This window comes from Micromonospora sp. NPDC048930, assembly GCF_043197935.1.
Classification (GTDB): Bacteria; Actinomycetota; Actinomycetes; order Mycobacteriales; family Micromonosporaceae; genus Micromonospora.
Genome location: NZ_JBICUB010000002.1, coordinates 285,505 through 395,692 on the forward strand (window position 1 = coordinate 285,505; position 110,188 = coordinate 395,692).

The following is a 110,188-nucleotide window of genomic DNA, read 5'->3' on the forward strand; positions in this document are numbered from 1 at the left end:
TCACCTCGTCGCCGGGCTTGAGCACGCCCGAGGCCACCTGGCCCGCGTACCCCCGGTAGTCGGTGACGGTGGTGGACTGCGGCCGGATCACGTACTGCACCGGGAAGCGCACGTCGACCAGGTTGCGGTCGGAGGCGATGTGCACCCGCTCCAGGTGGTGCAGCAGTGACGGGCCCTCGTACCAGGGCATGTTCTCCGAGCGGGAGACGATGTTGTCGCCCTTCAGCGCGGAGATCGGGATGACCGTCAGGTCCGGCACCTCGAGCTTCGCGGCGAACGCGGTGAACTCGGCGGCGATCCGCTCGAACACCTCCTCCGACCAGTCGACCAGGTCCATCTTGTTGACGCAGAGGACCAGGTGCGGCACCCGCAGCAGGGAGCAGAGGAAAGCGTGCCGGCGGGACTGCTCCACCAGGCCCTTGCGGGCGTCCACCAGGATCAGCGCCAGGTCGGCGGTGGACGCCCCGGTGACCATGTTCCGGGTGTACTGGATGTGCCCGGGGGTGTCGGCGATGATGAACTTCCGCCGGGGCGTGGCGAAGTAGCGGTACGCCACGTCGATGGTGATGCCCTGCTCCCGCTCGGCCCGCAGGCCGTCGGTGAGCAGCGCCAGGTTCGTGTACTCGTCGCCCCGGGCCGCGCTGACCGCCTCGACCGCGGCGAGCTGGTCGGTGAAGAGCGACTTCGTGTCGTACAGCAGCCGGCCGATCAGGGTGGACTTGCCGTCGTCGACGCTGCCGGCGGTGGCGAACCGCAGCAGGTCCATCTGCCGGGCCTCGGCGCCGGAGCCGGCCGGGGGCAAGGTCTCGACGCTCATCAGAAGTAGCCCTCCCGCTTGCGGTCCTCCATGGCGGCCTCGCTGACCCGGTCGTCGCCGCGGGTCGCGCCGCGCTCGGTGATCCGCGTGGCGGCCACCTCCTCGATCACCTTCTCCACCGTGTCGGCGTCCGAGCGGACGGCCGCGGTGCAGGAGGCGTCGCCGACGGTCCGGTAGCGCAACTGCGCCTTGAACCGCTCCTCGCCCGCCTTGGGCCGGATGAACTCGTTGACCGCGTAGAGCATGCCGTCCCGCTCCACCACCTCGCGCTCGTGCGCGTAGTAGATCGACGGCAGCGGGATCCGCTCCCGGGCGATGTAGTGCCAGACGTCCAGCTCGGTCCAGTTGGACAGCGGGAAGACCCGGATCGACTCGCCTGGGTGGTGCCGGCCGTTGTAGAGCGACCACAGCTCCGGGCGCTGGTTCTTCGGGTCCCACTGGCCGAACTCGTCGCGGAAGCTGAACACCCGCTCCTTGGCCCGGGCCTTCTCCTCGTCCCGCCGGGCGCCGCCGAACAGCGCGTCGAAGCGGTGCTTCTCCACCGCGTCCAGCAGCACCGGGGTCTGGATCCGGTTGCGCATCCCGTCCGCCGACTCGCGGACCAGCCCCGCGGCCAGGGCCTCCGGCACGCTGGCCACGATCAGGTGCAGGCCCAGCTCGGCGACCCGCTGGTCGCGGTATTCCAGCACCTCGGGAAAGTTGTGCCCGGTGTCGACGTGCATCACCGGGAACGGGATGTTGGCCGGCGCGAACGCCTTCTGGGCCAGCCGGAGCATCACGATCGAGTCCTTGCCGCCGGAGAACAGCAGCACCGGGCGCTCCATCTCGGCGACGACCTCGCGCATCACGAAGATGCTCTCCGCCTCCAGCGCGTCGAGGTGGGAGACCTGGTACGCGGCCGGGGACGTCACGACACGAATCCGTTCATCGAATTCCAGACCTTTCCGGTCGGACTCGTCAAGAAGAACGTTCAGGCTACCCGGAATGCCGCTGCAACGCTGCAAGCAACCGACTGGCGAGATCCTTGCGACACACCAGCAGGTCGGGTAGGCGCGGGTCGGCCTCGTTGTATTTCAGCGCAGAACCGTCGATCCGGGAAGCGTGTAGCCCGGTGGCCGTCGCCACAGCCACCGGCGCCGCCGAGTCCCACTCGTACTGGCCACCGGCGTGGATGTACGCGTCCACCTCACCGGTCACCACCGCCGCGATCTTCGCGCCCGCCGATCCCATCGGCACCAGATGCGCGCCGACGTCCTCGGCCAGGTCGGTGAGGAAGACCGGCGGACGACTGCGGCTCGCCGCCAGCCGGATGGTCCGCCCACCGGGCGAGGTCGCCGCCTCCAACGTCATCGGCGGGTACGCCGGCGGGTAGTCCGTGGCCAGCACCCGGTGCTGCGCCGGCAACCCCACCGCCCCCGCGACCAGCCCGTGCGGCGTCGGCGCGTTCCGCGCCCAGAGCGCCACGTGCACCGCCCAGTCCGACCGGCCCTCCTCGGCGAACTCCCGGGTGCCGTCCAACGGGTCGATGATCCACACCCGGTCGGCGGTCAGCCGGGACACCGCCTCGGGGCTCACCTCCGCCGTCCAGGCCAGCCGCGAGCCCTCGTCCTCCTCCGACAGCACCGCGTCCGCCGGCCGCCACTTCGCCAGCTCGGTCCGGATCAGGTCGTGCGAGACCTTGTCCCCGGCCGACTTCAGCGCCCCCGGGTCGGCGAAGCCCAGCTCTGTACGCAGGTTCACCAGCGCCTGCCCGGCCCGCGCCGCCAGCCACCGGGCGAACGCACCGTCGATCATCGGAGGACTGCCCATGCTTTCCGCTCCCGTCGCTCGCCGCCGGCATCCGCCACGTCAGAAAGGCGCAGACTACCGGCCAGAAACCTCGCGCGCCCGGACGACGGCTCCAGGTCGCGGCGCGGCGTCAGACCGGCCTTCATTCGGCCGGAGCGCCGTCTAACGGCGCGGAGGCCGCATTATGGCCGCCAGCCGAGCTGGGGTTGGCGGAACGACCGCCCGGGTCAGGCCCCGTGGTAGAGGTTCTGGGTCGGCTCCACACCCTTGGTGATCACTGACTCCACCACGTCCGCCGCCCGGTCGACCAGGAAATCCAGCTCCTTACGTTCGGACGAGGAGAAGTCCGACAGCACGTAGTCCGCGGGATCCTGCCGCCCCGGCGGCCGGCCGATCCCGAACCGCACCCGGACGTAGTCCTTCGTGCCGAGGGACTTCGACATCGAGCGCAGGCCGTTGTGCCCACCCTCGCCGCCGCCGCACTTCACCCGCACCTGCCCGTACGGGATGTCCAGCTCGTCGTGCACGGCGATCACCCGACCCGGCGGGATCTTGTGGAACTGCGCCAGCGCGACCACCGGACCACCGGACAGGTTCATGTACGTCAGCGGCTTCACCAGCACCAGCTTCGGGCCGCCGAAGCCCAGCCGCCCCTCGGCGGCCTCCGCCACCGCCCGCTTGTGCCGCCCGAACCTACCGCCCAGCCGGCCGGCCAGCAGGTCGGCCACCATGAAGCCCACGTTGTGCCGGTTGCCCGCGTACTCCCGACCGGGGTTGCCCAGGCCGACCACCAGCCACGGCCCCGACTCGTCCGTCACGCCACGTCCCTTCCGTCACTTGCCCCGACCCCAGTTCGGCGCGGCTGCCGCCACGCCGCCACCCGGAGCCGTCGCGCCCGGGCCGCCACCGGGCGGCCGTCCCCGATACGCCGACAGGCGCCCCCGGGAACCGGGGACGCCTGTCGCACAGCCTGCGGACCGATCAGGCCTCGGTCTTCGGCTCCTCGGCAGCCGGCTCGCCCTCGGCCGGAGCGCCCTCGGGAGCCTCGGCGGTCTCCTCGCCGACCTCGGCCTCGGCCTCCTCCTCGGCCTCCTCGACCTCGGGGAGGGTGGCCTCGAGCTGCTCGGCGGTCGGGGCGGCGGTCACGGTGGCGACCGGCAGCTCCGGGTCGGCGGCAAGCTCGACGCCGGCCGGCAGCTGGACGTCGGCGGCGGTGACCTGGACGCCCGGCTCGGCGCCGGCGATCGAGGCCTCCAGGTGGTCCGGCACCCGGGTGGCGTCGGCGGTCACCGACAGGGTGTCGTGGTCGTGCACGATCAGGGTGTCGCCCGCGGGCTCGCCGGTCAGCTGGACCGGAACCTCGACGGTGACCTTCTCGCCCCGGCGGACCAGGAGCAGGTCCACGTGCTCGAAGGTGTCCTTGATCGGGTCACGCTGGATCGCCTTCGGCAGCGCCAGCACCTGGGTGCCGTCGCTGACCTCGATCGCGAAGAGCTGGTTCGCACCGCCCTTGCGGATCGCGGCGGCGAACTCACGCGCCGGAAGCGCGATGTGCTTCGGCTTCTCGCCGTGGCCGTACAGCACGGCGGGCACCTTGCCGGCCCGGCGGGTACGACGGGCACCACCCTTGCCGAACTCGGTACGGGGCTCGGCGCTGATCTTTACCTCGGACACGGGGAAACTCCTGATGCTTTCGCTGCGGCGGCTTGTCGTCTGGCGGTGCTGGGGCGAGGGGCTCGCTGGGGCTCATGCGTCATGAACGACTGCCCGGAGCACCGCGTCGATGACGGCGCCTCCGTGCGGTGCTTTTCAGCGGCCCGCCGGGCACCCTCGCCGTGGCAACCGCACCAGTCTACCCGAGGGATTTCCCGGCTCTCCGGCAGTCCCCACATCACCATCACCGCCGGCCCGCAGGGGCCACGACCGGCCGCCGGCCGCTCCCCCGGCGCGTCGTCGGACGCGCCGAGGGAACAGCCGGGCGAATCAGCTCAAACCACCGAAGAGCGTGGTCACCGAGCCGTCGTCGAAGACCTCCCGGATCGCCCGGGCCAGCAGCGGCGCGATCGACAGTACGGTGATCTTGTCGAGCTGCTTCTCCGGCGGCAGCGGCAGCGTGTTGGTCACCACGACCTCGCTGATCGGGCTGTTCTTCAGCCGCTCGGTCGCCGGGTCCGACAGCAGCGCGTGGGTCGAGGCGACCACGATCTCCGCCGCGCCCGACTCCTTGAGGATGTCCGCGGCCTTGGTGATCGTGCCACCCGTGTCGATCATGTCGTCGACGACCAGGCAGACCCGACCCTCGACCTCACCGACCACCCGGTTCGCCACCACCTGGTTCGGCTTCAGCGGGTCGCGCGTCTTGTGGATGAAGGCCAGCGGGCAGCCACCCAGCCGGTCCGTCCACCGCTCCGCCACCCGCACCCGGCCCGAGTCCGGCGCCACCACGGTCATCGGCCGGCCCGCGTACCGGTGCTCCACGTACTCGGCCAGGGTGTCCATCGCGAACAGGTGGTCCACCGGGCCGTCGAAGAAGCCCTGGATCTGCGCGGTGTGCAGGTCGACCGTGAGGATCCGGTTCGCGCCCGCCGTCTTCAGCAGGTCGGCCACCAGCCGCGCCGAGATCGGCTCCCGGCCGCGGTGCTTCTTGTCCTGCCGGGAGTACGGGTAGTACGGCAGCACCACGGTGATCCGCTTGGCCGAACCGCGCTTCAACGCGTCCACCATGATCAGGGTCTCCATGACCCAGGTGTTGACCCCGTGCGTCACGGACTGCACCACGAAGGCGTCCGAACCACGCACCGAGTCCTTGTAGCGTACGAAGAGCTCACCGTTGGCGAACTCGTACGAGTCGGTCGGCGTCGGCGCGACGCCGAGCACCTCACCGATCTCCTTGGCCAGCTCCGGAAAACCCCGTCCGGAGAAGAGCATCAGGCTCTTGCGGTTTTCGGCGACGATGCTGCCCATGGGCCCGTCTGCTCCCGTGTGTCGGTGGTTCCCGGCGGCGGTGGAGCCGGGGACTATTCGGTTGCAGTATCCCCCGCGTTCACCGGTCCACCCACGGCCCGGCGGTCCCCGTGGATTCAGTCACCTTCACTTGCGGCTCCGGCCCCGCCCGACGCACCCTCGCGGGCCTGCTGCGCCGCCTCGGCCGCCTTGGCGGACACCGTACCGGCCCGCTTGCGGGCCACCCAGCCCTCGATCGCCCGCTGCGGCGCCCGGGTCACCCCCAGCGCGCCCGGCGGCACGTCCTGGGTGATCGCGCTGCCCGCCGCGATGTACGCTCCCGCGCCCACCTCGACCGGGGCGATCAGGCTGGTGTCACAGCCGACGAAGGCCGCCTCGCCGACCACGGTGCGGTTCTTGTTCACCCCGTCGTAGTTCACGAAGATCGTCGCCGCGCCGATGTTCGCCTTCGCGCCGATCGTCGCGTCCCCGACGTACGACAGATGCGGCACCTTCGCGCCCGCGCCCACCTCGGAGTTCTTCACCTCGACGAAGGTGCCCACCTTCGCCTTCTCGGCCAGCTTCGCCGCCGGCCGCAGGTACGCGAACGGCCCCACGGTGGCCTGCGGGCCGACCTCGGCGCCCACCGCGTGGCTGCGCACCACGCTGGCGCCCGCGCCGACCGTGGTGTCGATCAGCGTGGTGTCCGGCCCCACCGTCGCCCCGGCGCCGACCACCGTCGCACCCTGGAGCTGGGTGTTCTGGTCGATCACCGCGTCCCGCTCGACCGTCACCGTCACGTCGATCCAGGTGGTGTGCGGGTCCAGGATGCTCACCCCGGTCCGCATCCAGCCCTCGTTCACCCGGTCCCGCAGCAGCCGGCGCAGCCCGGCCAGCTCGACCCGGTCGTTGCAGCCCAGCGTCTCCACGTGGTCCGGCGCGCAGTGCACCGCCACCGGCTCCCCGGCGTCCCGGAGCAGACCGAAGACGTCGGTCAGATACTCCTCGCCCTGGTCGTTGTCGGTGGAGAGCTTGCCCAGCGCGTCCCGCAGCCGCGCCACGTCGAACGCGTAGATGCCCGCGTTGATCTCCCGCAGCGCGCGCTGCTCCGGCGTGGCGTCCCGCTCCTCGACGATCTGCGCCAGCCGGCCGTCCGCGTCCCGCACGATCCGGCCCAGGCCGGTCGGGTCGGGCACCTCGGCGGCCAGCACGGTCGCCGCCGCGCCCGTGCCCTCGTGCGCCTCGACCAGCGCCGACACGGTCTCCGGTCGGAGCAGCGGCACGTCCCCGTTGATCACCACCACGGTGCCGGCGGCCTCCGGAACGGCGTCCAGCGCGATCCGGACCGCGTGCCCGGTGCCGAGCTGCCGCTCCTGGAGCACCGGGGTGGCCTCCGGCGCGACCTCGGCCAGGTGCCCGCGGACCTGGTCGGCGCCGTGCCCGACCACCACCACGGTGCGGTCCGCGCCGAGCGGCGCGGCCGCGGCCAGCACGTGACCGAGCAGGGTACGGCCGAGCAGCGGGTGCAGCACCTTGGGCAGGGCCGACTTCATCCGCTTGCCCTCACCGGCGGCGAGCACGACAACGGTGCGGAGGTGGGGCTGGGACACGACGTGGCTCCCGTCGGGACGGCGACAGTCTCGCGGCCATGCTAACCACAGGGCGAGGCAAGCCGCCGAATACCCCGAGAAGGGCGCCTATACCAGAAAAGTGCTCGGCCGCCAGGATTCGAACCTGAAACACAAGAACCAAAATCTTGGGTGTTGCCAGTTACACCACGGCCGAAGGGTCGCCCAACAGCTTAGCGCCTGCTGTCCAGATCCCGGTGGCTCGTATCTGGGCGATCGTTCACCGCCGGCCCCTCGCACCGGCCCAGGCAACGCTGAGCCCGCGGACTCACGTTCCGCAGCCTCCCACCGTTGCCGCCCGGTCGGCACGAACGCGTGCCTGACTCTGCCAGCCGCTACGCGCGCTGTGCGGCCGGCTCCGACGACCCGTCGAGCGGGTGGTGCCCGAGGTTTCCTCATTCATCGGTCGATCCGCCCGTAGCTGTGAAGATCCCAGCGACCATGCCCTCGATCCGCCCGTAGCTGTGAAGATCCCAGCGACCATGCCCTCGATCCGCCAGTAGAGGGCCCGACTACCGGGCACGGTGATCACGAGACAGCCGTGGTAGTCATCGGCGGTGTTCCCGCGGACGGTCGTCGGAGTGTGCCGCTTGAGCGTGGGACGCCCGAACCGCTCGAGCGGGACGGCCAGCCGCGCCGCCCACCACCGCACGGCCGCATCGGCGTCGGCCGACTCGTGGATGAGCAACCGGTAGCGCGGGACGTGTCGCCCGATCCCACACTTCTCAAGGAAGCGGAGGAACAGGGCGAGCAACCCCGGATCGGTGTTGACCATCTCCAGTCGGTCCTGCTGTCGCCACGGCTTGGACTTCGTCCCCTCGCACCAGTAGAGGATCGCGCCGAGCAGCATCAGGTCCCGCTCGGCCAACGGCCCGGCGAGCGACGCACCGCGAGCCTGTTCGGCCGCCTGCGCGGCGTCCCGCTCCGCCCGGTACGCGGCCCAGCGGGCGTCGGTCATCACCTTGGCGTGCGCCCGCCGCCGCCTCATCCGGATCCAGCGGCAGGTGCTTCACCCATTGGTACGCGGTCGACTTCGCCACGCCGAGCTGCTCCGCGATCTGGTTGACCGACCGGCCGTCGGCACGCAGGCGCACCGCCTCGGCGCGCAGCGCATCCTTGGCGCGCGGCCGGCGGGTCCAGTCGGGCGGCGGGACACCGCGCAGGAGCGCGTACACCCGGTCACGGCCGATACCCAGACGGGCCCGGATCTCCCGGACGGAGAGCTGTTCCTCGACGCGCAGGCGACGCACTTCGACGGCGAGTGGATCGGTCACGACCAGCAGATTAGAACGGGCGTACGACAGATCCGTCCATTCACGAACGGCAGAGTCCGCTGCGATCTAGGCCGCCCCTGGTTACGGTGACGTAGGCGTAACCCTGCTGCCGGGAGGTGCCATGTCGACCGCCGTGACCGGGCCCGACGCGGGCCCGAAGCCGCTCACCGAGGGACACCAGTCGCGCGGCATCCTGGTGGCCCTCTGGGCCTTCGTGGTCGTTCCGTTCCTCGCCCTGCTGGCCGCCGTCCCGGTGGCCTGGGGCGGGTGGCTGGGCTGGAGCGACCTGCTCGTGGCCGCCTTCTGGTACGTGCTGTCCGGGCTCGGCATCACCGTCGGCTACCACCGCTACTTCACCCACGGCTCGTTCCGGGCGAAGCCGTGGCTACGGGTGTCCCTGGCGGTGGCCGGCTCGTTCGCGGTGCAGGGCGAGATCATCCAGTGGGTGGCCGACCACCGCCGGCACCACGCCTTCTCCGACCTGGAGGGCGACCCGCACTCGCCGTGGCGGTTCGGGGAGAGCGTCCGGGGGCTGGCCCGCGGGTTGTTCCACGCGCACGTCGGCTGGCTGTTCGACCGGGAGTTGTCCAATCGGGAGCGGTTCGCCCCGGACCTGCTCGCCGATCGGGCCACCCGCCGGGTCGACCGGCTGTTTCCGCTGATGGTGGCGGTGTCGGTGCTCGGGCCGGCGGCGATGGGCGGGCTGCTGACCTGGTCCTGGCAGGGCGCGCTGACCGCGTTCTTCTGGGGCGGGCTGGTCCGGATCGCGCTGCTGCACCACGTGACGTGGTCGATCAACTCGGTGTGCCACGTGTACGGGGAGCGGCCGTTCGCGGTGCGTCAGGGTGACCGGGCGTCGAACTTCTGGCCGCTGGCGCTGCTGTCGTTCGGGGAGAGCTGGCACAACCTGCACCACGCCGAGCCGACCAGCGCCCGGCACGGGGTGCTGCGCGGCCAGCTCGACCCGTCGGCGCGGGTGATCTGGTTGCTGGAGAAGGCCGGCGCGGTGTGGGCGGTGCGCTGGCCGAGGCCGGAGCGGGTCAGCGCGAAGCTGCTGGAGCCGGGCCGGGCGCGCCGCTAACCGGTCGTCCCGGGGGCCGCCGGCCTGGCAGGATGGCCGGATGACCGAGCTCCAGTGCAGCCGCCGGGCCCGGCCGCAGGACGGCGCGGCCAGATGAGCCAGATCCCACGGCAGGGCGTCACCGAGCGCCGGCGAGGTGACGAGATGACCGAGGTTCCCGGCAACGACGGCGGCAGCGCCCGGCGGCGGGCCGTCCCGGCGGCGAAGCCCTCTTCCCGGGTACGGATGTCCGCGACGCAGCGGCGCGAGCAGTTGATTTCGATCGCCCGGCAGATCTTCGCCGAGCGCGGGTTCGACGCCACCTCGATCGAGGAGGTGGCCGCCCGGGCGAAGGTGTCCAAGCCCGTGGTGTACGAGCACTTCGGTGGCAAGGAGGGGCTCTACGCGGTGGTGGTGGACCGGGAGGTCCGCTCGCTGCTGGAGCGGATCACCACGGCGTTGACCGCGGGGCATCCCCGGGAGCTGCTGGAGCAGGCGGCGTTGACGCTGTTGACGTACATCGAGGAGGAGACCAGCGGGTTCCGGGTGCTGGTCCGGGAGTCGCCGCTGATGTCGGCGACGGGCAACTTCAGCAGCGTGATGAACGACGTGGCGCACCAGGTGGAGCACATCCTGGGGGCGGAGTTCTCCAGCCGGGGGTACGACCCGAAGCTGGCGGAGCTGTACTCGCAGGCACTGGTGGGCATGGTGGCGTTGACCGGGCGCTGGTGGCTGGAGGTGCGTAAGCCGCGCAAGGAGACTGTGGCGGCGCACCTGGTGAACCTGGCCTGGAACGGCCTGTCGCACCTGGAGGCGAAGCCGGGGCTGATCACGGTCCGCAAGCCGGGGTGACCCGGCGGCGGGTCAGCGGGCCTCGGCGACGGGGTGGTTGCGGCGGCGCCGTTCCTCTTCGGCGTGCTCGGGCGGCCCGACCTTGTCGTAGAGGCCGGTGCCGAGCAGGATCAGCCCGAACAGCATCGACACGACGACCGTCGACATCGAGAAGTTGAGGAAGTTCGCCGGGGTCTGCAGCACGGCCATCATCAGGATGCTGGTGAGCAGGAAGACCGCCCCGGCGGTCAGGTTCATGTAGTGCCCCAGGTTGGTGCGGCGGGACGCTCCGATCAGCAGGAACGCGCCGAACACCACGGAGACGAGCGAGAACGCCAGGTTGGTGCGGAGGCCGAGGGCCCAGTTGCCGTCCCGGCTGAAGAGCCCGTCGCCCCAGGTCAGGAACGTTCCGTACACGCCGAAGATCAGAATGTAGAGCCCGATCAACCCGGAGAGGACGCGGTAGATCGGCCGCGCGGGATGGTTCACCGGGATGTGTGCCATGGGGACCCCTCCAGCCGAATGACCGATTCGGGTCGATTGTCACCCGCGGCACGCCGTCCCGTCCCCGGAAAACGCCGAAGGCCCGGCATCCGCCGGGCCTTCGGGTGGTTGCTGGTCAGAGCACGAGGCGCGCCTTCTGCCAGGCCTCGTGCTCGTCGTCGGTGCCGACCTTGCCGTACATGCCGGCCATCAGGAGCACCAGGGCGAGCACCAGGACCACGATGTCGGTCATGATCGAGAAGTTGAAGATGTTGGCGTCGGTCTGCAGGAACGCCAGCTCGGCCAGGCCGAGGGCCATCAGGGCGTAGGCCAGCCACTGGTTGATCAGCACGTCGAGGTTGCGGCCGATCACGATGCCGAGCAGGATCACCGCCCCGAGCACGACGGAGAGCAGCGAGTAGCCGAGGTTGGTGCCCTGGCCGAGGACCTTGGTGTCGTCCTGGGCGAGCACGTCGTTGCCGGCGCTCGCGATGATGCCGAGCACGCCGAAGACGACGAAGTACAGACCAACCAGCCCCCCGATAGCCCGGTAGATCGGCCGCGCGGGGTGGTTGACAGGGGTGTGGGACATCTCTGCGTCTCCAAGACCGATGGGATGAGGGGTCGGGAGCGATTGTCCCGTACGGCGAGCTGTGACGCCGCACACCCCCCACCTCGTGTCCCGGTCAGCCGGCCGGCAGCTCCTCGGCGAGGGTCAGCCAGGCCTCCTCGGTGCGTTCCCGCTCGGCCCGCAGTTCCTTCAGTTGGGCGTCCAGCTCGGCGACCTTTGCGTAGTCGGTGGCGTGCGCGGCGAGCTGTTCGTGGAGGGTGGCCTCCTTCTGCTCCAGCTTCGCGATCTGCCGTTCCAGCCGGCCGAGCTCCTTCCGCGCGGTGCGTACCTCGGCGGCGGACATGCCCTCGCGGTCCGGCGCGGCCGCGGCCGGGGTGAGGTCGGCGGGCGCCGGGCCCCGGCCGGCGGCGGCGCGGGCGAGGTACTCGTCGACGCCGCCGGGCAGGTGCACCAGCCGCCCGTCGCCGAACATCCCGTACGCGATGTCGGTGACCCGCTCGATCAGGTAGCGGTCGTGGCTGGCCACGACGATGGTGCCGGGCCAGGAGTCGAGCAGGTCCTCCAGCGCGGCGAGGGTGTCGGTGTCCAGGTCGTTGGTGGGCTCGTCGAGGAGGAGCACGTTGGGCTCGCCGGCGAGCAGCCGGAGCAGCTGGAGCCGGCGGCGTTCACCGCCGGAGAGGTCGCTGACCGGGGTCCAGAGCCGCCGGTCGTCGAAGCCGAAGATCTCGGCGAGCTGGGCGGCGCTGATCTCCCGGTCGCCGAACTGGACGCGCCGGGCCACCTCCTCGACGGCTTCGAGGACGCGCAGGTGGCCGGGGAGTTCGGCGAGTTCCTGGGAGAGGAACGCGGGCCGGACGGTCTGCCCGGCGGTGAAGCGCCCGCCGTCGGGGCGGGTCACCGCGGCGAGCATGCGCAGCAGGGTGGTCTTGCCGGCGCCGTTGCGGCCGAGGATGGCGACCCGGTCGCCGGGACCGACCTGCCAGGTGACCTCGCGCAGGATCTCCTTCGGGCCGGCGTGCAGGGTGACCTGCTCCAGGTCGTACACCTGCTTGCCGAGCCGGGCGGTGGCGAGCCGTTGCAGCGACATGGTGTCGCGCGGCGGCGGGACGTCGGCGATGAGCGCGTTGGCGGCCTCGATGCGGAACTTCGGCTTGGAGGTACGCGCGGGCGCGCCCCGGCGCAGCCAGGCGATCTCCTTGCGGAGCAGGTTCTGCCGGCGGGCCTCGGTGGCGGCGGCGACCCGCTGCCGCTCGACCCGGGCGAGGGTCCACGCGGCGAAGCCGCCCTCGTACGCCCGGACGGTCTGGTCGGCGACCTCCCAGGTGGTGGTGCAGACCGCGTCGAGGAACCACCGGTCGTGGGTGACCACGACGAGCGCGCCCTTGCGGGTGACCAGGTGCTTGGCCAGCCAGTCGACGCCGCCGACGTCCAGGTGGTTGGTGGGCTCGTCGAGGATGAGCAGGTCGGCGTCGCGGACCAGCAGCGCGGCGAGGGCGACCCGGCGGCGCTCGCCGCCGGACATCGGCCCGACCGGCGCCTCCAGGCCGAGGTGCGGCATGCCGAGGCCGTCGAGGATGGCGCGGACGCCCGCGTCGCCGGCCCACTCGTGCTCGGCGCCCATGCTCTCGCCGAGCCAGGCGGTGCCGAGGACGACGTCCCGGACGGTGGCCTCGGGGGCCAGGTCGAGGGTCTGCGGGAGCCAGGCGACCCGCAGGTCGCGGCGGTGGGTGACCCGGCCGTCGTCCGGTTCCTCGATGCGGGTGAGCAGCCGCAGCAGGGTGGACTTGCCGGCCCCGTTGAGCCCGACCACGCCGACCCGGTCGGCGTCGTCGAGGCCGAGCGAGACGTCGGTGAGCAGCGGCCCGGCGGCGCCGTACCCCTTGGACACCCGGTCCAGGTTGACGATGTTGGCCACTTCCCCACCTTTCATGATCAAGGCGTCCCGGTGCCGGCCGGCACCTCAGGACGCCCACTCCAAGGGTACGCGGACCGACCGGCCCCCCGCGCCGCCCGGGACGCTCCGGTCCACGGCGGCGACCTTGCCGCGCTCTCAGGTTGCGGAAAACCGCGGTATGCCGGCGTGCGGACAACCCGGTTCGGCGAAGACCGAGTCGATCACGCGGGTCGGGCCGGCAGGCGGGTCAGACGATGCGGGCGCCGGCGACCGGGCCGTGGGCGACCCGGGCCTCCCGGCACACCCCGGCGGCCTCCAGTTCGGCGGCGATCTGCCCGGCGTGTGCCTCGTCGGTGGCCAGGAACACGCAGGTCGGGCCGGAGCCGGAGACGATGCCGGCGAGCGCGCCGGCCGTCTCCCCCGCCTTGAGCGTCTCGGCCAGCGCGGGGCGCATGGTCAGCGCGGCGTCCTGGAGGTCGTTGCCGAGGGCGGCGGCGAGCACCCGCGGGTCGCGCTGGCGCAGCGCGGCGAGGAGCGCGTCGGTGCTGCCCAGCGGCGCGCCCGCGGCGCCGGCGTCGCGGAGCCGGTCCAGCTCCCGGTACGCGGCCGGCGTGGACAGGCCGCCGTGGGCGACGGCCACCACCCAGTGCCAGGAGGTGGGGCGGGCCAGCACCGGGCTGACCGCCTCGCCCCGGCCGGTGCCGAGCGCGGTGCCGCCGTGGATCAGGAACGGCACGTCGGAGCCGAGATCGGCGGCGATGCCGGCCAGCTCGTCCCGGGACAGGCCGGTGCCCCAGAGCGCGTCGCAGGCGACCAGGGCGGCGGCCGCGTCGGCGCTGCCCCCGGCCAGCCCGCCGGCCAGCGGGATCTGCTTGCGCAGGTGCAGCCGGGCGTGCGGCAGCACGCCCGCGTACCCGGCGAGGGCGTGGGCGGCCCGGATCACCAGGTTGGAGTCGTCCAGGGCCAGCTCGCCGGCGCCCTCGCCCTCCATGGTGAGGGTGAGCGTGTCGCCCCGGCGGGCGGTCAGCTCGTCGTAGATGGAGATCGCGTGGTAGACGGTGTTCAGCTCGTGGTAGCCGTCCCGGCGCAGCGGCCCCACCCCGAGGTGCAGGTTGACCTTGGCGGGCACCCGGACCTTCACCGGCCCGCTGGCCCCGCGCCGCTGCCCGTCCTCGTCGTCCGGTCGCCAGGCCTCGGTCACGGGGCGATGTCCCGCGGGCGCAGGCGAATGTCGAACGGCTTCTCCACGGTCAGCTCCTCGGCGGGATCGGCAGTGGCGCCCAGCCTACTGGGCGGCGGCGGGCACGGTCGGGGCCGACGCGGCGATCGCGGCGAACTGCTCCACGGTGAGTGACTCCCCCCGCGCGCCGGGGTCGACGCCGGCGGCGCTGAGCGCCGCGGCGGCCCGGTCGGCGCCGCCGGCCCAGCCGGCCAGGGCGGCGCGCAGGGTCTTGCGGCGCTGCGCGAACGCCGCGTCGACCACCGCGAAGACGGCCTGCCGGGGTACGTCGGCGCGGGGCGGCTCGCGCCGGGTGAAGGCGACCAGGCCGGAGTCGACGTTCGGCACCGGCCAGAAGACGTTCGGCGGGACCTTGCCGGCGGCGCGGGCCCGGGCGTACCAGGCGAGCTTGACCGACGGGACGCCGTACACCTTGGAGCCGGGACCGGCGACGAGCCGGTCGGCGACCTCCTTCTGCACCATCACCAGGCCGTGCCGCAGGGTGGGCAGCTCGGCGAGGAGGTGCAGCACCACCGGGACGGCGACGTTGTACGGCAGGTTCGCCACCAGCGCGGTGGGCGCCGGGTCGGCCAGTTCGGCGGCGGTGGTCCGCAGCGCGTCGCCGGGATGCACGGTGAGCCGGGCGGCGTCCGGGCCGGCGAACCGGGCGGCGGTCTCCGGCAGCGCGGCGGCCAGCGCCGGGTCCAGCTCCACGGCGTGCACGTGCGCGGCGACCGGGAGCAGGGCCAGGGTGAGCGAGCCGAGCCCGGGGCCGACCTCCAGCGCCACGTCGTCGGGGGCCAGCCCGGCGGTGGTGACGATCCGGCGGACGGTGTTCGGGTCGTGCACGAAGTTCTGGCCGAGCTTCTTGGTCGGCGTCACGCCGAGCCGGGCGGCGAGCTCCCGGATCTCCGCCGGGCCGAGCAGACCGGTCACGCCGGGCATCCTCTCACCACGGGCCGAAGGCGCGGTCGCCGGTCGCGGAGATGGCGGCGCAGAGCTCGTCGAGGTCGGTCCCGGTGGTCTCGGCCAGGAACCGCACGGTCAGTGGGACCAGGTACGACGCGTTGGGCCGGCCGCGGTGCGGCATCGGGGTCAGGTACGGGGCGTCGGTCTCCACCAGCATCTGGTCGACCGGGGTGACGGTGGCGGCCTCGCGGAGCGCCGCGGCGCTGCCGAAGGTGACCGTGCCGGCGAAGCTGAGCAGGTAGCCCCGCCGGACGCACTCGCGGGCGAAGTCGGCGTCGCCGGAGAAGCAGTGCAGCACCACGGTGTCGGGGGCGCCCTCGTCGTCGAGGACGCGCAGCACGTCGGCGTGCGCGTCCCGGTCGTGGATGACCAGCGCCTTGCCGTACCGCTTGGCGATGGCGATGTGCGCGCGGAAGCTCTCCTCCTGCGCGGCCCGCCCCTCGTCGCCGGTGCGGAAGAAGTCCATCCCGGTCTCGCCGATGCCGCGGACCCGGTCGCGGGCGGCGAGCGCCTCGATCTCGCGTAGCGCCTCGTCGAGGTCGGCCAGGCGGGGCGCCTCGTTCGGGTGCAGGGCCACGGTGGCCAGCACCGCGCCGTACCGCTCGGCGACGTCGGCGCTCCAGCGCGACGACTCGACGTCCACGCCGACCTGGACCAGCCGGTCCACGCCGACGCCGGCGGCCACCGCGATGGCCGCGCCGACCGGGTCGTCGGCCGGCCCGCCGGGGACGCCGGCCTCGCTGACGGTGATGTCCAGGTGGGTGTGGCTGTCCAGCACGGGTACGGGCAGCGCCTCCGGGGCGGGCGGGAACTCCCCGGCCCGGCGGGCGGCCCGCTGCTTGCGGGTTTCGGTCTGCTCGGTCATCGCGACCAGCATCACACACCGCCGACCAGCCCCGTCCCCGGACCGATATCACCTGTTCACCTGCGTAACATCTGCCACGCCTACGTTCCGGAACGTGACCGTCACACCTGAGGCCAGCGGGGCCGCCCCTGAGCGGACCGGGTTGCACGTGACGTACGAGGGCCGGGTCCATCCGGCGGAGATGCTGGCCCGCGGGGCGGCGTACGAGTTGTTCAGCCCCGACGAGCTGCCCGGGTTCGAGTTCGCGCCCCGGCCCGGGGTGGCCCACCCGTGGCGGAAGTTCGTCCACGTCACCGAGGTCAGCGCGGTGCACGGGGCGGTCGAGCCGACCGAGGAGGCGGACCCGCCGCTGCTGATGCCGGTGCACCGGGAGCACGGCTGGGCGCACCTGCACCAGCTCAGCCAGCAGCCGGGCGCGGCGGGCGACCCGACGCTCGCCGCGGTGCGCGCCTCGGCCGTGATCCGTCCCGGGACCCGCATGGTGAAGGTGCTCTCCGCCCGGCAGCTCGCCGGCCACGTCCGGGGGTGGCTGCCGCACGGCTTCTGCTACCGGGAGCACGACGTGGCGCACCTGCGTACGCCGTCGGGGATGGCGGTGCTGCGCGGCGACGGCGAGGGCGGCGACGTGGCGTACGCGCTGCGCTGGCGGGCCGCCGACCCGGCCGACTACGACGCCCCGGTCGGTCCGGCGTACCAGGGGCTGACCGTGCTGCCGCCCCGGGACCGGCTCGGGCCGCCGGTGCTGGGCACCGGGTTCGTGCCGAGCAACGGCCAGCTCATCCCGGAGTTCGTCACCCGGGACTTCGCCGACCTGCCGATGCCGGCGAACGCCACCCTGCTCGCCTACCCGGCCGAGGGGGTGGAGGTGGTGCTCTACACGTACCAGGCGGAGCAGCGGGGCTGGCTGCGGATGGTCGGCCCGCAGTGGCGGCACCTGCTGGCCGCGGTGCCCGGCCTCTCCCCCGACCAGGAGTACGTGCCGACCGGTGACGCGCCCCGCTCCACCCAGCTCGTCGGCGCGTACGGCGGCGGCGAGTACGAGGCGGTGGCCGACCTGCCGGGCGGGTTCCGGGTGCTGGCGATGACCCGGGCGGCCCGGTACCCGGTGGAGTCGGCGGCCCGGCGGGTGCGGTTCGCGGCCTGGCGTGGGGTGCCCTGCCTGGTGCTGCGGGAGGAGTCCGGCTGGCTGCGGCTGCGGTTGCGCCGGCCGGATCCGGACGCCGTCGTGGCCACCGGGGCGCAGTGCCACGAGCGGGGCGTCTACGAGGCCTGGGCGCCCGGTTCCGAGGTGACCGACGACCATGTGGTGGATCTGCGGTATCCGACGGCATAACCGGCGTCGGCACGGGAATCCGCCCGGGTCCGCGATCGAACCCGTTCAGGAGACCCAGATGCCCTTCATCACCGTCGGTACGGAGAACTCCGCCCCCATCGACCTGTACTACGAGGATCACGGCTCCGGCCAGCCGATCGTGCTGATCCACGGTTTCCCGTTCAACGGGGCGACCTGGGAGAAGGTCAGCATTCCGCTGCTCAACGCCGGATACCGGACGATCACCTACGACCGGCGTGGTTTCGGCGCCTCCGCCCAGCCGACAATGGGGTACGACTACGACACGTTCGCGGCCGACCTGGACGTGCTGATGACCGAACTGGACCTGCGCAACGCGATCCTGATCGGGCACTCGATGGGCACCGGTGAGATCACCCGCTACCTGGGCGCGTACGGGTCGGACCGGGTGGACCGGGCGGTGCTGATGGCGCCGTTGGCGCCGTACCTGCTGAAGACGCAGGACGATCCGGAGGGGGTCGAGAAGAGCCTCTTCGACGGGTTCCAGCAGGCCATCATCCAGGACCGGTTCGCCTTCCTGACCCAGTTCTGCGACGCGTTCTTCAACGAGAGCGAGAACAAGGGCAAGTGGGTGAGCGACGAGGCGTACCGGGCGCACTGGGAGATCGGCGCCCGGGCGTCCGCGAAGGGCACCTACGACTCCGTGACCGCCTGGCAGACCGACTTCCGGCGCGACCTGCCGAACATCAACGTCCCGGTGTTGATCATCCAGGGCGACAAGGACAACGTGCTGCCGTACCCGGCCACGGGTCAACGGTTGCAGACCATGCTCTCCGACTGCCGGTTGGTGACCCTGAAGGGGGCGCCGCACGGCATCCCGTGGACCCATCCGACCGAGGTGAACCAGGCGGTCATGGAGTTCATCGGCGCACCGTCGATGGCCCGCGCCTGACCGCCGGACGCGACGCGGCCCCCGGGGAAGTCCCCGGGGGCCGCGGCGTGCGTCGGGCTCAGCCGGCCAGCCGCGCCAGCTCCTCGTCGACGATCGACGGGTCGAGCTTGCGGAACACCGGCTTCGGCGCCGCGAGCGGCCGGCCCACCTCCAGCGGTACGGACTCCCAGCGCGCGCCGACGGTGTAGTCGCCGGTCAACACCGGGTACGCCGGCCCGCCGTCGAGGTCCTCGACCTCCTCGATCACCGGCATCGGCGCGTGCACGCCGGTGCCGCCGAGCAGCTCGTGGATCTTCTGGGCGGAGTGCGGCAGGAACGGGGTGAGCAGCGTGTTGGCGTCGCTGACCACCTGGAGGGCGACGTGCAGGATGGTGCCCATCCGCGGCTTGTCGGCCTCGCCCTTGAGCTTCCAGGGCGCCTGCTCCGACAGGTACTTGTTGGCCTCGGCGACGACCCGCATCGCCTCGCTGATGGCCTGCTTCTGCCGGTGCCGGGCGATCAGGTCGCCGACTCCCGCGAAGCCGGCCCGCGCGGTGGCCAGCAGCGCCTGGTCGGCCTCGGTGAGCCCGGCCGGGTCGACCGGCGGGATCGCGCCGAAGTTCTTCGCCGCCATGGAGATGGACCGGTTGACCAGGTTGCCCCAGCCGGCGACCAGCTCGTCGTTGTTGCGGCGGAGGAACTCGGCCCAGGTGAAGTCGGTGTCGTTGCTCTCCGGACCGGCGACCGCGATGAAGTAGCGCAGCGCGTCGGCGTCGTACCGCTCGAGGAAGTCCCGGACGTAGATGACCACCTTGCGGGAGGAGGAGAACTTCCGTCCCTCCATGGTCAGGTATTCGCTGGAGACGACCTCGGTGGGCAGGTTGAGCCGGCCCAGCTCGCCCGGCTCGCCGTCCCGGGAGCCCTCGCCGGAGTAGCCGCCGAGCAGCGCCGGCCAGATCACCGAGTGGAAGACGATGTTGTCCTTGCCCATGAAGTAGTAGCCGCGGGCGTCCTTGCCCTCGCCGTCGGCGGACCACCACTTGCGCCAGGCCTCGGGGTCACCGGTGCGGCGGGCCCACTCGATGGAGGCGGACAGGTAGCCGATGACCGCGTCGAACCAGACGTAGATCCGCTTGTCGGGCCGGTCGCGCCAGCCGTCCAGCGGGATCGGCACGCCCCACTCCAGGTCGCGGGTGATGGCCCGGGGCTGGAGGTCGTCGAGCAGGTTCCGGGAGAAGCGCAGCACGTTGGGACGCCAGCCCTCCCGGGTGTCCAGCCACTGCCGCAGCGCGTCGGCCAGGGCGGGCAGGTCCAGGAAGAAGTGCTCGGTCTCGACGAACTCCGGGGTCTCGCCGTTGATCTTCGACTTGGGGTTGATCAGATCGATCGGGTCGAGCTGGTTGCCGCAGTTGTCGCACTGGTCGCCGCGGGCGCTGTCGTACCCGCAGATCGGGCAGGTGCCCTCGATGTAGCGGTCGGGCAGGGTGCGCCCGGTGGACGGGGAGATCGCCCCGGTGGTGACCTTGGGGACGATGTAGCCGTTGCGGTAGAGCCCCTGGAACAGCTCCTGCACCACCGCGTAGTGGTTGCGGGTGGTGGTCCGGGTGAACAGGTCGTACGACAGCCCGAGCGCGCGCAGGTCCTCGGCGATCACCCGGTTGTACCGGTCGGCCAGCTCGCGCGGGGTGACCCCCTCGGCGTCGGCCTGCACCTGGATCGGGGTGCCGTGCTCGTCGGTGCCCGAGACCATGAGCACGTCGTGGCCGGCCATCCGCATGTACCGGGCGAAGACGTCGGAGGGAACGCCGAATCCGGATACGTGGCCGATGTGGCGCGGGCCGTTGGCGTAGGGCCAGGCGACCGCGGCGAGAACGTGACTCATGAGCGTCAAGCCTAGTGATTGCCGTGCCGCACCCGCGAACCAATAGGGCGCGTCCCACCGTGGGGCCCCGCCGGCCCGTCCGATTTGTCGCCGACACGCGGTCTGAGCTGCCCGGCCCGCCCTGCGTACCGGTGTGAAATGAACGGCGTGACCAGCAGACGAGCGGCCCCGGGCCAGGACGGGCCCTCCGCCGCGGCGGCCGGCGGGGATGCCCGGCCGGCCCGCTCCGGCGTGGCGCGCGGCGGGCCGGTCGCCCCGCAGCCGCGGCTGGACCCGGCGGACCCGCCGGTCGAGGTGGAGCCGACCACCGGGGCGCCGGTGGACGCGGTGCCCCGCCGGGTGCCGGTGCGCCAGCCCCGCTGGCGGCGGCTGCCCGCCGGCGGTGCGCCGGCGGGGGACGGCGAGGTCTCCTGGGCGCCGATCGAGGAGGTGCACTGGGACGGCACGCCGCTGCGCGAGGAGCCCCGACGGGCGGACCGGCCGCCGGCCCCGGCCTCCCGGCGGGCCCGGACCCGGCGCGGCCACCCGCCGGACCCGCTGGCCGGACTGGCCGCGCTGGTGTCGTTGAGCCTGCTGGCGGCCTTCTTCGCCTGGGTCAGCGCGGGGCCGCTCTGGCTGGCGGCGGGGCATTCGACGGACGGGACCGCGGTGATCACGGACTGCTCGGGCGGCGGGCTGACCCAGCGCTGCCGGGGCATCTTCCGCGCCGACGCGGACCGCTTCGTCGCGCACGGCGTACGGGTGAGCGGGGTGCCGGCCGAGCGCACCGCCACCGGCACCGCGTTGCCGGCCCGGATGACCGGGCCGGACGGCGGCACCGCGTACGCGGACACCGGCATCGGTCGGCACCTGCGCTGGCTGCTCGGCCTGCTGCTGGTGGCCGCCTGCGCCACCGGGATCGCCCGGTGGACCGGCGCGACCCGGCTGCCGGACCCCCGGCACCGCCGCCTTGCGGTGGGAGCGGCGCTGGCCGGCCCGCTGCTGATCACCGCCGGGTTCCTCGCCGCCGCCTGGTGAGGCCACCGCGCCGCCGGGCGGCCGGCCGTCAGGCGTGCACGACCGTGTAGACCTCGCGGCGGCGCAGGCCGTACTCGGTGGCCACCTCGGTGATCGCGTCTCGCCGGGACAGCCCGGCCGCCTCCCGCGCGGCCACCGCGGCGCGCAGCGTGTCGTCGTCGGGCCGGGTCGCGGCGGCCGGCGGCGCGCCGGCCACGACCAGGGTGATCTCGCCCCGGGGCTCACCCTCGGCGGCCCACTCGGCCAGTTCGCCCAGCGACCGGCGGACCACCTCCTCGTACGTCTTGGTCAGCTCGCGGCAGAGCGCGGCCGGCCGGTCCGGGCCGAACTCGGCGGCCAGGTCGGCCAGCGCGCCGGCGATCCGGTGCGGCGCCTCGAACAGGACCAGCGTGCGTTCCTCGGCGGCGAGCGCGCGCAGCCGGGACCGGCGGGCGCCGGGCGTGCGGGGCAGGAAGCCCTCGAAGCAGAACCGGTCGGAGGGCAGCCCGGAGAGGGCCAGCGCGGTGGTCACCGCGCTCGGTCCGGGGGCCGCGGTGACCGGGAAGCCGGCGTCGATCGCGGCCCGGACCAGGCGGTAGCCGGGGTCGGAGACGCTGGGCATGCCACCGTCGGTGACCAGGGCGATCGTGTAGCCGGCGGCGAGCACGTCGACCAGTTCGGGGGTACGCCGTTCCTCGTTCCCCTCGAAGTAGGAGACGATCTTGCCGGGGACGGTGACGGCCAGGTCCCGGGCCAGCCGGGTGAGCCGCCGGGTGTCCTCGGCGGCGACCACGTCGGCGGTGGCGAGCACCTCGCGGAACCGGGTCGAGGCGTCGGCCGGGTTGCCCAGCGGGGCGCCGAGCAACACGAGGCGTCCCACCTCGGACATTTCACCCACGACGTGCGCTCCTTCATCGACGGTCGTACCAATCTCGGAGACGACGGGCGCCACCGGGCACCTTCGCAGCCTACGATCGCCGGGTGACGAGTGCGTCGACAGCACAGAGCGCGAGCGCGGGTCGGGCCGGATCGGACCGGACGACCGCCGGCCAGCCCACCGCCGACCAGGCCAGCGGGTCCGTGACGACCGGCGGGGGCGGGATCCCGGCCGTCGTCCGCCGGCGGCTCGCCACGGTCGACGCCCGCCTCGACGGGCACGCCTGGCTGGCCACCACGGTCGTCGTGGTGATCGCGGCGATCCTGCGCTTCGTCGGTCTCAGCGGGCCGAAGGGCAAGATCTTCGACGAGATCTACTACGCCCGGGACGCGTACGGGCTGATCGACCGGGGCGTCGAGTGGAACTACAAGGACGGCGGCCCGTCGTACGTGGTGCACCCGCCGCTGGGCAAGTGGCTCATCGGGCTCGGCGAGTGGGCCTTCGGCTACCAGGACGCGGAGTTGAAGATCTCCGTGCCGGGGCACCTGACCACCACCGCCCCGGAGTTCGGCTGGCGGTTCGCGGCGGCCGTCGCGGGCACCCTGTCGGTACTGATGCTGGTCCGGATCGCCCGGCGGATGTTCCGGTCCACCACGCTGGGCTGCGCGGCCGGCCTGCTGCTCGCCCTGGACGGCTTCCACCTGGTGCTCTCCCGCACCGCCCTGCTGGACATCTTCCTGCTCCTGTTCGTGCTGGCCGCGTTCGGTGCGCTGGTCCTCGACCGGGACGCCCGGCGCCGCCGCTGGTCGCGGGCGCTGGAGGCCGGGCTCGACCCGTCGGTGCCGGGGCGGGCGGGCCGGCCGCCGTCGACCTGGCGGGACTGGCCGTGGTGGCGGCTGGCCGCCGGGGTGCTGCTCGGCTGCGCCTGCGCGGTGAAGTGGAGCGGACTGTACTTCGTCCCGGCCTTCGCGCTGCTGGTGATCTTCTGGGAGGTCGGCGTCCGCCGGTCCGCCGGGGTACGCCACCCGTGGCGGGACGCCCTGCTGGACGAGCTGCCGTGGCTGTTCCTGGCCGGCGTGCTGATGGTCGGGACGTATGTCGCCACCTGGTCGGGCTGGCTGCTCAGTGACGACGGCTACTACCGCCTGGCCAGCCGCTACCCGAACACCCCGGGGCTGAGCGACACCCCGGTCATCGGCGCGCTGATCAACCTGTGGGAATACCACAAGGCCGCGTACGGCTTCCACACCCAGCTCGACGACCCGCACAAGTACCAGTCCTGGCCGTGGCAGTGGCTGCTGCTGGGCCGCCCGGTTGCCTTCTACTGGTCGGGGGACGGCAACTGCGGCGCGCCGAGCTGCGCCTCGGAGATCCTGCTGCTGGGCACCCCGCTGCTCTGGTGGTCGTTCCTGCCGGCGCTGGCCGCGACGGTCTGGCTCGGGCTGGCCCGGCGGGACTGGCGGGCCGGGGCGATCCTGCTCGGCGTGGCCGCCGGCCTGCTGCCCTGGTTCTGGTTCGCCCTCGACGGCCGGACGATGTTCTCCTTCTACGCCGCGCCGGCGGTGCCGTTCCTGGTGCTGGCGGTGGTCTACGTGCTCGGGGCGATCGTCACGCCCGGGCCGGTCACCGGCACGGCCGCGCCGCCGAGCCAGGAGGATGTCTCCGACCGGCGGCTGGTGGGCGGGATCATCGTCGGCGCGTACGTGCTGCTGGTCGCCCTCTGCTTCGCGTACTTCTACCCGATCTTCGTGGGCAGGTTGATGACGTACGCGGACTGGTCCGCCCGGATGTGGCTGGACGGTCGCTGGATCTAGGGCGCGGAGCGTACGTCGCGGCCCGGTGGCACGCCCACCGGGCCGCGTTTTTCGCTTGCGCCGGCCGAGGGGGACGCCCCGATCGGGTCGGGGCACGAAAAAGCGCGCCCCGATCGCCTGCCACGGGGGAAGCGGGCGATTGGGGCGCGCAAGAAGAGCTTAACCACACTCCCGCACTCGCACAACGGGTCATCCCGGGTCAGATTTCCGACGACTGCGCCACTCCACAAAAGGTTTACATCCGGCATATGACTGTGGGTCATCCCGCGGGAACCTTACGGGATCCTTACCGCTCCACGCCGCTCCGCCGACACCTGGCGCCGGCCCCGGTCACGCCGCCGGACAGGGTCACCGTCCTGGCAGGACGGCCACCACCCCACCCCGATGATCTTCCAAAGTGGATCTCACTACACTTCGCCCGGTGATCAACAAGAGACGATCGACGGCCGTCCTCCTCGGACTGCTGGCGACGACCGCGCTGATCGGTCCCACCCCCGCCCGGGCCGACGGCGAGACCGCCGAACCGCCCGCCGAACCGCCCAAGGTGGAACTCGTCCTCGACGTGAGCGGCTCGATGCGGGCCCGGGACATCGACGGGCGCAGCCGGATCTCCGTCGCCCAGCAGGCGTTCAACGAGGTCGTGGACGCGCTGCCGGACGGGACCCAGCTCGGCATCCGGGTGCTCGGCGCCACCTACCGGGGCAAGGACAAGAAGCAGGGCTGCCTGGACACCCAGCAGATCGTGCCGGTCGGCCCGGTGGACCGGACGCAGGCCAAGGCCGCGGTCGCCACGCTGCGGCCGACCGGATTCACCCCGGTCGGGCTGGCGCTGCGCTCGGCGGCGCAGGACCTCGGCACCGGCAGCACCGCCCGCCGGATCGTGCTGATCACCGACGGCGAGGACACCTGCGCCCCGCCCGACCCCTGCGAGGTGGCCCGGGAACTGGCCGCCCAGGGCACCAGGCTGGTCGTCGACACCCTCGGCCTCGCCCCCGACGAGAAGGTACGCCGGCAGCTGCTCTGCATCGCCGGGGCGACCGGCGGCACGTACACGGCGGCCCAGAGCGCCGACGAGCTGACCGGCCGGATCAAGCAGCTGGTCGACCGGGCCCGGGACACCTACACCGCCACCCCGACCGTGGTCGGCGGTTCCGCCCGGTGCGGCGACGCGCCCCTGCTCGGCCCCGGCGTCTACACCGACCGGGAGGCGTTCTCCGAGCACCGCTGGTACCGGGTGCCGGTCCGGCCCGGCCAGGAGCTGCGCGCCTCGGTCAGCATCGCGCTGGACCGGCCGGTCAACCCCGACTACGGGGTGCTGCTGCGGGCCACCGCGCCGGACGGGCGGGAGCTCGTCCGGGGCGTCGACGCCGGCAGCGGGCGTACCGACGTGATCTCCGCCGGCCTGCGCTGGTCGGCCACCGGGGACGCCCCCGATCCCGCCCCCAGCGGCACGGTGACCTCGCAGACCGTGTGCCTGGTGGTCAGCAACGCCTTCGCGCCCCGGCCCGGCACCGAGGCCAGGCCCGGCATGCCGGTGGAGCTGACCGTCGACGTGGTCGCCGCGTCCCCCGCCCCGGACGGGCCGGACCTCGGCCGCGGCTGGGCGCTGCTGCTCCTGCTCACCCTGGCCGGGCTGGTCACCGGGCTGATCGCCGGGCTGCTCACCCGCTGGTGGGTCGCCACCTGGAGGGAGAACTGAGGATGCGTACGCTGATCCGCTCCGCGGCGGCGCTAGCCGCCGCCGGGCTGACCCTCGCACCGGGCGTGGCCACCGCGGCTCCCACCCCGTCGCCGGGCGCGGCCACGGTGACCAAGGCCGGCACCTCGTTCCTGACCGCCACCGCCATCACCGCCGGTCAGCCGGTCCAGGTGGGCGCGTCGACGGGTGACCACCTCTACTGGTCGTTCCAGGCCGAGGCCGGCCAGGTCCACGAGATCGCCGCGACCGTCTCCTTCCCGAAGGGCCGCACCGGCTCGTCCACCTGGACCGTGGACGTCTTCGACGGGCTGCGTCGCCGGCAGGCGTGCACCGCCGGGGCGCAGACCCCCACCGCCGCCGCGTCGGCGACCAGCGTCACCCTCGGCTGCACCCTCCGCCGCGTACGCCCCTGGGCCGAGCCGTGGTCGGGCGACCCGCTGCCCGGCACCTACTACGTCCGGCTCTCCGTGACCGACCTGCCCGAGCCGGACCTGGGCCTGCCGATCGACGTGGACCTGCTGGTCAGCGCCGACGGCGAGGGCGGGACGTCGGGCGACGACGGCCGGCTCGCGGCGCCGCTGGTGCCGAACACCCGGGCCGGGACGCTGCTCACCGCCGAGCCGACGCCGGAGCCGGTGACCGAGCCGGAGAGCAGCCTCACCGGCTGGCTCCCGGAGCCCGGCTCGCGCTGGGTCTGGACCAGCGTGGGCGGGGTGCTCGCCGCCGTGGCCGGCGTGGTCGGCTTCGCCCTCACCCGGCGGCCCCGCCGCCCCTGACCCGCAGCCGGTGGCCGCCGAACCCGAGCGCGGCGGCCACCGGCGGCGTCAGGCGGTACGCGGGCTCCGCGGCACCCAGCCGATGAACCGGTCCTGGAGCGAGGCGGTCGGGGCGGAGCGCAGGTCCTGACTGGCCGCGGCCAGGCAGGAGCCGAGGTAGACGCTCAGCGAGGCCCGGTCCGCCTGGTACTCGGCCAGCAGCCGGCCGCGCTTCGTGTCACAGGGCCAGTCGTGGCCGCACGAGCCGCAGGTCCAGTCCGGGGTGACCGGAGAGTGCTCGTCCGGCGCCTGTCCCGACGCCGCCGCACCACGCGTCATCGCACTCCCCCTCGTATGTGGACACACCAAGCCCCGTGTCCCCCCTACAGCGCGCCGCGACTCTGCGGTGTTACATCACTGCGCTACGTTCTCCTCGTGCGTGACCTCCTGCCGCCGACGGTCGCGGTGGCGGTGGCCGGTCCCGCCGACTGGGCCGGCGAGTTGCTCCCCGCCGAGCTGGCCTGCCTGGCCGACCGCGCGGTGGCGGGCCGGCGCCGGGACTTCACCGCCGGCCGGATGTGCGCCCGCCGGGCCCTGGCCGGGCTCGGGCTGCCACCCACGCCGGTCCCCTCGGCGCCCGACCGGTCCCCGGTCTGGCCGGCGGGGGTGGTCGGCACCATCACCCACACCCGGGACTACTGCGCGGCGGCCGTCGCCCGCGCCGCCGAGCTGCGCTCGGTCGGCATGGACGCCGAGCGCCACCGGGAGCTCACCCCGGGGGTACGCCGGAAGGTGTGCCTGCCCGAGGAGGAGGCGGAGCTGGTCCGCCTGCCCGCCGGCGCACCCTGGCCGACCGTGCTGTTCAGCGTCAAGGAGACCGTCTACAAGGTCTGGTGGCCGGTCGTCGGCACGTGGCTGGACTTCCACGACGCCCGGGTGACCCTCGACCCGGAGGCGGGCACGTTCACCGCCCGGATCGCTCCCGCCCGGCTCGACGCGGCACCCGTGTCCGATCGTCCGGCATCGATCACCGGCCGGTTCGCCGTCGACGCCGATCTGGTACGCACCGCCGCCGTTCTGGTATCGGGGTGAGGGCCACGCGGCCGGCTTGCCGGCGACTTGTACCGTCGTTCCGACTGAAGATCTTCGAAGGCGCCAAGGAGAACGGTGAGTAACCCTCAGCCTCCGTTCGGATCGCAGGACCCGAACCAGCAGCCCCCGGAACCGCCGACGCAGCCGTTCCCCACCGCGCCGATGCCGCCGGTGCCCGGCAACCCGTACGCGCCGCCGCCGGCCGATCCGTACGCGCCGCCGCCGACCTCGGGCGCACCGTACCCGCCGCAGCCGCCGACGCCGGGCGACCCGTTCGCGCCGCTGCCGCCGACCTCGGGCGCGCCGTACCCGCCGCAGCCGCCGACCTCCGGCACGCCGTACCCGCCGCCGGCCGCCCCGGGCGGGGGGTACCCGCCGCAGCCGCCGACCTCCGGCACGCCGTACCCGCCGCCGGTCGCCCCAGGCGGGGGGTACCCGCCGCAGCCGCCGACCTCGGGTGCCCCGTACCCGCCCGCCGGGCAGTTCCCGCCGGCCCCGGGTGGGGCGTACCCGCCCGCGCCGGGCCAGCCGTTCGCCGCGCCGCCGACCAAGAAGTCCAACAAGGGGCTCTGGATCGGCCTCGGCGTCGGCGCGCTGGTCCTGCTGCTGCTCTGCTGCGGCGGCGGCATCTTCGCCATCTACAGCGGAGGCAAGAAGGCGGAGGAGGCGATCGCGAGCCTGCCCACCTCGGCCCCGACCGTCGACCCGTTCGACACCCCCAGCCCCGCCGAGTCGGGCTCGACCCCGGACGCCCGTCCGACCGACGGCGAGACCTTCAACATGGCGCCGGGCGACACGCTGATCATCAACGACGACGACGGGACCATCGAGATCACGCTCAGCAACTTCCGCACCAAGAAGGACTCCTGCCAGGAGTTCATGCCGGGGCCGAAGAAGGGCATGTTCCTGATCGCCGACGTGACCGCCGAGGTCACCAAGGGCACCGGCTCGGTCAACCCGTTCTACTTCCGCTGGAAGGGCGCGGACGGCAGCGAGGAGAGCGGCATCTCCGGGGCCTTCTCCGGCTGCGGCAAGCTGCTCAACTCTGGCAACGACCTGCCGGTCGGCACCAAGCGGACCGGCCAGCTCGTCCTCGACGTGAAGGACAAGAACGGCGTGGTGGAGTACCAGCACAACTTCCGGCCCGCCGGCTCCTGGAAGCCCTGAGCCGAGACGCCCCACGACGGGGGCCGGTCCCACCCGGGACCGGCCCCCGTCCGCGTTCTCCGGGATCCGTCGGTAAGAACCGGGCCGGTACCCGCATTACCTGGTGACGGCACACCTCCGGCGACAGGGAGCAGCAGCCAGTGGATGCAGCAGAAGCAGGGGCCCGGTTCACCGAGCTGTACGAGGCACACCACGCCCCGGTGTACGCGTACGCGGTGAGCCGGGCGGGCCGGCAGCTCGCCGACGACATCGTCAGCGAGACCTTCCTCGTCGCCTGGCGGCGGCTCGCCGAGGTCCCGGCGACGCCCCTGCCGTGGCTGCTCGGGGTGGCCCGCAACGTGGTCCGCGAGCGCTACCGCGACGAGGTACGCCAGGCGTCGCTGGCGGCGGAGATGCGGGCCTGGGTCGACGAGGCGGGCGGTGACGTGGCCGACGGGGTGACCGAGCGGGCCGCCGTCCTCGGGGCCCTGGCCCAGCTCGGCGACGCCGACCGGGAGCTGCTGACCCTGGTGGCCTGGCAGGGGTTGTCGCACCGGGCCGCCGCCCGGGTCGTCGGCTGCTCGGTCGCCACCTTCGCGGTCCGGCTGCACCGGGCCCGCCGCCGCCTGGAACAGGCCGCCTCCGCCGCCGACGAGGTCGTCCGTCGGGTCCCGTCCGCGTTCAGTGTGAAGGAGTTCAGCCGATGAGTCGGCGTCGAGATGTGCTGCAACTGCTGTCCGAGTCCCGCCCCGCGCGGCTCGACCCGGGTGACGCCCGGTTCGACCCGGCGGCCGTCACCGCGTACCCCCGGCCGGAGCCCGACCGGCGCGCGGTCCGGCCGGTCGCGCGGCGCCGGCTGGTGCTGACCGCCGGCCTGGTGCCGGCGCTGGCGGCGGGGGCGCTCGCGGTGGTCGTGGCGGTCCGCCCGGGCGCCACCCCCAGCCCGGCCGCGAAGGCGCCGGTGCCGGCCCCGGCCACCGCGCCGGCCACGGCCCGACAGCTCCTGCTGGCCGCCGCCGAGACGGTGGCCGGCACCGAGGCGGGTACCGGCCGGTACTGGAAGACCGTCGTGGAGGATGGCGAGGTCCGCCAGGTCGGCCCGACCGGCGGCCGGTACGACATCCTCGTGCGAATGCGGGTCGAGACCTGGTACGCGACCGACCCGGCGGACCGGACCTGGGTGTTCTTCCAGCCCCTCGGGGCCCGGCCGGTCGACGCCGCGGACGAGGCGGCCTGGCGGCGGGCCGGCTCCCCCAGCCGGTGGGGGCAGTTCTCCGCCGCGCCGGGATCCCGTCGGCTGCGCACCCCCAACGGCCTCGATCCGGCCCGGAACTATCTGCTCGGCGGGATGTCCGTCACCGGCGCGGAACTCGCCGCGCTACCCACCGACCCGGCCGCACTGCGGGCGGCGTTGCTCAGCCGGTACGAGGGCGGCGAGAGCAACACCGAGTACCTGTACTGGAGCGGGAACCAGCTGGTGCTTCAGCTGCCGGCCTCCCCGCAGGTCCGGGCGGCGGCCTATCGGATGCTCGCCGGCCTGGACGGGGTGACCGAGCTGGGCCCGGTGACCGACCCGCACGGCCGCCCCGGCATGGCGGTGGCCTACACCCGGCGCGGCGACGGTGGCCTGGGACAGACCCGGCTGATCGTCGACCCGCGCACCGGGATGGCGCTGGCCGAGGAGTCCTGGGACGCCGACACGGGGCGGCTGCTCGGCTACCAGGCCGTGGTCGACGCGAGCTGGACGGACACCCAGCCGACGGCGTGACCTCCACGGAGGCCGTCCCCGCCGAGGGACGGCCTCCGTGCCGTCAACCGGAGCGGGACAGGGACCGCCAGGCCGCGAAGAGCCAGGCCGGGTCCTCGCCGTCCACGTCGGTCGGTCAGACCGGGACCGCCGCCAACTCGTCCGCGTACCGGAGGGCCCGCGCCGTGGCCGCCGGGCTGGCGGGCAGCAGGGGCGGGCGGACCGCCGGCGTCGGAATCCGGCCCCGGGCGTGCAGCACCGCCTTGATCACCGCGGGGTTGGGCTCGGCGAACAGCGCCCGGGAGAGGGTGGCGAGCCGGTGGCCGAGCGGCCGGGCGCGGGCGACGTCCCCGGCCCGCCAGGCCGTGACCAGCGCGGCGAAGTCGGCCGTGGCGACGTGCGCCGAGGCCAGGACGCCGCCGTGCCCGCCGAGGGCGAGCAGCGGCGAGACGTACGCGTCGTCGCCGCCGAGCACGGCGAAACCCGGGGGTACGTCGGCCAGGAAGGCGACGGTGTCCGCGTCGATCCCGCCCACCGCGTGCTTGATCCCGACCACCCCCGGCAGCCCGGCCAGCCGGCGCAGCGCCCCCGCCGAGAGCTCCTGCCCGGTCCGGTAGGGCACGTGGTAGACGACCAGCGGCACCGGCGACGCGTCGGCGAGCCGGGCGAAGTGGGCCAGCACGGCCTCCTCGCCGGGCCGCAGGAACGGCGGTACCAGGCAGAGCGCCGCCGTGACGTCGCCGGCCAGCGCGCGCAGCGCCTCGGCGGTGTGCGCGCCGACCAGGAGCGGGGCGCGGCGATCCCGGCAGACCCCGGTGAGCACGTCGACCACCGCACGCCGCTCCGCGTCGGCGAGCGCGTGCGGCTCGGCGGTGGTGCCCAGGGCCACCAGGCCGGCGGCCCCGGCGTCCAGCACCTCGTGGGCGAGAGCCGCGAGGGCGTCGCGGGCGAGGTCGCCCCGCTCGTCGAAGGGCGTGATCAGCGGTACGTACAACCCGTGCAGCGTCATGCCTCCAGCCTGCGCCGGGCAACCCTGAAGAACCAGTTCCGATTGCTCAACGGATGCGTAAGCTGGGCTTCATGCTCGACGTCCGCCGCCTGCGACTGCTGCGGGACCTGGCCCGGCTGGGCACCATCGCCGCCGTCGCCGAGGCGCACACCTACACGCCGTCCGCCGTCTCCCAGCAACTGGCCGCCCTGCAACGGGAGGCGGGGGTCGCGCTCCTGGAACGGGCCGGCCGCCGGGTGGCCCTCACCCCCACCGGGGAGGCGCTGGTCCGGCACACCGAGGTCGTCCTCGCCGCGCTGGAGGCCGCCGACGCCACCCTCGCCGCCGCCCGGGGCGGGCTCTCCGGCACGGTACGCATCGGGGCGTATCCGAGCGCGGTACGTACCCTGCTGCCGCCGGCCCTGGTCGCGCTGGCCCGCGACCACCCCGCGCTGGACCTGATGGTCACCGAACTGGACCCGGTCGACGTGCCGGACGCCCTGCGCGACCGCCGCCTGGACGTGGCCCTCGCCCACGACTACGACGTCGTCCCCACCTCCCCCGATCCGGCGCTCGACTCGACGCCGCTGCTGGAGGAGACCGTCCACCTGGCCGTACCGTCCACCCTGGAGGCGCGGACGCTGGCCGACGTGCGGGACGCGGACTGGATCCTCGGCAGCCCCGGCACCCTCTGCCACGCGGTGGCGTTGCACGCCTGCCAGCTCGCCGGCTACCCACCGACCGTCCGGCACCACGCCGACGACTTCACCGCGATGCTCGCCCTGGTGGCCGCCGGCCAGGGGGTCGCCCTGGTCCCGGACCTCGCCGTCGGCCAGCCACCCGACGGGGTCCGTCTCGTCCCGCTCGACCTGCGGCGGCGCACCCGGATCGCGTACCGGAAGGGGGCGGGCGACCACCCGGCGGTGGCCGCCTGCGTCGCGGCGCTGCGGGCCGCCGTCCGCGATCGCGCCTGACGCCCGCCCCCGTGAGGTGGCGGCCCGCCCCACCGCGCCGGGCCTTCGCCGTCGGCGGGTTTCCGGGCGCTGTCGGCGGGGACGCGGGTCAGGAGTGGTATCCCGTTTCGCCCACGACGGCAGGGAGGCGACATGAGCTCCATCGAGCGGTCGAAGGACAACCTCGAGCAGGTGGCCGGGCCGGCCCGGGCGCGGATGGGCGACATGACCCGGGCCGAACGGGCCGAAGCGGATCAGGTGATACGACAGGACGAGATCCGGGGCAGACAGCCCGGTGAACACGTTCAGAAGGAGCCCCGGGACACTCGGGACGACTTCAGCACCTGATCCGTGCGCTGCCGACCCGGCCAGGTCGACCCATCCAGGTCCTGGCCGGGTCGGGGCCGTCAGTAGCCGCGGAACATCCCGGGCTTCGGCAGGAACCCGTACATGCGCTGCGACACCTCGGCGGGGGCGTACCGTTCGTCCCCGGCGAAGCTGGCGCTGAACGTGACCCGCTGGTACGTCCGATAGGTGGCGGTCAGCTTGCCGTACGCGTCCACGGCGCGGCAGGTGAGCGTCCGCCGGCTCGACCCGTAGGGCTGGGCGTACAGGCAGACCGTGCGGTTGGTGTAGGTGGTGCCCAACTGGGCGGTCACCGTCGCGCGGCGGCCGTGGGTCGCCTTCGCCGTGATGCTCAGCGCGGTGGCGGCGCGCGAGACCTGCACGGTGGCCGACTGGCTCGTCGCGGGCTGCGTGCTGTCACCGGGGAAGGTCACGGTGTAGGTGTTGGCCCCGCCGACCAGCGGCGTGTCGGAGAACGAGAACGACCCGTCCGCGCTCGTGGTGACGTCGGGCAAAGGGTGGCTGCCGGTGAGGTCCTGCTTCACCACCCGCAGCGTCCGCGGTGTCGACACGCTCGCGCCGGCGAACGCCACCGTCCCGCGGACGGTGACCGGCGCGGTGCGGGTGCTCGTCGCCGGCGCGGACAGCAGGAGCGAGGATCCGGTGGTGGTGAAGTCGGTCAGCACCCGTAGGGCCGGATTCTTCCGGTCCTGATCGGTGGTGACGACGTAGAGCGTGCGGCTGTCGGCGCTGACGGCCAGGCCCCGCACCTCGAGGTGGTCGCCCGGCGGGAGGTCGTACCGGCGTACCGGGGTCCCGTCCGGTCGCGCGACGTGGATCGAGTCGCTCTCGCTGGAACCGAGGATGACGAAGGAGCCGCCCGGAGAGGTCGTCACGGCGGTCGGCCAGGTCCCGGACGGGTACGCGCCCGCCGGCGACAGGTCCGTCGTCGAGTACGCCACATGCTCGGTGGCCGCCACGCGGGAGTTCGTCTGCGGGTCCCACAGGTAGGAACAGGCCAGGATCACCTTGTCGGTCGTCAGTGCGGCGTCGTGCAGGCCGGTGCAGGCCGACCCGGCCAGGGACGCGACGTGCGACGGCGTCCCGGACGAGACGTCGTACAGGATCGGCCGGCCCGAGATGGGGAACGAGACGCTCGACCGGTCGACCAGGAGCAGCAGATTCGGGTCGGCCGGGGTGCTCCGGAGCAGCGGCGGGTAGTAGTACTCGCCGTCGAGCGGCAGGTCCAGGGCCACGACCGGCGTCGCCCCGCGTACGTCGATCGACCCGAGCTTGCCCTTGCCGGTCTGGCAGCCGTAGCCGACGTAGATCTTCCCGCCGGCCGGCGCCAACCAGGTCGGGCAGGTGAAGGTTCCGAGGTTGTAGCGGCGGGTGCGGCAACGCGCCGATGGTCCGAGCCGGCCCCACACCTGCCCGAAGGGCGTGACCCCTAACCGCGGACCTGGCGTGGTCGTGGTGTCGCCGGGTTGCTTCTGGGGTGTTCGGGACTGCCGGTCGCGGGCGCGACATCCACCGGGACCACCGCCCGTTTCCCCAGGTCAAGGCCGACCGCGCAGCGCGGTGTCGCCGATGGTCGGGTGAGCACCGAGGCGCCTGCGACGGTTCACCGCCGACCCGGAGGAACGCAGCAATCTGAGCGAAGACACGGCGGCGGACGCTCACCATGCTGTGTCCGGTGCCGGGCCGGGGCGGACGAGCTGACGGCGACGAGCATCCAGAGCGTCCGGAGGAGTGACCAGTGATCAAACTCATGCGACGTGTCGGTGTCGTGCTGGTGGCGGCCGCCGTGGCCGTCGGGGTCGCGGCGGTGCCGGCCAGCGCGCACGTGGTGACCACCCCGAACACGGCGGACACCATGTTCTTCCACACGGCTTTCCGGGTGGGTCACGGCTGCGCCGGCTCGCCGACCACGGCCGTGCGGGTGCAGATTCCCGAAGGCGTGTACCTGGTCGACCCGGAGCCCGTACCCGGCTGGACCATCGAGGTGACGCGGGCGCACGGCGAAGGCCAGGGCTACGGCCGGGTGACCGAGGTGGCGTGGGTCGGCGGGCCGCTGCCCGACCACGCCGTCCAGCTCTACGGCCTGCGTTTCCTGATCGGACACCAGGCGCCCGAGGTGCTGTGGTTCCCGACCGTCCAGGAGTGCGAGGTGGGCGAGACCCGCTGGGAGCAGATTCCGCCCAGCGTGGCGGAGTGGCACAACGTCCCGAACCCGGCTCCGTATGTGATCAACGCGGCCTGGTAGGCCACCGCGGTGCCACCGACGCCCGAACCGGAGCGCCCCCGCTCCGGTTCGGGCGCACCGCTGCCGGTCACGGCTGGGCGCGGCAGGTCACGCCAGCTCTGCCACCAGATCGGCGACGTCGGCGAAAACTCGGTCTCCGGCCGCCGCGGCGGCGGGTGAGATGGTGTCGAGGGTGAGGAATCCGTGCACCATCCCGGCCTCGCAGCGATGCCTGACCGCAACGCCCGCGGCCGCCAGCCGAGCCGCGTACGCGTTGCCCTCATCTCGAAGCGGATCGTGCTCCGCGGTGACGACGACGGCGGGCGGCAGCCCGCCGAGGTCGGCGGTGAACACCGGACTGACGTCGGGGTCGGCGCGCCGGGAGGGGTCCGGGACCCATTGCTCAGCCCCCCAGGCGACGTCGTCGGTGGTCAGGCCCCAACCCGTGGCCTTCGTCCGCGCGCTGGGATGGGAGAGTGTCAGATCGGTGTTGGGATACACCAGGATCTGGGCGGCAGGCAGCGGTCCGCCTTCGTCGCGCAGGCGCAGGCAGGCGAGCGCGGCGAGGTTCCCGCCAGAGCTGTCGCCCATGACGACGGTCGGTCCCCCGATGCCGGCGATCGAACCCTCGCCGGTCGCGGCCCGGATGACCTCCACGCAGTCGTCGACGGCCGCCGGCCACGGGTGCTCCGGAGCTCGGCGGAAGTCGACGCTCAGTACGGCCGTGTCAGTCTTGAACGCCAAGCGGCGACACGCCCGGTCGTGCGACTCAAGATCGCCGATCGTCCACATCCCGCCATGGAGGAACACCACCAGCGGCTGAGCCACGGCCGACGGCCGGTAGAGGCGGGCCCGTACGGCGGTCGAACCGACGGCCAGATCCTCGACCCGGGCGATCTCCGGGCCTGGCGGGCGCGCTTCGACGCGAAGCCGTTGCGCACGCCGCAGTTCCGCCGCCCCCACAGCCCGGGCGGGAGGTCCGGGATCCCGCCGAACGGCCTCGATGAAGGCGGCCAGTTCGGCATCGGCAAGCGAGAGATCGGCCATGCCGGACAGGATGTCACCTTGATCCGGACAGGTCCTGAGCTGACCCTGGGCCGCACCCGGCGAGTGGCCGAGAACGCCGACCGGGCGGCGTACGCCGACGTGGTGTCGGAGCACGCCGCCCTCGGGCGGGACGATTTGCGGGAGGCGACCCGCGCGGTCAGGGCGGTTACTTCGGGTCGCGGTTGAACTTCGAGGTCGACCAGAAGTAGCCGAGCACCGCGAGCCCCAGGCACCAGGCGACCGCGAGCCACCCGTTGTGGCCGATCCCGCTGCCGAGCAGCAATCCCCGGAGGGTTTCGATGGCGGGCGTGAACGGCTGGTACTCGGCGATCGGCTGGAACCAGCCCGGCATCGCGTCGACCGGGACGAAGGCGCTGGAGAGGAGCGGCAGCAGGATCAGCGGCATCGCGTTGTTGCTCGCGGCCTCGGCGTTCGGGCTGATCAGGCCCATGCCGACCGCGATCCAGGTGAGCGCCGTGGCGAAGAGCACGAGCAGCCCGAACGCCGCCAGCCACTCCAGGACGCCGGCATCCGTGGACCGGAAGCCGATGGCCACGGCGACTGCGCCGACGAGGACCACGCTCATGACCGACTGCAGCACGCTGCCGACGACGTGCCCGACGAGCACCGAACCGCGGTGGATCGCCATCGTGCGGAAGCGGGCGATGATGCCCTCGGTCATGTCGTTGGAGACCGACACCGCGGTCCCGATTACGGTGCTGCCGATGGTCATCAGCAGGAGACCCGGGACGACATACGCGACGTACTCGGAGCGGTCGGCGCCGCCGCCGCCGATGCCCGAGCCCATCACGTCGCCGAAGATGTAGACGAAGAGCAACAACAGCATGATCGGGGTGAGCAGCAGGTTCAGGGTGAGGGACGGATAGCGCCGCGCGTGCAGGAGGTTGCGGCGCAGCATCGTGGACGAGTCGCGTACGGCCAGGGAGAGGGAGCTCATCGGACGGCCTCCTTGGGCTGGTTGGGGACGCCGGCACCGCCGGTCAGGGCGAAGAACACGTCGTCGAGGTCGGGGGTGTGCACGGTCAGCTCGTCGGCCTCGATGGCGGCCGAGTCCAGCCAGTCGAGGATGGAACGGAGCTCCCGCTGGCTGCCGTCGCAAGGGATCTGCAGCGCGAGGGACTCGTCGTCGCGGGTGGCGTCGCGAAGCGCGGAGGCCGCGGACCGGTACGAGGCCGGATCGGTGAAGCGGAGCCGGACGTGGCCGCCGGGGATGAGCCGCTTCAACTCCTCGGCGGTGCCCTCGGCGGCGATCTTCCCGTCGTTGAGCACGGCGATACGGTCGGCGAGCTCGTCGGCCTCCTCCAGGTACTGCGTGGTGAGGAAGACGGTGGCGCCGTCCGAGACGAGCTCGCGGATGATCTGCCACATGTTGTGGCGGCTGCGGGGGTCGAGGCCGGTGGTGGGCTCGTCGAGGAAGATGATCCGCGGGTTGCCGACCAGCGTCATGGCGAGGTCGAGGCGGCGCCTCATGCCGCCGGAGTAGGTGGAGGCGGGCTTCTTCGCGGCGTCGGTGAGGTCGAAGCGCTCCAGGAGCTCGGCGGCGGCGCGGCGGCCTTCACCCTTGGACAGGTGGTGAAGGTCGGCCATGAGGAGCATGTTCTCCTCGCCGGTGATCAGGTTGTCGACGGCGGAGAACTGGCCGGTGACGCCGATCGCGGCGCGGACCGCCTGGGCGCCGGTGGCGAGGTCATGGCCGCCGACGCGGATGTCGCCGGAGGCGGGGTCGGGGGAGACGAGGGTGGAGAGGATCTTGACGGCGGTGGTCTTGCCGGCGCCGTTCGGGCCGAGCAGGGAGAAGATCGATCCTTCGGGAACGGCCAGGTCGACGCCGTCGAGCACGATCTTGTCGCCGTAGGACTTGCGCAGCCCGTTCGCCGCGATGGCCAGGTTGGTCATGGTGGTGCTCCTTCAGAGGCTGCGGGCGACGATGTCGCCGTGGGAGGTGGTGGCGCGGATGTCGAGTTCGGCGGCGCCATCGTTCTTGAGGGCGTTGCTGATGCGGCCGTAGCCGGTGCCGGCGTCCAGGGCGGCCGAGACGCCGGCGGCGGCGGTGACCGAAATGTCGCCGGACTGGGTGCGGAGCACGACGGTGCCGCGTACGGCCTCGGCGATCCGGATGTCGCCCCTTGCGGTGCTGATCTCCGCGGGGCCGTTGAGCCGGCCGACCTCGATGTCGCCGTCGGTCGCGGTGAGGCGGACGCTCGCGGCCTCGTCGATCTTGATCTGGCGGTACGCGCCGTCGAAGGCGACGTCGCCGAGGCGGCCGACGCCACGGAACTCGGAGCTGGCGGCCCTGGCCTCGATGCGGGAGCCGGCGGGCAGCTGGACGGTGACCTCGAGCGATCCGGAGGGGCCGAAGAGCTGGTTCCTGGGCTCGGGGGTGCGGATCCGCAGGACGCCGTCGGCGAAGGCGACGCTGGTCTGCTCGGCGGCCTGGGCGTCCCGGCTCTTGGCCGGGTCGGCGGGCCGGACCTCGACGGTGGTGTCGGCGCGGTCGGCGGCGATGAACTGGACGCGCCCCGCGGGGATGTCGAGGACGGCGGAGATCGGGGTGGGGGTGTCGAACTTCTGCATCGCGGCTCTCCTCCTGCGCTTGTCGTTTCTGACTCCGGAAACGCTACGTTGCGTTCAAGGATGACGCAACGAACTCGTTGCACGTCGAGAGCGTCTAGGCAGGTAGAGGACGGATTATCGTTGCAACGGTCGTGTTGCTAACGCAACAGCCATGCCCGCGTTCGTTGCATTGGATGGGGAGTGAACGCTATGCTGGAGGCACAAGGAAGCGGGAAGGGAGATCGCGATGCCGGGAGGCAGGCTGACCCAGCAGGAACGCCAGCAGATCGCGCTGGGGCTGGCCGACGGGCTCGCCTACGCGGAGATCGCCAGACGCCTCGACCGCCCCACCTCGACGATCACCCGTGAGGTGATGCGGAACGGCGGCCCCACCGCCTACCGTGCCGACCTGGCCCACCACGCCACCGAACGTCGCGCCCACCGGCGCAGGCAGGCCACCCGCCGAGGACCGCAGGCGCCCCCGCAGGCCCACGGACGCGACGCCGAGGCCGTGCGCGAGTACGAGGAGACGTTCACCGCCCTGCTCATGCACCAGGGCCTACCCAAGATGATGTCCCGGGTGCTGACCTGCCTCTACACCACCGACGCGGGCAGCCTCACCGCGTCCGAACTCGTCCAGCGCCTCCAGGTCAGCCCGGCGTCCATCTCCAAAGCGATCACGTTCCTCGAACGCCAGGGCCTCATCCGCCGGGAACGCGACGAACGCCGCCGCGAGCGCTACGTTGTCGACGACGACGTCTGGTACCAGGGCATGATCGCCGGCGCCCGATCCAACGCCCAGCTCGCCGAGACCGCTCGGCAGGGCGTCAAGATCCTCGGCCCCGACACCCCGGCCGCCGCCCGCCTCGAGAGCATCGCCCGCTTCGTCGACTTCGTCGGCGAGAGCATCGCCCGCGCCGCGGAGCAGGCCCGCGAGATCCTCTACACGAAACCCGAAGCAACCTCAGGCGGCACGGCCGCACCAACATCAGATCCGGATAGACAGCCGTCTTGATGGTCACCACCAGTTGTGCCCGCGCCGACGGGTCCCGGACGTGCAGCGAGACGGAATGATCGTTGCTCGGGCAGCCGACTCGGCAAGGTGCGGAGGCACTGCACCGGGCCCGCCCTGCTCAGGCGGGCCCGGCGCTTCTGGAGCAGCTGTCAGCCGACTCGTTGCCAGCTCTGATTTTTTGCGGAGGGACGGTACGACCACACCTGGTTTCCGCTTGAGGTCGTAACGGTCACCTGCACGGTGCTCCCGCTGACTACCGCCTTCTCGATACGGCTGACTCCGTTGGTGCCCGACCGAAGAACCTCCCAGCCGAGGGGGTAGTCCCCATCCTGCTGGAAGGATTGCAGGGTCTGTGACATCTCGCCGCTGGGGGACCGCAACGTGAGGATGGCGAACGTCGCTTCGCCGTCGCTGGCGTTGACGAAGGAAACGGCGCCGATCGTGATCGTGTAGCGGGTGGTGCCCTTGTCGTCGCCGTTGTCCAGGTCGGCTTCGCCGACCCCATTCACCATCGGCACGCAGTAGACCCGACCGGACCCGTCGGGATTCCTGCGGCCCATGAGGAGGCCGGTGTTGCGGAAGTCGACCTCGTGGAAGTCCTTCGATGGCTTCTGGAAGGTGGTCGGACCGCTCACCTGACGGAAGGCACCATTCCGGAACGCGTAGCCCCGCACCTGTCGGTCGCAGGCCGGCCACCCGTTGGTCTGGTACGCGCCATATACGGCGAGCCGGACGACGCCGTTATCGACCGTGATGGCCTCGCGGGAGAACGTCGCGGCCACGTTGGGAGTGTCCGCCGAGTTGATCACGTATCCCAACGGTGTCAGTGCACCGTCCGAGGCGACCTTCAGCGCCAGCAGCTGGGTGACGTTCATCGACCCGTCGTTCTGGCAACGGATGGTGGTGACTTCCTCGTTGCCTGGCACGCCATCGAGGTCGGCCATGATGGGGGACAGTTCCCCGATGACCAGTTTCACGCCATCCGCGGGCGTCGTCGTACCGTTGACAAATTTTCTCGTCCCCTTCGCCTTGCACTCGTCTTCCACGCCCGGGAACGCCGGGAGGTTGAGCGTGGCGTTGCGCAGGTCGGCCGGTGCTGGAGTCGACGTCGCTGGTGCCGACGAAGCAGGAGCCGACGACGGGGCGAGCGACGGTGTCGGACTGGCCGATTCGACAGGACTGGCGGATCCGATCACATTTGGTGGCGAGTTGTTGCCCTGTGGATTGGCGGCGTAGGCAGCGATCGGCACGGCGATCAGCAACGCACCGGCCACGCTGAATGCCGTGAGGCGGGCTCTCCGCCGGACCGCCACCTTGTGGCGGACTGCGGGGGCGCCCGGTGCCGGCAGGTGGGAGGAGCGCTCCACCGCATCGAATTCGGCGATGGCGTCGTTAATGAGGTTGTCAAAGTTCTCAGACATAAGACTTTCCTTTCCGGTCATCCCTGGAGGTGCTCAGCGAGGGCGGTTCTTCCGCGGCTGAGCCAACTCTTTACGGTGCCCTCGGGCACGTCTTCCTGCAGAGCGATTTCCGCGACGGATAACTGGCCCAGGTAGTGCAGGACGACGGCCTTGCGAAGCTTCGGCGATATCTTGGATAGGGCCGCGACCAGCGCCACGCGATCTGGCGATGGGCCGTCGTGATGTTCTTCGCGCTGGCGACGCAGGAACATCGCGGACGTCTTCTGTCGCCGGAGCCTGCTGGTGGCGAGATTCCATGCGACCCGGCGCACCCAGGCATAGGGGTCTTCGTATTTCCTGATCCTGGCCCACCTGGTGTAAGCGCGGCAGAACGCCTCCTGGACCAGATCCTGTGCCTCTGCTCGGTCACCCAGGTACGCGTAGAGCTGCGATCGGAGGACATCGAACTTCGCCGCATAAAACTCGTCGAAATCGCGCTGGTCGTCTTTTGTCGAAGCTCGAGGTGCGGCCGCGGCTGCGGTCATCACTGCGGTCACGTTTCCTTCCTCCCGTGGTGCCACCCTCGTGGGCGGGCAGCACGAACACGTGCGGGTACTCCCGTCGGTTGCATAGATCTTTTCTGGAGGAGGCCGTCCCCGCCGCCCCGCAGATCACCGTCACCACACCCGCACACCACGACCGGCGGCAAGGCTGGTTCATCGCCTGGGGCAAGCAGGTCGACGTCCCGCATCAACAGCAGGGCGGCGAGTTGACCGATGGCAGGGTCGCCACTGCTGGTGGCCCTCGACGTCCACCTCGGGGTCATGATGCGGATCCTGCGGCACAGTCAGATCGCCGTGACCATGAACGTCTACGCCCAGGTCGCCTCGGAGGCGACCGAAACAGCTCTCACCCGGCTCGGCGAGCAGTTCCTGTGAGCTGCTGTACAAGATCGAAAAAGGCCGTCTCCCACACGGGAAACGGCCTCTGAACTGGGTGGAGCTGAGGGGATTTGAACCCCTGACCCCCTCGATGCGAACGAGGTGCGCTACCGGTCTGCGCCACAGCCCCTCCGCTGGCGAACCAGCGTCGGTCCCACCCGGCATGCACCGGGCGGGCCGGCGACAAGGCTAACAGGTCATCGCCCCCCGGTGCGAATCACCCCACCACCGGATGAGGAGATCTTGGCGGGAAAAGGCCCCCGGAGAGGCCCAAACCCGCCAAGATCTCCAAGCCGGGGGTCAGTCCCGCGAGGGGGCGTACGCGAGGTTGAGGACCCCGCTCTTGAACGTCTCGTGGCTCACCAGGCGCAGCGGGTACGTCGGCGTCTCCTCGAACAGCCGCTGACCGCGCCCCACGGCGATCGGGTGGACCAGCAGCCGCAGCTCGTCCAGGAGCCCGTTGGCCAGCAGCCAGCGGACCGTGGTGGTGCTGCCCGACAGGGCGATCTCCCCGTCGGACTGCTCCTTGATCTCCCGCAGCCGCGCCGCGACCTGCTCGGACCCGCCGCTGAGCAGGGTGGTGTTCTGCCAGGTCGCCTCGGTGAGCGTGTTCGACAGGACGTACTTGGGCACCGAGTTGATGAACCCCGCGAAGCCGCCGTCGTCGCCGTCGGCCTTGTTCGGCCAGTACTCGGCCCACTCCTGGTACTGCTTGCGCCCCATCAGGAACGCCGTGGCCGCCTCCACCCCGCGGCCGACGGCGGCGCCCATCTCGTCGTCGAAGTAGGGGAAGTGCCACTGGTCGGGCCGCTCCACGACACCGTCGAGCGAGATGAAGAAGTTCGACACGATCTTGGCCATGATGCGCTCCCTGTGCGTCGGTGGTGGCCGGCCCTGCGCCGGCCTTCACCAACCCGTCGAACGGCACCAGCCGGATTCGACAACCGGCGGACAGAATTTTCAGGCGCCGCGTCCGGACTGGTAGGGCCGGCCGCGCAGCCCGCCCGCCCGGCGGTAGGAGACCGAGCCGCCGCTCGCCGCCGGTGGCAGGTCCGCCGGCCGGTCCAGGCCCATCGCCGTACGCCGGACCGCCTCCCGCTGGGCGGCCAGGCGCCGCTGCGCCTCGCGGCGGGCTGCGGCGCGACGGGCCTGCTCACGGCGTACCTCGGCCTGGCGGGCGGCCAGCCAGGCGGCCTCCCGGGCCTCCGCGCGCCGCCGCCGGCGCTCGGCCAGCGCGCGCTGCCGCAGGTGTACGACGTACGCCACGAGCAGGGTGCCGGTCACCGAGACACTGATCCAGAACCCGGGGCTGACCAGCACCACGCCGATCAGCTCGACGAAGTTGAGCAGCAGCAGCGCGGCGAGGACCCGGCGGCGGCGGTAGATCGCCGGTGTCTGGCGCCGCCTCGGCGGGTGCCGTCGGTGGGACCTGGCCGGGGCGGGTGACACCGACCGGAGCCGGCCGGGGCGGCGCCGGGCCGGGGGCGCGGAGACCGGCGGGGCGAGACTCCCCGTATCGGAATCTTCACTGAGAGTGACAACAAGAGTGCGGGGCGGATGCACCGGTCGCCGTCCGGGCACGGTACGCCGGCGACGGCGGCGCTGGAGCACCCGCGCCGTCGACTGCGCCCGCTCCGCCACCAGCCGCTCGGTGGCGTCGTACCGGCGGACCAGCGCCGGCGCGAGGGCGAGCAGGCCGGCGGCGGCGAGGACGGCGAGGAGCACCGAGGTCGGCACCCTCACCCCTCCCGTCACCGAATTCGGGGCGAGCGCCACTCTGCCGCAACTTGTTCCGTCGGCCGTCGTTTACGGCGCAGATCGTGCGGTCCCGGCAGCGCTTGCCACAGCTTGCAGTTACTTGAGGTTACGGGCCGCCGACCCGGTTCACCGGAAGCCGCGCCGGGCGTGGCGGGTGGGACGGTTCACCTTCGACTGTCACGCACGCGGTGCCACCGGGCCAGCAGGCCGCCCTCGGCGGCCACCTCCTCGCTGGTCATCGCGTATCCGATGTGGTCCCGCCAGGCGCCGTCGATGTGCATGTAGCGCACGTGGTAGGCCTCCTCGCGGAAGCCGAGCTTCTCGACCACCCGCCGCGACGGGGCGTTCTCCGGCCGGATGTTCACCTCGATCCGGTGCAGCCCGCCGGGGCCGAAGGCGTGGTCCACCGCGAGCGCCACCGCAGTGGGGATCACCCCGCGGCCGGCCACCCGGGAGTCCACCCAGTAGCCGACGTACCCGGAGCAGAACGCCCGGCGGACGATGCTGCCCACGTTGAGGTGGCCGACCAGCCGTTCCCGCCCGTCCTCGCGCAGGCACACCGCGAACGGCATGCCCTCCCCGGTACGCGCCGAGCGCCGCTGGTCGGCGTGGACGAAGCGGAACGCGGCCGGCGAGTTCAGCTCGTCCCAGCTCCCGGGCAGGTGGGACTCCCACGGGGACAGCCACGCCTGGTTGGCGCGCCGGATCTCCGACCAGGCCCCCGCGTCGGAGCGCCGGTACGGCCGCAGCACCACCGGACCGTCCACCAGCACCGCCGGCCAGCCGGGCGGCCGTCGGAACATCACCGACGCCGGTCCAGCAGGAGCACGTCCACAGTCGACCCGGCCGCCGCCGTGGTGACCCGCTCGCCGAGGACCAGCAGGCCGTTCGCCTCGGCCAGGCCGGAGAGGGTGAACGGCCCACCGGCGAGCGGCTGGACGGTGTACCCGCCGCCGCGTCGCTCGGCCACGTGCGCAGGGCGGAACTCGCGCAGCCCCGCCGGGGACGAGACGGTCTCCAGCAGGTGCGCGCGGACGCTGGGCCGGAACACCGGCTCGGCGCCGGCCAGCAGCTGGATGGCCGGCCGGGCCAGCACCTCGAAGCCGATCAGCGCCGCGCCGGGCTCACCGGGAAGACACACCACCGGCACCTCCTCGGCGCCGACCGTACCGAACCCGAGGGCCGTTCCGGGATAGAGGGCGACCTCTGTGAAGGTGACCGGCCCGGCGCGGCCGCCCTCCCGCCGGGACAGGATCCGGCGGACCATGTCGCCGGGGCCGGTGCCGGTGCCGCCGGTGGTGATGATCAGGTCGGCCCGCAGCGTCTGGTCCTCCAGCAGGCCGCGCAGCGCCTCCGGGTCGTCGTCGCAGATCCCCACCCGGTACGCGAGCGCGCCCGCCTCGGCCGCGGCGGCGGTCAACGCGTGCGAGTTGGTGTCCACCACCTGGCCGGGCTGGCTGCCCCGGCCCACGTCGACCAGTTCGTCGCCGGTGGCCACGATGACCACCCGCGGGCTGGGCCGGACCACGACGTGCCCGATGCCGGTGGCGGCGAAGACGGCGACCAGGGCGGGCGAGACGTACGTGCCGGCACGGGCGAGCAGGGTGCCTGCGGGCAGTTCCTCACCGGCCCGGCGGACGCCGTACCCCCGCTTGGGAGCACGGAAGATCTCCACGGCGGCCATGCCCTGGTCGGTCCACTCCACGGGGACCACCACGTCGGCGCCGATCGGCAGCGGCGCGCCCGCGGCCACCGAGAAGCAGGAGCCGGGGGTGAGCCGGACCGGCCGCCAGCTCGCCGCGCCCAGGTCGCCGACCACGTTCAGCCGGATGCTGCGGCCACCGGGAATACCGGAGGGGGCCGGGACGTAGCCCGGCCCCCGGCTCCCTCCGGAGATGTCCTCCCAGCGCGCGGCGTACCCGTCCACCGCCGCCTGGTCGAAGGCGGGGAACGAGTGCGGCGCGACCACGTCCTCGGCGAGAACGTTGCCGTACGCCTGGGTGAGGTCGAGGTCGAGCGGCGGCAGCGCGCGTAACCTGCGCAGCACGCTGCCCAGGTAGTCGGCGAGCGGCGTCAACTCGTTCGCGGCCGCCTCGGCGTCGGCCGTCGCGGTCATGTATTCGGACCGCCCGACGCCTTGCGCATCCCCTCCAGGACCGCCGAGGTGACGGTCTCGTCGCCGTTGTTCACGAACTCGGCCAGCCACTTGCGGAACTCGGCCCCGAGGTCCTCCCGCTCGGCCGCGATCTGGACCACGGTCTGCAGGTAGCCGAGCGGCATGCCGGTGTCGTAGCGGGTGCCCCGGTAGACGATGGCGTGCGCCGGCACCCCCTCAATACGCAGCAGCTCCATCGCGTCGGTCAGCTGGATCTCGCCGCCGCTGCCCGGCTTCGTCCGCTTGATCGCGTCGAAGATCCGCCCCGGCAGCACGTACCGGCCGAGGACGGCCAGGTTGCTCGGCGCGTCCTCCGGCTTCGGCTTCTCCACCAGGCCGGTGACCTTGACGACTTCGGCGATGTCGCTGAACTCCGGCTCGGCCGGCTCGACGGAGGCGATGCCGTACCGGGTGGTCTCGGCCGGGTCGACCTCGAAGAAGGCGAGCACGACGCCACCGGTGCGCGCCTGGAGCTCCAGCATCGCCGGCAGCAGCGGCTCGGACGGCTTGACGAACTCGTCGCCGAGCAGCACCGCGAAGGGCTGGTCGCCGACGTGGGCCTCGGCGTACCCGACGGCGTGGCCGAGGCCGAGCTGCTCGGGCTGCCGGCAGGTGTAGATCTCGGCCAGGTCCTCGGTGCGCTTGACGGCGGCCAGCAGCTCGGGCTTCTTCGCCAGCCGCTCCTCCAGATCGGGCCGGCGGTCGAAGTGGTCCACCATGGCCGTCTTGCCGCGCCCGGTGATCAGCAGCACGTCGTTGAGCCCGGCCTGGGTGGCCTCCTCGACGATGTACTGCAGCACCGGCCGGTCGACGACCGGCAGCAGCTCCTTCGGGACCGCCTTGGTGGCCGGCAGGAACCGGGTGGCCAGGCCGGCGGCCGGGATGACCGCCTTGACCGCACGGGAGCGACCGGTCGCGGCGGCCGCTGAGGGGTTCGCTGAGTGCTCCGACATGTCGCGAGACTATCGGCCACGGCTCTGCCGCGGCGGGTGAGGACCGGAAGACGCGCCGCCTTGACCCGCTCCCGCGGTGTCCGGTGCGCCGGCCCGGGGCAGTCCGTCGGGCGGGCTGACCGCGGCGGCGACGACCGGGATCTCCTGGGCGGGCCCCGGGTCCGGGGGCTGGGCCAGCCGGTAGCCGTCCCGGCCGGCGGCCTTGGCGGCGTAGAGGGCGTCGTCGGCGGCGTCGAGGACCTGTTGGCCGGTGGCGGCGTGGTCCGGGTAGACGGCGATGCCGATGGAGACGGTGACCGGCACCCGTACCGGCTCGCCCCCGTGCCCGTCCACCGGCACCGGGTGACCCCGGACCACCGCGCCGAGCCGCTCGGCGACGATCGTCGCGCCCCGGGCGTCGGTCTCCGGCAGCAACACCACGAACTCCTCGCCGCCGTGCCGGAAGGCCAGGTCCACCTCGCGGATCTCGCCGCGTACCCGGCGGGCGAACTCCACCAGGACGGCGTCCCCGGCGGCGTGTCCCCAGGTGTCGTTGACGTTCTTGAACCGGTCCAGATCGAGGGCGAGCACGCTGAGCATCCGGCCGAACCGGTTGGCCCGTTCCACCTCCCGCCGGATCGACTCGCGCAGGTAGCGGTAGTTCCACAGCCCGGTCAGCGGGTCGGTCAACGACAGCCGCTGGGCCTCCTCGTGCACCCGGACGTTCTCCACCGCCACCGCCGCGTGCCCGGCGAACGTCCGCAGGGTCACCAGATCGTCGTCGTCGAACTCGGCGGCGCCCACCCGGTCGTACAGGGCCAGCACCCCGAGCGCGCCGGAGGCCGCGGCGTCGCCGTCGGCCGGCGGGTGTCCGGGACGGTCCGGGCCGCGCCCGCCCAGCTCCGCCGCCCCGGGCGCGGCGAAGGGCACCGCCACGTACGTCTCGCAGCTGGGCTCGCCGGTCGTGGCCTGCGCCGGGTCCCACCGGCCGCAGAGCGGTTCCCCGGTGGCGGCCACCGTGCCGACCACTCCGGCGCCGACCGGCACCCGCAGCGCCGCCGGGTCGGGCCGCTCGTTGGTGGGCCAGCGCCCGTCCAGCCCCTCGACGCACCGGCCGACGAGGACGCCGTCGGCGTCGAGGAGGAGCACGGCGCCCGCCCGGGCCCCGGTCGCGGCGATCGCGCTGTGCAGGATCACCCGCAGGATGCGTTGCAGATCGTGGGTGCTGGCCAGGGTGTCGCCGAGCACCGCCAGGTGCCCGCGCAGCTGGTCCCGGCTGGTGGTCAGGGCGGCCACGTAGCTGCCGGTCTCCCGGGTCATCCGGTTGAACGCGTCGGCCAGCCGGCCGATCTCGTCCCGGCTGCGCACCGGCACCCGGGCCGTCAGGTCGCCGTGCGCCACCCGGTCCACCGCGCCGGCCAACTCGACCAGCGGTCGGGTGGTCACCCGGGCCAGCCGCCAGGCGGCCACCACGGCCAGCAGGGCGGCCAGCACGACCGCGCCGACCAGGGCGGCGTAGAGGTCCGGCGGGCGCTCGCCGGGGACCGAGAGGACCAGCGGCAGCGGCTGCCCCGGGGACGGGCCGACCCGGCGGACGTACCGGCCGTCGGTCTCGGTGACCCGGTCCCCGTCGACCGTGTCGGCGGCGGCCAGCACCGCCTCGCGTACCTCCCGGGTCTCGGTCGTGTGGGTGACCCGGTCGGTGCCGGCGGAGTCGCCGAGGAGGGTGACCGCGACGCCGGTCACCGCGGCGAGCCGGGCGACGAAGGCCGGGTCGACGGGCTGGGCGGCGGCGACGCTGCCGAGGTCCGCGCCGGCGGGGTCGCGGAGCTGGACCCGGGCGGCGAGCGCCCGGACCGGGCCGCCGGCCGGCAGGTCGCCGGCGCAGTCCCGCCAAGGCCCGCCGGGGCCGCCGGGGGTGGCGTAGCTGGTCCGGCCGGCGGTGTCGGTGACCTGCACGGCGGCGGCCAGGCCGCGCCCCACCACCTGGTCGGCCGCGCGGGGCCGGGCGGCCGGGTCGGTGACCAGCGCGACGGCATCGGCCGCCGCCCGGAGCTGCTGACAGAGGGCGTCCACGGAGGTACGTACCCCGGCCGCGGCGAGGCTGAGGCGTTCGGTGGAGCGGCTCCGGTCGAGGGTGGCCATGGTCGAGCCGACGAAGACGGCGCCGAGCAGAACGGGGCCGAGCACCACCGCGAGGAAGGCCGCCGTCAATCGCCCGCGTAGCGTCAAGCTTCCCCCCGGAAGTTCTGCGCCCCTTGCTGCGATGCTGACACAGAGCGACGGGGAGGCAAGCGTTGCGTCAGGAGTGTTGCGTGCCGGAATTTTCTGATGAAGCGGATGTCACGCATGAGGCGAAACGCGAGTTGCGGGTGGCGCGGCTCGCCCACCGCCGGTCGCTGACCGCGCGGCACCGGGCGGAGGCGGCGGCGCGCGTCCAGGCCGAGCTGATCTCCCTGGTACGCCGACTGAACCCGGCCCGGATGACCGGGTACGTGCCGGTCGGCTCGGAGCCCGGCGGGGCCGACCTGCCCGACGTGCTGCGGGCGGCGCTCGCGCCCGAGGCGGAGCTGCTGCTCCCGGTGCTCCAGGACGACCTGGACCTGGACTGGGCCGGGTACACCGGCGCGGAGTCGCTGCGGGCGGCCGGGCGGGGCCTGCGCGAGCCCACCGGTGTCCTGCTGGGGCCTGCGGCGATCGCCACCGCCGACCTCGTGGTGGTGCCGGCCCTGGCAGTCGATCATCAGGGGTTCCGGTTGGGCCGGGGCGGCGGCTCGTACGACCGGGCGCTGGCCCGGGTGCCGGCGGCGACCCTGACGGTGGCGCTGCTGCACGACGGGGAGTTCGTCGAGGTGGTACCCGGTGAGCGGCACGACCTCCCGGTCCGCGCCGTGATCACTCCGGCGGACGGGCTCGTGACGGTGCCGGATGTGGGGCGGCCCGCTTCCGCTGGACGAACCCGGGTCCGATGACGCACCATTGGCACTCGGATAAGTCGAGTGCCAACCGGCCGTGCCAGATCCGGAGGAGAACGTGCCCACGTACCAGTACGCCTGCACCGCGTGCGGCCACCAGCTCGAGGCGGTGCAGTCCTTCTCTGACGAACCGCTGACCGAGTGCCCCGCGTGTGAGGGGCGGCTGCGCAAGGTCTTCAACTCGGTCGGGATCGTGTTCAAGGGCTCCGGCTTCTACCGCACCGACTCGCGTTCGTCCGGCTCCGACGCCGCCACGAGCACCACGAGCAAGCCGGCCAAGTCCGAGTCGTCCGCAAACGGGTCGTCCACGTCGTCGACCAACGGTTCGTCCGCTTCGACGTCGAGCAACGGCGCGTCCACCAAGACCCCCGCGGCCAGCACCTCCAGCACCTCCTCCTGACGCCCCACCGCGCCGCGCAGCCTCCGCCGCGCCGCGCAAGATCCGCCCAGATTCACGGAAAGAGTGGTCATTCCCGCGGGGATGGCCACTCTTTCCGTGTTTCAGGCCGCTCGGCTTTTCCCGGATAGCACGAGGGGAGGTGGGGTGGGGGTTGTCCACAGGGGGGCGGGTTTTCCACAGGCTGTGGGTGACGGGGGTCTCTGCTGCGGGGTTCTGCTCCTAGCCTGCTGGCGTTGGTGGCCGGCGGGCGGGAGGGTGCGGGTGGCGGGCGAGGAATCTCTGCGGCCGGTGCGCTGGCGCGGGCTGCCCCGGGGCGGCACCCTGCTCCGGGTGGCGCTGGTCGCGATGCTGCTCGGCCTGGCCGCTGCCGTCCTGTCGACCCCGGCCGGCTGTCCGCCGCCCGGTGCCGGCGCTGTCTCGGCCACTCCCCACCCGACCCGGAGTCCGGCCACGCCCGATTCCGGCCCCTCCCCCGGGGCGCTGCCGCTGCCCAGCGGGTCGGTCGGCGTGCCGATCCGGCTGGCCGAGCCGGCCGCCCTCGCGGTGCTCCACCCGGGTGCCCGGGTGGACCTGCTGGTCGTACCGGCCGGCGGGGCGGCCGGGGAGGCGACCCTGCTCGCCCCACGGGCCCTGGTGCTCGACGTGGTGGGCGCCGCCGGGGCCGTCGACGGCTCCTCCGCCCTCTATCTGGCGCTCCGCCCCGAGCAGGCGCAACGGGCCGTCGGCGTACCGGAGGGCAGCCGCTTCGCCGTGGTGGTACGCGGCTGACCGTCGGTCCGTGCCGGGCCGTTCAGCCGCCCGGCCCGGGACGCCGCCGGGTCAGTCCCAGTGCGGCGGGCGCTCGGCCAGCAGCCAATCGTCGTTGCCGCCGGGCCGCTCGCCCCAGCCACGGTCCGTGTCGTCGGTGGTCTGCTCGGGCAGCACCACGAAGTCGTCACTGAGGTCGACCACGCGGTCGTCGTCGCCACGCATGCCGGGATCGCTCACGAGCGGCAAGGATACCGCCGGAACTCCAAACGCCTCGACCATCCGGCGCGCCGGTCCGGCCGGATCGCCCCGTCGCGTCGGAGCCGCCGACCGACCCGGGCGTTGGTAGCGTCGGACGGCGTGACGACGCCGAGCGGTGGCAGCCCCGAGGACGAGATCTGGCGACGCCCGACCCCCGACCAGCCCGCCCCGGAGGGCGACGGCATGCTTGGGCAGGAATCCGGGTCCGATTCGGGCGGGACCCCGGCCGGTGGCGCGACCCCGGCCGGCGGGGCCGGGTCGGAAGCGGGACGGACCGACGAGCCGGAGCCCGAGGCGGGACGTACCGGCGCGCCGGACGCGGCCCAGGTCGCCAGCCCGTGGGCCGGTCCCGGCCAGGCCGGCGATCCGTGGTCGGGCGCTCCGCAGCCCAGCGGCCAGTGGTCGGGCGCACAGCAGGCCGGCGGCCCGTCGTCAGGTGCGCAGCAGGCCGTCGGTCCGTGGTCCGGCGCTCAGCAGGGCGGCGCGCCGTCGTCGGGTACTCACGCCGGCGGTCAGTGGCCCGGCGCTCAGCAGGGCGGTGGCGCCTGGGCGGATCCGGGCCAGGCGGAGAATCCCTGGGCCAGGCCCGGACCGGGAGCCGGCGCGGGGGCGTCCGGTGGCGGCGGCCAGCCCGGTGGCGGCTGGTCCGGCGGGACGGCGGCGGTCGGCGGTTACGCCGGCCCGCCACCCACCACGCCGCCGCCGCCCGGCTGGCGGCCACCGGTGTACGTGCAGCCACCACCGCCCCGGCGGCTGCCCGGGCAGGACATGGCCGCCATGGATCAGGCGGAGCAGCAGGCCCAGCGGGTCACCTACGGCTTCGGCGCGGTCGCCGCGGTGGTGCTGGTGCTGCTCATGTGCCTGCTCTGCTCGCGGGTGATCTTCTGAGCCAGGCTCAGAGCGTGCCGCCCCAGACCGCCTGGGCGCCGGTGTCGCCGGCCAGGTAGACGTACACCACCGCGAAGACGGCGAGCACCGCCACCACGCCGGTGAGGACCGGGGCCAGCCAGCGGGGCAGCTTCCGCGTGCGGGCGTACCCGCTGGTCACCAACAGGAGCAGCAGCGCCGCCGCGGCCAGCCCGAAGGTGAGCGACCGGAGGGTGTCGCCGTACTCCGAGTGCTCGCGCACCTGGTCGAGGATCTGCGCCGGGTAGTTCTTCTGCTCCAGCGCCCTCTCCAGTTCCTCGCCCGACTCGGTGGCCAGGAACGTGGCGATCGGGGTGGCGATGGCGAGGGCCGCCACCGCCCAGTCGAGCCGGGGCCGCCAGCGGGGCAGCACCCCGTACGCGACGGAGACCAGCGCCAGCAGCGGTACGAGCACCACGGCGGCATGCACCAGCAGGGCGTGCGCGGGTAAACCGTTGAATTCCCTGAACACCGACACCTCCGGCAGTTGGACGCGACCGCGCGGTCAGCGTACGACGAGGGCGTGTCGTCGCCCGTCGTCACGTTCACCCACGCACGTGCCCCGGGTGCGGTTCACTCTGTGGCCCCGCCCACCCCGGCAACGGCTCGCTTGTCGGTCCCGCGGCCCCGTGCTGTCATTACGTCATGTCCAGTGCCGAGGAGTTGCTCCGGTCGAGGGGCCTGCGGGTCACCCGACCGCGCCTCGCCGTGCTGGACGTGCTCGCCGCCGGCGGCCACCTGGAGGTCGACGAGATCACCCGCCGGGTCCGTGAGCGGCTCGACTCGGTCTCCACCCAGGCCGTCTACGACGTGCTCGGCGCGCTCTCCCGGGCCGGCCTCTCCCGCCGTATCGAGCCGGCCGGCTCCCCCGCCCGGTACGAGGCCCGCGCCGGCGACAACCACCACCACGTGGTGTGCCGAGGCTGCGGCGAGATCGCCGACATCGACTGCGCGACCGGCAGCGCCCCCTGCCTGGACCCGAGCAACGGGCACGGCTTCGAGGTGGACGAGGCGGAAGTGACGTTCTGGGGTCTCTGCCCCACCTGCCAGACCCGCCGCGCCACCGACGACTGACTCGCCGGGGACCGGCCCGGGCCGGCGCGTGGCACTCTTGGCCCGTGGACTCGTATGACCTCGGCCTGTTCGGTCCGGGATCGGTCACGTGGAAGGTGCACGCGGAGCCGATCCTGATCGTCGCCGGCCTCCGCTCGCTCTACCTGCAGGCGCTGCACCCCCGGGCGATGGCCGGTGTCGCCCAGAACAGCAACTACCGCACCGACGCCTGGGGCCGGCTGGTCCGGACCGCCACCTACGTGGCGACGACCATCTACGGCACCACGGCCGAGGCGGAGGCGGCCGGCCGGCGGCTGCGAACCCGGCACGCCCGGCTGCGCGCCCGGGACCCGTTCACCGGTGAGGAGTTCCGGATCGACGATCCGGACCTGCTGCGCTGGGTGCACGTCGCCGAGGTCGAGTCGTTCGTGAGCACCGCCCGCCGGGCGGGGCTGCCGCTGACCGACGCCGAGGTCGACGGCTACTACACCGAACAACGCCGGGCGGCGGCACTGGCCGGGCTCGACCCGGCCGACGTGCCGGGCACCGCCACCGAGGTGGCCGACTACTACCGGCGGATTCAGGGCGACCTGCGGATGACGAAGGAGGCGGCGGAGACCGCCCTGTTCCTGACCGCCCCGCCGGTGCCGTGGAAGGTGAGCCGCCCGCTGCAGCTCGGCCTGAGCCTCGGGCCGCCGCGCTGGGCGTACCTGGGGGTGGCCGGCCTCGCGATGGCGCTGCTGCCGGCCTGGGCCCGCCGGTTGTACGGCGGCCTCGGCCTGCCCACCACCGCGCTCTCGGCGGACCTGAGCGTGCGCGCGCTGCGGCTCGCCCTGGCGGCGGTGCCCCGCCGTTATCGGGAGGGCCCGTTGCAGCAGGCCGCGAAGGCCCGCGCCGCGCGCCTCACCGCCGCCTGACCCGGCTCCGGCACCGCGCGCCAGACCGACCGCGCACCGAACGCGGCGAACCCATCCGCACCCGCGCCGCCCGACGACCCGCGGCCGGCGCGCGCGAATTGCGGCGAATCGCGCCGTGACCGCGGCCCAACACCCCGATCTGACGCGACCGGCAGCAGAGCCGGGCCGCGGGGTGAGGTGCGGTCAGTCCAGCTCGGAGGTCGGTTCGGTGGGGCGGTCGACGGCCGCCCAGGGGTCCTTGCCGGGCGTCTGCGCGCCGGCCGGGCAGGTCCGCCGGTAGTCGCACCAGCCGCAGCGGGGGCCGGGGGCGGCGGGGAAAGCCTCGTCGGGGTCGGCGCCGTCGGTGACCGCCCGCTCGGCGGCCATGATGTCCCGGGCGGTCTCCTCGGCGCGGGTGAGCTGCCGGTGCAGCGACTCCGGGGTGTGCTCGTGCGCGGCGACGGTACCGGTGGGCAGGTGGTGCAGCTCGACCCGCCGGCAGGGCCGGCGGAACACCCGCTCGGCCGCGTACGCGTAGAGGGCCAGGGCCTGCGAGCCGCGGGCGTCGTCGGCGTCCAGCCCGGTGCGGCCGGTCTTGTAGTCGACGATGACCAGCTCGGGCCGCCCGTCCGGCCCGGGGCGGGAGTCGATCCGGTCGGCGCGGCCGTTGAAGGCGAGCACGGCGGTCTTGACCGCGACCACCCGCTCCACCCCGACCGGTTCGTCGGCCGGATCGAGCCCGGCCACGTACGCCTCCAGCCAGGCCAGTGCCCGGCGGTAGGCGTCCCGCTCCTGCTCGTCGTCGCGGTAGCCCTCGCGGACCCAGGTGCCCTTGAGCAGCGTGCTCAGCACCTCGGGACGGCGACGCTCGGGGGCGAGCGCGTACCAGTTCTTCAGGGCGGTGTGGACGCTGGCGCCGAGCGAGTTGTGCGCCCACGGCGGGCCCTTCGGCGGGGCGGGACGGTCGACGTAGGAGTAGCGGTAGCGCCGGGGGCAGTCCGCGTAGGCGCCGAGCCTGCTGGGGGTGCAGACGAAGAGCCGTTCCGGCATCCCCTCGAAGCCGAGCTGCTCGGCCTGCTCGACGCGGGGGCGGGGCGGCCGGCCACCGCCGGTGGGTCGTCCGGTCGGGGAGGGTCGTCGCACGCCTCAGATCCTGCCATCCCGGTACGACAGCGCCACCACGGCCGGCCGGGCGGATCAGCGCATGGTGATGTACTGGGTGACGAAGGCGGCGATCGCGTCGGCGATGAGCTGCACCGCGATGGCGGCCAGCAGCAGACCGGCGATCCGGGTCAGCACCTCGATGCCGCCCGGCCGGAGGATCTTGACGATCACGCCGGAGAAGCGCAGCACGACCCAGACCGCGGCCATCACCGCGACGATGGCGGCGGCGATGGCGAGGTAGTCGGTGAACTCGCCGGCCCGCTGCACGAAGAGCATCGTGGCGACGATCGCACCCGGCCCGGCCAGCAGCGGGGTGCCCAGCGGTACCAGGGCGATGTTGGAGGTGGCCTGCTGGTTCGGGTCGTCGGACTTGCCCGTCAACAGTTCCAGGGCGACGAGGATCAGCAGCAGCCCTCCGGCGGCCTGCAACGCCGGCAGGTCGACGTGCAGGTAGGCCAGGATGGTCTGCCCGGCCACGGCGAACACCACGATCACCCCGAGCGCCAGCGCGACGGCCTGCCAGGCGGCCCGGTTCCGGTCGCGCGCCGGCAGCGGCCCGGTGAGCGCGAGGAAGATGGGCATCATGCCGGGCGGGTCGACGATCACCAGCAGGGTCACGAAGACCTCGCCGAAGAGCTTGAGATCCACCCGGACACGGTAGCCGCGCGGCCGGAACGCTTCAGCCTGAAGCGACCGGGGTCACCCCGCGGGCCAGGGCGACGATCCGCTCGTACGCCTCGGGGTCGGTGGTGTGCGCGCCGAGCTGGACCGTCTTGTGCGTGCCGTGGAAGTCGGACGAGCCGGTGACCAGCAGCCCCAGCTCGGCGGCGAGCCCGCGGACGTGGGCCCGCTCGGCGGGCGTGTGGTCCTCGTGGTCGGCCTCAAGGCCGGCCAGCCCGGCCGCCGCCAGCTCCACGATCAGCTCGTCCGGCACGATGCGTCCGCGCCGGCTGGCCCGGGGATGGGCGAAGACCGGCACCCCGCCGGCGGCCCGGACCAGTGCCACCGCCCGGAACACGTCGATGTCCTCCTTGGGCAGCCGGTACCGCTCCCCCAGCCAGTCCGGCCCGAACGCCTCGGAGGTGGTGGCCACCAGCCCGGCGCGGATGAGCGCCTGGGCGATGTGCGGGCGGCCGACCGTGCCGCCGGCCGCGCCGGAGAGGATCTCCGCCCAGTCGACGTCGATGCCGTCGGCCTGGAGCAGCCGGACGATCCGCTCGCCGCGCTCCTCCCGGGCCAGCCGGACCCGGGCCAGCTCGGCGACCAGCTCCGGCTCCGCCGGGTCGAAGAGGTACGCGAGCAGGTGCAGCGGGATCGCCGGCTCGACGCCGTGCCAGCGGCAGGAAAGTTCCGCGCCACGCACCAGGGTCGGCCCGGGCGGCAGCGCGTCCAGTGCCGCGTCCCAGCCGGCGGTGGTGTCGTGGTCGGTGATCGCCACGACGTCGAGGCCGGCGTCGGCGGCGGCCCGGACCAGCTGGGCGGGGCTGAGGGTGCCGTCGCTGGCGGTGGAGTGCGCGTGCAGGTCGATCCGGGCGGCGCTCACCCCGCCGACGCTACCGTCCCGCGGTGGCGCCCGCCGTCGGGGTGGCGCGGCCGATGGTGGGCGGTGTAGGCGTGGCGCGGCCGATCAGTGGGCGGTGTCGGGGTGGCGCGGCGGATCAGCGGGCGGTGTCTGCCACCACGACCAGCCGCTCGCCCTGGCCGACCCCGTCGACCGGTGCCCCTGCGGGCCGTTCCCCGGCCACCACGCGGTCGGGGCGTACCCGGACCAGTCGGCCGGCGGCATCGACGTGCAGCGCGACGCCGGCCGCGGTCCAGGCCACCCCGTCGACCACCGGGGGCCCGGCGGGGTGGGCCGACACGGCGGCCCCGAGGGTGCGCAGGTCGACCAGGAGGGCTGCCTTGCGGGCCCCGTTGACCAGCAACCAGTTCCCGTCCGGGGAGACCGCGGCCGCGCCGTCGGTGGCGAGTTCCGGGCCGCAGCCGGTGCGGACCGGGGTGAGGTTCCGGGCCGGGTCGAGCAGGGCCAGGCAGGGCCGTCGGGGCGTACCGGCGGAGACCTCGCCGACCACCTGGCCGTCGGGGAGCGTCCCGTAGACGTTCAACACGGCGCGTTCGGGGCTGCCCGGCTGTCCACCGGCCGAGCGGCGCCAGAGGCTGACCCCGCCCCGGTCGGGTTGCCGGACCAGCACGGCGTCCCCGGCGAAGCCGATCGGGACGGCGCCGGCCGGCGCGGTCGTCCGGCTGGTCGCGACGAGTTGGCCGCCGACCAGGCCGGCGGCGAGGATCTCCGGGCCGTCCCGCCAGGCGACCTGGCGACCGTCCGCGGCGACCGCGACGGCGTCCGCCCCGGCGAGCAGCACCTGCGGCGCGCTGCCGTTCGGCGGCACCCACCAGAGGGTACGGCCGGCTGCGGTGGCCACCGAGGTGACCAGCCAGCCCCCGTAGTCGGGGACGCGCTGCGCCCGCTCGACCGACCCGACACCGGTCAGGTCCCGCTGCTCACCCCCACTGGTCTCCAGCCGGGAGCCGATGATCAGGTCCAGTTCGGCGCGCACCGGGTCGACCGCCGGCGGCGAGGTGGCGGCGGTGGGCAGCGGGGAGGGCGTGAAGCCACGGGGGTCGCCGAGCACCACGGTGGGCGTGCCGCCGTGCCCGGCCGACCCGCCGAGCTGCGCCATCCCGGTGGTGACCAGCACGGTCGCCGCGCCGGCCAGGGCGAGACCGGTGAGCGTGCGGCGGCGGCCGCTGCGCCGGGCCCGGCGGATGGCGACGCCGGCCGGGTCGGCGGCGAGCGGCCGTGGCGTGGCGACGCGACCCGCGAGGGTGTCCCGCAGCGCCCGCTCCAGCTCGTCCTGGCTCACGGCCAATGGACGCTTCGGGCCGCCCGGCCGGTTGTCGCCGAGGTTGGCATTGCTCACGCCGCCACCTCGCTGCGCTCGGCGGCGCCCTGCGGCACCGATGCGCTGAGCCTGATGGTTCGCTCGCTCATCGGGTCTCCACCGGCACGGTGCTGACGGGTCGGGCCGGGGCGGAGAGCGCGGCCGGCTGGGCCACCGGCGGGCGTGCCGCGGGGGGTGGGGCCGGCGGACGGGCGGCGGGCTGCGGCGTCGCCGAGGCGGCGGGCGCGACGGGCCGGCCGGGCGTCACGGTACGCGGCGCGGGCCTCGCGGGGGCCGCCTCCTGCGGTTCGGCCGGGAGGCCGAGGGCGGCCTCGGAGCCCAGCCGGCGGCGCAGCGTGTTGAGCGCCCGCGACGTCTGGCTCTTCACGGTGCCCGGGGAGATCTCCAGCAGGGCGGCGGTCTGCGCCTCGGACATGTCCTCGTAGAACCGGAGCACCAGCACGGCCCGCTGCCGGGCCGGGAGCGCCTGGAGGTGCCGCCAGAGGGCGTCCCGGTCGAGCTGCTGCTCGACCTCGTCCACCCCGGCCTGCTCGGGCAGCACCTCGGTCGGGCGCTCACCGTGCCAGCGGCGCCGCCACCAGCTGGTCGAGGTGTTGACCAGCACCCGGCGGGCGTACGGCTCGATGGCCTCGATCCCGCCGAGCCGTTTCCAGGCCAGGTAGGTCTTCGTCAGCGCGGTCTGGAGCAGGTCCTCGGCCGTTGCCCAGTCCCCGGCCAGCAGGTACGCGGTGCGCAGCAGCGCGCCGGAGCGGGCCGCGACGAACTCGCGGAACTCCTCCTCCAGCGGGTCCCTGCTCGCCAACGCTCACCTCCGCACCCCGTCCTGCCTGGCAGGCTGCCATGCCCGGGTGGGTCAGGTCGACGGCAAATGGTGCGCATTCCCTCCGATGTTCGGACGAAAAGTTTCAGGCTCCGTCGTCGGCCTTGGCCTCGTCGGCCTCCTTGCCCAACCGCGCCTCGACGGCCTGCGGCTCGTACATCTCTTCCACGACGCGCAGGTAGAGCTCGTTCGGGTTGGGTAGGTTCTTGATCTCGCGGAGCGCCTGCTCCTGACCGGCGGACTCCAGCACGAAGGTGCCGTAGTTGAGCGCCCGGCCGGTCGGGGTCTGCTCGTACTTCATGTCGGTGACCCGGACCAGCGGCATCATGGCCACCCGGCGGGTGATGATCCCGTTGACCACCATCACCCGCTTGTTGGTCAGGATGAAGCGGTCGTACCACCAGTCGGCGACCCGCCAGGCGACCCAGCCCATGACGGCGAACCAGAGCAGCACCGCGACGGTGGTCAGCGCCCCGACGTCCCGCCCGGCGAGGAAGCCGGAGAGGTAGCCGAGGACGAAGGTCGCGGCGATGCCCACCAGGATCGGCGTGGAGAGGTGGATCCAGTGCCGCTTCCACTCACCCCGGTAACGCTCCGTGGGGAAGAGATAACGCGCCACCAGCGAACTGGGCTCGTCCTCCAGCGGCAGCACCCGCCGGGGGGCCATGCCCTGGGCGTCGACCCGCAGGCCGACCAGCTCGTCCTCGGTGATCTGGGGCGGCTGGTAGCCGGCCTCGGGGTCGCGGATCCAGGCGCGCCCGGAGCGCCCCTCGCCCGCGTAGCCCGGCCCGTCGCCGAAGGCCGCGTCGTCCGAAAGGGAGGGACCGTCGCCGTAGCCCGGGCCGGGACCGTAGCCGGGACCGTCGTCGGGGCCGATGCGGGGGATCGGCTCGGTGTCGCGCTCCCGGCGCTCCCGATCAGGGTCGTCCGGGTCGAAGGGCGGACCGGAGGGGCTTCCCATCGGCGGCTAGGCGACCAGGCTCGTGAAGAAGTCGCCGAAGCCCTGAGCGATGTCCATGATGCCGCCACCGAGGGACTTGAACACGTCGGCGGCGGAGTTCGGCCGGTACGCAACGAAGAAGATCAGGAATGCGATGCCGGCCCAGGTGAGGACCTTCTTGACCATAGCGGGCCATCCTCTCGCGCGGCGCCGGGACCAAATTACCCCAGTGGTACCCAGAGTATCAGCATGGTGTCGTACAGTGAATATCTGCGCCCGTTCTCCGATCCGCCCGGGCCGGCCGGTCAGGCCCGCCCGTGCAGGTACGGAGACGGTGCGCCGTACACGAGTTCGGGCGGTGCCCACTCGGTGAGGTCGTGCAGCACGACTTCTTCCGCGAGGAGGTGACCCGCACTCGCCGGCCAGGCTATCGCATGGAGCCACATTCCCCGAGCCTCGCCGGCGTACGCACTTCGATCTGTCGGCGAATTCACGAGCCACAGTGGAGTGGGGTGACCGCCCACCCTGATCTTCGCGTGCGGCACGCGTGCCGGGTGACCAGGCCCGGGGTCGGTGAGCGCCTCCTCGACCTGCGGTCCGGGATCGGGACCGGGCAGTCCCGCGAAGCGGGAGCCGAGGCCGACCCCCGGCTCCTCGGCGACGAAGAGGAGGTCGGCCGGTCCGCCGTCGAGCGGGGCCGGGCCGGCGCAGGCGACCGCGGTGGCGCGGATCCCGGCCCGCTCGTCCCCGGCCCAGGCCACCCCGGTCAGGGTCCACCCGGTGGGCAGCGGCCACGGGCACCAGAGCGGTACGCCGAGCCGCCCCGACGGGTCCGCGTCGGCGGCCACCCGCTCCACCACGCTGGCCATGATCTCGGCGCTGATGTGCTCGGGCACGTGCAGCGGCGGCACCGGGCCGCAGCGCAGGCACCGGGACTCGCCGTGCATCAGGTCCGGCTCCCGGACCGGGCCCGCGCACCTCGGACAACTCACCGCGACGCTCACGTTCCCACCGTCGCCCCAGGTCGGCGGGGCGTCAAGCCGAGCGGCCGGATCCGGCCCGTTCAGTCCGGCGGGGGTCCGGCGTACGCCCGGATCCAGGCGTGCATGGCGATGCCGCTGGCCACCCCGGCGTTGATCGAGCGGGTGGAGCCGTACTGCGCGATGGAGAAGAGTTCGTCGCAGGCGGCCCGGGCGGCGTCGGAGAGGCCGGGTCCCTCCTGGCCGAAGAGGAGGACGCACCGGCGGGGCAGGGTGCTGCTCTCCAGCGGCTTCGAGCCGGGCAGGTTGTCGATGCCGACCACCGGCAGCCGCTGCCCCGCCGCCCAGGCGACGAACTCCTCGATCGTCGCGTGGTGCCGGACGTGCTGGTAGCGGTCGGTGACCATGGCTCCGCGCCGGTTCCACCGCCGGCGCCCGACGATGTGCACCTCGGCGGCGAGGAAGGCGTTGGCGTTGCGGACCACCGTGCCGATGTTGAAGTCGTGCTGCCAGTTCTCGATGGCCACGTGGAAGTCGTGCCGGCGCCGGTCCAGGTCCGCCACCACGGCCTGGCGCCGCCAGTAGCGGTAGCGGTCCACCACGTTGCGCCGGTCGCCCTCGGCGAGCAGCTCCGGGTCGTACCGCGGGTCGTCCGGCGGGTCGCCGGGCCAGGGCCCCACACCCACGTCGAGCTGGTCGTCGGTCACGGTCTCCAGAGGGTACGGCCAGGATCCGCCCGGTCGCGACGAGGGCTGGGCGCTGTCGGGTCTCCGTCACCCGCCCGGACAGCGCGCGGACCCACCGCCGCCTAGGCTGCGGCCAGGAAACGGGGGCGGGGATGGACGCACGGGTACGAACGGCCGCCACGACGGTCCTGCTGGCGGCGCTGGCAACGGCGGGGTGCGGTCCGGCCGCGCCGGGCGGCACTGCGGCTACGGGAGGCGGCGGCCCGACTCCGGGCCCGTGGCCGAACGCCAGCGCCGCGCCGGTGGACCGGGTTCTGCGGACGGGCATCCGGATCGGCGACGACGAGTTGCTGCTCAGCCCCGCCACCGGTCACATCGTCGACACCGCCTGGTTCGACACCCGCACCGGGCGCTATCACCGGCTCCCCGAGGACGAGAATTTCCGCTCCGCCCTGGGTGGCGACCGCTCCCTGCCGTTCTTCGAGGTACGCGAGCGGCCCGCCCCCGACGGCCGGTTGATCACGTACGGGTTCGCCTCGACCCGGGTCGCCCGGGCGACGATCGCGCAACCGGGCTACCCGACCACCACTCTCACGCTGGCACCTTGGGGCGGGGGGACCGATGACACCGTGTTCTGGGCCGCTCGGCCGGGTCGGCCGCTGACCGCCGACCAGCCCGCGGCGCAGCGGGCGGTCTGCACGCTCTACGACCGGGCCGGACGGGAGATCGCCCGGCTGGTGCTCGCCGAGCCGCGGTACGAGAACAAGGGCGGCTGACCGCCACCGTCCGGGTGCTGCCCCGGCCGCACGAACCGGGTCAGCGCAGGTCCAGCGCGCCGCCGAGCCGGTCGAGGAACCGCTGGTCCGCGGGGCTCGACCCGACCTCACCGGCCTGGCAGACCCGGACCGCGACGGACTGCACCCACTGCCGGTACGCGGCCGAGTCGGCCGGGTCGGCGCGCCGCCGGAGCACCCGTACCGCCGCCCGGCAGGCGGCGAGCAGGTCGACGACGTCGGTGAGGCGTTCGTCCCGGGTGGCGGCGCCGTCGTGCCGGGCGTAGATCGTGGTGACGACGGCGCGGACCAGATCACTGTCGAAGGCCCGGCCCGCCGCCACCGCGTCGAGCCCGGCGAGCCCGGCCGCGACGCCGCGCGGCGGTCGCCCGGGACCGGGCGAGGCGGCGGCGACCAGGACCCGACCCGGCAGGTCGGTCAGCAGGTCCCACTCCACGGCCGAGTAGATGGCGGTGGTCAGCGGTGCGGCACGGCGTCCGGCGGAGGGCGGCTCTCCGCCGACCGCCGGTCTCATGCCCCCGCTCCGCTTCGCTCCGCGGCGCAGTGGGGCACCGACGCGCTGAGCCTGATGATTCGCTCGCTGCGCTCGCTCATCGGGGGACCTCCGGCGTCAGCATATGCCCCGGCAGGCGAAAAGGACCCCTTCCCCGGGGGAACGCCGGGGAAGGAGTCCTTGGTCGTACGCCTGCGGTCAGCGCGGCTCGGGGAAGCTGGGCCGTTCCGGGTCGACGCCCTCGGGCACGGCGGCGGCCGCGTACTCCTTCTTGGGCACCATGACCTTGCGCCGGAAGACGCAGACCAGCGTCCCGTCCTGGTTGTAGCCGCGGGTCTCCACGGCGACCACGCCGCGGTCCGGCTTCGAGGAGGACTCCCGCTTGTCCAGCACCGTGGTCTCGCCGTAGATGGTGTCGCCGTGGAAGGTCGGGGCGACGTGCCGCAGCGACTCGATCTCCAGGTTGGCGATCGCCTTGCCGCTGACGTCCGGCACCGACATCCCGAGGAGCAACGAGTAGATGTAGTTGCCGACGACCACGTTGCGCTTGAACTGGGAAGCCGACTCGGCGTAGTGGGCGTCCATGTGGAGCGGGTGGTGGTTCATGGTGAGCAGGCAGAAGAGGTGGTCGTCGTACTCGGTGACGGTCTTGCCCGGCCAGTGCCGGTAGACCGCGCCGACCTCGAACTCCTCGTAGTAGCGGCCGAACTGCATCCTTGTCCCCTTCGACGGGCGGCGATGGAGTTCGGCACAGCATGCCTTACCGCTTGTTAAGGCGGTGACGGGGGCGCTGCTGGTGAGGAAATGTCACACCGGGCCGACCCGGGGGGAGACGCAATGAGCGGCGGGGCCCTCCCCGGCACCCGCCGCCCACGCTCTGATGCGGAAGATTCTGCCGTACGCCGGTACTGTAACGACAGAGACGGACGTCACAGTTACCTTTTTGTTACATCACGCGGAGTAATCGGCGGTCACCTATCAAGCGATCTCCGCAGCCCGGATCCCCGCTTGTCAAGCGTCAAGTTACCCGAGTGTAGTGCTCGGCTCAGGCGATCTCCCTGGAAACGCTCCCATCACGTCCCGTCACGCAAATGCGGCATGCATTTGCGGTCCGCAGGGCGTGATGGACCGATTACCCTCGATGCGCCCGAGCGTCACCACAAGCCTGCGCAGCGTTTCGTCGCCCCGGCCACGGGAATTCCTGGACATCCACCCTGGTTCCACGGGACGTAGAAGCAATCCGCGCTGATCGGAGAGTTCAATGGCAACGGTTGAGCTGACCACCGCCAACTTTGACGAGGTGACCGAGAAGGACGGCATCGTCCTGCTGGACTTCTGGGCCGACTGGTGCGGCCCGTGCAAGCGGTTCGCCCCGGTCTACGAGCGCTCGTCCGAGAAGCACCCGGACATCACGTTCGGCAAGGTCGACACCGAGGCGCAGCAGGAGCTGGCCGTCAAGTTCAACATCAGCTCGATCCCCACGGTGATGGCGATCAAGGACGGCGTGATCGTGTTCGCGCAGCCGGGTGCCCTCCCGGAGTCCGCGCTGGAGAACCTGATCGAGCAGGTGGAGAAGCTGGACATGGACGAGGTCCGCAAGCAGATGGCCGAGCAGGGCCACCAGCACTGAGCGCACCCACTCGCACCGACGGCCGGGTCCCCGAACGGGGCCCGGCCGTCGCCGTCTCCCGGCCTTGACCGGTAGCGACACGGTCAGCCAGTCATGGACGACGGACGGACGCCTCCCGGGGTCCCGATCCCGTATCGTCCACATCCGATGGAGACCCTGACCACCCGCGGGCGCGCGATCCGGCTGGGCGCCACCGTGCTGGGGTTGGCGCTGCTCCTCGCCGGCACCGTCCGCGGCACCGACGACGACTTCCCGTTCGGCCCGTTCCGGATGTACTCCACCTCCGACCCGCCGGACGCGCCCGCGCCGGACACCCGCGTCGAGGGCGTGGACCGGACCGGAGCGGTGGTTCCGCTGGACCAGGACGCGACCGGCATCCGCCGCGCCGAGATCGAGGGCCAGCAGTCCCGGTACGTCGCCGATCCCGGCCGGTTGCGCCAGGTCGCCGACGCGTACGCCGAGCGACACCCGGCCGCGCCCGCGCTGGTCGAGGTCCGCATCGTGATCCGCTGGTACGACATCCAGGGCGGCCGGCCGACCGGCCGCTGGACCGACCGCACCGTGGTGGCCTGGCAGGCCACCCCGTGACCGGCTGGCTGACCGAGGCGGTGCCGCGCGGGCGGGTCGCCGCCTTCCGTACCCTCGTCTACCTCTTCGTCGCCGCCGACCTGGTGGTCTTCACCCCCTGGGTACGCAGTCGCGTCGACGTGCCCGGCGACCTCTACCAGCCGCTGCTGATCGGCCGGCTCCTCCCGCTGCCCACCCCCACCCCGGCGCTGGTCGGCGCGATCTTCTGGGTGCTGCTGGTCCTCTCCCTGCTCGCCGCGACCGGGCGGGCGCCCCGGCTGCTCGGCTGGACGGTCTTCGCCCTCTACTTCGAGTGGATGATCGTCGCGATGAGCTACGGCAAGGTCGACCACGACCGGTTCGGCCTCCTCGTCGCGCTGGCCGTGCTACCCACCGCCGGACGGGCCCGGCACGGTGATCCCACCCCCACCGAGGCCGGCGGCTGGGCGCTGCGGGTCACCCAGATCGCGGTCATCTGCACGTACTTCCTGGCCGCCTGGGCCAAGTTCCGCTTCGGCGGCCTCGACTGGGCGACCGGCTCGGTGCTGGCCAGGGCGATCATCCGGCGCGGCACCGAGCTGGCCGACCTGATCGCCCAGGTGCCGCACCTGCTGATCGTGGCCCAGTTCGGCATCCTCGCCTTCGAGCTGCTCAGCCCGCTGGTCTTCGTCCTGCCCCGGCGCTGGCGGGTGGCCGCCGTCGGCTTCTTCTACTCGTTCCACCTGGTCACCATCGCGACGATCACCATCTCGTTCGCGCCGCACCTGGTGGCGATGACCAGCTTCCTGCCGCTGGAGAAGGTCCGCCCGATCCGCCTGCTCCGCCGCCGGCTGTCACCGGCCGCCCTCGGCCAGCTCGGCGAGCATCCCCTCGCAGCTGCGGACGACGACCTGGGCGCCACGCCGCTGGGCCAGCCGGAGCAGCGGATCCTCCGCGCGGTTGCGCCAGCGCCACTGGGCCTCGGCGGCGACCTCCCACAGCCGGTCGACGGTCGCGTCGTGCTCGACGCCGAGCCGGGCCGCCAGTCCGACCCCGTCGCCGCCGACCAGCCGCTGCGCCTCGGCAGCCAGCTCGGCGTCGAACCCGAGCCGGGTGCCGCGCAACGCGGCGAGCAGGCGTAACTCGCGGAACTCGTGCGCCCCGGCGAGGATCTGCTCGACCAGGCCCAGCAGCTCGTCCGCCCCCCGCCGGGGCTCGGCCCGCAGCAGCGCCTCCACGGCGGCCAGCGCCGACCGGGCCTTGAGCGTGTCGCGCCGGTCGAGCAGGAACCGGTTCATCGACTCGCGCAGCTCGGTCAGCCCGCTGCGCCGGATCAGTTCGGCCGAGAGCTTCGCCCGGCTGTCGCAGCCGGTACGGACCAGCGTGGTCGCCAGCCGGAGTCCGAAGAGCCCGAGCCGGTCCAGCAGCGCGGCGCGTACCTCGGGGTCCAGCCGGAGCGGGACGTCGCCGCGGACGAAGCGATCGGCGGAGAGCAGGTGCGGCTCCAGCTCCGGACGGGGCACCCGGGCCAGCGCCGCGAGCGTGGCGAAGTCCGACTCGCTGAGGATCCGACCCGCCAGGCCGAGCAGGCCGCTGCACGGGACGACCGTCACGCAGAGCGCGTCCACCCGGGGATCGCGCTGCTGCCGCCGGGCCAACTGGCGGGCGGTGAGCAGGCCGTCGATCCGCCCGCCGCCGGTCTCGTCCACCCGGGACAGCACCATGATCACGTTGGCCGGGGCGGCCTGCCCGACCGCGCTCTCCCGGCTCGTCTCCAGCACCCGCAGGTCACTCTCACGACCGTCGCGGGTCAGGAAGAGCACCGCGTCCGCGTCGCGCAGCACCCGCTCCATGACCGGCGCCCGGCCCGGCTCGTCGCCACCGGTGGCCGCCGGCGTGTCGATCAGGGTCACCTGGCGCAGCGTCCTGGTCGGCCACTGCACCACGATGTCCCGAAGCTCGCCCACCCGCCAGCCGACGAGGTCCAGCCGCATCCCGGTCGGCGACTTGGCGACCGCCAGCTCCTGGGGCGGATGGCCGGCCGCGTAGGCGGTGGCCCTCGGCTGCGGCCCGTCCTCGTACCAGGTGAAGCAGCTGCCGCCGTCGACCCCTTCGACCGGCGCGACCTCCTCCCCCATGATCGCGTTCACCAGGGTCGACTTGCCGGACCGCCACGGGCCGGCGATCGCGATCCGCAGCGGTTGCTCCAGCCGGGCCAACTGGTGTCGCAGGTGATCCGTCGCCCCGCGGCTGTCCCGGTAGAGCTGGAGGGCCTGGTGCAGCAGCCCCCACACCGCCTCGTCCAGTCGCAGGCCGACCGTCATGCCCGGGGCTCCAGCTGCACCGGGGCCGACCGGGCGGCGGTCAGCTGCTGCGCCTGCTCGAAGAGCCCCGCCAGCCGGGTCATCTTCAGCCGGATCTCGCGCTGCCGCTGGTCACGGACCGCCGCATCGGTGTCGGCGGCCTGCTTGGCGCTGCGGAACGACCGGATGATGGCCTCCTGCAGTTCCTCGGTCAGCGCGGTGAAGTGGTCCCGCAGCATCCGCTGCGCCTGGCGGGCCGCGTCCCGGCGGTCCTTGGTGACCCGGACGAAGAAGTCGTCGACGTGCCGCTGGACCGCCGTCTTGACCACCGCCTGCCGGCGGCGGAGCAGCTGCCGGCTCTCGTCCCGGATGCTCTTGCCGCCGAACAGGGCGCCAACGCCGAGCGACAGCGGGTTGATCATGGGCATCCCCGCCAGCGTCGTCGCCAGGCCGACCATCAGCAGCCCGCCGTACGAACCCCGCATGCCGGTGATCAGCTTCTGGCTCGCGGTGAACCGGTCGACGTTCGGCCGTTCGATCTCCGGCAGCCGCTCGTCGAGATCCGCCGGCACCGTCATCGACCAGGGCGGCAGCACGTCACCGCCGTACCGGGCGAAGATGGCGGCCACTCGGCGGGTGGTCCAGTCGCAGCGCTGGACCAGCCACTCGTGGTTCGCTTCCGCCGCCTCCAGCAGGCTGCCCGCCAGCCACTCCTCGAACTCGTCCCAGGCGTTGAGCGGATCGGCCGTGTCGAACGCCTCGTCCACCATGCGCAGGATCTGGCGGGTCCGGTCGCGCAGGTCGTACTCGATGTCGGAGAGCAGGTCGGCCATCTCGTCGGCGAGCGTGTTCTGCCACCGGGTCGAGCAGCGGCGCAGCTCGTCGACCTCGCGTTGCGCCGCGTGCAACCGCGAGATCGGGCCGGACTGCTCCTCGGCCTGCTGGCTCTCCAGCTCGGCGCGCAGCGGCGCGGCCAGCTGTTCCACCACGGTGCGGGCGACCAGGCCGACCGCGGCCCGGGCCAGGCGGTCGGACTTGCCGGCGAGGTCCCGCTGCAACCGGCCGATCAGCGCCGGGAAGCCGGACTCGGCGTTGAGGTCCCGGTCGTCGGCGACCGCCGCGCGCAACCGCAACGCCGAGGAGACCGGGATGACCGGCGCGGGCACGCCGGCGTCGGCCAGGTGCTGCCGGTTGCGCTCGGCGACGGCGCGCCAGTCCGGGACGAGGTCCGTCTTGGTCTGCACCACCACCACGTTCGAGTGCGACCGGGCGACGTGCAGCAGCACGGTCAGCTCGGTGGCGGAGAGCTCCCGGGTGGAGTCGGAGACCAGCAGCACGGTGTCCGCCGAGGCCGGGGCGGCAGCCGGCCCGGCCGCGCCGATCGCGGCCACCTCGTCGGCGCCGGGAGTGTCCACCAGCACCAGACCGGCGCCGAGCAGGGCGCGGGGCAGTCCGATCTCGACGTACGCGGGGCCGCCGCCGGGCCGCCGTCCCCACGCGCCGGCCACCCCCGCGGCGACCTGATCGAGCGGCACCGGGATCCGCTCGGCGGTCATCGGAAGCTCCGCGCCGACCGGCCGGCCCGGAGCCGCCGGCGGCGCCTGGACCACGGCGGCCGAGGGCACCTCGGCGTGCTGCACCACGGTCGGCAGCACGGTGGTGCGGCCGTCGCCGACCGGGCAGGCCGGGGCGTTGACGATGGCGTTGATGAGCTGGCTCTTGCCCTGCTGCGACTCGCCGATGACCAGGACGCGCAGCCTGGGATCCAGTAGCTGGACCCGCTTCTGCCGCACCGTCCGCAGCAGCTCGCCTCGCCCGTATGCGCTGCACGTACGAGCGATCTCGTCGAGCACGTCCAACCAGATCGCCGCGACCATTGCACCAAGTGTGCGGATTTCGGCTCAATTATCAAGTGGGCGAGGCGGAAGGCCGGATCGTGGGGGGCGATCCGGCCTTCCATCCCTGGTGGGCCCTCGCGTCAGAGCAGGCCACCCAGCAGGCCGCCGTCGGACGAGGCGTGCACCTCGCCGCCGACGCTGGTGTCGCCGTGCGCCACGGTGGCGTCACCGGTCACGCTGTGGGTGATCCCTCCGGTCAGGCCGCCGACCGTGCCGGTCACACCGCTGATCGTGCCGTCCACCTGCTGCGTCACGCCGTCCACGGTGGCGGGCACGTGCGCCGGCGACCCGACGTCACCCACGCCGAGCCCACCCAGCGTGTCGTCGACGCCGAGCGAATCGACGAGGCCGCCGACCTGGGTCTGGGTGCCGGGGAGGACACCCAGGTCCCCGCCGAGCACGTCGCCGTGCAGCACGCCGTCGGTGGTGCCGAGCGGGTTGGCGACCGTACCGGCGACGTCCCCGACGGCCGGGTCGACCGCGGCGTCCACCCCGCTCACCACGTCCACGTCCAGCGTGTGCGCCACGTCGTGCACCCCGGCCAGGTCGGTGCCGAGACCGCCCGGTCCGACGCCCAGGCCGATCCCCGGCAGCACGGCCGCGCCGGCGTACCCGCCGGCCGGGTCGACCGCGATGACGCCGAGCGCACCGGCGGTGGCGTCCACCCCGTGCTGGGAGGTGTTGACGCTGATCTGCTGCGGCACTGCCTGGAGCTGGCCGGCCACGTAGGTGGTGTCGTCCACCAGCGGGCCGAACCCGAGCTGTCCGACCGCCGGCGCCAGCGGCCCGAGCCCGGCACCGGGGGCGTAGTCGACCACCAACGGGACCACGTCCTGCACGTCGGCGGCGGTGACGTCGGTGAGCCCCGCGGCCTGCAGCGCACCCTCCGGGTCGAGGTCGAAGGCCGACCGCGCGTCCGGGTCGGTGAGCAGGTTGAGCACAAAGTCGTGCAGGGTCTGGTGCGATTCCGCGTGCAGGCTCTGCTGCGAATCCATGGGCGGGTTCTCCTCGAACGTAGCGTCAGCGACGGTCGTGCGTCGACGGTGACGCTATGGCCGGGGGCCGGTGGTCGGCATCGGGGAGCCGCCCGCAACTGGCCCGGCCGGATTAGGGAGATTGGTCCCTCGTTCGTTAGGGGGACAGGGGGAGTCGGGCCGGCCAGGGTTAGGGTACCGAGGCGGGAGTGATCTCTGGTACGAACGTAGGAGCCCCGAGGTACGCCGGGGTGGTCGCCACGGTGCCGACACCGTCGCCAGCGCCACGCGGTGGAGGAACAAACACATGCCGTACGTCCTGGGGATGGACATCGGAAGCACCAGCACGGCCGCCGCGGTCGCCCGGTGGCGCGGTGGCACCTGGGCCCGCCCCGAGGTGGTCCCGCTGGACGCGGACTCGGCCGTCGTACCGTCGGTGCTGCACCTGTCGCCGGACGGGTCGCTCCGGGTCGGCGAGCCCGGCGCCGACGACGGCAGCCGCACCACCCGGGACTTCGTCGGCCGGCTCGGCGACGACGTGCCGCTGGTGCTCGGCGGCGAGGCGTGCCCGCCGCAGACGCTGATCGCGGAGCTGGCGGCATGGGTGGTGGAGCGGGTCTCCGCCCGGGAGGGCGGGCTCGCCGAGGCCGTCGTGCTCAGCCACCCGGCCGGGTGGGGACCGCACCGGCGCGAGCTACTGCACCGCGCACTGTGGGACCTCGACCTGCGCAACGTCACGCTGCTGCCCCGCCCGGTCGCGGTGGCCGAGAGCCACGCGGCGCGCGGCTTCCCGGGCACCACGGCCGCCGTCTACGCCCTGGGCGGCACCACCTTCGAGGCCGCCCTGGTCCGGCGCGATCCCCGGGGCACGTACGAGACGTTCGGCCTTCCGCAGGGCCTGCCGGCCGTCGGTGGCGGCGACTTCGACGAGGCGCTCGCCGAGCACGTCCGTACCGTGCTCGGCCGGGAACTGGCCGGCGCCGAAGGCCGGGACGGGCACCCCACGCCCCGCGAGCTGCTGGCGGAGTGCGACCGGGCCAAGCGGGAGCTGACCGTCGGCACCGAGACCGACGTGGTGCTCGCCCTGTCGACGGGAGCGGTTCGGGTGCCGGTGACCCGGGCGCGGTTCGAGGACCTGATCCGGCCCACGGTGCAGGCCACCGTCGACCTGCTGGTACGCGCCGTACACTCCGCCGGCCTGACGCCGGCGCAGCTCGACGGCGTCCTGCTGGCCGGCGGCTCGACCCGGATCCCGGTGGTCCGCGAACTGCTCGCGGCGGCGTTTCCCGTCCCCGTCGAGGTGGAGCCGGATCCCCAGCTGACCGCCGCAACCGGGGCGGCGCTCGCCGCCGGCCAGGTGGTGTCACCGCGTCCCCGCCGGCCGGTGCCGCCGCCCAGGTCCGCACCGGTCAGCGGCGGTGGGCCGGCCGTCCCGGCGCGGCAGCCCACCGCGCACGACCAGGCGCTCCCCGGCGTGCCGCCGCCCCGTCCCCCGGTCCGGATCGCCCCGCTGCACCTGCCGAAGGCGTCCCGCCTGGCGCTGGCCCGGGGCCGGGGACGCGACGGATGACCAGCGGGATCATGAGCCGCACCGCCGAGTCCCCGCTCGTCCTGGCCGGCGGGTCGACGGCCCTGCTCAGCGCGGCCGAGGCGGACTCCACGGGTGCGCTCGCGGTCGGCGTGACCGGCCCCGGCGGCCACGGCAAGAGCGTCCTGCTCGGGGAACTGGCGCGGGCCCACCGGCGGGCCGGGCGCACGGTGGTGGACGGCGTCCCGGGCCCGGCCGATCCGGCCGACCCGGAGGCGGTGCTGCTGGTCGACGACGCGCACCTGCTCGACGACGCGGGGTTGGCGGCGCTGCGCCGGCTGGTGGTCGCCCGCCGGCATCGGCTGCTGATCGGCTACCGGCCGTGGCCCCGGTCGGCGGGGCTGGCCGAGCTGGCCGACGCGGTCAAGCGGGACGGGCAGCAGGTCACCCTCGCCCCGTTCACCGCGGAGCAGACCGGCGCCTACCTCGCCCGGGTGCCGGAGCTGGACCGGCGGACCGAGCTGGTCGCCTACGTGCACGCGCAGACCGGCGGTGTCCCCCGCGACGTCGAACGGTTGGTCCACGGGCTGCGCGGGCAGGAGCACCGGGCCGGGGTGCCGACCGAGCCGCCCCGGACCGCCGTCCTCCAGTTCGGACCGGACCTGGAGGAGCTGCCGGCGGACGTTCGGCGGTTGCTGCTGGCCGTCGCCGCGGGGGTGCCACTGCCGGTCGACCTGCTCGGCCGGCTTCTCGGCCGGGAGCCGGAGGCGGTGGACGAGCTGGTGGCGGGAAGCAGAGCCGCCGGCCTGCTCGGCGCCGACGGCCGGCTCGCGCCGCTCGTCCGGCGGGCGGTCATCGCGCTCAGCCCGGCCACCGAACGCACCGCGATCTGGCGCCGGCTGACCGAACTGCAGCTCGGCCTCGGCGCGGCGGTGCTCCCGCTGGTCCGCTCGCTGCGCGCGGCCGGGGCGCTCGGCGACTGCCCGGCGCCCGCGCTGAAGGCCGCGGCCGAGGAGGTGCTGGCCACCGACCCCGCGCTCGCCACCGAACTGTTCGCCACGGCCACGGCGGCAGGGCTCCCGGCGAACACCCGCCAGGCGGTCGCCGCGGCGCTCGCCGGCGACCTGGACTCCGCCCTCCGGCTGGCGGACCCGCTGCTCGCGACGGCCGACCCGGACGAGCGGGCGGAGGCGGCGACCGTGGCCGCGACGGCGCTGGCGCACCGCGGCCAGGTGGGACGCAGCGTCGAGCTCTACCGGTGGTCCGGCACCCCCTCGTCCGCCGCGTTCGCCGCCGTCGGCGCGCTCGCGGTCGGCCGCCTGACCACCGACCTGCCCGCACCGGACCACACCAACGGGCCACCCACCCTGCGCGCCGGCGCCGCCCGGCTGATGGCCGAAGGGGTACGGGAGAGCGTCACCGGCCCGCCGACCGCCGCGCTCTCCACACTCGTCCAGGCGGCGGCGTTGCTGGAACCGGACGGGCGGGCGGTGCTCCTGCCGGACAGCCCGGCCGCGCTGGCCGCGTTGACCGCGATCCACTGTGCCGAGTTCGACATCGCCGAGCGGGTGCTGGACCGGGCGGTGACGGCCGGCATCGGCGGGCCGCTGATGAGTCCCCGACACCGGCTGTTGCAGGGCTGGATCCAGCTGGTCCGGGGCCACACGGCTGCCGCGGCCGAGCGCCTCGCCGCCGTCAGCGCCGGCGACCGGCCGCTGGAGTCGCGCGACCTGCTCCTGGCCAGTGCGCTCCGGCTCGGCATCGCCCGCCGCAACAGCGACCTCGCGGCGCTGCGACGCGGCTGGGGGCAGGCGCTGGAGGCGGTGGTCCGGCACCCCGTCGACCTGTTCACGCTGCTGCCGCTGGGCGAACTGGCGGTCGCCGGGGCCCGGTTGGGTGAGGCGGACCGGCTGCAGCCGTACCTGCGGGAGGCCTGGCTGCTGCTGGACCGGCTGGGGGACCCGGCGCTCTGGAGCGCGCCGCTGCACTGGACCGGGCTGCACGCCGCGATCCTGACCGAGGAGCCGGCGACCGCCGACGAGCACGTCGCCGCCCTGCGCGCCGCCGCCGACCACAGCCGGTACGCCGCCGTGGTCGCCGCGGCCGCCGCGAGCTGGGTCGAGGTCCTGCGCGGCATGGTCGATCCGGTCCGGGTGGAGACCTCCGCCCGCGGGCTGCACGACGCCGGACTGTGCTGGGACGCCGCCCGCCTCGCCGGGCAGGCCGCGATCCGCACCTCGGACCGACGCGCGATGACCGCCCTGCTGGAGTGCGCCCGGGCGCTCCAGGGCCGGCCGGCGGCCCCCCGGGGCGGCCCTCCGGACACGGCGGCCGAGACCGGTCCGCAGGTGGCCGACGCCGTCACCGTCCCGGCCCAGCACCGGCTCAGCGACCGCGAGCACGAGGTGGCCGAGCTCGTGCTGGCCGGGCTGACCTACCGGGAGATCGGCGACCGGCTCTTCCTCTCAGCCAAGACCGTGGAGCACCACATGGCACGGATGCGCTCCCGGCTGAACTGCGCCAACCGGGCGGAACTACTGGCCCTGCTGCGCACCGTCGTCGCCGACCGGTCGCGCACCACGGGCCGGCAACCGTGGCCGGAACGGCCGGCCGGGCACCGCCGAGACACCGCACCCCGGAAGCAGTGAGAGGACCCCGATGACACACTCACTGGCCACCACCGACGACCTGACCGCCGCCCTGGACACCCTGGTCGACCGGGTACCAGGAGCCGAGTACGCGGTGGTCCTCTCCCCCGACGGGCTGCCGCTCGGCCGGTCCCGGAACGTCGAGGACGACCAGGCGGAACAGATCGCCGGCATCATCAGCGGCCTGCACGCCTTCGGTCAGGCGGCCACCCGGGCGTGCGAGGCGACCGTGCTGCACCAGGTCGTCATGCAGATGTCGCGGGCGTTCGTGTTCGTCGCCACCACCCGCAGCGGGGCGATCCTCACCGTCCGGCTCGGCGCCGACGCCGAGGTCGGTGACATGGCGTACGAGGTGGCGCTCTTCGTGGCGCAGGCCGAGCGGGACCTGCCGGTGCACCTCGAGCCGGCCCGGGCGATTCGGAACGGGTGACCGTGGTGCCGGGAGGACCGCAAGCGCCCGTCCCGGGGAGGACGGTCTGAAGGGGGGGGGAAGGCCCAGTGCCGGCACCACCGGCCCAGCCACGGCGGACCGTGGCGGTCATTCTGCTGGACGGGATCGTCGCGGTGACCGGGGCCGCGCGGCGCGTCGTCGCCGGCCGGCTCGGCGGCTCCCGGCTCGTCCCGGCGGCCCTCGCCGCCTCGTTCGGGCTGCTGGCGGCGACGGCGTTCGCCATCCTCATGGTGCCGGGCACGCCGGAACGGCCCGGACCGGTGGCGGTCAGGCCCACAACGGACGTGGGGGTGACGGGCACGCCGGCGACCGGGACGCCGGATGAGCGGTCCGGCGGGAGCCCGCCGGCACCCCGGGCGTCGGTCCGCTCCGCGACCAGGATCGGTCCGCCCGCCGCGGCCCCGCCGCCGGTCAGCGCGTCCCCGGGGACCACGGCGACGCCGCCCAGTCCGCCCGGACTGCGCGCCCACTTCGCCGTCGAGGAGAACGCCCTGTTCGGCTACGGCGCGGCGGTGACGATCAGCAACCCCGGGTCGGGCGCGGTCCGCCGCGACTGGGCCCTGGCCGTCGTGCTGCCCAGGGAGTCGCTCCGGGTCACCTCGGTCTCCGGTGCCCGGGCCAGCCAGGACGGCGCGACGTGGACGTTCCGACCGGACGGGAGCAGCGGGACGGTGCCCGGCCGCGGCTCGGTCCGGGTGACGTTCCGGGTGAGCGGCGCGGCGATCAACTCCCTGCCGACGGCGTGCACGATCGACGGCACCGCCTGCACCGGCCTGCGGGACTGAATCCCCGACGCGCCGGAGGGCTGACCGGCCGGCGGCGCAGCCTCGGCGGACCGGACGGGCCGGGGTGTCAGTGCCGGCGGGACGCGGGCACGGCGCAGGCCGCGGTGCCGCCGGGCAACCGGTGCCGGTTGCGGGCCACCCAGCGGTACGCCGGCCAGGCGGCCGCCCGGACCGGCGGGAAGCGCAGGCCGGCGCCGGCGACCCGCCAGAGCGGCGCGCTGTCGCCGAGCAGCCGGGCGATGGCGTCCGGGCCGGCGGCACGGCTGCCGTCGGCGCCCACCCACTGCACCGCCTCCTCGCACTCGGCCTCCGTCAGCCCGAGCGCCGCCAGGTCGGCGAACTGCCAGGGCAGCACCCGGGCGCCGGTGGGGATCCGGCGCTCGATGAACTCCGCGCAGCGGGTGCAGAACGCGCAGTCGCCGTCGTAGACGAAGGTCGACGTCTCCATGCCCCCATCCTGCACCCGGCCGGCCCGCTCCGGTGGGTCGGTGTCCGGCGCGTCACTTGCGCTTCGTTCGTACGCGTGTTCGAATGAGTGCCATGCGCTGGGACAACCTCTCCGCTCCCCCGGACGAGGGGACTCCCGACGGGGCAGCGCCGGCGGCTCCACCCCTGCCGCTGGCGCTCCCCGGCGCGACAGTCCGCACCTTCGACACGCCTGGCTTCGCCGGCATGACCTTCTACGAGGTCCACGCGAAGTCGATCATCAACCGGGTGCCCGGCCAGTCCCGCGTCCCGTTCGAGTGGACGATCAACCCCTACCGGGGCTGCAGTCACGCGTGCGTCTATTGCATCTCCGGCGACACGCCGATCCTGATGGCCGACGGCCGCACGAGGCCGATCAGCGAACTGACCCCGGGCGACCGGATCTACGGCACCGAGCGCAGCGGCGCCTACCGCCGGTACGTGGTGACCACGGTCCGCGACGTCTGGTCGACGGTGAAGCGGGCCTACCGCGTCACCCTGGAGGACGGCACCACGTTGGTCGCCAGCGGTGACCACCGGTTCCTCACCGAGCGGGGCTGGAAGTACGTGACCGGCGCGATGGGTGGCGCCGGGAAGCGGCCGTACCTGACCACCCGCAACCGCCTGATCGGGACCGGTCGGTTCGCCACCGCGCCCAAGGAGTGGGCCGACTACCGGCGGGGTTACCTGTGCGGCATGGTCCGGGGGGACGCGCACCTCGGCAGCCGGTTCCGGCTGGCCCTGGCCGACGAGGAGGCGCTCGACCGTACGGAGCGGTTCCTCACCGAGGCCGGCGTCGAGACGCGGCGCTCCTCCGCCGCGCCGGTCACCGGCAAACGGCGGGCGCTCACCACCCTCCGCACCGCCCGCCAGCGGGACGTCGAGGCGATCGCCGAGCTGATCCGCTGGCCGGACGAGCCGGCGGACGACTGGCGCCTGGGCTTCCTCGCCGGCATCTTCGACGCCGGAGGCAGTTGCAGTCGGGGCGTCTTCCGGATCAGCGGTGGTGACGAGATCCTCGACCGCGCGGCGAGCGCCCTGGACCATTTCGGCTTCCGCGGGGTCATCGAGCATCCCGGCCGCCCCAACCGGGTGCGCCAGCTCCGGCTGACCGGTGGCCTGCCGGAGCGGCTGCGCTTCTTCCACCTGACCGACCCGGCGATCACCCGCAAGCGGTCCGTCGAGGGGGCCGCGCTGAAGTGCCGCGCCCGGCTCGGGGTGGTGAGCATCGAGGACCTCGGCCTGGAGCTGCCGCTGTGGGACATCACCACCGGCACCGGCGACTTCATCGCCAACGGGGTGGTCAGCCACAACTGCTTCGCCCGCAACACCCACACCTACCTCGACCTGGACGCCGGGGCGGACTTCGACCGCAAGGTGATCGTCAAGGTCAACGCCGGGGAGCTGGCCCGCCGCGAGCTGGCCGCGCCGCGCTGGCGGGGCGCGCACATCGCGATGGGCACCAACGTGGACTGCTACCAGCGGGCGGAGGGCCGCTACCGGCTGATGCCGCAGATCATCGAGGCGCTGCGCGACTTCGCCAACCCGTTCTCGATCCTGACCAAGGGCACGCTGCTCCTGCGCGACCTGCCGCTGCTGCGCCAGGCGGCCGAGGTGACCCGGGTCGGGCTGTCCTACTCGGTGGGGTTCGTCGACGAGGCCCTGTGGCGGGCGGTCGAACCGGGCACGCCGAGTCCGCACCGCCGGCTGGATGCGGTCCGCCAGCTCACCGACGGCGGCTTCCAGGTGGGGGTGCTGATGGCGCCGGTGCTGCCGGGGCTCACCGACGACGACGAGTCGATCGACGCCACCGTGGCCGCGATCGCCGCAGCCGGGGCCAACAGCGTCACCCCGCTGCCGTTGCACCTGCGTCCCGGCGCCCGCGAGTGGTACGCGCACTGGCTGGCCCGCGAGTTCCCGCACCTGGTCCCCCGCTACCGGCAGCTCTACCGCTCCGGGTCGTACGCGCCGCAGGCGTACCAGCGGGAGGTGACCGCGCGGGTGCGGATGGCGGCCCGCCGGCACGGGCTGCACCGGGGCGAGGTCGGTGACAACCGGCGGCTGCCCGCCGCACCGTCCCCGGCACCGGCGGCCGAGCAACTCGCGCTGCTGTAGTCCCACGAGCGCCGAGCCGCTCTCGAGCCGGCCCGGTGTGATGGCGCTCGCCCGGTCGCCCGGCACCGACCGGGTTAGGCTCGGGCAATGCGCTCCGCCCAGCAGATCCTCGCCGACTCCGCCGTGATCGCCGTCGTGGGCGCGTCCCGTGACCCGGGCAAGGCCGCACACCGGGTGCCGCTGGAGATGCAGCGCCACGGCTGGCGGATCATCCCGGTGAACCCGACGGTGGACGAACTCTTCGGCGAGAAGGCGTACCCGTCGCTGGCCGACATCCCGCACCCGGTCGACCTGGTGGACGTGTTCCGCCCGGCCCGCGACGCGGTGGAAGTGGTCCGGCAGGCCGTGGGGATCGGCGCGCCGGCGGTGTGGTTGCAGCTCGGCATCTTCTCCGCGGAGGCGCGGCGGATCGCCGAGGAGGCGGGGATCGACTACGTCGAGGACAGGTGCCTGATCATCGAGCGGGCGGCCGGCGGGCTCAGCCGCCGCGCCTGACCCTCGCCCGGCTCACGGGCGGACCATCATGGTGTGATTGGCGAAGGCGTCGCTGATCACCGCCCGCCCGTCGGGGGCGACGGCCATCAGCCAGCGCCGCCGCTCGGGAAAGAACCCCTGGTCGGTGAAGGCGTAGGGAACCTCGGCGAGTGGTATCCGCCGCGGGTCACGGCAGGAGTGCGCGGCGCAGAGCCGCAGCACGACGCGACCCGGCGTCGGGTCGCCGGCACCCACCTGGAGGCGGAAGCCCTCCCGGCGTCCGCGTTCGATCACCACGTCGTAGACCTCACCCTGCTGCCCATGGACGGTGGCGACCGGCCCGCCGTCCCCGCAGCCGCCCGTCGGGCAGCCGAAGACGTCGTCGAAGCCCAACGACGTGAGTTCCTCTTCTGACGGCATGCCCGGCCGCCCTCCGCCGAACGGCGCGAGCTGGGGCCGGGCACAGTCCGGGGTCGCGCACCAGCCGACCGAGACCACGCCGGTGGACGGCGATCGGAAGGCGACGACCGGCTCCGCGCCTCGACGGGTTCGGATCATCAGCCTCGCGGGTGAATTGTCGAGCGTCTCAAGTGCGCCGTCCACGAGCCCGAGGCTGGTCACCGCCGGATCCACGCAGCGGACGTCGGGGCAGCGGATCAGTTTCAGCTCGACGTGGCTGGCCTCGTCGCGGGCCGTACCCTCGGCGGATCCGGCGGGCCGGACCTCGGTCGCGCTGGCAAGCAGGATCTCGCCGGCCGGGGACACAGTGATCGCTGCCGCCCCGGATCCCGCCAGCGCCGCCAACCGCCCCTCGGCCCGCCGGCACACCCGTCGGGCGTCGCACTGCTCCAGCTCCTGCTGCCCGAGGGCGTAGACCGAACCGTCCGGACCGAACGCCGCTCCCCCGTACGGCTCGAACATCATCACGGTCAGCGGGGTGAGGCGGGTCGCCCGGCACCGGTCGTCGAGGCAGTCCTCGATCTCGTGCTGACCGACGAGGATCGGACCACGACCGGGTGGCCAGGCCACCGCGATCATCCGGTGCGGAGAGTTTCCTGCTCGGACGGTGACCCCGGGCAGTCGCTCCGCCGCGACGACGCCGCCGGCGAGCGCCGCGGGAAGCAGCAAGGCCGCGAGGCCCAGCGACAACGCACGCCGGCCCGGGCCCCGGGTGGGTACGCCGACCGGCTCGGACACGGGCGCGCCGAACACGCCTTCCCGCCCGGGCAGGTCGCGGTACACGGCGAGCAGGCTCCGCACCTGGACGGCGGCCACCGCGATCAGGCACAGGTCCCGCAGCAGCCAGGCGAGGACGCCCTGGAACGGACCGGAGACGTGCTCCTCGGGGCGCGCGAAGGCCCAGCCGTAGAGCAGGGCCGGCACCGCCACGCCGACCAGCAGGGAGAAGCCGAAGGAAACCACCTGCCCGCGTACGGCGCCGGAGGCCGCCCGGAACGCCGCCATGCCGCGCAGCCCGTCCAGGACCGCGATCGGCAGCACCAGCGCGAAGCGGACCAGGAGCGCACCGACCGGCACGGCGAGCAGGGCGGCGATCACCCAGAACACCCCCTGGTCGGCGGGGAGCGCCAGCCCGAGCAGGAGGAACGCGACGAGCACCGCCGCCACCCCGGCGAGCAGCGCGGCGCAGGCCGTGGGGAGCGCCCGGAGCGTGCGGCGCAGCGGACGGTCGCGATGGGCCGTCGCGGCGATTCCAGCGGTCACCGCCAGCGCCCAGCCGACCGGTACGACGAGTGCCTCGACGACGCCGGCCGGCAGGACGAGCATTCCGTTGACCACGCGCGCCGGGCCGGCGCCGGGGAACGGGAGCAGCCCGAGGAGCACCCGGAGCAGCGAGAGCGGCACGAGCACCAGCACGAGGGCGGCGAGCGCGCGGCGGCGGCGGGGGATCGGCACGGGCCGTACGGTACGGCTCCCGCACCACCCCCGCTGACCCGTCCCGCGCGGGCCGTGGAGCTGGTGGTCGGCGCGTACCCTGCGGGCGTGTCCCTTCCCGGGCCGGCGGTGGCGTCGGCGCAGCCCCACCGCGACGGGCTCTGGTCCCGGCGGCTGCTGGCCCTCGCGGCCGGCGGCGCGGTCGCCGGGATGGCCGCCCGGGTCCTGTTGACGAGGAGCCCGGCCGACCTGGCCGACGTCCACGGTCTGGTGTGGGCGGTCACCGGGGTGCACCTGGCGCAGCAGCGGTGGCGGCCCCGGCGCACCGGCCGGCTGGTCTGGCGGGCCCGGGTCCACGGCCGGCACGGGACGGAGCCCGGACTGGTGGCCGGGCGGTCCGCGGCCGGCTGGGTGGAACTGGTCATCGAGGCTGCCCTGGCCGTCACACTGACGGTCGCCGGCATCTCACTCCTGCCCGAAGGGTGGGCCTGGGTCGGGGTCGGCCGGCCGGTCCTGCTGGCCGGCGTGGCGCTCGGCCTCGGTGCGCTCGTGTATCAGGAGGTCCGGTTCACCGGTCGGTTGGCGTTGACCGCGAGCGGGATCCGGGACGGCGCGGAGTGGTACCCGTGGTCCGAGGTCAGGGAGGCGCGACCGAACTCCCGGGGCCGGCGGGACGGGGTGTGGCTGCGCCTGGATCCGGGCCGGCTGTGGCCGCAGGTGGTCGGCGGGCGGGAGGTGACCGTCCCTGACGAACGGCTGCTCGCCGCGATCGAGCAGTTCCGGACCCGGCCGGAGATGCTCGCGGTGGGGCTGCCGGTCACCCCGCCGGAGCCCGCCGGCGCTTGACCGGCGGCCGGTCGACGGGCTCCGCCGGCCCGCAGACCAGGTCGAGGTGGGCGTCGAGGGCGGCGAGCGCGGTCTCCGCCGGGTAGTGCCCGCCGAGCAGGTAGATCCCGAGTCCCTCCAGGACGGCCAGCAGGCCCACGGCGGCCCGGTCCGGGTCCACCCGCCGGTCGGCCGGCCGGGTGGTCTGCGCGGCACGGATCTGCCCGGCGAGGAAGGCCAGCAGGGCGGCGGTCTCCTGGTGCAGCGCCGCGGCGACGGCCGGTCGCACCGCCGTGTAGGCCAGGAAGGCCAGCGCCACGCGGCCGTCGGCCCGGCGCGCCTCGTCGAGCGGCAGCAGCTCGACCAGCATGGTCCGCAGGAGGGTACGCGGGGCGGGGTGGTCGCCGAGCGCCGTGACCGCCCGGCTCACCCGGGCTTCGCCGTGCTCGCGTACGACGGCGAGGGCGAAGGTCATCATCTCGTCCTTGGTGCGGAAGTAGTGCTGCACCATCCCGGCGGAGACCCCGGCCTCGGTCGCGACGTGCCGCAGGCTGACCGCTTCCAGCCCGTGCTCGGCCGCCACCCGCATCAGCGCGTCGGCGATCAGCTTGCGGCGCTCCGCGTGATCGACCCGCTTCGGCATGCCCCCATGCTTTCACAATACGACTGCATTGACATGCAGCCGTCCCGCCGGATACGTTGCAACTGCATTGTAAAAAGCCTGGGGGGCGGGGGTGAGCTGTGCGGGAGCGGAGTCCGGTCGCGCTGCTGAGGATCGCGGTCGCCTACGAGATCGGCATGTGGCGCAGCCTCTACCGCTGGCTGCTGCGCCGGCCACCGACGACCGAACCCGGGGCCCAGGTCTTCAGCTACGTCGGCGTGGTGAAGCCGATCCTGATCGCCTTCATCGTCCTCTCGGCGGTCGAGATCCCGATCTTCGATGTGATCCTGGCGCACACGCTTCCGTCGGCGCGAAAGGTTGTGCTGGCGCTCGGCGTCTGGGGCCTGCTGTGGATGATCGGGCTTTTCGCCAGCCTGCGGGTCCACCCGCACGTCGCCGAGGCGGCCGGGCTGCGCGTCCGCAACGGCTTCTCCGTCGACTTCCTGGTGCCCTGGGCCGCGATCGCCACGGTCAGCGCCCGCTACCGGTCGCTGCCGTCCAGCCGCGCGGTCCAGGTCACCCAGGACGAGGGCGCGACGATCCTGAACATCGGCGCCGCCAAGCAGACCAGCGTCGATCTGGTGCTGCGCGAGCCGCTCTCCGTGCGGCTACCCAAGGGCCCGAGCGAGCCGGTCCACGAGATCCGCCTGTACGCCGACGACCCCGCCGCCCTGATCACCCGCACCCGCCAACACCTGCCGGCCCGCACGCCCGGCACAGACGCCCAACCCCGTTGACCAAGGAGTTTGCGTCGGATCCGGCCGCGCCGGTGACGCAAACTCCTTGATCAACACAGGGTTGGGCGGGCGCTCAGAGCTTGTACTCCTTGAGCAGGCCGCGGGAGATGATGGTCTTCTGGATCTCCGAGGTGCCCTCGCCGATGAGCAGGAAGGGTGCCTCCCGCATCAGGCGCTCGATCTCGTACTCCTTGGAGTAGCCGTAGCCGCCGTGGATGCGGAACGCCTCCTGGACCACCTCGGCGCAGTACTCGGAGGCGAGCAGCTTGGCCATCCCGGCCTCCACGTCGTTGCGCTGGCCGGCGTCCTTGAGCCGGGCCGCGTTGACCATGAGGGCGTGCGCGGCCTCGATCTTCGTACCCATCTCGGCGAGCTTGAACGCGATCGCCTGGTGCTTCGCGAGCGGCTGGCCGAAGGTGCGGCGCTGCTGGGCGTACGCGACGGCCAGCTCGAACGCGCGGATGGAGATGCCGCAGGCACGGGCGGCCACGTTGACCCGGCCGACCTCGATGCCGTCCATCATCTGGTAGAAGCCGCGGCCGACCTGCTCCTCCCCGCCGAGCACGGCGGAGGCGGGCACGGTGACCCCGTCGAGGACCATCTCGGTGGTCTCGACGCCCTTGTAGCCCATCTTGTCGATCTTGCCGGGGATGGTCAGGCCGGGGGCGGTCTCGCCGAAGCCGGGCTCCTTCTCCAGCAGGAAGGTGCTCATGTTGCCGTACACCGAGTCGGCGCCGGTGTCGGTCTTGACCAGGGTGGCCACCACCGAGGAGTACGCCCCGTTGGTCAGCCACATCTTCTGGCCGTTGAGGACGTAGTTGTCGCCGTGGCGGACCGCCTTCGACTTGATCGCCGAGACGTCGGAGCCGCACTCGGGCTCGGACATGGAGAAGGCGCCGCGCACCTCGCCGGTGGCCATCCGGGGCAGCAGCCGGGCCTTCTGGTCGGCCGAGCCGTGCTGTGAGATCAGGTACGCCACGATGAAGTGGGTGTTGACGATGCCGGAGATCGACATCCAGCCCCGGGACAGCTCCTCCACCACCAGGGCGTACGTCAGCAGGGACTCGCCCAGGCCGCCGTACTCCTCGTCGATGGTGAGCCCGAAGAGGCCCATCTCGCGCATCCCGTCGAGGATGTCGGTGGGGTACTCGTCGGCGTGCTCCAGCCGCTGGGCGTGCGGAATGATCTCCTTGTCGGCGAACTCCCGGACGGTTTCCAGGATCGACCTCTGCACGTCGGTCAGGCCGGGCGTCTGGGCGAGTCGGGCCATCTCAGCCTCCGGGGGATCGGCGCATTACTCATGGGTAACTGAACGCTGGGTCAGTATCGGCCCCGCGCCCGGCGAGGCCAAGGTGACCAGTCCACACAACCGCTGTGAAAAGGTTCACCGCTGCGGGTAGCGTCCGCAAGAGAGAGGGCCGTTCACCTGCGACGGAGGGGGCGAGTGGCGTGAGCCAACCACCCGGCGATCCGGATCAGCCGCCGTCGCCGTACGAGCCGCCGCCCTACGGCCAACCCTACGGGCAGCCGTACGGAGACCAGCCACAGCAACCGCACTGGGGGCACCAGCCCCCGGGCGGCGGCCAGCCGCCGTACGCCCCGCAGCCCCCGTACGGCCAGTACGGTCCGCCCGGCGAGCCACCGCGACCGCGCGGCGGGCCGAACGTCCTCGCCGTCCTGTCGCTGGTCTTCGCCTTCGTCTTCGCCCCCGCCGGGATCGTCCTCGGGCACCTGGCGAAGCGGCAGATCCGGCAGACCGGCGAGGAGGGCAACCAGCTCGCCACCTGGGGACTGATCCTCAGCTACGTGTTCACCGTCATCGGCCTGCTCGCCTGCTGCGGCTGGATCGGCCTGGCCTGGTGGGCGAACTCCGACAGCGGCAACTACCGCTGACCGTCAGCGGAACTCGGCCTCGCGCACACTGTTGCCGCCGTCGACCACCAGCATCTGCCCGGTGATGTACGAGGCGGCCGGCGAGCAGAGGAAGGCGATGGCGGCGGCCACCTCGTCAGGTGTGCCGGGCCGGCCGACCGGGGTGCCCAGCCCCTGCTTGATCTCCGCCGCCGTCGACGCGGCGGTGTAGATGGTGCCCGGGGCCACCGCGTTCACCGTCACGCCGTCGGCGATCATCTCCATGGCCAGCGCCCGGGTCAGCCCCACCACGCCCGCCTTCGCCGCCGCGTACGCGGCCTCGGTGGGCAGCGCGTTCACCGGGCCGGCGGTGGCCGCCAGGTTGACGATCCGGCCCCAGCCCCGCTCGGCCATCCCGCCGATGAAGGCCCGGCTGCACAGGAACGCCGTGGTGAGGTTGCGGTCGATCTCGCCGCGCCACTCGTCGTAGCTGAGCTGGGCCACCGGGCGCAGCACCTCCGGACTGGCCCGGCTGGCCAGCCCCGCGTTGTTGACCAGCACCTCGACGTCGCCCAACTGCTCCGCCACCGCGTCGGCGAGGGCACCCACCTCGGACTCGTCGGTGAGGTCGGCGACGAAACCGGTCACCCCGAGCTCGCCGGCACGCTCGTGGATCCGCCGGGTGGTGGAGACAATCGCCACCCGGGCGCCCAGGTCGGCGAGGCGGCGCGCGGTGGCGTACCCGATGCCGTCCGGGCTGCCGGCGCCGGTGACCAGCGCGACCCGGCCGTCCAGCCGCATGGTGACCGGCTCGGCCAGCGGCGCCGGCTGGTCCTGGTCGGCGGACCCGGCCGGAAAGCCGGCCCGGCTGCGTCGCACCGTCCCCGGGCGACTCACGTCCCGTCGCGACCGACCGCCCCGCGCGTCAACTGCCATGCCGCGATCCTGCCCGCTGTAGACGTTCCGGGCAACGCGGCACCCGGAAAGCCGGTCCTCCGGTTTGCGGGCGGCTGGCTACCCTGACGGCACCCGAAAGCTACGGAGATGACCAGATGAGCTATCCCCCGCCGTCCGGTGGCTGGCAGGACCCGTCCGCAGCCGGCCCCCAGTCGGGTCCGCCGGCCGACCCGACGCTGCCGATGGCCGGCAACCCCATCCCGACCCAGCCGACCCCGGCGGACCCGTACGCGCCGGCCGGTCCGTACGCCGCGCCGGCCTACCCGGTGGGCGACCCGTACGCCGCGGGCGGCTACCCGCCGCCGGCCTACCCGGCGTACGCCCCCGCGCCGTCGACCAAGACCAACGGTCTGGCCATCGCGGCGCTGGTGCTCTCGCTGCTCGGCTTCACCTCGTGCATCACCGCCCCGATCGGCGCGATCATGGGGCACATCGCCCGCAAGCAGATCCGGGAGACCGGCGAGGGGGGCGACGGCATGGCGAAGGCCGGCATCATCGTCGGCTGGATCGTTACCGGTCTGATGGTGGTGCTGATCACCGTCTACATCGTGGCGATCGTCATCGCCGTCAACAGCGACACCTCCAGCGGCTACTGACCGGGACGGGCCGCCCCGGTCGTCCGGGGCGGCCCGTCACGTTCAGCGTCCGGGGCTCACTCCGACGGCGGGGTGAAGGACGAGGTACGGGTCATCCCGGCCGCCCGGCCCTTGGCCGCGATCACCAGCGCCATCTTGCGGGACGCCTCGTCGATCATCTCGTCGCCGAGCATCACCGCGCCGAGCTTCCCGCCCGCCTCCGAGGTGTAGTAGTCGTACGCGTCGAGGATCAGCTCGGCGTGGTCGTAGTCGGCCTGGGCCGGGGAGTAGACCTCGTTGGCCGCGTCGATCTGTCCGGGGTGCAGCACCCACTTGCCGTCGAAGCCCAGCGCCGCCGAGCGCTTGGCCACCTCGCGGAACCCGTCCACGTCGCGGATCTGCAGGAACGGGCCGTCGATGGCCTGCTTGTCGTGCATCCGGGCGGCCATCAGGATGCGCATCAGGATGTAGTGGTAGGGGTCGCCCGGGTAGTCCGGGATCAGCGCGCCGACCACCAGCGACTTCATGTTGATCGAGGCCATGAAGTCGGCCGGGCCGAAGATGATCGTCTCGACCCGGGGCGACGCGGCGGCGATGGCGTCGACGTTGACCAGGCCGGCGGCGTTCTCGATCTGCGCCTCGATGCCGATCCGGCCCACCTCCAGGCCGAGGGTCTTCTCGATCTGGGTGAGCGTCAGGTCCAGCCACTGCACCTGGGCGGCGTTCTGCACCTTCGGCAGCATGATGCAGTCCAGGTTGGCCCCGGCGCCCTCGACGACCTCGATCACGTCCCGGTACGTCCACGGCGTGGTCAGGTCGTTGACCCGGACCACCCGGGTCTTGCCGGTCCAGTCGCCCTCGTTGAGCGCGGCGACGATGTTCTTGCGGGCGTCCGGCTTCGCCAGCGGGGCGACGGCGTCCTCCAGGTCGAGGAAGACCTGGTCGGCGGGGAGGCCCTGGGCCTTGCCGAGCATCTTGACGCTGGAGCCGGGTACCGCGAGGCAGGACCGGCGGGGGCGACCGACAGCGGCCATGGATGCGCTCCTTCCAGCGTCCGGCGGACACGCCGACGCCTCCAGAAATGAAGAAACCGAGAACTTAACGATCCCAAAGGGCGTTGTGACGCCACGGTAACCTCGTGCCGTGACCGGGGTGAATGGACCTGTGGAAGATCTCACTGAGCGTCGGATCGTGGTGGTGACCGGGGCCAGCTCGGGCATCGGCCTGGCCGCCGCAGTCGACCTGGCCGCCCGTGGCGACCAGGTGGTCCTGGTCGGGCGGGACCCGGCCCGGCTCCAGGCCGCCGGGGACCGGGTGCGCGAGGCCAGCGGCGAGCGTCCGGAACTGTTCCGGGCCGACTTCGCCGTGCTGGACGACGTCCGTCGGCTCGCCGACAAGCTGCGCGCCGCGTACGACCGGATCGACGTGCTCGCCAACAACGCCGGCGCGATCGTGCTCCAGCCGGTCACCACCGTGGACGGCTTCGAACTCAGCATCCAGGCCAACCATCTCGCCCCGTTCCTGCTCAGCAACCTGCTGCGGGACCGGATCGGGCGGATGGTGGTGACCGCCTCCGGCGCCCACCGCAGCGGCGCCCTGGACCCGGACGACCTGAACGCCACCCTGCGCGACTTCCGGCCCTACCGGGCGTACGGCACCAGCAAGCAGGCCAACATCCTGTTCGCCGCCGAGGCGGCCCGGCGCTGGCCGGAGGTGCCGGCGTACTCGTTCCACCCGGGGGTGGTACGCACCCGGTTCGGCGCGGACAGCCCGCTGGTCTCGCTCGGCATGCGGCTGCTGCCGTTCCGCAGCCCGGAGAAGGGCGCGGAGACGCTCATCTGGCTGACGCACCAGGACCCGTCCCGGCTGATCTCCGGCGGCTACTACTACGACCGCCGGCCACGCCGGCCGCTGCCCAAGGCGCGCGACGCCCAGCTGGCCGCCCGGCTCTGGACGGCGAGCGCGCGAGCCGTCGGCCTCGACGCCTGAGCCGCCCTCGACGCCTGAGCCGGCCTCGACGGCGGCGCCCGCTCGCCGACGGTCATTCGGAGACGTGGACCGGGACGCTGGTGACCACCACCCCGGGCAGGGCCCGCAGCGCGGCGCGCAGCCGCTGCTCGGCCCGGCTGTGCAGCAGCCGGTGCCGGCGCCGGCGCAGCACCACCTCGGGCACGATCACGGTCAGCGTCAGGTCCGGCCGGGTCGCGTGCAGCGCCTCCAGGTAGTGCGCCAACGGCCCGATCACCGACCGGTACGGCGAGACCACGGTCTCCAGCCGCACGTGGTCGCCCCAGGCGCACCACTGCTCCCGGAACCGGTCCGCCTCCACCTCCTCCGGGGCGATGTGCACGGCCAGCGTCGGCTGGCCCAGGGACACCCCGTACGCCAGCGCGCGCAGCGACGCCCGGTTCAGCCGGGCCATCGGCACCACCACCAGGTGGCGTACCTCCTGGGGCAGCTCCTCGCCCTCGCTGGACCCGGCGGGGCCGCGCGGCCGGGCGGCCGGCGCGGGCCCGGCGGCCGGTGGCGGGTACAGCGCCAGGGCGTGGTGCAGCGTGGCGTAGTGCCGGTGGATCCGGCGGAAGAGCAGCACCAGCAGCGGCACCGCGACCACCACCAGCCAGGCGCCCTCCGAGAACTTGGCCACCGCGGCGGTGATCAGCACCAGCCCGGAGAGGACCGCGCCGACCGCGTTGAGCGCCAGCCGGCGGCGCCAGCCCGGCCCCTGGTGCCGCCGCCAGTGCACCACCATGCCGGTCTGCGACAGGGTGAAGGCGAGGAACACCCCGACGGCGTAGAGCGGGATCAGCGACTCGGTGTGGCCGCCGAACGCGACGAAGATGAGCGCCGCGGATCCGGCCAGTGCGACCAGGCCGTTGCTGAACGCCAGCCGGTCCCCCATGTGCAGGAACCGGCGGGGCGCGTGGCCGTCCCGGGCCATGAAGAAGAGCAGTCGGGGGAAGTCGTTGAACGCGGTGTTCGCCGCCAGCAGCAGGATCAACGCGGTGGTGGCCTGGAGGAACGCGTACCAGGGGCCGGTGGGGAAGGTGACCCGGCCGAGCTGGGACAGGATCGTCTGGTCCGATCGGGGCACCAGGCCGTCCAGGTGGATCAGGCCGACCAGCCCGGCGAAGAGCGTCGCCAGCGTGGCGATCATCCAACTGAGGGAGGTACGGGCGTTGCGCCACTCGGTCGGGCGGAAGGCCGGTACCGCGTTCGACACCGCCTCGATGCCGGTCATCGACACGGCTCCCGAGGAGAAGGCGCGCAGCACCAGCAGCAGGCCCAGCCCCTCGGCGGCCGGCACCGCCGGGGGCGGCACCGGCGTGAAGCCCCGGCTCGCGGCGCGTGCGTAGCCGACCACCAGCACGGCGAGGACCGCGGCCACGAACGCGTACGTGGGCAGCACGAAGATGTTGCCGGCGGTCCGTACCCCGCGCAGGTTCCCGGCGAGCAGCACGGCGATCACCAGCACGCCGAGCAGGACGGAGGTCGGGGCCAGCCCGGGCACCGCCGAGGTGACGGCGCCCACGCCGGCCGCGACCGACACCGACACGGTCAGCACGTAGTCGAGCATCAGCCCGGCCGCCGCGGTCAGTCCCGCCGTCCGCCCCAGGTTGTCCCCGGCCACGATGTACGACCCGGCGCCGTGCGGGTACGCCGGGATGGTCTGCCGGTACGACACCCCCACGGCGATCATCATCAGCACCAGAATCGCGGCCAGCGGCAGGGAGAGCCCGAGCCCGCCACTGCCGGCCAGCACCAGCACGGTCAGCAGCGCCTCCGGCCCGTACGCCACCGAGCTGAGCACGTCGGAGGAGAGGATCGGCACGGCGACCAGCTTGCGCATCCGCTCGTACAGCACGGCGGCGCTGGACAGCGGCGGGCCGAACAGCACGCGGCGGAGCTTGGTGGCTGCCCGACCGGCCCGGTTGCCGGGCAGGTGGGCCGGCTCGGTGGCCACCAGTTCGTCCGGTTGCTCGACGGTGAACATCTCGATCGGCGCCAACCGGCCGAACCGGGTCGGCGCCGGCCGGCGGCGGTTCCGTCCCAGGGTCGGGTCAACCGGCAGGTCGTCGGGGCGGCGGGGCTCCTGCCAGTGGTCCCCGATCCGCCCGAGCGCGGCCCGCTCCTCGGGGTCGAGCGGTGGGAACTCGGCCGACGGCGTCACGACGGTGCCGCGCTCGGCCTCGTCGTCGCCCCGCTGTTCCGCTTCCGCCCCCATCCTCCGCACTCTCACCGATGGCGGCGGCAGCGGGCCGCGCTTTCGGAGAAAAGCGGCCGGATGTCAGTCGCCGAGCGGGGCCGGGTCGGCGGGCACGGCCACCGGCTCGGTACGGCGACCGGCGCGGGCGCCGCCCAGGATGACCACGGCGACGCCGGCCAGCAGCAGGGCCAGCCCGGGCAGGGCGAGCGGGCGGGGCAGCTGGCCGAGCCAGACCCAGGCGATCAGGGCCGCCCCGGGCGCCTCCAGCAGGATCAGCACGCTGACCGTGGTGGCCGAGACCCGGTGCAGGGCGTAGTTGAACATCGAGTGGCCGAGCAGCTGGGCGCCCGCCACCAGGCCGAGGATCGCCAGCCAGGTGCCCGGGTCGTAGCCGTGCAGGCGTACCCCGCCGAGCAGGCAGATCACCAGCAGGACCGCCGCGCAGACCCCGTAACAGATGGTGGTGTACGTGGTGGTGCTGATGGTGGCCCGGGCCCGCTCGCCGAGGGCGGTGTAGATCGCGGCGAACATGCCGCCGGCGACGGCGAGCAGGTCACCCGCGAAGGCCCGTCCGGAGACGGTGAGGTCGGCGCCGGTGGCCAGCGCCGCGCCGACCACGGCGATCCCGATGCCGGCCCAGACCGCCAGTGGCAGCCGCCGGCCCTGCCAGCGGGCGATCAGCCCCTGCCAGACCGGCTGGGTGGCGACCAGCGCGGTGGCCGCGGCGACCGTGGTGAGCTGCACGCTGGGCATCCAGGTGGCGAAGTGCGCGGCGAGCGCCAGTCCGGACAGCACGCAGTACAGGCCTTCCCGCCGGCCGGCGCCCACGGTCAACGCGCGGAACTCCGGCCGCCGGCGGGCCAGCGAGAACGGACCGAGCACGGCGACCGACAGGGTGTTGCGCCAGAACGCGATGGCGAGGGCCGGCGCGGCGGCGAACGCGACCAGCGGGGCCGACGAGGAGACGGCGCCGACGGCCAGCACGAGCGCGCCGAGGGTCAGCGCGTCGACCGGCGGCCGATACGGAGTGAGCGACACGGAGAGCAATCCTCACACGTCCGGGGGACAGCACGGAACGTCAGCGCTCCGTTACGATCATGCGCGTCCCGGCGACCCCTCCCGTCGACGTCCGGAGGCGCTCCCCCATGCCCAGGTACCAGGCGGTGCTCTTCGACTTCTTCGGCACCCTGACCCGCTGCGTCCAGCGGGGCTCCGCCCATCAGGCCACCGCCGAGCTGCTCGGCTGCCCACCCGCCACGCTGACGGAGGTACTCGACCGCACCTACTACCAGCGCGCCACCGGCCGGCTGGGCAACGCCGAGGCGACCCTGCGCTGGGTCTGCGATCAAGCGGGCGTGCACCCCTCCGACCAGGCGGTACGCGCCGCCGTGGCCTCCCGGCACCGGGCCGTACGCGCCGACACCCGGCTGCGGGACGAGGCGGTGCCGGTGCTGGCCGCGCTGCGCCAGCGGGGCGTACGCACCGGGGTGATCAGCGACTGCACGCACGAGCTGCCGGCGTTCCTGCCCCAGCTCGCGATCGCGCCGCTGCTCGACGTACGCGTCTTCTCGGTGCGGGTGGGTCGCTGCAAGCCGGACCCGGCGCTCTACCTGGCGGCCTGCCGCCGGCTCGACCTCGCACCGGCCGACTGCCTCTACGTCGGCGACGGCGGCAGCCAGGAGCTGACCGGAGCGGAACGGGCAGGCATGACGGCGGTCCGGCTGGCCGCGCCGGACCTGGCCGACCACATGGTCTTCAACGCGGACCGGTGCTGGACCGGCCCACTGCTGGCCTCGCTGGTCGAAGTGCTCGACCTGCTCGACCCGGTCGCCGCACCGCTCGCCGCCGCCTGACCGGACCGGACCCGCTCAGCGGCGACGGACCTTGTGCAGCCGGAACGGCCTGCGGGTGGCCCGCACCACCGGGGCCTCCCGGGGCGGTTCGGCCAGGGAGTCGGCCGGCAGGTCGGCGCCGGCGACCGGGCCGCCCGCCGGCGTCAGCCGGTTGACCGCGCAGCCCTCGGTGGCCCACCGGGCCACCAGCTCGGCGGCGGGGCCGGGGGCGTTCAGCCGCTTCGCCGCGACCAGCGGCGCGGCCGTGTCCCACTCCTCGGTGCCCGGCCGCAGCCGGGTCACCCGGGCCGGCCAGGTGACGATCCGGCCGCCGTGGTCGCCGCGCAGGGTCACCTCCGCCGTGTCTGCGTCGGCCAGGCCGGGCGCGGACTGCTCGCCGGGTCCGGTGACCACCAGGAGCGCGCCGTCGAGCGGCAGGCACCACAGCGCGTACGCCGGGCCGCCGCCGACGCTCACCCACGCCACGGCCGCCTTCTTCACCGCCTCGTCGATGAGGGGTGTCGTCACCGGGCTGTCCAGCTCGTCCGTCACACCGGCATCCTCCCCCATCCCGGCCGGTCCGGGGTGGACCAGGTGCTCGGCCGAGCGCTACCGAGCGGCCCGACCGCGCACAGCCGCCCCGGCCTCACCGGCCGGCATCCACCCTGTCATCGCCTTTGGAGCTGATATCAGGAACGACTCGCGGGACTGTCCTCCGACCGCTGGAAGCGCTCGTCCGGCCTGGCGTGGCACCCCGCCCCGGCCGTTTGATATCACGAACGACTCAACTCCAAAGGCGCGGAGCAAGGGCCGGCCGGGTCACCGTCCCGGTCGCGCGGACGGGTGGCCGGTGCCACGGCTCAGCCCACGAAGGGCGGGACCGCGATCTCGCCACGGGCCACCGGCATCACCTGGCCGCTGACCGTCGCCCCCACGGCCACCCCGCCGGCGGCGGTGACCGTGCAGGCCAGCGCCGAGGGCCGGTTGATCTCGACGCCCTGGCGGATCGCGTACTCGGAGCGGCCCTCGCCGGGCAGCAGCCCGCTGGCGACCAGCCACACCCCGAGGCCGAGGGCGGCCGAGCCGGTCGCCGGATCCTCCGGCACGCCCAGCCCCGGTACGAAGACCCGGGCGTGCGCGGTTTGCGTCCCGCCGTCCCAGGAGAAGACGCTGACGTGCTCCACTCCGTACCGCTCCGCCGCCGCCGCGTTCACCCTGGCCCGGGCCACCGCGTCCGGGCGTACCGGAAGGTAGGGGAACTCCAGGCCGCAGCCGGCGACCCGGGGCGCCGGGCCGGCGTGGTCCGCGGCGGTCAGGCCGACCATCTCCAGCAGTGGCTCCGGGTCCAGCTCGGGGCCGAGGGTGGGGATACCGCCGGTGAGCGTCGCGCCGCTGGGACCCACCTCGATCGGCAGCACCCCGGCGCCGCACTCCTGGGTGACCCGGCCCGGCTCGAACATCCCGCGCCGACTGGCCGTCACCGCGGCGCCCACACTGGGGTGCCCGGCGAACGGCAGCTCCGCCGCCGGGGTGAAGATCCGCGCCCGGTACGTCGCGCCGACCTGGGTCGGCGGCAGCACGAACACCGTCTCGGACAGGTTGAACTCGAGCGCGAGCGCCTGCATCTGCTCGGTGGCCAGCCCTTCGGCGCCGAACACCACGGCCAGCGGGTTGCCGGCGAAGGGGCGATCGGTGAAGACGTCCACGATCTCGTAGGCCAAGGTCGACATGTTGATAAACACTAGGCCCTTAGGCTGGTGCCCGTGAGCACGCCGAACCGGGTCTACATCGCTCGACTCGCCGGAGTCGCCGTCTTCGACCCGAACGGCGACCAGGTGGGCCGGGTCCGGGACGCGGTCGCCCGGATGCGGCAGACCCAGCGCCCGCCGGAGGTGGTGGGTCTGGTCGCCGAGATGCCGATGCGCCGGCGCATCTTCCTCTCCATCAACCGGATCACCTCCATCGACCCGGACGCCGTCGTGCTCGGCAGCGGCACCCTCAACCTGCGCCGGTTCGAGAAGCGCCCCAACGAGGTGCTGGTGCTCCAGGAGCTGCTGGACCGGCGGGTCCAGCTGGACAGCGGGCAGGCGGGTTCGGTGGTCGACGTGGCGATGGAGTGCAGCCGCGGCGGCGAGTGGTCGCTGACCAGGGTCGCCGTCCGCGAGCAGACCAGCCGGCTCGCCCGCCGCGGCCACCTGCACCAGGTCGAATGGGACCGGGTACGCGGCCTCGGCGGCATCGCCGACGCCCGCGGTACGGCCAACCTGCTCGCCGTGCTGGAGGACATGCGCCCGGCCGACCTGGCCAACGCCCTCCAGGACCTGCCCGACGCCCGCCGGAACGAGGTCGCGGCGGCGCTGGACGACGAGCGCCTCGCCGACGTGCTCAGCGAGCTCCCCGAGCACGACCAGGTGGAGATCCTGGCCGCGCTAGACCGGGAGCGCGCCGCCGACGTGCTGGAGGAGATGGACCCGGACGACGCCGCCGACCTGCTCAACGAGCTGCCGCCGCCCGAGCAGGACGTGCTGCTCGACCTGATGGAGCCGGACGAGGCCAGCCCGGTACGCCAGCTCCTCCGCTACGCCTCCGGCACCGCCGGCAGCGTGATGACCTCCGAGCCGGTGATCCTGCCGCCGGACGCCACGGTGGCCGAGGCCCTCGCGCGCATCCGGGAGCCGCAGCTCTCCCCGGCGGTGGCCGCGCAGGTCTTCGTGGCGCGCGCCCCGCTCACCACGCCGACCGGCCGCTACCTGGGCATGGTCCACTTCCAGCGGCTGCTCCGGGAGCCGCCGGCCGACCTGCTCGGCGGCATCGTGGTCAACGACATCGACCCGCTCCGGCCGACCACCCCGCTGCCCGAGATCACCCGGCGGATGGCCACGTACGACCTGGTCGCCATGCCGGTGGTGGACCGGAGCAACCGGCTGGTCGGCGCGGTGACCGTGGACGACGTGCTGGACCACTCGCTGCCCCCCGACTGGCGCGAGAGGGACGCCATGGTGAGCGCCCCCGCCGCCGACCAGGAGGCCGGCACCGATGGTTGACCAGCGGCGGACCGAGCGGCTCGACCAGCCGCGCGCACCGCGGGGTTTCCGCCTCCCGCGGATCGACCAGGAGACCTTCGGCCGGGTGGCCGAGGGCATCGCCCGAGGCATGGGTACGGCGAACTTCCTCGTCTACATGACCCTGTTCCTCACCGCCTGGTTCCTCTGGAACACCCTCGCCCCGGCGAACCTGCGGTTCGACCCGTACACCTTCACCTTCCTGACCCTGGTGCTCTCCCTGCAGGCGTCGTACGCGGCCCCGCTGATCCTGCTCGCGCAGAACCGGCAGGCCGACCGGGACCGGGTGGCGCTGGAGGAGGACCGTCGGCGGGCCACCCTGCAGAAGGCCGACACGGAGTACCTGGCCCGGGAGATCGCCGCGCTGCGGATCGCCATGGGCGAGGTGGCCACCCGGGACTTCCTCCGCTCCGAGCTGGCCCGGCTGGCCGAGGAGCTGGACGAGGCGGCGGAGCGCCGGCGGAAGCTGGAGCGGAAGCAGCAGCACCGGGAGGCGCGCCGGCAGGCCGGCGGCGAGCCGCTCGACGAGCCCCGCGACGACCTGGACGGCGACTACGCCCGCGACGGGCGCTTCGAGGGCTGAGACCGGGCCGGAACGTATTGAACGCCGCGCGCCTCAAGGGGCCAGGCGAGCGGCGTTCGTCTCGATCGTCCCACTTCGCGCCACGGCTCGTCCACCCCCTGGTCGGGCCATCGATTCGCTCACACCGCCCCCCGCCAGCGGCGACCGCCGATGACCACCGACGTAGCATTGCGGGCATGTCAGCACCCGTCAGCACCGTCTCCGACGCGATCCAGGCCGCCCTGGCCACCGTCAACGACCCGGAGATCCGTCGGCCGATCACCGAGCTCGGCATGGTCCGTTCCGCCGAGGCGGGCGACGACGGCGTCGTCCGGGTGGAGCTGCTGCTCACCGTGGCCGGCTGCCCGCTGCGGGACAAGCTGCGGACCGACATCACCGCCGCCGTGGGCGCGGTGCCCGGGGTGACCGGCGTCGAGATCGAGTTCGGCGTGATGAGCCCGGAGCAGCGCCAGGAGCTGCAGGCGAAGCTGCGCGGCGGCACGGCCACGGCCGAGCCGGTGATCCCGTTCGCCCAGCCCGGCTCCCGCACCCGGGTGTACGCGGTCGCCAGCGGCAAGGGCGGCGTCGGCAAGTCCAGCGTCACGGTCAACCTGGCCGCCGCGCTGGCCGCCCGCGGCCTCTCGGTCGGCGTGGTCGACGCGGACATCTACGGCCACTCGGTGCCCCGGATGCTCGGCGCGGAGGGCGCCCCGACCCGGGTCGAGGACATGATCATGCCGCCGCAGGCGCACGGCGTGAAGGTCATCTCGATCGGCATGTTCACCCCGGGCAACGCGGCCGTCGTCTGGCGCGGCCCGATGCTGCACCGGGCGCTGCAGCAGTTCCTCGCCGACGTCTACTGGGGCGACCTGGACGTCCTCCTGCTGGACCTGCCCCCGGGCACCGGGGACATCGCGATCTCGGTGGCCCAGCTGCTGCCGAACGCGGAGATCCTGGTCGTCACCACCCCGCAGGCGGCCGCCGCCGAGGTGGCCGAGCGGGCCGGCGCGATCGCCCTGCAGACCCACCAGCGGGTGGTCGGCGTGATCGAGAACATGTCCTGGCTGGAGCTGCCGGACGGCTCCCGGATGGAGGTCTTCGGCGCGGGCGGTGGCGAGGCCGTCGCCGAGTCGCTGACCCGGACCATCGGCGCGCAGGTGCCGGTGCTGGGGCAGATCCCGCTGGACACCCGGGTCCGTGAGGGCGGCGACGCCGGCACCCCGATCGTGCTGGCCCAGCCGGAGGCCCCGGCCGCGAAGGCGCTGGTCCAGGTGGCCGACCGCCTCGCGGTGCGCCGCGAGTCCCTGCTCGGCAAGCCGCTGGGCCTCAAGCCCGCCGGCCGCTGACCCGGGAGCGCCTCCGCCCCGCTCAAGATCCCCCCAGATACACGGAAAGAGTGGCCATCCCGCGCGGGATGGCCACTCTTTCCGTGTATCTGCGCCCGGGGCGGAGGGCGCGAGGGGCGCCAGGTCAGGTGGCGTCGTCGTAGCTGGGGCGGGGGGCCGGGGCGGTGGCGCCGCCGGTGGCGGTGGCCGGGCGGGTGCCGTTGGTACGCAGGTCGGCCGCCTTGGCGACGTCCTTCAGGTCCTCGTGCACGCCGGAGACGTCCTGGCGGATGTTGTCGTACATGCTCTGCAGCGGCTTCCGGATGGCCTGCTCGTCCTCCTCGCTGAGCAGGTGCTTCCGGATGAACGCCTTCGGGTGCAGATCCTCCAGCTGGATGTCGGTGCCCAGCTCCCGGCTGAGGTCGCCGGTGGCGTTGCGGGCCATGGCGCGCAGGTTGCGGACCATCCGCAGACCGTCGTTGATGACGGTGGGCAGCCGGTCGCCGAAGATCAGCAGCGCCAGAAGCAGCAGCGCGCCGATCTCCCACCAGTTCAGGTTGTCGAGCACTCCGGCCTCCTCGTGCGTGTCAGGCCCAGACTACGCACGTCAGGGCGCGGTCCGGGAGGGGGTGAGGGTGGCTCACTTCGCGTCTGCGGCAAGCGTCACGGAGGCGCTCTGCCGGTCCGAACCCCGCCGGTACTCGACCGTCACCACTGAGCCGGGTGCGTACTTGCGGACCAGGGCGACCAGATCGGTGGGCTCGGTCAACGGGTGCCCGTCCAGCCGCAGCACCACGTCACCGGCCTTGAGCCCCGCGGCGGCCGCCGGGCCGGCCGGTTCCACCGAGTTGAGGCGTACGCCGGTGCCGCTGGCCGCGCCGGTGCTGCCCACCTGCGCGCCGATCACCGTACGCCGGGCCCTGCCGGTGCCGATGATGTCCTGGGTGACCCGTTTGGCCTGGTTGATCGGGATGGCGAAGGCGAGCCCGATGTTGCCGGCCTCCTGCCCGTCGGCGACCAGCGACTTGATCGTCGAGTTCACCCCGACCACCCGGCCGGCGCCGTCGACCAGCGGGCCGCCGGAGTTGCCGTGGTTGACCGCCGCGTCCGTCTGGATCGCCGCGTAGTAGCGCGTCGGGCCGCCCGGCTCACCGGCCTGCATGGTCCGGTCCAGGGCGCTGACGATGCCGGCGGTGACCGTGTTCGCCAGGGAGAGCGGCGAGCCGATGGCGAGCACCGGGTCGCCGACGGCGAGCGCGTCCGAGTCGCCGAACTCCACCGGCTTCAGCCCGGTACGCGCCACCTTGATCACCGCGATGTCCGACTCCGGGTCCTGCCCCACCACGGTGCCCGGGGCGGTGCTGCCGTCGTTGAACATCACCGTGGCCTTGCCGGGGCCGCCGGAGACCACGTGGTCGTTGGTGACGATGTGCCCGTCGGCGCTCACCACGAAGCCGGAACCCTCGCTGGTGCCGCCGAGGCTGTAGACCCGGACGGTCACCACGCTGGGCAGCACCTTCTCCGCGACGCCGGCCAGTGACTCGGGCTTGCGCTGGGCGAGCGCCGGGGCCTGCGCCGACTGCGCGCCGAGGGTGGGGACCTGGCTCCCGCCGCGCAGGAAGGCGTACGTCAGGGCGCTGCCGAGCGAGCCGGCGAGCAGCGCGGTGATCAGCGAGATCAACACCACCTGCCGCAGCTTCGGCCGGCCCGGGGCGTCCGGGTCGGAGACCGCCTCCGGCTCGCCGCCACCGGTGGCCGGGGCCGCCGGCACCACCACCGCGGCGGGGGCGTACGGATCCCGCCACGGGTCGGCGAGCGCGTCGGACCACCAGGGCGAGCTGCCGCCGCCGGCGCCCTGCGGCGGGCCACCGGGCGCCGGCCGTCCCGCCGGTGCCGGGCTCCCGCCGGGCTGGCGCCAGTCCCAGCCGTCCGTCACGTCGGTGCCTCCCACTCCGTCCCGCGTGTCCCCGGCCGGACGCCGGTGGAGCCGGTCGACCGTGACACCCGGGACACCGTCCAGGATTGCACGGATGCCACGGGTGCAGTCAGGGGTTGGCCGCCGTGATCGTCTCCGGGGCGGACTCGCGGCTGCGCGCGTCCGGCCCCGCCTCTAGGCTCATACCGCCAACCGACCCCTCGCACCACTCCCGCCGCCCGGAGGTGTCCCATCGCCACGGTCGCCAGTTCCGGCAACTCGATGGCCCAGGCGCTCCAGTTCGCCGAGTCGTACGTCACCGAGGACCTCGTGCTGCGGACGGCCCGCAGCCTCGCCCTCGAGGTCGGCGTGGACGCCGTCACCCCGGGGGCCGGGGCCGCGCTGCGGCTGCTCGCCGCCGCCGGCAACGCCCGGGCGGTGGTGGAGATCGGCACCGGCACCGGGGTCAGCGGCGTGTGGCTGCTGCGCGGCATGCGCCCCGACGGGGTGCTCACCACCATCGACGTGGAGGTGGAGCACCAGCGCATCGCCCGGCGGATCTTCCTGGAGGCGGGCTTCCCCTCGGGGCGTACCCGGATCATCACGGGCCGGGCCCTCGACGTGCTGCCGCGGCTCGCGGACGGCGCCTACGACCTGGTCTTCGTCGACGCCGAGGCGACCGGCTTCACCGCCTGCGTGGATGCCGCGCTGCGGCTGCTGCGGCCGGGCGGGGTGCTGGCGCTCAACGGCGCCCTGGCCGGCGGCCGGATCGGCGATCCGGCCGCCCGCGATGTGGAGACGGTCACCGTGCGGGAGACGATCAAGGCGGTCCGGGAGTCGGAGCACTGGATCCCCGCGCTGCTCCCGGTCGGGCACGGCCTGCTCGCCGCCGTCAAGGGCTGACCCCGCGCCGACGCCGCGGGGTCAGCACCGCGCGGTCAGCCCAGCGTCGCCAGCCAGCGCAGCAGCCCGCGTACGCCCCAGCCGGTCGCGCCCTTGGTCAGCTCCGCGTGCGTGTCGTCGGACCAGGAGGGGGCGGACATGTCCACGTGCACCCAGCGGTCCCGCAGCTCGCCGGTGAACTCGCGCAGGAAGAGCGCGGCCACCACCGAGCCGGCGCCCCGGGCCGGGGAGCTGTGCAGGTCGGCGATGTCGCTGCCGAGGTACTCGACGTAGTCGGCGGGCAGCGGCATCCGCCAGGCCCGCTCACCGGCCTCGTCGATCGCCGCGAGCAGATCGGCGGCGAGCTGGTCGTTCTCGCTGTAGAGCGCGGCGTGCCGCTTGCCCAGCGCCACCGCGTTCGCGCCGGTCAGGGTGGCCAGGTCGACCAGCAGGTCGGGCTGGAGCTCGTGCACCGCGTACGCCATGGCGTCGGCGAGCACCAGGCGGCCCTCCGCGTCGGAGTTGGTGCTCTCGCTGGTCAGGCCGCCGTAGTGGCGGACGACGTCGCCGGGGCGGTACGCCGAGCCGCTGACCATGTTCTCGGCGAGCGGCGCGAGCGTGGTGACCCGGACCGGCAGCCGCAGCGCGGCGGCGCCCAGGGTCGCGGCGACCACCGCGGCCGCGCCGGCCATGTCCTTGCGCATCAGCTTCATCGCCGGCACCGGCTTGATCGAGATGCCGCCGGTGTCGAAGGTGATGCCCTTACCGACCAGCACCACGTGGGTACGCGCATCCGCCGGTCGCCAGTCCAGCTCGACCAGCCGCGGCCCGCTGGCGGAGCCGCCGCCGACGGCGAGGATGCCGCCGAAGCCCTCGGCCGCCAGCTCCTCGGGTCCGCGTACCCGCAGGTGCAGGTCGGGGTGGCCGGTGGCGGCGGCCTCGACCTGGGCGGCGAACCACGCCGGGTTCTTCACCGAGGAGGGGGTGTTGGTGAGGTCGCGGGCCAGCCGGGTCATCGCCGCGGTGGTCCGCGCCGCGTCCAGGGTGGGGGCGAGCCCGTCCGGGTCGCTCACCACGAGGTCCACCTCGGCCAGGGCGGGCGCGTCGCCGGCCTCGGTCAGCCGGAACCGGTACGACCCCAGCAGCAGCCCCTCGGCCAGGCCGCGCAGCGCCACCGCCCCGTCGTCCGGCAGCACCACCGTGACGTGCGTCTCATCCCGGGCGGCCCGGGCCAGCGCCGCCCCCGCGCTCCGCCAGCCCTGCTCGTCGCCGTCGCCGACGCCGAGCAGCACCAGCCGCTCGGGGGTGCCACCCGGGCGCAGGTGTTCCCGCGCCTCGCCCGCGTCCCCGGTCAGCCGGGCGGCGGGGATCAGCGCGGTCGCCTCGGCGCGGACCTCCTCGGTGGGCGGCGAGGCGGTGGGGACCAGCGTGGCCGGCGCGTCCGACCCTTCGCGACGTACGGGCAGGACGAGGGTGTCGAGCCGCGCGGGCTCGCTCACCAGACGGATGGCCAGCACGCTGGACCGCACCTCCGAGAAGTTGTCAAAGCAGGACAATTCGCCACGGGCGTACCCGTGAAGGCCCTGAGCCACCGGCACGGCCGGTGGCTCAGGGAAGGACGAACCGTACGCGCGACGCGCGCCGCGCGGACCGCTCCTCGATCAGCCGGCGGCCGCCTTCAGCGCGTCACCCAGCGCGGTGGCCTCGTCGGGAGTCATCTCGACGACGAGCCGGCCACCACCCTCCAGCGGGACCCGCATGACGATGCCCCGGCCCTCCTTGGTGACTTCCAGCGGACCGTCGCCCGTCCGCGGCTTCATCGCCGCCATGTTGTCTCCCCTCAGACCTACACCAGGGTCGGTGGGTTGCCCCACAGCCACTTCGCCATGACCACCCGCAACCACCGCGGGGGCCTCGACCAACGATTTTCCCTGATGAACACCGCCGGACCCAAACCGAAGCAGCATTGATGTAACAGCATCTAGCTTATCTTGGATAGGCCTGTCACAATGTGCGGTCATGCAGGCACGGTCGGCACTCTTCGACCTGTACGGCGACCACCTCCGCGCTAGGGGTGGACGCGCACCGGTCGCCGCCCTGGTCAAGCTGCTGGCGCCGCTCGGGATCGCCCCTCCGGCGGTACGCACCGCCGTCTCCCGGATGGTCCGCCAGGGCTGGCTCGAACCCCTCCGCCTCGTCTCCGGACCCGGGTATTCGATCACACCAAAGGCGGCCCGCCGACTCGACGAGGCGGCCGCCCGGATCTACCGCACCGGCCGGCACAGCTGGGACGGGCGGTTCGATCTGCTGGTGCTGGAGGCCCCGGCCGCCCGCCGGGACCGGCAGCGGCTCGCCGCCAACCTGACCTTCCTCGGTTACGGCACGCTCGACGACTGCACCTGGGTGGCGACCCGGCCGGGCGAGGACGTGGACACGCTGCTCGCCGAGGCGGGCGTGCGCTACGAGCGGTTCACCGCCGCGCACACCGCCGGCACCCCCGGCGCGATGGGCGTGGTCCGCCGCGCCTGGGACCTGGCCGAGATCGGCCGGGCGTACGAGCGGTTCGTCGCCGAGCAGAAGCCGCTCCTGTCCGGCGTGACCGTGCGCAGCAGCGACGAGGAGGCGTACGCGGCCCGGTTCCGGCTGGTGCACGCGTGGCGTACCTTCCTCTTCCAGGACCCGCAGCTGCCCCCGGCGCTGCTCCCCGAGCGCTGGCCGGGCACCAGCGCGGCCAGTTTCTTCGACCGGCACGCGGCCCGGCTCCGGCCGGCCGCCGACCGGTACGTCGAGCAGTGCCTCGACGCCAGCCACCGCCTCGCCCGACAGAAGGGTCGTTAGAACGTGACCGAGCCGCTGCTCGTCGACCGCACCGACGCCGTCGTCACCCTGACGCTGAACCGCCCGACGGCGATGAACTCGCTCGACGTGCCGCTCAAGGAGGCGCTCCGGGACACCCTGGCGGAGCTGGAGACCGACCGGTCCTGCCGGGCGATCGTGCTGGCCGGCGCCGGCGGATCGTTCTGCGCCGGGCAGGACCTGCGGGAGCACGTGCAGACCCTCGAGTCCGCCGACGCCGATCCCCTCGCGACCGTACGGGCCCACTACAACCCGATCGCCGCCCGGCTGGCCAACCTGCCCAAGCCGGTGATCGCCGCGGTCCGGGGCATGGCCGCCGGGGCCGGCGCCTCGCTGGCGTTCCTCGCCGACTTCCGGATCGGCGGGCCGAAGACCCGGTTCCTGATGGCCTTCGCCGGCGTCGGGCTCGCCGCCGACACCGGCGCCTCCTGGACGCTGCCCCGGCTGGTCGGCCACGCCAAGGCCGTCGAGCTGCTGATGCTCGCCGAGCCGGTGGGCGCCGAGGAGGCCTGCCGGCTGGGCCTGCTCACCAGGCTGGTGGACGACGACGAGCAGGTGCTGCCGGCCGCGCAGGAGCTGGCCGCCCGGCTCGCCGCCGGCCCGACCGTCGCGTACGGGGCGATCAAGCGGCAGCTCTCCATCGCCGACGCCGGCACCCTGGCCGACGCCCTGGCCGCGGAGGCCCAGGCCCAGTCGATCTGCGGGGCCACCGCCGACCACAAGGCCGCGACGATGGCCTTCGTCAACAAGCAGAAGCCCGTCTTCGAGGGCCGCTGACCCCGACGTCCGGGCGCGCCGCGCCCACGATCCGCGCAATTTCCCGGAGACAGTGGCCATTCCGCGTCGGACGGCCACTGTTTCCGTGAACGAGGGCCTACGCCTGGCCGGCGCGGGTGGTCAGCGGGCGACGTAGCCGCCGTCGACGGGGATGGTGTGGCCGGTGATCCAGGCGGCGTCGTCGGAGGCGAGGAAGGCCACCACGCCGGCGACGTCGTCCGGGGTGGGGATGCCGGGCATCGGGTTGAACGACTCCATCTGCCGGCGCATCTGCGCCGGGTCCGGCGCGCTGTCGATGAAGTGCGCCACCAGCGGGGTCATCACCACGGTCGGGGCCACCGCGTTGACCCGGATGCCGCGTGCCGCGTACTCGATCGCCGCAGACCGGGTCAGGCCGATGATCCCGGCCTTGGTGAAGGTGTACGGGGAGATGTTCTCCTGGGCGGCCAGCCCGGTGGTCGACGAGGTGTTCACGACCGCGCCCCCGCCGCCGCGCAGCAGCGCCTGGATGCCGTAGCGGAGGACGAAGAAGACCCCGTCCCCGTTGACCCGGCGGACCTTCTCCCAGTTCGCCACGTCCATCTCGTGCAGCGGCTGCTGCCTGCCGTCGATGCCGGCGTTGTTGAAGATGACGTCGATCCGGCCGTACCGCTGCCCGGCGTCGGCGAAGGCCGCCTCGACGGAGTCCGCCTCCCCGGTGTCCACGGTCAGCGCGTACCCGTCGGGCAGGCTCGCGGCCACCCGCTCGGCGCCCTCGGCGTCGATGTCCGCGACCACCACCTTCGCGCCCTCGGCCGCGAACCGCCGGGCCGCCGCCTCACCGAGCCCGGACGCCCCGCCGGTGATGAACACGACCCTGTCCTGGAAGCGCATCCGACCCCCTCGTGGGGCCGGCCGGCACCGGCCCTGTCTCCGGCACGGTAACCGGGCCGGGACGGGTCAGTCGTCCTCTTCCGGATCCTGGTTGGCCTCCACCCCGAGCACGAACGCCTGCATGGCCAGCTCGTCGCCGGAGGGCGAGACGAAGGCGGGCAACTCCCGGGGGCCCAGCTCCTGCACGTACGCCCAGAAGAGCCGGACCGCCTCGGCCGGCGAGGCCGCCTCGATCGGCAGGTCGAGGCTGACCAACCAGGACCGGCGGGCCGGTGGCGGGCCGAGCCGGGCGGCCAGCTCGCGCCAGACGGCCGGGTCGAGCCCGGTCAGCGGCCCGTCGAGGGCCAGCCCGTCGACCGCCACCGGCTCGTCGAGCACGCGCCGGGTGTACGTCACCACGAGCGCCCCCGGGCCCGCCTCGGACTGCGGGTCGTCCGGGTCCTCCCGGGTCTCGGCGGTGGCCAGCGCCACCCGGCCGAGGGCCACCAGCCGGAGCGGCTCGTCGACCAGCACCGCGACCGGGTCACCGGGCCGGGGCCGGGCGGCGCCGTCCAGCCCGGTCAGCTCCAGCGTGTCGTGGTGGACCAGCCGCTCGGCCTCGTACCGCTCGGCCGGCAGCAGCACGGCCCAGGCGGCGGACGTGGTGTCGCCGCCGGTCGTCCCGCTCGTACGCAGCTCGGTGTCGGTCATGGTTGCCATCCCATCACGCCGGGGCGGTGCCGGTGCCGGCGCGTCCGCCGGACGCCGCCCGGGTCACGCCCCGGCCGGAGTCCGCGCCACGTGGCAGCCGGCGAGGTGGTCGTCCACCATGCCGGTGGCCTGCATCAGCGCGTACGCCGTGGTCGGGCCGACGAAGCGGAAGCCCTGCTTCTTGAGCGCCTTGGCCATCGCGGTGGACTCCGGGGTGACCGCCGGCACCTCGGCGAACGACCGGGGCCGGGCCGCCCGGGGCGGCGGCGCGTACGACCACAACAGCGCGGAGAGGCCGTCGGGCAGCTCCAGGGCGGCCCGGGCGTTGGCGATGGCCGCCTCGACCTTGGCCCGGTTGCGGACGATGCCGGTGTCGGCCAGCAACCGGGCGACGTCGGCCTCTCCGTAGCCGGCCACCTTGTCGATGCGGAACTCGTCGAAGGCGAGCCGGAAGGCGGGCCGCTTGCGCAGGATGGTCAGCCAGGACAGCCCGGACTGGAACGCCTCCAGGGTCAGCCGCTCGTAGAGCGCGTCGTCGCCGCGCAGCGGCCGGCCCCACTCCTCGTCGTGGTAGACGGCATAGTCCGGGGTGCTCGCCCCCCAGGCGCAGCGGGCCAGCCCGTCGGCGCCGGTCACCAGGTCAGTCACGGCGTACACGGTAGGCCAGCCCACCGACAACCGGCCGCCACCGGGGGCTCAGGGCAGCCGGCCCTGCTCCACCAGCCGGGCGAACTTCTTCAGCGCCTGGGTCAGGCTGAACTTGGAGCCGGGCCAGAGCACCGGCCAGGCCACCCGGCCGGCCGTCCCGCCGGGCAGGTGGAACCACTCGTGCCAGACCACCTGGGTCCGGTCCCGGGCCATCGGGGTGCAGCGCAGCACGCCCGGGCCGCGCAGCAACCGGCCGCAGTGCACCACGCCGACCTCGTACGGGGCGTCCACCCGGACCACCCGCATCTCGTCCCGGATCGCGGCCGGGCCGAGCGCGGTGACCGCCTCGACGAGGCTCCCCTCGCCGCCGTCCCCCTCGACCACCCGGACGGTGGTGAGCGGGATCCAGTCGGACTGCCGCTCCCACGCGGTCAGCGCCGCGAACACCCGCTCGGCCGGGGCGTTGACCACCACCGTCGCGGTGACCTCGGCGGCGCCGGGCTGGGCCGCCTCGGCGAAGTCTTCGGCGCCCTCCGGGCCGGTCACGCGGACTCCGACCGGACCACCGCACCTCGCGTCCGCTCACCGTCCTCGCCCGGGTCGGCGTCGCCACCGGTGGTGCCCTCGCCGGCCGGCGCGCCGATCACGGTGGGGCCGGCGTCGGCGACGGGTCCGGCGTCCGCCCCACCGCCGGCGGCGGTCGGGTCCGCGGCGGGCCGCAGGGGCGGCTCGGGTTCGGCGGTCGCGTCCACCGGCGCCGCCACCGGGGCGACCGGAGCCTCCGGACCGGCCGGCGCGGGCCGGGCGACCAGGTTGGTCGGCAGGGGGGTCTCGTCCTCCACGGCGGCGGCGGCCGGCGCGGCGGCCAGCCCGGCCTCGGCGGTCAGCCCCTCGACGGCGGGAGCGTCGGCGGCCGGGGCATCGACGGACTGGCTCGTGCCGGCGGACTCCTCCCGGGCCCGGCGCAGCGCGTCGGCCTCCTCGGTCCGGCCCGCGCGGAGCGCGGCGACCTCGGCCTCGAGCACGCCGATCAGCTCGGACTTGTAGCCGATGTCGTACGCGGCTCGGCGCATCGCCTGGTCGACCTGGGCCATCCGGTAGCCGCGCAGCGCCGTGTCGAAGCGCACCTCGGCGACGTCCGACTCGTCCAGCGGCCGGCCACCCGGCAGGGGCACGGCCCGCCCGTCCGGCTCGGCCGGCACCAGGCCCGGATCGCGCCCGGAGACCAGGACGGTCACCCCGAAGACCACCGCCGCGACGGTCAGCGCCACGACCAAGAGGAGCAGAACCTCACCCATGGGGAGATCGTGGCATGCGGGGCGGCGCGGAGCGAGCCCTCCACCCGCTCCGATCATGTTTCGAATCCGGGCGTACCGCCCGGGCCGGTCGGGGCGGGACGGGATAGCGTCGGGGGCGGCCGGCGGAGGGTCGGAGATCAGGAGGGCGGGCATGGCGGCGGAGCTGCGGCTCGGTGGGCGGACCTTCGCCCCCGGTGAGCTGGTGGTGATGGCGATCGTCAACCGCACGCCGGACTCGTTCTTCGACCGGGGCGCCACCTTCGCGCAGGACAGCGCGCTGCGCGCGGTGGAGCGGGCGGTGACCGAGGGCGCGGAGATCATCGACATCGGCGGCGTGAAGGCCGGGCCGGGCGACGAGGTCGACGTGGCCGAGGAGATCCGCCGGACGGTGGACACCATCGCCGCGGTCCGGGCCGCCTTCCCCGACGTGGTCATCTCGATCGACACCTGGCGGGCCGAGGTGGCGGTGGAGGCGGTGGCCGCCGGGGCCGACCTGCTCAACGACACCTGGTCGGGGGCGGATCCGGCGCTGGCCCGGGTCGCCGCGGCGACCGGCGCGGGCCTGGTCTGCTCGCACGCGGGCGGGCTCACCCCGCGGACCCGGCCGCACCGGGCGGCCTTCGACGACGTGGTGGCCGACGTGGTCGCGACGGTGACCGGGCTCGCCGACCGCGCGGTCGCCCTCGGCGTACGCCGGGACGGGATCCTGATCGACCCGGCACACGACTTCGGCAAGAACACCCGCCACTCGCTGGAGATCACCCGGCGGCTCGCGGAGCTCACCGACACCGGCTGGCCGCTGCTGGTCGCCCTCTCGAACAAGGACTTCATCGGCGAGACCCTCGACCTGCCGGTACCGGACCGGCTGGAGGGCACCCTCGCGGCCACCGCCGTGTCGGCCTGGCTCGGCGCTCGGGTGTTCCGCGCCCACCAGGTACGCGAGACCCGCCGGGCGCTCGACATGGTGGCCTCGATCAAGGGCGACCGGCCGCCGACGCTGACCCGCCGCGGCCTGGCCTGACCGCGACAGCTCCAGCGCGCCCGGCGGCCATGGTTCGGTCTCCGCGCCGCTGGGCGGCGCTCCGGACCGGATGGAGGTCGGTCTGACGCCGCGCAGCGGCCTGGAGCCGTCGTCAGGTCCAGCGGAGGATGTTCTTGCGCCAGGCGTAGAGGATGCCGAGCGCCACCACGGCGACGAAGACCGCCATCTCGACGACGGTGGTCACGCCGAACCCGGGCCGGTCGAAGACCAGCGCCCAGGGGAAGAGGAAGACCGCCTCGACCGCGAAGAGCACGTACAGGTACGCGTAGACGTAGTACCGGATCTGCATCTGCGCCCAGTCGCCGCCGACCGGGTCGAGACCGCACTCATAGGTGGACCGTTTGCCCCAGGGATCGGCCGGACGGCCAGGGCGTAACACCCGATTGGCTGAGAACGCCGTAACGAAGAAGAGGACGGCGGCGAGCAGCAGGAGACCGAGCGTGGCGTACGAGCCGAGGTAACCGGTCACGGTCGGCAGCCTACCGTCCCCGGCCGCCGGAGCGTCCCAGACACGTTACGGATTTGTTTCCTAATGGGACTAGTGCCCGAAGGCAACTGTTGCCAAATAATGAGATCTCACTGAGCGTCACGGAGGACAGATGGCCGGCCCCCGCGTACGCCCCGCCCGGCGGGTCGCACACCGACGTACCGCCGTGCTGGTCGGTCCCGCGCTCGCCGCCGGCCTCGTGGCGGCGATGGCGGTCGCGCCCGGATGGGCGACGGCCTCGCCGTCGGTGACCGGCGTGGTCCGCGCGGCCACCGACCCCGCGACCGAGCCGGGCACCGATCCCACCGGCGCCACGCCGACGGTGGACCCGACCGCGAAGGAGCCGACCACCGCGCCGCCGACCCAGAGCCCGCCCCCGGAGACCACGCCGCCGGCACCGCCGACCACCGAACCGGCGCCGACGACCACGGCTCCGGGCAACCCGGTGCCCACGACCGCCGCACCCACCACCACCGCACCCGCTCCGCCGCCGGTGGTCCCGCCGGCCCAGCCGGGCCGGCCGGCCGGCGGTCAACTCGGGGTACGGGTCAGCACCGAGGATGTCTCGCTCACCCCGGCCTACTGGAACGCGGACCGCACGGTGGACACGCTGCGGGTGACCGTGACGAACACCGGCGGCACGGCCGAGCGGATCCGCCTCGGCTACAGGTTGCCGGCCGGCCTGACCGACGCCGGGACACCGGGCTGCGCCTCCGCCGGTGGTGGCAGCTACCGCTGCGGCGAGTGGAGCGCGGCGCCGGGCACCCGGTTCAGCAGCGAGATCCGGATCCGGGTGGCCGGTACGGCGTGGAAGTCCATGCCGCTGAGCGGGTCGGTCCGGGTGACCGCCACCGCCCCGGGCGTGACCGGCTCGGCCACCGACGACGAGGGCTTCGCCGTCCTCTTCCCGCCCGGCCCTCCGGTCCCCGGCATCTCACTCCGCGCCGACGAGGTGGCCTTCGACATCAGCGGCGCGCCGACCGCGCTGACCGTACGCCTCGGCAACACCGGCAAGGTCGACGCCGCCGGCCGGGTCGACGTGGTCTTCCCCGAAGGTGTGACCGCCACCGCGCCGCCGGCCGGCTGCACCGCCGTGGCCCCGGACCGCACCCGCTGCGACCTCGGCACCCTGCCGGCTGGACGCACCACTGCCGTACGGCTGCCGGTGACCGCCACCCCGGAGGCGCAGCGGCGCGCCCCGCTGGCCGGCGCGGTGGTCGGCCGGCTGGACCCGCGCAGCGGCCGGGACCGGCAGGTACAGATGAGCTTCCGGATCACCGCCGCCGCGGCGCTGGCCCCGGCGGCTGGCACGCCCGCCCCGATCGGCTCCCAGGGCGTCCTCGCCGCCGAGCAGCAGGCCGGCGCGGACGGGGTCAGCTCGATGCAGCAGATCGCGGTCATCGTGATCGTGCTCTCCGGGCTGCTGGTGGTGCTCGCCCTGGTCCTGGCGACCATCTCCCTACGCCGACGGAT

Annotated in this window: 111 protein-coding genes, 2 tRNA genes and 3 pseudogenes (2 of these 116 running past the window's edge); 47 read left to right on the forward strand and 69 right to left on the reverse strand. The window is 73.7% G+C overall.

The genetic code is table 11. The annotated features are described in order from the left end of the window. The 10 genes and pseudogenes from cysN to ACGFI9_RS06710 form a co-directional block, all read right to left on the reverse strand. Positions 1–817: the 5' portion of a sulfate adenylyltransferase subunit CysN gene (gene cysN / locus ACGFI9_RS06665; protein WP_393175737.1), read on the reverse strand. The gene continues 488 nt to the left of window position 1, outside the view; 817 of the gene's 1,305 nt are visible here — the first part of the coding sequence; it begins with the start codon at positions 815–817; its stop codon lies off the left edge, out of view. Then, entirely contained in the window at positions 817–1,728 is a 912-nt protein-coding gene (gene cysD, locus ACGFI9_RS06670) for a sulfate adenylyltransferase subunit CysD (protein ID WP_393175739.1), read from the reverse strand. Before cysD ends, cysN begins: the two co-directional genes overlap by 1 nt. Positions 1,729–1,792: 64 nt before the next feature. Next, positions 1,793–2,626, reverse strand: a complete 834-nt coding sequence (locus tag ACGFI9_RS06675; RefSeq protein ID WP_393175741.1) for an inositol monophosphatase family protein — start codon at positions 2,624–2,626, stop codon at positions 1,793–1,795. A gap of 206 nt (positions 2,627–2,832) precedes the next feature. Then, on the reverse strand, positions 2,833–3,423 hold the full coding sequence (gene pth / locus ACGFI9_RS06680) for an aminoacyl-tRNA hydrolase (protein WP_393175743.1): 591 nt from the start codon (positions 3,421–3,423) through the stop codon (positions 2,833–2,835). 163 nt (positions 3,424–3,586) lie between these two features. Then, positions 3,587–4,279, reverse strand: coding sequence for a 50S ribosomal protein L25/general stress protein Ctc (locus ACGFI9_RS06685; RefSeq protein WP_393175745.1), 693 nt, complete (start codon positions 4,277–4,279; stop codon positions 3,587–3,589). A gap of 309 nt (positions 4,280–4,588) precedes the next feature. Then, positions 4,589–5,569, reverse strand: a complete 981-nt coding sequence (locus ACGFI9_RS06690) for a ribose-phosphate diphosphokinase (protein ID WP_393175747.1) — start codon at positions 5,567–5,569, stop codon at positions 4,589–4,591. A gap of 53 nt (positions 5,570–5,622) precedes the next feature. Further along, positions 5,623–7,158 (reverse strand): annotated as a pseudogene (glmU, locus tag ACGFI9_RS06695) (bifunctional UDP-N-acetylglucosamine diphosphorylase/glucosamine-1-phosphate N-acetyltransferase GlmU). A 103-nt stretch (positions 7,159–7,261) separates the two neighbouring features. Continuing rightward, positions 7,262–7,333: transfer RNA gene (locus tag ACGFI9_RS06700), tRNA-Gln, on the reverse strand. A 111-nt stretch (positions 7,334–7,444) separates the two neighbouring features. Beyond that, positions 7,445–8,164: a hypothetical protein gene (locus tag ACGFI9_RS06705; RefSeq protein ID WP_393176689.1), complete on the reverse strand. Its 720-nt coding sequence runs from the start codon at positions 8,162–8,164 to the stop codon at positions 7,445–7,447. Positions 8,165–8,228: 64 nt separating this feature from the next. Next, positions 8,229–8,450, reverse strand: a pseudogene (locus ACGFI9_RS06710) (resolvase); the annotation flags it as partial. 121 nt (positions 8,451–8,571) lie between these two features. Between ACGFI9_RS06710 and ACGFI9_RS06715 the strand changes: the two are divergent. Together ACGFI9_RS06715 and ACGFI9_RS06720 are read left to right on the forward strand one after the other, a co-directional pair. Continuing rightward, positions 8,572–9,531 (forward strand): acyl-CoA desaturase, encoded by a 960-nt coding sequence (locus ACGFI9_RS06715; protein WP_393175749.1) that lies wholly within the window; start codon positions 8,572–8,574, stop codon positions 9,529–9,531. Between the two features lie 144 nt (positions 9,532–9,675). Further along, positions 9,676–10,362, forward strand: a complete 687-nt coding sequence (locus tag ACGFI9_RS06720; RefSeq protein ID WP_393176638.1) for a TetR family transcriptional regulator — start codon at positions 9,676–9,678, stop codon at positions 10,360–10,362. A 12-nt stretch (positions 10,363–10,374) separates the two neighbouring features. Here the strand turns inward: ACGFI9_RS06720 and ACGFI9_RS06725 are convergent, their stop codons facing one another. The 6 genes from ACGFI9_RS06725 to ACGFI9_RS06750 form a co-directional block, all read right to left on the reverse strand. Next, positions 10,375–10,845: a DUF4383 domain-containing protein gene (locus ACGFI9_RS06725; RefSeq protein WP_393175751.1), complete on the reverse strand. Its 471-nt coding sequence runs from the start codon at positions 10,843–10,845 to the stop codon at positions 10,375–10,377. 115 nt (positions 10,846–10,960) lie between these two features. Continuing rightward, the gene (locus tag ACGFI9_RS06730) at positions 10,961–11,416 is read right to left on the reverse strand and encodes a DUF4383 domain-containing protein (protein ID WP_393175753.1); all 456 of its coding nucleotides are present in this window, start codon (positions 11,414–11,416) and stop codon (positions 10,961–10,963) included. A 94-nt stretch (positions 11,417–11,510) separates the two neighbouring features. Beyond that, positions 11,511–13,310: an ABC-F family ATP-binding cassette domain-containing protein gene (locus ACGFI9_RS06735; RefSeq protein WP_393175755.1), complete on the reverse strand. Its 1,800-nt coding sequence runs from the start codon at positions 13,308–13,310 to the stop codon at positions 11,511–11,513. A 226-nt stretch (positions 13,311–13,536) separates the two neighbouring features. After that, the gene (locus ACGFI9_RS06740; RefSeq protein WP_393175757.1) at positions 13,537–14,490 is read right to left on the reverse strand and encodes a 4-(cytidine 5'-diphospho)-2-C-methyl-D-erythritol kinase; all 954 of its coding nucleotides are present in this window, start codon (positions 14,488–14,490) and stop codon (positions 13,537–13,539) included. Between the two features lie 84 nt (positions 14,491–14,574). Continuing rightward, positions 14,575–15,444, reverse strand: a complete 870-nt coding sequence (gene rsmA, locus ACGFI9_RS06745) for a 16S rRNA (adenine(1518)-N(6)/adenine(1519)-N(6))-dimethyltransferase RsmA (protein ID WP_393175759.1) — start codon at positions 15,442–15,444, stop codon at positions 14,575–14,577. Positions 15,445–15,457: 13 nt separating this feature from the next. After that, a complete protein-coding gene (locus ACGFI9_RS06750; RefSeq protein WP_393175761.1) occupies positions 15,458–16,354 on the reverse strand; it encodes a TatD family hydrolase in 897 nt (298 codons plus the stop codon). Between the two features lie 82 nt (positions 16,355–16,436). Here ACGFI9_RS06750 and ACGFI9_RS06755 point away from each other — a divergent pair, with 82 nt between their 5' ends. Both ACGFI9_RS06755 and ACGFI9_RS06760 read left to right on the forward strand, forming a co-directional pair. Next, on the forward strand, positions 16,437–17,675 hold the full coding sequence (locus tag ACGFI9_RS06755; RefSeq protein ID WP_393175763.1) for a hypothetical protein: 1,239 nt from the start codon (positions 16,437–16,439) through the stop codon (positions 17,673–17,675). A 58-nt stretch (positions 17,676–17,733) separates the two neighbouring features. Beyond that, positions 17,734–18,585 carry an alpha/beta fold hydrolase gene (locus tag ACGFI9_RS06760; protein WP_393175765.1) on the forward strand — a complete coding sequence of 284 codons (852 nt, stop codon included), beginning with the start codon at positions 17,734–17,736 and terminating at the stop codon, positions 18,583–18,585. A 58-nt stretch (positions 18,586–18,643) separates the two neighbouring features. Here the strand turns inward: ACGFI9_RS06760 and metG are convergent, their stop codons facing one another. After that, complete coding sequence (metG, locus tag ACGFI9_RS06765) at positions 18,644–20,446, reverse strand: methionine--tRNA ligase (protein WP_393175767.1); 1,803 nt, start codon at positions 20,444–20,446, stop codon at positions 18,644–18,646. 138 nt (positions 20,447–20,584) lie between these two features. Here metG and ACGFI9_RS06770 point away from each other — a divergent pair, with 138 nt between their 5' ends. After that, a complete protein-coding gene (locus ACGFI9_RS06770) occupies positions 20,585–21,463 on the forward strand; it encodes a hypothetical protein (protein WP_393175769.1) in 879 nt (292 codons plus the stop codon). Positions 21,464–21,491: 28 nt separating this feature from the next. Here ACGFI9_RS06770 and rsmI read toward each other — a convergent pair whose 3' ends face one another. Continuing rightward, positions 21,492–22,331: a 16S rRNA (cytidine(1402)-2'-O)-methyltransferase gene (rsmI, locus tag ACGFI9_RS06775; protein WP_393176640.1), complete on the reverse strand. Its 840-nt coding sequence runs from the start codon at positions 22,329–22,331 to the stop codon at positions 21,492–21,494. A 92-nt stretch (positions 22,332–22,423) separates the two neighbouring features. On the opposite strand from rsmI, the gene ACGFI9_RS06780 reads away from it, so the two are divergent. The 3 genes from ACGFI9_RS06780 to ACGFI9_RS06790 all read left to right on the forward strand — a co-directional run bounded on the left by ACGFI9_RS06780 (position 22,424) and on the right by ACGFI9_RS06790 (position 26,608). Next, on the forward strand, positions 22,424–24,133 hold the full coding sequence (locus ACGFI9_RS06780) for a dolichyl-phosphate-mannose--protein mannosyltransferase (RefSeq protein ID WP_393175771.1): 1,710 nt from the start codon (positions 22,424–22,426) through the stop codon (positions 24,131–24,133). Positions 24,134–24,554: 421 nt separating this feature from the next. Continuing rightward, positions 24,555–25,832 (forward strand): VWA domain-containing protein, encoded by a 1,278-nt coding sequence (locus tag ACGFI9_RS06785; protein WP_393175773.1) that lies wholly within the window; start codon positions 24,555–24,557, stop codon positions 25,830–25,832. A 2-nt stretch (positions 25,833–25,834) separates the two neighbouring features. Further along, positions 25,835–26,608: a peptidase gene (locus tag ACGFI9_RS06790; RefSeq protein ID WP_393175775.1), complete on the forward strand. Its 774-nt coding sequence runs from the start codon at positions 25,835–25,837 to the stop codon at positions 26,606–26,608. Positions 26,609–26,656: 48 nt separating this feature from the next. On the opposite strand, the gene ACGFI9_RS06795 is transcribed toward ACGFI9_RS06790, so the two are convergent. Then, on the reverse strand, positions 26,657–26,926 hold the full coding sequence (locus ACGFI9_RS06795) for a hypothetical protein (RefSeq protein ID WP_393175777.1): 270 nt from the start codon (positions 26,924–26,926) through the stop codon (positions 26,657–26,659). Between the two features lie 96 nt (positions 26,927–27,022). On the opposite strand from ACGFI9_RS06795, the gene ACGFI9_RS06800 reads away from it, so the two are divergent. The 4 genes from ACGFI9_RS06800 (at position 27,023) to ACGFI9_RS06815 (ending at position 30,593) form a co-directional block, all read left to right on the forward strand. Beyond that, positions 27,023–27,679 (forward strand): 4'-phosphopantetheinyl transferase, encoded by a 657-nt coding sequence (locus ACGFI9_RS06800; RefSeq protein WP_393175779.1) that lies wholly within the window; start codon positions 27,023–27,025, stop codon positions 27,677–27,679. A 75-nt stretch (positions 27,680–27,754) separates the two neighbouring features. Further along, positions 27,755–28,846, forward strand: coding sequence for a hypothetical protein (locus ACGFI9_RS06805; protein WP_393175781.1), 1,092 nt, complete (start codon positions 27,755–27,757; stop codon positions 28,844–28,846). A 140-nt stretch (positions 28,847–28,986) separates the two neighbouring features. Next, the gene (locus ACGFI9_RS06810; protein ID WP_393175783.1) at positions 28,987–29,532 is read left to right on the forward strand and encodes an RNA polymerase sigma factor; all 546 of its coding nucleotides are present in this window, start codon (positions 28,987–28,989) and stop codon (positions 29,530–29,532) included. Then, a complete protein-coding gene (locus tag ACGFI9_RS06815; RefSeq protein ID WP_393175785.1) occupies positions 29,529–30,593 on the forward strand; it encodes a CU044_5270 family protein in 1,065 nt (354 codons plus the stop codon). Before ACGFI9_RS06810 ends, ACGFI9_RS06815 begins: the two co-directional genes overlap by 4 nt. Before the next feature lie 115 nt (positions 30,594–30,708). Here ACGFI9_RS06815 and ACGFI9_RS06820 read toward each other — a convergent pair whose 3' ends face one another. Continuing rightward, entirely contained in the window at positions 30,709–31,581 is an 873-nt protein-coding gene (locus ACGFI9_RS06820) for a dihydrodipicolinate synthase family protein (protein ID WP_393175787.1), read from the reverse strand. Positions 31,582–31,652: 71 nt separating this feature from the next. Between ACGFI9_RS06820 and ACGFI9_RS06825 the strand changes: the two genes are divergently transcribed. Both ACGFI9_RS06825 and ACGFI9_RS06830 read left to right on the forward strand, forming a co-directional pair. Further along, entirely contained in the window at positions 31,653–32,534 is an 882-nt protein-coding gene (locus tag ACGFI9_RS06825; RefSeq protein WP_393175788.1) for a LysR family transcriptional regulator, read from the forward strand. A gap of 132 nt (positions 32,535–32,666) precedes the next feature. After that, positions 32,667–32,861: a general stress protein CsbD gene (locus ACGFI9_RS06830; RefSeq protein WP_393175790.1), complete on the forward strand. Its 195-nt coding sequence runs from the start codon at positions 32,667–32,669 to the stop codon at positions 32,859–32,861. A gap of 59 nt (positions 32,862–32,920) precedes the next feature. Here the strand turns inward: ACGFI9_RS06830 and ACGFI9_RS06835 are convergent, their stop codons facing one another. Next, entirely contained in the window at positions 32,921–34,288 is a 1,368-nt protein-coding gene (locus ACGFI9_RS06835; RefSeq protein WP_393175792.1) for a hypothetical protein, read from the reverse strand. 329 nt (positions 34,289–34,617) lie between these two features. On the opposite strand from ACGFI9_RS06835, the gene ACGFI9_RS06840 reads away from it, so the two are divergent. Beyond that, a complete protein-coding gene (locus tag ACGFI9_RS06840) occupies positions 34,618–35,124 on the forward strand; it encodes a YcnI family protein (protein ID WP_393175794.1) in 507 nt (168 codons plus the stop codon). Between the two features lie 87 nt (positions 35,125–35,211). On the opposite strand, the gene ACGFI9_RS06845 is transcribed toward ACGFI9_RS06840, so the two are convergent. The 4 genes from ACGFI9_RS06845 to ACGFI9_RS06860 form a co-directional block, all read right to left on the reverse strand. Next, positions 35,212–36,150: an alpha/beta hydrolase gene (locus tag ACGFI9_RS06845; RefSeq protein WP_393175796.1), complete on the reverse strand. Its 939-nt coding sequence runs from the start codon at positions 36,148–36,150 to the stop codon at positions 35,212–35,214. A 166-nt stretch (positions 36,151–36,316) separates the two neighbouring features. Next, on the reverse strand, positions 36,317–37,108 hold the full coding sequence (locus ACGFI9_RS06850; protein ID WP_393175797.1) for an ABC transporter permease: 792 nt from the start codon (positions 37,106–37,108) through the stop codon (positions 36,317–36,319). Next, complete coding sequence (locus tag ACGFI9_RS06855; protein ID WP_393175800.1) at positions 37,105–38,067, reverse strand: ATP-binding cassette domain-containing protein; 963 nt, start codon at positions 38,065–38,067, stop codon at positions 37,105–37,107. The genes ACGFI9_RS06850 and ACGFI9_RS06855 overlap by 4 nt, the downstream gene beginning before the upstream one ends. A 12-nt stretch (positions 38,068–38,079) precedes the next feature. After that, the gene (locus ACGFI9_RS06860; RefSeq protein ID WP_393175802.1) at positions 38,080–38,745 is read right to left on the reverse strand and encodes a DUF4097 family beta strand repeat-containing protein; all 666 of its coding nucleotides are present in this window, start codon (positions 38,743–38,745) and stop codon (positions 38,080–38,082) included. Between the two features lie 226 nt (positions 38,746–38,971). On the opposite strand from ACGFI9_RS06860, the gene ACGFI9_RS06865 reads away from it, so the two are divergent. Then, positions 38,972–39,739 carry a helix-turn-helix domain-containing protein gene (locus ACGFI9_RS06865; protein WP_393175804.1) on the forward strand — a complete coding sequence of 256 codons (768 nt, stop codon included), beginning with the start codon at positions 38,972–38,974 and terminating at the stop codon, positions 39,737–39,739. Between the two features lie 149 nt (positions 39,740–39,888). Here ACGFI9_RS06865 and ACGFI9_RS06870 read toward each other — a convergent pair whose 3' ends face one another. Together ACGFI9_RS06870 and ACGFI9_RS06875 are read right to left on the reverse strand one after the other, a co-directional pair. After that, the gene (locus ACGFI9_RS06870) at positions 39,889–41,160 is read right to left on the reverse strand and encodes a hypothetical protein (RefSeq protein ID WP_393175806.1); all 1,272 of its coding nucleotides are present in this window, start codon (positions 41,158–41,160) and stop codon (positions 39,889–39,891) included. 17 nt (positions 41,161–41,177) lie between these two features. Then, on the reverse strand, positions 41,178–41,687 hold the full coding sequence (locus tag ACGFI9_RS06875) for an RNA polymerase sigma factor (RefSeq protein ID WP_393176642.1): 510 nt from the start codon (positions 41,685–41,687) through the stop codon (positions 41,178–41,180). A gap of 228 nt (positions 41,688–41,915) precedes the next feature. Here ACGFI9_RS06875 and ACGFI9_RS06880 point away from each other — a divergent pair, with 228 nt between their 5' ends. Continuing rightward, positions 41,916–42,077 (forward strand): hypothetical protein, encoded by a 162-nt coding sequence (locus ACGFI9_RS06880; RefSeq protein WP_393175808.1) that lies wholly within the window; start codon positions 41,916–41,918, stop codon positions 42,075–42,077. 59 nt (positions 42,078–42,136) lie between these two features. On the opposite strand, the gene ACGFI9_RS06885 is transcribed toward ACGFI9_RS06880, so the two are convergent. The 7 genes from ACGFI9_RS06885 to ACGFI9_RS06915 all read right to left on the reverse strand — a co-directional run bounded on the left by ACGFI9_RS06885 (position 42,137) and on the right by ACGFI9_RS06915 (position 49,157). Continuing rightward, positions 42,137–42,210: transfer RNA gene (locus tag ACGFI9_RS06885), tRNA-Ala, on the reverse strand. Between the two features lie 170 nt (positions 42,211–42,380). Beyond that, positions 42,381–42,941, reverse strand: coding sequence for a dihydrofolate reductase family protein (locus ACGFI9_RS06890; RefSeq protein ID WP_393175810.1), 561 nt, complete (start codon positions 42,939–42,941; stop codon positions 42,381–42,383). A 99-nt stretch (positions 42,942–43,040) separates the two neighbouring features. Further along, positions 43,041–43,823, reverse strand: coding sequence for a hypothetical protein (locus tag ACGFI9_RS06895; RefSeq protein WP_393175812.1), 783 nt, complete (start codon positions 43,821–43,823; stop codon positions 43,041–43,043). 179 nt (positions 43,824–44,002) lie between these two features. Further along, positions 44,003–44,641: a GNAT family N-acetyltransferase gene (locus ACGFI9_RS06900; RefSeq protein WP_393175814.1), complete on the reverse strand. Its 639-nt coding sequence runs from the start codon at positions 44,639–44,641 to the stop codon at positions 44,003–44,005. Next, the gene (gene glp, locus ACGFI9_RS06905) at positions 44,641–45,954 is read right to left on the reverse strand and encodes a gephyrin-like molybdotransferase Glp (protein WP_393175816.1); all 1,314 of its coding nucleotides are present in this window, start codon (positions 45,952–45,954) and stop codon (positions 44,641–44,643) included. The genes ACGFI9_RS06900 and glp overlap by 1 nt, the downstream gene beginning before the upstream one ends. Further along, complete coding sequence (locus ACGFI9_RS06910; RefSeq protein WP_393175818.1) at positions 45,951–46,946, reverse strand: UTP--glucose-1-phosphate uridylyltransferase; 996 nt, start codon at positions 46,944–46,946, stop codon at positions 45,951–45,953. The genes glp and ACGFI9_RS06910 overlap by 4 nt, the downstream gene beginning before the upstream one ends. Before the next feature lie 9 nt (positions 46,947–46,955). Beyond that, positions 46,956–49,157 carry a diguanylate cyclase gene (locus tag ACGFI9_RS06915; protein WP_393175820.1) on the reverse strand — a complete coding sequence of 734 codons (2,202 nt, stop codon included), beginning with the start codon at positions 49,155–49,157 and terminating at the stop codon, positions 46,956–46,958. Positions 49,158–49,240: 83 nt separating this feature from the next. Here ACGFI9_RS06915 and ACGFI9_RS06920 point away from each other — a divergent pair, with 83 nt between their 5' ends. From ACGFI9_RS06920 to ACGFI9_RS06930, 3 genes are all read left to right on the forward strand, one after another. Next, positions 49,241–49,897 (forward strand): 5-formyltetrahydrofolate cyclo-ligase, encoded by a 657-nt coding sequence (locus ACGFI9_RS06920; protein ID WP_393175822.1) that lies wholly within the window; start codon positions 49,241–49,243, stop codon positions 49,895–49,897. A 40-nt stretch (positions 49,898–49,937) separates the two neighbouring features. After that, positions 49,938–50,300, forward strand: coding sequence for an FmdB family zinc ribbon protein (locus ACGFI9_RS06925; protein ID WP_393175824.1), 363 nt, complete (start codon positions 49,938–49,940; stop codon positions 50,298–50,300). Between the two features lie 261 nt (positions 50,301–50,561). After that, a complete protein-coding gene (locus tag ACGFI9_RS06930; protein WP_393175826.1) occupies positions 50,562–51,068 on the forward strand; it encodes a flagellar biosynthesis protein FlgA in 507 nt (168 codons plus the stop codon). A gap of 51 nt (positions 51,069–51,119) precedes the next feature. Here the strand turns inward: ACGFI9_RS06930 and ACGFI9_RS06935 are convergent, their stop codons facing one another. After that, a complete protein-coding gene (locus ACGFI9_RS06935; protein ID WP_393176691.1) occupies positions 51,120–51,287 on the reverse strand; it encodes a hypothetical protein in 168 nt (55 codons plus the stop codon). Positions 51,288–51,863: 576 nt separating this feature from the next. Here ACGFI9_RS06935 and ACGFI9_RS06940 point away from each other — a divergent pair. Further along, a pseudogene (locus ACGFI9_RS06940) lies at positions 51,864–52,196 on the forward strand (hypothetical protein); the annotation flags it as partial. Positions 52,197–52,203: 7 nt separating this feature from the next. On the opposite strand, the gene ACGFI9_RS06945 reads toward ACGFI9_RS06940, so the two are convergent. Beyond that, a complete protein-coding gene (locus ACGFI9_RS06945) occupies positions 52,204–52,686 on the reverse strand; it encodes a DUF2231 domain-containing protein (protein WP_393175828.1) in 483 nt (160 codons plus the stop codon). A 173-nt stretch (positions 52,687–52,859) separates the two neighbouring features. Between ACGFI9_RS06945 and ACGFI9_RS06950 the strand changes: the two genes are divergently transcribed. Beyond that, the gene (locus ACGFI9_RS06950; RefSeq protein ID WP_393175830.1) at positions 52,860–53,288 is read left to right on the forward strand and encodes a Fur family transcriptional regulator; all 429 of its coding nucleotides are present in this window, start codon (positions 52,860–52,862) and stop codon (positions 53,286–53,288) included. A gap of 44 nt (positions 53,289–53,332) precedes the next feature. Next, a complete protein-coding gene (locus ACGFI9_RS06955) occupies positions 53,333–54,184 on the forward strand; it encodes an oxygenase MpaB family protein (RefSeq protein WP_393175832.1) in 852 nt (283 codons plus the stop codon). A gap of 183 nt (positions 54,185–54,367) precedes the next feature. Here the strand turns inward: ACGFI9_RS06955 and ACGFI9_RS06960 are convergent, their stop codons facing one another. The 9 genes from ACGFI9_RS06960 to ACGFI9_RS07000 all read right to left on the reverse strand — a co-directional run bounded on the left by ACGFI9_RS06960 (position 54,368) and on the right by ACGFI9_RS07000 (position 61,677). Further along, positions 54,368–55,213, reverse strand: coding sequence for a RecB family exonuclease (locus ACGFI9_RS06960; RefSeq protein WP_393176644.1), 846 nt, complete (start codon positions 55,211–55,213; stop codon positions 54,368–54,370). Between the two features lie 147 nt (positions 55,214–55,360). Then, on the reverse strand, positions 55,361–55,975 hold the full coding sequence (locus ACGFI9_RS06965; RefSeq protein WP_393175834.1) for a MarC family protein: 615 nt from the start codon (positions 55,973–55,975) through the stop codon (positions 55,361–55,363). A gap of 31 nt (positions 55,976–56,006) precedes the next feature. Then, positions 56,007–56,870: a PHP domain-containing protein gene (locus ACGFI9_RS06970; protein WP_393175836.1), complete on the reverse strand. Its 864-nt coding sequence runs from the start codon at positions 56,868–56,870 to the stop codon at positions 56,007–56,009. A 115-nt stretch (positions 56,871–56,985) separates the two neighbouring features. Next, on the reverse strand, positions 56,986–58,248 hold the full coding sequence (locus ACGFI9_RS06975) for a hypothetical protein (protein WP_393175838.1): 1,263 nt from the start codon (positions 58,246–58,248) through the stop codon (positions 56,986–56,988). A 67-nt stretch (positions 58,249–58,315) separates the two neighbouring features. Continuing rightward, a complete protein-coding gene (locus tag ACGFI9_RS06980) occupies positions 58,316–59,032 on the reverse strand; it encodes a SigE family RNA polymerase sigma factor (RefSeq protein ID WP_393175840.1) in 717 nt (238 codons plus the stop codon). A 103-nt stretch (positions 59,033–59,135) separates the two neighbouring features. Further along, on the reverse strand, positions 59,136–60,011 hold the full coding sequence (locus ACGFI9_RS06985; protein WP_393175842.1) for a PH domain-containing protein: 876 nt from the start codon (positions 60,009–60,011) through the stop codon (positions 59,136–59,138). A gap of 6 nt (positions 60,012–60,017) precedes the next feature. Further along, positions 60,018–60,176, reverse strand: coding sequence for a hypothetical protein (locus tag ACGFI9_RS06990; RefSeq protein ID WP_007455302.1), 159 nt, complete (start codon positions 60,174–60,176; stop codon positions 60,018–60,020). 119 nt (positions 60,177–60,295) lie between these two features. Beyond that, entirely contained in the window at positions 60,296–60,994 is a 699-nt protein-coding gene (locus tag ACGFI9_RS06995) for a DUF6758 family protein (RefSeq protein ID WP_393175844.1), read from the reverse strand. Positions 60,995–61,053: 59 nt separating this feature from the next. Next, positions 61,054–61,677: a TrmH family RNA methyltransferase gene (locus ACGFI9_RS07000; RefSeq protein ID WP_393175846.1), complete on the reverse strand. Its 624-nt coding sequence runs from the start codon at positions 61,675–61,677 to the stop codon at positions 61,054–61,056. A 281-nt stretch (positions 61,678–61,958) separates the two neighbouring features. Between ACGFI9_RS07000 and ACGFI9_RS07005 the strand changes: the two genes are divergently transcribed. Continuing rightward, positions 61,959–62,432: a hypothetical protein gene (locus ACGFI9_RS07005; RefSeq protein WP_393175848.1), complete on the forward strand. Its 474-nt coding sequence runs from the start codon at positions 61,959–61,961 to the stop codon at positions 62,430–62,432. Between the two features lie 40 nt (positions 62,433–62,472). On the opposite strand, the gene ACGFI9_RS07010 is transcribed toward ACGFI9_RS07005, so the two are convergent. Both ACGFI9_RS07010 and ACGFI9_RS07015 read right to left on the reverse strand, forming a co-directional pair. Further along, the gene (locus ACGFI9_RS07010) at positions 62,473–62,964 is read right to left on the reverse strand and encodes a hypothetical protein (protein WP_393175850.1); all 492 of its coding nucleotides are present in this window, start codon (positions 62,962–62,964) and stop codon (positions 62,473–62,475) included. 177 nt (positions 62,965–63,141) lie between these two features. Next, the gene (locus ACGFI9_RS07015; protein WP_302768842.1) at positions 63,142–63,657 is read right to left on the reverse strand and encodes a MaoC family dehydratase; all 516 of its coding nucleotides are present in this window, start codon (positions 63,655–63,657) and stop codon (positions 63,142–63,144) included. Positions 63,658–64,204: 547 nt separating this feature from the next. Between ACGFI9_RS07015 and trxA the strand changes: the two genes are divergently transcribed. From trxA to ACGFI9_RS07030, 3 genes are all read left to right on the forward strand, one after another. Continuing rightward, entirely contained in the window at positions 64,205–64,573 is a 369-nt protein-coding gene (gene trxA / locus ACGFI9_RS07020) for a thioredoxin (RefSeq protein WP_393175852.1), read from the forward strand. Between the two features lie 147 nt (positions 64,574–64,720). Beyond that, positions 64,721–65,161 carry a hypothetical protein gene (locus ACGFI9_RS07025; RefSeq protein ID WP_393175854.1) on the forward strand — a complete coding sequence of 147 codons (441 nt, stop codon included), beginning with the start codon at positions 64,721–64,723 and terminating at the stop codon, positions 65,159–65,161. Then, the gene (locus ACGFI9_RS07030; RefSeq protein WP_393175856.1) at positions 65,158–66,261 is read left to right on the forward strand and encodes an MFS transporter permease; all 1,104 of its coding nucleotides are present in this window, start codon (positions 65,158–65,160) and stop codon (positions 66,259–66,261) included. The genes ACGFI9_RS07025 and ACGFI9_RS07030 overlap by 4 nt, the downstream gene beginning before the upstream one ends. Before the next feature lie 1,178 nt (positions 66,262–67,439). Here the strand turns inward: ACGFI9_RS07030 and ACGFI9_RS07035 are convergent. Together ACGFI9_RS07035 and ACGFI9_RS07040 are read right to left on the reverse strand one after the other, a co-directional pair. Beyond that, positions 67,440–69,299: a dynamin family protein gene (locus ACGFI9_RS07035; protein ID WP_393175858.1), complete on the reverse strand. Its 1,860-nt coding sequence runs from the start codon at positions 69,297–69,299 to the stop codon at positions 67,440–67,442. 101 nt (positions 69,300–69,400) lie between these two features. Continuing rightward, positions 69,401–70,315, reverse strand: a complete 915-nt coding sequence (locus ACGFI9_RS07040; protein WP_393175860.1) for an IniB N-terminal domain-containing protein — start codon at positions 70,313–70,315, stop codon at positions 69,401–69,403. 286 nt (positions 70,316–70,601) lie between these two features. Between ACGFI9_RS07040 and ACGFI9_RS07045 the strand changes: the two genes are divergently transcribed. The 4 genes from ACGFI9_RS07045 (at position 70,602) to ACGFI9_RS07060 (ending at position 75,706) form a co-directional block, all read left to right on the forward strand. Then, a complete protein-coding gene (locus tag ACGFI9_RS07045; protein ID WP_393175862.1) occupies positions 70,602–71,864 on the forward strand; it encodes an Hsp70 family protein in 1,263 nt (420 codons plus the stop codon). After that, complete coding sequence (locus tag ACGFI9_RS07050; RefSeq protein ID WP_393175864.1) at positions 71,861–74,470, forward strand: LuxR C-terminal-related transcriptional regulator; 2,610 nt, start codon at positions 71,861–71,863, stop codon at positions 74,468–74,470. The genes ACGFI9_RS07045 and ACGFI9_RS07050 overlap by 4 nt, the downstream gene beginning before the upstream one ends. Before the next feature lie 10 nt (positions 74,471–74,480). Next, positions 74,481–74,900 (forward strand): roadblock/LC7 domain-containing protein, encoded by a 420-nt coding sequence (locus ACGFI9_RS07055; protein WP_393175866.1) that lies wholly within the window; start codon positions 74,481–74,483, stop codon positions 74,898–74,900. Between the two features lie 68 nt (positions 74,901–74,968). Then, positions 74,969–75,706, forward strand: coding sequence for a cellulose binding domain-containing protein (locus tag ACGFI9_RS07060; RefSeq protein ID WP_393175868.1), 738 nt, complete (start codon positions 74,969–74,971; stop codon positions 75,704–75,706). A 67-nt stretch (positions 75,707–75,773) separates the two neighbouring features. Here the strand turns inward: ACGFI9_RS07060 and ACGFI9_RS07065 are convergent, their stop codons facing one another. Continuing rightward, complete coding sequence (locus ACGFI9_RS07065) at positions 75,774–76,154, reverse strand: thiol-disulfide oxidoreductase DCC family protein (RefSeq protein ID WP_393175870.1); 381 nt, start codon at positions 76,152–76,154, stop codon at positions 75,774–75,776. A gap of 92 nt (positions 76,155–76,246) precedes the next feature. On the opposite strand from ACGFI9_RS07065, the gene ACGFI9_RS07070 reads away from it, so the two are divergent. Together ACGFI9_RS07070 and ACGFI9_RS07075 are read left to right on the forward strand one after the other, a co-directional pair. Then, positions 76,247–78,286: an intein-containing Rv2578c family radical SAM protein gene (locus ACGFI9_RS07070; protein ID WP_393176646.1), complete on the forward strand. Its 2,040-nt coding sequence runs from the start codon at positions 76,247–76,249 to the stop codon at positions 78,284–78,286. 87 nt (positions 78,287–78,373) lie between these two features. After that, a complete protein-coding gene (locus tag ACGFI9_RS07075; RefSeq protein ID WP_393175872.1) occupies positions 78,374–78,781 on the forward strand; it encodes a CoA-binding protein in 408 nt (135 codons plus the stop codon). Positions 78,782–78,793: 12 nt separating this feature from the next. On the opposite strand, the gene ACGFI9_RS07080 is transcribed toward ACGFI9_RS07075, so the two are convergent. Beyond that, on the reverse strand, positions 78,794–80,674 hold the full coding sequence (locus tag ACGFI9_RS07080) for a hypothetical protein (RefSeq protein ID WP_393175874.1): 1,881 nt from the start codon (positions 80,672–80,674) through the stop codon (positions 78,794–78,796). 87 nt (positions 80,675–80,761) lie between these two features. Between ACGFI9_RS07080 and ACGFI9_RS07085 the strand changes: the two genes are divergently transcribed. After that, entirely contained in the window at positions 80,762–81,499 is a 738-nt protein-coding gene (locus ACGFI9_RS07085; protein ID WP_393175876.1) for a hypothetical protein, read from the forward strand. On the opposite strand, the gene ACGFI9_RS07090 is transcribed toward ACGFI9_RS07085, so the two are convergent. Continuing rightward, entirely contained in the window at positions 81,471–82,121 is a 651-nt protein-coding gene (locus ACGFI9_RS07090) for a TetR/AcrR family transcriptional regulator (protein ID WP_393175878.1), read from the reverse strand. The genes ACGFI9_RS07085 and ACGFI9_RS07090 overlap by 29 nt on opposite strands. A gap of 98 nt (positions 82,122–82,219) precedes the next feature. Here ACGFI9_RS07090 and ACGFI9_RS07095 point away from each other — a divergent pair, with 98 nt between their 5' ends. Continuing rightward, positions 82,220–82,876, forward strand: coding sequence for a hypothetical protein (locus ACGFI9_RS07095; protein WP_393175880.1), 657 nt, complete (start codon positions 82,220–82,222; stop codon positions 82,874–82,876). Positions 82,877–82,949: 73 nt separating this feature from the next. On the opposite strand, the gene ACGFI9_RS07100 is transcribed toward ACGFI9_RS07095, so the two are convergent. Continuing rightward, positions 82,950–84,146: an acyl-CoA dehydrogenase family protein gene (locus ACGFI9_RS07100; RefSeq protein WP_393175882.1), complete on the reverse strand. Its 1,197-nt coding sequence runs from the start codon at positions 84,144–84,146 to the stop codon at positions 82,950–82,952. Between the two features lie 179 nt (positions 84,147–84,325). Here ACGFI9_RS07100 and ACGFI9_RS07105 point away from each other — a divergent pair, with 179 nt between their 5' ends. Next, the gene (locus ACGFI9_RS07105) at positions 84,326–84,769 is read left to right on the forward strand and encodes a DUF4190 domain-containing protein (protein ID WP_393175884.1); all 444 of its coding nucleotides are present in this window, start codon (positions 84,326–84,328) and stop codon (positions 84,767–84,769) included. Between the two features lie 3 nt (positions 84,770–84,772). Here the strand turns inward: ACGFI9_RS07105 and ACGFI9_RS07110 are convergent, their stop codons facing one another. Further along, positions 84,773–85,663 carry an SDR family NAD(P)-dependent oxidoreductase gene (locus ACGFI9_RS07110; RefSeq protein ID WP_393175886.1) on the reverse strand — a complete coding sequence of 297 codons (891 nt, stop codon included), beginning with the start codon at positions 85,661–85,663 and terminating at the stop codon, positions 84,773–84,775. 116 nt (positions 85,664–85,779) lie between these two features. Here ACGFI9_RS07110 and ACGFI9_RS07115 point away from each other — a divergent pair, with 116 nt between their 5' ends. Then, entirely contained in the window at positions 85,780–86,280 is a 501-nt protein-coding gene (locus ACGFI9_RS07115; protein ID WP_393175888.1) for a DUF4190 domain-containing protein, read from the forward strand. Between the two features lie 56 nt (positions 86,281–86,336). Here the strand turns inward: ACGFI9_RS07115 and ACGFI9_RS07120 are convergent, their stop codons facing one another. Continuing rightward, a complete protein-coding gene (locus tag ACGFI9_RS07120; RefSeq protein WP_393175890.1) occupies positions 86,337–87,293 on the reverse strand; it encodes an HpcH/HpaI aldolase/citrate lyase family protein in 957 nt (318 codons plus the stop codon). A 130-nt stretch (positions 87,294–87,423) separates the two neighbouring features. Between ACGFI9_RS07120 and ACGFI9_RS07125 the strand changes: the two genes are divergently transcribed. Then, positions 87,424–88,248: an SDR family NAD(P)-dependent oxidoreductase gene (locus ACGFI9_RS07125; RefSeq protein WP_393175892.1), complete on the forward strand. Its 825-nt coding sequence runs from the start codon at positions 87,424–87,426 to the stop codon at positions 88,246–88,248. A gap of 52 nt (positions 88,249–88,300) precedes the next feature. Here the strand turns inward: ACGFI9_RS07125 and ACGFI9_RS07130 are convergent, their stop codons facing one another. Continuing rightward, positions 88,301–90,484, reverse strand: coding sequence for an APC family permease (locus tag ACGFI9_RS07130; protein ID WP_393175894.1), 2,184 nt, complete (start codon positions 90,482–90,484; stop codon positions 88,301–88,303). A 63-nt stretch (positions 90,485–90,547) separates the two neighbouring features. Next, entirely contained in the window at positions 90,548–91,504 is a 957-nt protein-coding gene (locus ACGFI9_RS07135) for a DMT family transporter (RefSeq protein WP_393175896.1), read from the reverse strand. Between the two features lie 107 nt (positions 91,505–91,611). Here ACGFI9_RS07135 and ACGFI9_RS07140 point away from each other — a divergent pair, with 107 nt between their 5' ends. Then, complete coding sequence (locus tag ACGFI9_RS07140) at positions 91,612–92,319, forward strand: HAD family hydrolase (RefSeq protein WP_393175898.1); 708 nt, start codon at positions 91,612–91,614, stop codon at positions 92,317–92,319. Positions 92,320–92,334: 15 nt separating this feature from the next. Here the strand turns inward: ACGFI9_RS07140 and ACGFI9_RS07145 are convergent, their stop codons facing one another. Together ACGFI9_RS07145 and ACGFI9_RS07150 are read right to left on the reverse strand one after the other, a co-directional pair. Then, the gene (locus ACGFI9_RS07145) at positions 92,335–92,868 is read right to left on the reverse strand and encodes a hypothetical protein (protein ID WP_393175900.1); all 534 of its coding nucleotides are present in this window, start codon (positions 92,866–92,868) and stop codon (positions 92,335–92,337) included. Between the two features lie 290 nt (positions 92,869–93,158). Next, the gene (locus ACGFI9_RS07150; protein WP_393175902.1) at positions 93,159–94,028 is read right to left on the reverse strand and encodes a PhzF family phenazine biosynthesis protein; all 870 of its coding nucleotides are present in this window, start codon (positions 94,026–94,028) and stop codon (positions 93,159–93,161) included. A gap of 33 nt (positions 94,029–94,061) precedes the next feature. Here ACGFI9_RS07150 and ACGFI9_RS07155 point away from each other — a divergent pair, with 33 nt between their 5' ends. From ACGFI9_RS07155 to ACGFI9_RS07165, 3 genes are all read left to right on the forward strand, one after another. Next, a complete protein-coding gene (locus ACGFI9_RS07155) occupies positions 94,062–95,342 on the forward strand; it encodes a magnesium transporter MgtE N-terminal domain-containing protein (RefSeq protein ID WP_393175904.1) in 1,281 nt (426 codons plus the stop codon). Then, positions 95,335–95,943, forward strand: coding sequence for a DUF1003 domain-containing protein (locus ACGFI9_RS07160; protein WP_393175906.1), 609 nt, complete (start codon positions 95,335–95,337; stop codon positions 95,941–95,943). The genes ACGFI9_RS07155 and ACGFI9_RS07160 overlap by 8 nt, the downstream gene beginning before the upstream one ends. Positions 95,944–96,119: 176 nt before the next feature. Then, entirely contained in the window at positions 96,120–97,268 is a 1,149-nt protein-coding gene (locus ACGFI9_RS07165) for an Mrp/NBP35 family ATP-binding protein (RefSeq protein WP_393175908.1), read from the forward strand. Between the two features lie 124 nt (positions 97,269–97,392). On the opposite strand, the gene ACGFI9_RS07170 is transcribed toward ACGFI9_RS07165, so the two are convergent. Both ACGFI9_RS07170 and ACGFI9_RS07175 read right to left on the reverse strand, forming a co-directional pair. After that, positions 97,393–97,815, reverse strand: a complete 423-nt coding sequence (locus ACGFI9_RS07170) for a preprotein translocase subunit TatB (protein ID WP_393175910.1) — start codon at positions 97,813–97,815, stop codon at positions 97,393–97,395. Positions 97,816–97,887: 72 nt separating this feature from the next. Continuing rightward, positions 97,888–99,198, reverse strand: coding sequence for a S1C family serine protease (locus tag ACGFI9_RS07175; protein WP_393175912.1), 1,311 nt, complete (start codon positions 99,196–99,198; stop codon positions 97,888–97,890). A gap of 246 nt (positions 99,199–99,444) precedes the next feature. Here ACGFI9_RS07175 and ACGFI9_RS07180 point away from each other — a divergent pair, with 246 nt between their 5' ends. Next, positions 99,445–100,065, forward strand: a complete 621-nt coding sequence (locus tag ACGFI9_RS07180; RefSeq protein WP_393175914.1) for an O-methyltransferase — start codon at positions 99,445–99,447, stop codon at positions 100,063–100,065. Positions 100,066–100,100: 35 nt separating this feature from the next. On the opposite strand, the gene ACGFI9_RS07185 is transcribed toward ACGFI9_RS07180, so the two are convergent. Then, positions 100,101–101,561: a leucyl aminopeptidase family protein gene (locus ACGFI9_RS07185; RefSeq protein ID WP_393175916.1), complete on the reverse strand. Its 1,461-nt coding sequence runs from the start codon at positions 101,559–101,561 to the stop codon at positions 100,101–100,103. 144 nt (positions 101,562–101,705) lie between these two features. Next, entirely contained in the window at positions 101,706–101,873 is a 168-nt protein-coding gene (locus ACGFI9_RS07190; protein ID WP_013283866.1) for a DUF3117 domain-containing protein, read from the reverse strand. Between the two features lie 190 nt (positions 101,874–102,063). On the opposite strand from ACGFI9_RS07190, the gene ACGFI9_RS07195 reads away from it, so the two are divergent. Together ACGFI9_RS07195 and ACGFI9_RS07200 are read left to right on the forward strand one after the other, a co-directional pair. Next, the gene (locus tag ACGFI9_RS07195; RefSeq protein ID WP_393175918.1) at positions 102,064–102,882 is read left to right on the forward strand and encodes a PaaX family transcriptional regulator C-terminal domain-containing protein; all 819 of its coding nucleotides are present in this window, start codon (positions 102,064–102,066) and stop codon (positions 102,880–102,882) included. A gap of 3 nt (positions 102,883–102,885) precedes the next feature. Further along, positions 102,886–103,677, forward strand: a complete 792-nt coding sequence (locus tag ACGFI9_RS07200) for an enoyl-CoA hydratase/isomerase family protein (RefSeq protein WP_393175920.1) — start codon at positions 102,886–102,888, stop codon at positions 103,675–103,677. 120 nt (positions 103,678–103,797) lie between these two features. On the opposite strand, the gene ACGFI9_RS07205 is transcribed toward ACGFI9_RS07200, so the two are convergent. The 5 genes from ACGFI9_RS07205 to ACGFI9_RS07225 all read right to left on the reverse strand — a co-directional run bounded on the left by ACGFI9_RS07205 (position 103,798) and on the right by ACGFI9_RS07225 (position 107,186). Further along, entirely contained in the window at positions 103,798–104,550 is a 753-nt protein-coding gene (locus ACGFI9_RS07205; RefSeq protein ID WP_393175922.1) for an SDR family NAD(P)-dependent oxidoreductase, read from the reverse strand. A gap of 66 nt (positions 104,551–104,616) precedes the next feature. After that, complete coding sequence (locus ACGFI9_RS07210; RefSeq protein WP_393175924.1) at positions 104,617–105,240, reverse strand: hypothetical protein; 624 nt, start codon at positions 105,238–105,240, stop codon at positions 104,617–104,619. A gap of 63 nt (positions 105,241–105,303) precedes the next feature. After that, positions 105,304–105,888: a DNA-3-methyladenine glycosylase I gene (locus tag ACGFI9_RS07215; protein ID WP_393175926.1), complete on the reverse strand. Its 585-nt coding sequence runs from the start codon at positions 105,886–105,888 to the stop codon at positions 105,304–105,306. A 48-nt stretch (positions 105,889–105,936) separates the two neighbouring features. Next, positions 105,937–106,434, reverse strand: a complete 498-nt coding sequence (locus ACGFI9_RS07220; protein ID WP_393175928.1) for an SRPBCC family protein — start codon at positions 106,432–106,434, stop codon at positions 105,937–105,939. Next, positions 106,431–107,186 carry a DivIVA domain-containing protein gene (locus ACGFI9_RS07225; protein WP_393175930.1) on the reverse strand — a complete coding sequence of 252 codons (756 nt, stop codon included), beginning with the start codon at positions 107,184–107,186 and terminating at the stop codon, positions 106,431–106,433. Before ACGFI9_RS07225 ends, ACGFI9_RS07220 begins: the two co-directional genes overlap by 4 nt. Positions 107,187–107,337: 151 nt before the next feature. Here ACGFI9_RS07225 and folP point away from each other — a divergent pair, with 151 nt between their 5' ends. Next, positions 107,338–108,207 carry a dihydropteroate synthase gene (folP, locus tag ACGFI9_RS07230; protein WP_393175932.1) on the forward strand — a complete coding sequence of 290 codons (870 nt, stop codon included), beginning with the start codon at positions 107,338–107,340 and terminating at the stop codon, positions 108,205–108,207. Between the two features lie 112 nt (positions 108,208–108,319). Here folP and ndhC read toward each other — a convergent pair whose 3' ends face one another. After that, positions 108,320–108,697: an NADH-quinone oxidoreductase subunit A gene (gene ndhC, locus ACGFI9_RS07235; protein ID WP_393175934.1), complete on the reverse strand. Its 378-nt coding sequence runs from the start codon at positions 108,695–108,697 to the stop codon at positions 108,320–108,322. Between the two features lie 130 nt (positions 108,698–108,827). Between ndhC and ACGFI9_RS07240 the strand changes: the two genes are divergently transcribed. After that, positions 108,828–110,188: the 5' portion of a hypothetical protein gene (locus ACGFI9_RS07240; protein WP_393175936.1), read on the forward strand. It continues 25 nt past the right edge of the window; 1,361 of the gene's 1,386 nt are visible here — the first part of the coding sequence; its start codon is at positions 108,828–108,830; its stop codon lies beyond the right edge, outside the window.

Coding starts and splice junctions, on each gene's coding strand:
- folP (WP_393175932.1), top strand. CDS start 107,338: ATGGCGGCGGAGCTGCGGCTCGGTGGGCGGACCTTCGCCCCCGGTGAG.
- ACGFI9_RS07145 (WP_393175900.1), bottom strand. CDS start 92,868: ATGGGGGAGGATGCCGGTGTGACGGACGAGCTGGACAGCCCGGTGACG.
- ACGFI9_RS07120 (WP_393175890.1), bottom strand. CDS start 87,293: ATGGCCGCTGTCGGTCGCCCCCGCCGGTCCTGCCTCGCGGTACCCGGC.
- ACGFI9_RS07190 (WP_013283866.1), bottom strand. CDS start 101,873: ATGGCGGCGATGAAGCCGCGGACGGGCGACGGTCCGCTGGAAGTCACC.
- ACGFI9_RS07130 (WP_393175894.1), bottom strand. CDS start 90,484: ATGGGGGCGGAAGCGGAACAGCGGGGCGACGACGAGGCCGAGCGCGGC.
- ACGFI9_RS07160 (WP_393175906.1), top strand. CDS start 95,335: ATGGTTGACCAGCGGCGGACCGAGCGGCTCGACCAGCCGCGCGCACCG.
- ACGFI9_RS06865 (WP_393175804.1), top strand. CDS start 38,972: ATGCCGGGAGGCAGGCTGACCCAGCAGGAACGCCAGCAGATCGCGCTG.
- ACGFI9_RS07065 (WP_393175870.1), bottom strand. CDS start 76,154: ATGGAGACGTCGACCTTCGTCTACGACGGCGACTGCGCGTTCTGCACC.
- ACGFI9_RS06845 (WP_393175796.1), bottom strand. CDS start 36,150: ATGGCCGATCTCTCGCTTGCCGATGCCGAACTGGCCGCCTTCATCGAG.
- ACGFI9_RS06715 (WP_393175749.1), top strand. CDS start 8,572: ATGTCGACCGCCGTGACCGGGCCCGACGCGGGCCCGAAGCCGCTCACC.
- ACGFI9_RS07210 (WP_393175924.1), bottom strand. CDS start 105,240: ATGACCGACACCGAGCTGCGTACGAGCGGGACGACCGGCGGCGACACC.
- ACGFI9_RS07110 (WP_393175886.1), bottom strand. CDS start 85,663: ATGGCAGTTGACGCGCGGGGCGGTCGGTCGCGACGGGACGTGAGTCGC.
- ACGFI9_RS07025 (WP_393175854.1), top strand. CDS start 64,721: ATGGAGACCCTGACCACCCGCGGGCGCGCGATCCGGCTGGGCGCCACC.
- ACGFI9_RS06690 (WP_393175747.1), bottom strand. CDS start 5,569: ATGGGCAGCATCGTCGCCGAAAACCGCAAGAGCCTGATGCTCTTCTCC.
- ACGFI9_RS06900 (WP_393175814.1), bottom strand. CDS start 44,641: ATGTTCCGACGGCCGCCCGGCTGGCCGGCGGTGCTGGTGGACGGTCCG.
- ACGFI9_RS06890 (WP_393175810.1), bottom strand. CDS start 42,941: ATGGCCAAGATCGTGTCGAACTTCTTCATCTCGCTCGACGGTGTCGTG.
- ACGFI9_RS07165 (WP_393175908.1), top strand. CDS start 96,120: ATGTCAGCACCCGTCAGCACCGTCTCCGACGCGATCCAGGCCGCCCTG.
- ACGFI9_RS06825 (WP_393175788.1), top strand. CDS start 31,653: ATGCTCGACGTCCGCCGCCTGCGACTGCTGCGGGACCTGGCCCGGCTG.
- ACGFI9_RS06790 (WP_393175775.1), top strand. CDS start 25,835: ATGCGTACGCTGATCCGCTCCGCGGCGGCGCTAGCCGCCGCCGGGCTG.
- ACGFI9_RS07195 (WP_393175918.1), top strand. CDS start 102,064: ATGCAGGCACGGTCGGCACTCTTCGACCTGTACGGCGACCACCTCCGC.
- ACGFI9_RS06705 (WP_393176689.1), bottom strand. CDS start 8,164: ATGAGGCGGCGGCGGGCGCACGCCAAGGTGATGACCGACGCCCGCTGG.
- ACGFI9_RS07225 (WP_393175930.1), bottom strand. CDS start 107,186: ATGGGTGAGGTTCTGCTCCTCTTGGTCGTGGCGCTGACCGTCGCGGCG.
- ACGFI9_RS06815 (WP_393175785.1), top strand. CDS start 29,529: ATGAGTCGGCGTCGAGATGTGCTGCAACTGCTGTCCGAGTCCCGCCCC.
- ACGFI9_RS06985 (WP_393175842.1), bottom strand. CDS start 60,011: ATGGGAAGCCCCTCCGGTCCGCCCTTCGACCCGGACGACCCTGATCGG.
- ACGFI9_RS06870 (WP_393175806.1), bottom strand. CDS start 41,160: ATGTCTGAGAACTTTGACAACCTCATTAACGACGCCATCGCCGAATTC.
- ACGFI9_RS07180 (WP_393175914.1), top strand. CDS start 99,445: ATGGCCCAGGCGCTCCAGTTCGCCGAGTCGTACGTCACCGAGGACCTC.
- ACGFI9_RS06880 (WP_393175808.1), top strand. CDS start 41,916: ATGGCAGGGTCGCCACTGCTGGTGGCCCTCGACGTCCACCTCGGGGTC.
- ACGFI9_RS06770 (WP_393175769.1), top strand. CDS start 20,585: ATGAACGGCGTGACCAGCAGACGAGCGGCCCCGGGCCAGGACGGGCCC.
- ACGFI9_RS06910 (WP_393175818.1), bottom strand. CDS start 46,946: ATGTCGGAGCACTCAGCGAACCCCTCAGCGGCCGCCGCGACCGGTCGC.
- ACGFI9_RS07100 (WP_393175882.1), bottom strand. CDS start 84,146: ATGGCCCGACTCGCCCAGACGCCCGGCCTGACCGACGTGCAGAGGTCG.
- ACGFI9_RS07075 (WP_393175872.1), top strand. CDS start 78,374: ATGCGCTCCGCCCAGCAGATCCTCGCCGACTCCGCCGTGATCGCCGTC.
- ACGFI9_RS06795 (WP_393175777.1), bottom strand. CDS start 26,926: ATGACGCGTGGTGCGGCGGCGTCGGGACAGGCGCCGGACGAGCACTCT.
- rsmI (WP_393176640.1), bottom strand. CDS start 22,331: ATGTCCGAGGTGGGACGCCTCGTGTTGCTCGGCGCCCCGCTGGGCAAC.
- ACGFI9_RS07010 (WP_393175850.1), bottom strand. CDS start 62,964: ATGAGACCGGCGGTCGGCGGAGAGCCGCCCTCCGCCGGACGCCGTGCC.
- ACGFI9_RS07055 (WP_393175866.1), top strand. CDS start 74,481: ATGACACACTCACTGGCCACCACCGACGACCTGACCGCCGCCCTGGAC.
- ACGFI9_RS07090 (WP_393175878.1), bottom strand. CDS start 82,121: ATGCCGAAGCGGGTCGATCACGCGGAGCGCCGCAAGCTGATCGCCGAC.
- ACGFI9_RS07070 (WP_393176646.1), top strand. CDS start 76,247: ATGCGCTGGGACAACCTCTCCGCTCCCCCGGACGAGGGGACTCCCGAC.
- ACGFI9_RS07150 (WP_393175902.1), bottom strand. CDS start 94,028: ATGTCGACCTTGGCCTACGAGATCGTGGACGTCTTCACCGATCGCCCC.
- ACGFI9_RS06950 (WP_393175830.1), top strand. CDS start 52,860: ATGTCCAGTGCCGAGGAGTTGCTCCGGTCGAGGGGCCTGCGGGTCACC.
- ACGFI9_RS06750 (WP_393175761.1), bottom strand. CDS start 16,354: ATGCTGGTCGCGATGACCGAGCAGACCGAAACCCGCAAGCAGCGGGCC.
- ACGFI9_RS06850 (WP_393175797.1), bottom strand. CDS start 37,108: ATGAGCTCCCTCTCCCTGGCCGTACGCGACTCGTCCACGATGCTGCGC.
- ACGFI9_RS06675 (WP_393175741.1), bottom strand. CDS start 2,626: ATGGGCAGTCCTCCGATGATCGACGGTGCGTTCGCCCGGTGGCTGGCG.
- ACGFI9_RS06855 (WP_393175800.1), bottom strand. CDS start 38,067: ATGACCAACCTGGCCATCGCGGCGAACGGGCTGCGCAAGTCCTACGGC.
- metG (WP_393175767.1), bottom strand. CDS start 20,446: ATGAGTCACGTTCTCGCCGCGGTCGCCTGGCCCTACGCCAACGGCCCG.
- ACGFI9_RS07205 (WP_393175922.1), bottom strand. CDS start 104,550: ATGCGCTTCCAGGACAGGGTCGTGTTCATCACCGGCGGGGCGTCCGGG.
- trxA (WP_393175852.1), top strand. CDS start 64,205: ATGGCAACGGTTGAGCTGACCACCGCCAACTTTGACGAGGTGACCGAG.
- ACGFI9_RS07050 (WP_393175864.1), top strand. CDS start 71,861: ATGACCAGCGGGATCATGAGCCGCACCGCCGAGTCCCCGCTCGTCCTG.
- ACGFI9_RS06730 (WP_393175753.1), bottom strand. CDS start 11,416: ATGTCCCACACCCCTGTCAACCACCCCGCGCGGCCGATCTACCGGGCT.
- ACGFI9_RS06820 (WP_393175787.1), bottom strand. CDS start 31,581: ATGACGCTGCACGGGTTGTACGTACCGCTGATCACGCCCTTCGACGAG.
- ACGFI9_RS06990 (WP_007455302.1), bottom strand. CDS start 60,176: ATGGTCAAGAAGGTCCTCACCTGGGCCGGCATCGCATTCCTGATCTTC.
- ACGFI9_RS07015 (WP_302768842.1), bottom strand. CDS start 63,657: ATGCAGTTCGGCCGCTACTACGAGGAGTTCGAGGTCGGCGCGGTCTAC.
- ACGFI9_RS06720 (WP_393176638.1), top strand. CDS start 9,676: ATGACCGAGGTTCCCGGCAACGACGGCGGCAGCGCCCGGCGGCGGGCC.
- ACGFI9_RS06760 (WP_393175765.1), top strand. CDS start 17,734: ATGCCCTTCATCACCGTCGGTACGGAGAACTCCGCCCCCATCGACCTG.
- ACGFI9_RS07045 (WP_393175862.1), top strand. CDS start 70,602: ATGCCGTACGTCCTGGGGATGGACATCGGAAGCACCAGCACGGCCGCC.
- ACGFI9_RS06725 (WP_393175751.1), bottom strand. CDS start 10,845: ATGGCACACATCCCGGTGAACCATCCCGCGCGGCCGATCTACCGCGTC.
- ACGFI9_RS07140 (WP_393175898.1), top strand. CDS start 91,612: ATGCCCAGGTACCAGGCGGTGCTCTTCGACTTCTTCGGCACCCTGACC.
- ACGFI9_RS07035 (WP_393175858.1), bottom strand. CDS start 69,299: ATGGTCGCGGCGATCTGGTTGGACGTGCTCGACGAGATCGCTCGTACG.
- ACGFI9_RS07115 (WP_393175888.1), top strand. CDS start 85,780: ATGAGCTATCCCCCGCCGTCCGGTGGCTGGCAGGACCCGTCCGCAGCC.
- ACGFI9_RS07040 (WP_393175860.1), bottom strand. CDS start 70,315: ATGGATTCGCAGCAGAGCCTGCACGCGGAATCGCACCAGACCCTGCAC.
- ACGFI9_RS06960 (WP_393176644.1), bottom strand. CDS start 55,213: ATGCCGGAACGGCTCTTCGTCTGCACCCCCAGCAGGCTCGGCGCCTAC.
- ACGFI9_RS06830 (WP_393175790.1), top strand. CDS start 32,667: ATGAGCTCCATCGAGCGGTCGAAGGACAACCTCGAGCAGGTGGCCGGG.
- glp (WP_393175816.1), bottom strand. CDS start 45,954: ATGACCGCGACGGCCGACGCCGAGGCGGCCGCGAACGAGTTGACGCCG.
- ACGFI9_RS06860 (WP_393175802.1), bottom strand. CDS start 38,745: ATGCAGAAGTTCGACACCCCCACCCCGATCTCCGCCGTCCTCGACATC.